Annotated in this window: 103 protein-coding genes, 7 tRNA genes and 1 pseudogene (2 of these 111 running past the window's edge); 90 read left to right on the top strand and 21 right to left on the bottom strand. The window is 72.4% G+C overall.

The features are described from left to right. From MQV74_RS09155 to MQV74_RS09135, 5 genes are all read left to right on the top strand, one after another. On the top strand, nt 1-886 hold the 3' portion of the coding sequence (locus MQV74_RS09155) for an argininosuccinate synthase (protein WP_138958637.1). Its footprint begins 308 nt before the window's first position; 886 of the gene's 1,194 nt are visible here — the last part of the coding sequence; the start codon falls outside the window, past its left edge; the stop codon is at nt 884-886. Between the two features lie 93 nt (nt 887-979). After that, complete coding sequence (gene argH, locus MQV74_RS09150; RefSeq protein ID WP_242715655.1) at nt 980-2,410, top strand: argininosuccinate lyase; 1,431 nt, start codon at nt 980-982, stop codon at nt 2,408-2,410. Between the two features lie 135 nt (nt 2,411-2,545). Continuing rightward, nucleotides 2,546-3,517: an aldo/keto reductase gene (locus tag MQV74_RS09145; protein WP_242715653.1), complete on the top strand. Its 972-nt coding sequence runs from the start codon at nt 2,546-2,548 to the stop codon at nt 3,515-3,517. An 81-nt stretch (nt 3,518-3,598) separates the two neighbouring features. Continuing rightward, nucleotides 3,599-4,150: a TetR/AcrR family transcriptional regulator gene (locus MQV74_RS09140; protein WP_242715651.1), complete on the top strand. Its 552-nt coding sequence runs from the start codon at nt 3,599-3,601 to the stop codon at nt 4,148-4,150. Continuing rightward, nucleotides 4,147-5,691 (top strand): MFS transporter, encoded by a 1,545-nt coding sequence (locus tag MQV74_RS09135; protein ID WP_242715649.1) that lies wholly within the window; start codon nt 4,147-4,149, stop codon nt 5,689-5,691. The genes MQV74_RS09140 and MQV74_RS09135 overlap by 4 nt, the downstream gene beginning before the upstream one ends. Before the next feature lie 75 nt (nt 5,692-5,766). Here the strand turns inward: MQV74_RS09135 and MQV74_RS09130 are convergent, their stop codons facing one another. Further along, entirely contained in the window at nt 5,767-6,480 is a 714-nt protein-coding gene (locus tag MQV74_RS09130; protein ID WP_374120773.1) for a lysophospholipid acyltransferase family protein, read from the bottom strand. Nucleotides 6,481-6,873: 393 nt separating this feature from the next. On the opposite strand from MQV74_RS09130, the gene MQV74_RS09125 reads away from it, so the two are divergent. From MQV74_RS09125 to MQV74_RS09115, 3 genes are all read left to right on the top strand, one after another. Next, entirely contained in the window at nt 6,874-8,070 is a 1,197-nt protein-coding gene (locus tag MQV74_RS09125) for a glycerophosphodiester phosphodiesterase (protein WP_242715645.1), read from the top strand. 74 nt (nt 8,071-8,144) lie between these two features. Next, nucleotides 8,145-8,669: an RNA polymerase sigma factor gene (locus MQV74_RS09120; RefSeq protein WP_242715643.1), complete on the top strand. Its 525-nt coding sequence runs from the start codon at nt 8,145-8,147 to the stop codon at nt 8,667-8,669. Between the two features lie 40 nt (nt 8,670-8,709). Continuing rightward, complete coding sequence (locus MQV74_RS09115) at nt 8,710-9,234, top strand: GNAT family N-acetyltransferase (RefSeq protein ID WP_242715641.1); 525 nt, start codon at nt 8,710-8,712, stop codon at nt 9,232-9,234. 55 nt (nt 9,235-9,289) lie between these two features. On the opposite strand, the gene MQV74_RS09110 is transcribed toward MQV74_RS09115, so the two are convergent. After that, the gene (locus MQV74_RS09110; RefSeq protein WP_242728554.1) at nt 9,290-9,727 is read right to left on the bottom strand and encodes a hypothetical protein; all 438 of its coding nucleotides are present in this window, start codon (nt 9,725-9,727) and stop codon (nt 9,290-9,292) included. Nucleotides 9,728-9,734: 7 nt separating this feature from the next. Next, nucleotides 9,735-10,094, bottom strand: coding sequence for a hypothetical protein (locus MQV74_RS09105; protein ID WP_242715638.1), 360 nt, complete (start codon nt 10,092-10,094; stop codon nt 9,735-9,737). 91 nt (nt 10,095-10,185) lie between these two features. Between MQV74_RS09105 and MQV74_RS09100 the strand changes: the two genes are divergently transcribed. From MQV74_RS09100 to MQV74_RS09055, 10 genes are all read left to right on the top strand, one after another. Next, nucleotides 10,186-10,866 (top strand): HAD family hydrolase, encoded by a 681-nt coding sequence (locus tag MQV74_RS09100; RefSeq protein WP_242715636.1) that lies wholly within the window; start codon nt 10,186-10,188, stop codon nt 10,864-10,866. Nucleotides 10,867-11,262: 396 nt separating this feature from the next. Next, the gene (locus MQV74_RS09095) at nt 11,263-12,315 is read left to right on the top strand and encodes a methionine ABC transporter ATP-binding protein (RefSeq protein WP_138958626.1); all 1,053 of its coding nucleotides are present in this window, start codon (nt 11,263-11,265) and stop codon (nt 12,313-12,315) included. Continuing rightward, nucleotides 12,312-13,061, top strand: a complete 750-nt coding sequence (locus tag MQV74_RS09090; protein WP_242715634.1) for a methionine ABC transporter permease — start codon at nt 12,312-12,314, stop codon at nt 13,059-13,061. Before MQV74_RS09095 ends, MQV74_RS09090 begins: the two co-directional genes overlap by 4 nt. Nucleotides 13,062-13,158: 97 nt before the next feature. Next, nucleotides 13,159-13,992, top strand: coding sequence for a MetQ/NlpA family ABC transporter substrate-binding protein (locus tag MQV74_RS09085; protein ID WP_242715627.1), 834 nt, complete (start codon nt 13,159-13,161; stop codon nt 13,990-13,992). Between the two features lies 1 nt (nt 13,993). Beyond that, nucleotides 13,994-14,821: a MetQ/NlpA family ABC transporter substrate-binding protein gene (locus MQV74_RS09080; protein WP_242715619.1), complete on the top strand. Its 828-nt coding sequence runs from the start codon at nt 13,994-13,996 to the stop codon at nt 14,819-14,821. A gap of 174 nt (nt 14,822-14,995) precedes the next feature. Continuing rightward, the gene (locus MQV74_RS09075) at nt 14,996-15,643 is read left to right on the top strand and encodes a GNAT family N-acetyltransferase (RefSeq protein WP_242715617.1); all 648 of its coding nucleotides are present in this window, start codon (nt 14,996-14,998) and stop codon (nt 15,641-15,643) included. 413 nt (nt 15,644-16,056) lie between these two features. Then, entirely contained in the window at nt 16,057-17,268 is a 1,212-nt protein-coding gene (cbiE, locus tag MQV74_RS09070; RefSeq protein ID WP_242715615.1) for a precorrin-6y C5,15-methyltransferase (decarboxylating) subunit CbiE, read from the top strand. Between the two features lie 313 nt (nt 17,269-17,581). Beyond that, nucleotides 17,582-21,958 carry a nicotinate-nucleotide--dimethylbenzimidazole phosphoribosyltransferase gene (cobT, locus tag MQV74_RS09065; RefSeq protein ID WP_242715614.1) on the top strand — a complete coding sequence of 1,459 codons (4,377 nt, stop codon included), beginning with the start codon at nt 17,582-17,584 and terminating at the stop codon, nt 21,956-21,958. Nucleotides 21,959-22,116: 158 nt separating this feature from the next. Further along, a complete protein-coding gene (gene cobA, locus MQV74_RS09060; protein ID WP_242715612.1) occupies nt 22,117-23,424 on the top strand; it encodes a uroporphyrinogen-III C-methyltransferase in 1,308 nt (435 codons plus the stop codon). 70 nt (nt 23,425-23,494) lie between these two features. Further along, nucleotides 23,495-24,322 (top strand): TrmH family RNA methyltransferase, encoded by an 828-nt coding sequence (locus tag MQV74_RS09055; RefSeq protein ID WP_242715610.1) that lies wholly within the window; start codon nt 23,495-23,497, stop codon nt 24,320-24,322. Between the two features lie 48 nt (nt 24,323-24,370). Here the strand turns inward: MQV74_RS09055 and MQV74_RS09050 are convergent, their stop codons facing one another. Further along, complete coding sequence (locus MQV74_RS09050) at nt 24,371-25,696, bottom strand: serine/threonine-protein kinase (protein WP_242728553.1); 1,326 nt, start codon at nt 25,694-25,696, stop codon at nt 24,371-24,373. Nucleotides 25,697-25,892: 196 nt separating this feature from the next. Between MQV74_RS09050 and MQV74_RS09045 the strand changes: the two genes are divergently transcribed. The 4 genes from MQV74_RS09045 (at nt 25,893) to MQV74_RS09030 (ending at nt 28,481) form a co-directional block, all read left to right on the top strand. Continuing rightward, nucleotides 25,893-26,159, top strand: coding sequence for a hypothetical protein (locus tag MQV74_RS09045; RefSeq protein WP_242715608.1), 267 nt, complete (start codon nt 25,893-25,895; stop codon nt 26,157-26,159). Between the two features lie 223 nt (nt 26,160-26,382). After that, nucleotides 26,383-26,586: a hypothetical protein gene (locus tag MQV74_RS09040; RefSeq protein ID WP_242715606.1), complete on the top strand. Its 204-nt coding sequence runs from the start codon at nt 26,383-26,385 to the stop codon at nt 26,584-26,586. A gap of 563 nt (nt 26,587-27,149) precedes the next feature. Beyond that, entirely contained in the window at nt 27,150-28,109 is a 960-nt protein-coding gene (locus MQV74_RS09035) for an aminoglycoside phosphotransferase family protein (protein ID WP_374120600.1), read from the top strand. 69 nt (nt 28,110-28,178) lie between these two features. Continuing rightward, nucleotides 28,179-28,481: a TFIIB-type zinc ribbon-containing protein gene (locus tag MQV74_RS09030; protein ID WP_242715604.1), complete on the top strand. Its 303-nt coding sequence runs from the start codon at nt 28,179-28,181 to the stop codon at nt 28,479-28,481. Nucleotides 28,482-28,592: 111 nt separating this feature from the next. On the opposite strand, the gene MQV74_RS09025 is transcribed toward MQV74_RS09030, so the two are convergent. From MQV74_RS09025 to MQV74_RS09005, 5 genes are all read right to left on the bottom strand, one after another. After that, nucleotides 28,593-28,667, bottom strand: a tRNA-Val gene (locus MQV74_RS09025). Nucleotides 28,668-28,710: 43 nt separating this feature from the next. Then, a tRNA-Val gene (locus MQV74_RS09020) sits at nt 28,711-28,782 on the bottom strand. A 52-nt stretch (nt 28,783-28,834) separates the two neighbouring features. Next, nucleotides 28,835-28,906: transfer RNA gene (locus MQV74_RS09015), tRNA-Val, on the bottom strand. Between the two features lies 1 nt (nt 28,907). Further along, nucleotides 28,908-28,981 (bottom strand) — tRNA-Cys (locus MQV74_RS09010). A gap of 40 nt (nt 28,982-29,021) precedes the next feature. Further along, nucleotides 29,022-29,094: transfer RNA gene (locus MQV74_RS09005), tRNA-Gly, on the bottom strand. A 156-nt stretch (nt 29,095-29,250) separates the two neighbouring features. On the opposite strand from MQV74_RS09005, the gene MQV74_RS09000 reads away from it, so the two are divergent. From MQV74_RS09000 to MQV74_RS08990, 3 genes are all read left to right on the top strand, one after another. After that, the gene (locus MQV74_RS09000) at nt 29,251-30,294 is read left to right on the top strand and encodes a chorismate-binding protein (RefSeq protein WP_242715602.1); all 1,044 of its coding nucleotides are present in this window, start codon (nt 29,251-29,253) and stop codon (nt 30,292-30,294) included. Next, nucleotides 30,291-31,112 (top strand): aminotransferase class IV, encoded by an 822-nt coding sequence (locus tag MQV74_RS08995; RefSeq protein WP_242715595.1) that lies wholly within the window; start codon nt 30,291-30,293, stop codon nt 31,110-31,112. The genes MQV74_RS09000 and MQV74_RS08995 overlap by 4 nt, the downstream gene beginning before the upstream one ends. A 63-nt stretch (nt 31,113-31,175) precedes the next feature. After that, a complete protein-coding gene (locus MQV74_RS08990; RefSeq protein WP_242715593.1) occupies nt 31,176-32,000 on the top strand; it encodes a GNAT family N-acetyltransferase in 825 nt (274 codons plus the stop codon). A 53-nt stretch (nt 32,001-32,053) separates the two neighbouring features. Here MQV74_RS08990 and MQV74_RS08985 read toward each other — a convergent pair whose 3' ends face one another. Then, nucleotides 32,054-32,575 (bottom strand): DsbA family protein, encoded by a 522-nt coding sequence (locus tag MQV74_RS08985; RefSeq protein ID WP_172387605.1) that lies wholly within the window; start codon nt 32,573-32,575, stop codon nt 32,054-32,056. Nucleotides 32,576-32,749: 174 nt separating this feature from the next. On the opposite strand from MQV74_RS08985, the gene MQV74_RS08980 reads away from it, so the two are divergent. Continuing rightward, nucleotides 32,750-33,187, top strand: coding sequence for a hypothetical protein (locus MQV74_RS08980; protein ID WP_242715591.1), 438 nt, complete (start codon nt 32,750-32,752; stop codon nt 33,185-33,187). 209 nt (nt 33,188-33,396) lie between these two features. Further along, nucleotides 33,397-33,567, top strand: coding sequence for a hypothetical protein (locus MQV74_RS08975; protein ID WP_170316395.1), 171 nt, complete (start codon nt 33,397-33,399; stop codon nt 33,565-33,567). 66 nt (nt 33,568-33,633) lie between these two features. Here MQV74_RS08975 and MQV74_RS08970 read toward each other — a convergent pair. Both MQV74_RS08970 and MQV74_RS08965 read right to left on the bottom strand, forming a co-directional pair. After that, a pseudogene (locus tag MQV74_RS08970) lies at nt 33,634-34,206 on the bottom strand (CGNR zinc finger domain-containing protein); the annotation flags it as partial. Between the two features lie 206 nt (nt 34,207-34,412). Further along, nucleotides 34,413-34,826 carry an SsgA family sporulation/cell division regulator gene (locus MQV74_RS08965; RefSeq protein ID WP_003959770.1) on the bottom strand — a complete coding sequence of 138 codons (414 nt, stop codon included), beginning with the start codon at nt 34,824-34,826 and terminating at the stop codon, nt 34,413-34,415. A 191-nt stretch (nt 34,827-35,017) separates the two neighbouring features. Between MQV74_RS08965 and MQV74_RS08960 the strand changes: the two genes are divergently transcribed. The 4 genes from MQV74_RS08960 (at nt 35,018) to MQV74_RS08945 (ending at nt 36,427) form a co-directional block, all read left to right on the top strand. Next, on the top strand, nt 35,018-35,464 hold the full coding sequence (locus tag MQV74_RS08960; protein WP_242715589.1) for a TIGR02611 family protein: 447 nt from the start codon (nt 35,018-35,020) through the stop codon (nt 35,462-35,464). A 96-nt stretch (nt 35,465-35,560) separates the two neighbouring features. Next, nucleotides 35,561-35,632: transfer RNA gene (locus MQV74_RS08955), tRNA-Val, on the top strand. A 179-nt stretch (nt 35,633-35,811) separates the two neighbouring features. Continuing rightward, complete coding sequence (locus tag MQV74_RS08950; RefSeq protein WP_242715587.1) at nt 35,812-36,282, top strand: SRPBCC family protein; 471 nt, start codon at nt 35,812-35,814, stop codon at nt 36,280-36,282. A gap of 73 nt (nt 36,283-36,355) precedes the next feature. Then, a tRNA-Val gene (locus MQV74_RS08945) sits at nt 36,356-36,427 on the top strand. A gap of 62 nt (nt 36,428-36,489) precedes the next feature. On the opposite strand, the gene MQV74_RS08940 is transcribed toward MQV74_RS08945, so the two are convergent. Continuing rightward, complete coding sequence (locus MQV74_RS08940; RefSeq protein WP_242715585.1) at nt 36,490-37,215, bottom strand: 3'-5' exonuclease; 726 nt, start codon at nt 37,213-37,215, stop codon at nt 36,490-36,492. A 167-nt stretch (nt 37,216-37,382) separates the two neighbouring features. Here MQV74_RS08940 and MQV74_RS08935 point away from each other — a divergent pair, with 167 nt between their 5' ends. From MQV74_RS08935 to MQV74_RS08920, 4 genes are all read left to right on the top strand, one after another. Further along, nucleotides 37,383-37,949, top strand: coding sequence for a DUF4365 domain-containing protein (locus MQV74_RS08935; RefSeq protein ID WP_138958603.1), 567 nt, complete (start codon nt 37,383-37,385; stop codon nt 37,947-37,949). Continuing rightward, nucleotides 37,946-39,226, top strand: coding sequence for a hypothetical protein (locus MQV74_RS08930; protein ID WP_374120772.1), 1,281 nt, complete (start codon nt 37,946-37,948; stop codon nt 39,224-39,226). The genes MQV74_RS08935 and MQV74_RS08930 overlap by 4 nt, the downstream gene beginning before the upstream one ends. Before the next feature lie 119 nt (nt 39,227-39,345). Then, nucleotides 39,346-41,325, top strand: a complete 1,980-nt coding sequence (gene thrS / locus MQV74_RS08925) for a threonine--tRNA ligase (RefSeq protein ID WP_242715581.1) — start codon at nt 39,346-39,348, stop codon at nt 41,323-41,325. A gap of 77 nt (nt 41,326-41,402) precedes the next feature. Further along, the gene (locus MQV74_RS08920; RefSeq protein WP_172387611.1) at nt 41,403-41,963 is read left to right on the top strand and encodes an HIT family protein; all 561 of its coding nucleotides are present in this window, start codon (nt 41,403-41,405) and stop codon (nt 41,961-41,963) included. A gap of 119 nt (nt 41,964-42,082) precedes the next feature. On the opposite strand, the gene MQV74_RS08915 is transcribed toward MQV74_RS08920, so the two are convergent. After that, nucleotides 42,083-43,738: a hypothetical protein gene (locus MQV74_RS08915; protein ID WP_242715579.1), complete on the bottom strand. Its 1,656-nt coding sequence runs from the start codon at nt 43,736-43,738 to the stop codon at nt 42,083-42,085. A gap of 213 nt (nt 43,739-43,951) precedes the next feature. Then, nucleotides 43,952-46,159 carry an elongation factor G-like protein EF-G2 gene (locus MQV74_RS08910; RefSeq protein ID WP_242715577.1) on the bottom strand — a complete coding sequence of 736 codons (2,208 nt, stop codon included), beginning with the start codon at nt 46,157-46,159 and terminating at the stop codon, nt 43,952-43,954. Nucleotides 46,160-46,419: 260 nt separating this feature from the next. Here MQV74_RS08910 and pgsA point away from each other — a divergent pair, with 260 nt between their 5' ends. From pgsA to MQV74_RS08835, 15 genes are all read left to right on the top strand, one after another. Beyond that, complete coding sequence (gene pgsA / locus MQV74_RS08905; protein ID WP_138958598.1) at nt 46,420-47,094, top strand: phosphatidylinositol phosphate synthase; 675 nt, start codon at nt 46,420-46,422, stop codon at nt 47,092-47,094. After that, nucleotides 47,091-48,041 carry a phosphatidylinositol mannoside acyltransferase gene (locus tag MQV74_RS08900; protein ID WP_242715575.1) on the top strand — a complete coding sequence of 317 codons (951 nt, stop codon included), beginning with the start codon at nt 47,091-47,093 and terminating at the stop codon, nt 48,039-48,041. Before pgsA ends, MQV74_RS08900 begins: the two co-directional genes overlap by 4 nt. Further along, entirely contained in the window at nt 48,038-49,198 is a 1,161-nt protein-coding gene (locus tag MQV74_RS08895; RefSeq protein WP_242715573.1) for a glycosyltransferase family 4 protein, read from the top strand. The genes MQV74_RS08900 and MQV74_RS08895 overlap by 4 nt, the downstream gene beginning before the upstream one ends. Before the next feature lie 166 nt (nt 49,199-49,364). Next, nucleotides 49,365-49,910, top strand: coding sequence for a hypothetical protein (locus MQV74_RS08890; protein WP_138958595.1), 546 nt, complete (start codon nt 49,365-49,367; stop codon nt 49,908-49,910). 289 nt (nt 49,911-50,199) lie between these two features. Continuing rightward, nucleotides 50,200-51,048, top strand: a complete 849-nt coding sequence (gene pdxS, locus MQV74_RS08885) for a pyridoxal 5'-phosphate synthase lyase subunit PdxS (RefSeq protein WP_216678465.1) — start codon at nt 50,200-50,202, stop codon at nt 51,046-51,048. Between the two features lie 3 nt (nt 51,049-51,051). After that, nucleotides 51,052-51,663 (top strand): pyridoxal 5'-phosphate synthase glutaminase subunit PdxT, encoded by a 612-nt coding sequence (pdxT, locus tag MQV74_RS08880; RefSeq protein WP_242715571.1) that lies wholly within the window; start codon nt 51,052-51,054, stop codon nt 51,661-51,663. 49 nt (nt 51,664-51,712) lie between these two features. Further along, entirely contained in the window at nt 51,713-52,465 is a 753-nt protein-coding gene (locus tag MQV74_RS08875; protein WP_030681062.1) for a YebC/PmpR family DNA-binding transcriptional regulator, read from the top strand. Nucleotides 52,466-52,569: 104 nt separating this feature from the next. Then, the gene (ruvC, locus tag MQV74_RS08870) at nt 52,570-53,100 is read left to right on the top strand and encodes a crossover junction endodeoxyribonuclease RuvC (protein WP_242715569.1); all 531 of its coding nucleotides are present in this window, start codon (nt 52,570-52,572) and stop codon (nt 53,098-53,100) included. Continuing rightward, complete coding sequence (ruvA, locus tag MQV74_RS08865) at nt 53,097-53,708, top strand: Holliday junction branch migration protein RuvA (protein WP_242715567.1); 612 nt, start codon at nt 53,097-53,099, stop codon at nt 53,706-53,708. Before ruvC ends, ruvA begins: the two co-directional genes overlap by 4 nt. A gap of 88 nt (nt 53,709-53,796) precedes the next feature. Further along, complete coding sequence (gene ruvB, locus MQV74_RS08860; protein ID WP_242715565.1) at nt 53,797-54,870, top strand: Holliday junction branch migration DNA helicase RuvB; 1,074 nt, start codon at nt 53,797-53,799, stop codon at nt 54,868-54,870. Between the two features lie 177 nt (nt 54,871-55,047). Then, the gene (gene yajC / locus MQV74_RS08855) at nt 55,048-55,524 is read left to right on the top strand and encodes a preprotein translocase subunit YajC (protein ID WP_242715563.1); all 477 of its coding nucleotides are present in this window, start codon (nt 55,048-55,050) and stop codon (nt 55,522-55,524) included. Between the two features lie 171 nt (nt 55,525-55,695). Next, entirely contained in the window at nt 55,696-57,519 is a 1,824-nt protein-coding gene (gene secD / locus MQV74_RS08850; protein WP_242715561.1) for a protein translocase subunit SecD, read from the top strand. Nucleotide 57,520: 1 nt separating this feature from the next. Next, nucleotides 57,521-58,651, top strand: a complete 1,131-nt coding sequence (gene secF, locus MQV74_RS08845; protein WP_242715559.1) for a protein translocase subunit SecF — start codon at nt 57,521-57,523, stop codon at nt 58,649-58,651. Nucleotides 58,652-58,668: 17 nt separating this feature from the next. Further along, entirely contained in the window at nt 58,669-59,208 is a 540-nt protein-coding gene (locus MQV74_RS08840; RefSeq protein WP_171075670.1) for an adenine phosphoribosyltransferase, read from the top strand. 190 nt (nt 59,209-59,398) lie between these two features. Then, entirely contained in the window at nt 59,399-61,996 is a 2,598-nt protein-coding gene (locus tag MQV74_RS08835) for a RelA/SpoT family protein (protein WP_242715558.1), read from the top strand. Between the two features lie 86 nt (nt 61,997-62,082). On the opposite strand, the gene MQV74_RS08830 is transcribed toward MQV74_RS08835, so the two are convergent. Beyond that, nucleotides 62,083-63,315, bottom strand: a complete 1,233-nt coding sequence (locus MQV74_RS08830) for a DUF349 domain-containing protein (protein WP_172387620.1) — start codon at nt 63,313-63,315, stop codon at nt 62,083-62,085. A gap of 177 nt (nt 63,316-63,492) precedes the next feature. Continuing rightward, entirely contained in the window at nt 63,493-64,320 is an 828-nt protein-coding gene (locus MQV74_RS08825; RefSeq protein ID WP_242715556.1) for a peptidylprolyl isomerase, read from the bottom strand. 181 nt (nt 64,321-64,501) lie between these two features. Here MQV74_RS08825 and MQV74_RS08820 point away from each other — a divergent pair, with 181 nt between their 5' ends. The 5 genes from MQV74_RS08820 to rpsD all read left to right on the top strand — a co-directional run bounded on the left by MQV74_RS08820 (nt 64,502) and on the right by rpsD (nt 69,674). Next, nucleotides 64,502-65,224, top strand: a complete 723-nt coding sequence (locus tag MQV74_RS08820; protein WP_242715554.1) for an MBL fold metallo-hydrolase — start codon at nt 64,502-64,504, stop codon at nt 65,222-65,224. 15 nt (nt 65,225-65,239) lie between these two features. After that, nucleotides 65,240-66,502 carry a histidine--tRNA ligase gene (hisS, locus tag MQV74_RS08815; protein WP_242715552.1) on the top strand — a complete coding sequence of 421 codons (1,263 nt, stop codon included), beginning with the start codon at nt 65,240-65,242 and terminating at the stop codon, nt 66,500-66,502. Nucleotides 66,503-66,677: 175 nt separating this feature from the next. After that, nucleotides 66,678-67,319, top strand: a complete 642-nt coding sequence (locus MQV74_RS08810; RefSeq protein ID WP_242728551.1) for a vitamin K epoxide reductase family protein — start codon at nt 66,678-66,680, stop codon at nt 67,317-67,319. 57 nt (nt 67,320-67,376) lie between these two features. Further along, nucleotides 67,377-68,732, top strand: a complete 1,356-nt coding sequence (locus MQV74_RS08805; RefSeq protein WP_242715550.1) for a replication-associated recombination protein A — start codon at nt 67,377-67,379, stop codon at nt 68,730-68,732. Nucleotides 68,733-69,059: 327 nt separating this feature from the next. Continuing rightward, entirely contained in the window at nt 69,060-69,674 is a 615-nt protein-coding gene (gene rpsD / locus MQV74_RS08800; protein ID WP_138958578.1) for a 30S ribosomal protein S4, read from the top strand. 22 nt (nt 69,675-69,696) lie between these two features. Here the strand turns inward: rpsD and MQV74_RS08795 are convergent, their stop codons facing one another. Then, a complete protein-coding gene (locus MQV74_RS08795; RefSeq protein ID WP_242715549.1) occupies nt 69,697-71,934 on the bottom strand; it encodes an ATP-binding protein in 2,238 nt (745 codons plus the stop codon). Nucleotides 71,935-72,129: 195 nt separating this feature from the next. Between MQV74_RS08795 and MQV74_RS08790 the strand changes: the two genes are divergently transcribed. From MQV74_RS08790 to nusB, 14 genes are all read left to right on the top strand, one after another. Further along, entirely contained in the window at nt 72,130-72,558 is a 429-nt protein-coding gene (locus MQV74_RS08790) for a DUF948 domain-containing protein (RefSeq protein ID WP_030681106.1), read from the top strand. 7 nt (nt 72,559-72,565) lie between these two features. Further along, nucleotides 72,566-72,919, top strand: coding sequence for a DUF6167 family protein (locus tag MQV74_RS08785; protein ID WP_242715547.1), 354 nt, complete (start codon nt 72,566-72,568; stop codon nt 72,917-72,919). Beyond that, nucleotides 72,919-75,591: an alanine--tRNA ligase gene (gene alaS / locus MQV74_RS08780; protein ID WP_242715545.1), complete on the top strand. Its 2,673-nt coding sequence runs from the start codon at nt 72,919-72,921 to the stop codon at nt 75,589-75,591. The genes MQV74_RS08785 and alaS overlap by 1 nt, the downstream gene beginning before the upstream one ends. Next, complete coding sequence (gene ruvX / locus MQV74_RS08775) at nt 75,588-76,061, top strand: Holliday junction resolvase RuvX (protein WP_242715543.1); 474 nt, start codon at nt 75,588-75,590, stop codon at nt 76,059-76,061. The genes alaS and ruvX overlap by 4 nt, the downstream gene beginning before the upstream one ends. A gap of 125 nt (nt 76,062-76,186) precedes the next feature. Continuing rightward, nucleotides 76,187-77,851 carry an endolytic transglycosylase MltG gene (gene mltG / locus MQV74_RS08770; RefSeq protein ID WP_242715541.1) on the top strand — a complete coding sequence of 555 codons (1,665 nt, stop codon included), beginning with the start codon at nt 76,187-76,189 and terminating at the stop codon, nt 77,849-77,851. Next, a complete protein-coding gene (locus MQV74_RS08765) occupies nt 77,832-78,680 on the top strand; it encodes a shikimate dehydrogenase (protein WP_242715539.1) in 849 nt (282 codons plus the stop codon). Before mltG ends, MQV74_RS08765 begins: the two co-directional genes overlap by 20 nt. A 390-nt stretch (nt 78,681-79,070) precedes the next feature. Further along, the gene (aroC, locus tag MQV74_RS08760; RefSeq protein WP_242715537.1) at nt 79,071-80,255 is read left to right on the top strand and encodes a chorismate synthase; all 1,185 of its coding nucleotides are present in this window, start codon (nt 79,071-79,073) and stop codon (nt 80,253-80,255) included. A gap of 53 nt (nt 80,256-80,308) precedes the next feature. Beyond that, the gene (locus tag MQV74_RS08755; protein WP_242728550.1) at nt 80,309-80,791 is read left to right on the top strand and encodes a shikimate kinase; all 483 of its coding nucleotides are present in this window, start codon (nt 80,309-80,311) and stop codon (nt 80,789-80,791) included. After that, nucleotides 80,788-81,879 (top strand): 3-dehydroquinate synthase, encoded by a 1,092-nt coding sequence (gene aroB / locus MQV74_RS08750; protein ID WP_242715535.1) that lies wholly within the window; start codon nt 80,788-80,790, stop codon nt 81,877-81,879. The genes MQV74_RS08755 and aroB overlap by 4 nt, the downstream gene beginning before the upstream one ends. Nucleotides 81,880-82,037: 158 nt before the next feature. Further along, nucleotides 82,038-83,054, top strand: coding sequence for an AAA family ATPase (locus MQV74_RS08745; protein WP_242715533.1), 1,017 nt, complete (start codon nt 82,038-82,040; stop codon nt 83,052-83,054). 119 nt (nt 83,055-83,173) lie between these two features. Continuing rightward, on the top strand, nt 83,174-83,668 hold the full coding sequence (locus MQV74_RS08740) for an excalibur calcium-binding domain-containing protein (RefSeq protein WP_242715531.1): 495 nt from the start codon (nt 83,174-83,176) through the stop codon (nt 83,666-83,668). A 127-nt stretch (nt 83,669-83,795) separates the two neighbouring features. Further along, nucleotides 83,796-84,896, top strand: a complete 1,101-nt coding sequence (locus MQV74_RS08735; RefSeq protein WP_242715529.1) for an aminopeptidase P family protein — start codon at nt 83,796-83,798, stop codon at nt 84,894-84,896. Nucleotides 84,897-84,942: 46 nt separating this feature from the next. After that, on the top strand, nt 84,943-85,509 hold the full coding sequence (gene efp / locus MQV74_RS08730; protein ID WP_138958567.1) for an elongation factor P: 567 nt from the start codon (nt 84,943-84,945) through the stop codon (nt 85,507-85,509). Between the two features lie 2 nt (nt 85,510-85,511). Then, complete coding sequence (gene nusB, locus MQV74_RS08725; protein ID WP_242715527.1) at nt 85,512-85,943, top strand: transcription antitermination factor NusB; 432 nt, start codon at nt 85,512-85,514, stop codon at nt 85,941-85,943. 203 nt (nt 85,944-86,146) lie between these two features. On the opposite strand, the gene bldD is transcribed toward nusB, so the two are convergent. Next, nucleotides 86,147-86,647 carry a transcriptional regulator BldD gene (gene bldD, locus MQV74_RS08720; RefSeq protein ID WP_016638847.1) on the bottom strand — a complete coding sequence of 167 codons (501 nt, stop codon included), beginning with the start codon at nt 86,645-86,647 and terminating at the stop codon, nt 86,147-86,149. A 240-nt stretch (nt 86,648-86,887) separates the two neighbouring features. Between bldD and pyrR the strand changes: the two genes are divergently transcribed. The 14 genes from pyrR (at nt 86,888) to MQV74_RS08650 (ending at nt 103,715) form a co-directional block, all read left to right on the top strand. Next, complete coding sequence (gene pyrR / locus MQV74_RS08715; protein WP_030674879.1) at nt 86,888-87,463, top strand: bifunctional pyr operon transcriptional regulator/uracil phosphoribosyltransferase PyrR; 576 nt, start codon at nt 86,888-86,890, stop codon at nt 87,461-87,463. 122 nt (nt 87,464-87,585) lie between these two features. Beyond that, complete coding sequence (locus tag MQV74_RS08710; protein WP_144002366.1) at nt 87,586-88,563, top strand: aspartate carbamoyltransferase catalytic subunit; 978 nt, start codon at nt 87,586-87,588, stop codon at nt 88,561-88,563. A gap of 5 nt (nt 88,564-88,568) precedes the next feature. Continuing rightward, a complete protein-coding gene (locus MQV74_RS08705) occupies nt 88,569-89,855 on the top strand; it encodes a dihydroorotase (RefSeq protein ID WP_242715525.1) in 1,287 nt (428 codons plus the stop codon). Then, complete coding sequence (locus MQV74_RS08700; protein ID WP_242715523.1) at nt 89,852-90,481, top strand: PH-like domain-containing protein; 630 nt, start codon at nt 89,852-89,854, stop codon at nt 90,479-90,481. Before MQV74_RS08705 ends, MQV74_RS08700 begins: the two co-directional genes overlap by 4 nt. Beyond that, complete coding sequence (gene carA / locus MQV74_RS08695) at nt 90,478-91,620, top strand: glutamine-hydrolyzing carbamoyl-phosphate synthase small subunit (RefSeq protein WP_242715521.1); 1,143 nt, start codon at nt 90,478-90,480, stop codon at nt 91,618-91,620. The genes MQV74_RS08700 and carA overlap by 4 nt, the downstream gene beginning before the upstream one ends. Then, on the top strand, nt 91,613-94,930 hold the full coding sequence (gene carB, locus MQV74_RS08690) for a carbamoyl-phosphate synthase large subunit (protein ID WP_242715519.1): 3,318 nt from the start codon (nt 91,613-91,615) through the stop codon (nt 94,928-94,930). Before carA ends, carB begins: the two co-directional genes overlap by 8 nt. Before the next feature lie 56 nt (nt 94,931-94,986). Continuing rightward, nucleotides 94,987-96,099, top strand: coding sequence for a quinone-dependent dihydroorotate dehydrogenase (locus MQV74_RS08685; RefSeq protein ID WP_242715511.1), 1,113 nt, complete (start codon nt 94,987-94,989; stop codon nt 96,097-96,099). After that, the gene (gene pyrF, locus MQV74_RS08680) at nt 96,096-96,938 is read left to right on the top strand and encodes an orotidine-5'-phosphate decarboxylase (protein ID WP_242715503.1); all 843 of its coding nucleotides are present in this window, start codon (nt 96,096-96,098) and stop codon (nt 96,936-96,938) included. Before MQV74_RS08685 ends, pyrF begins: the two co-directional genes overlap by 4 nt. Before the next feature lie 423 nt (nt 96,939-97,361). Continuing rightward, nucleotides 97,362-97,685, top strand: a complete 324-nt coding sequence (locus MQV74_RS08675) for an integration host factor (RefSeq protein ID WP_016638838.1) — start codon at nt 97,362-97,364, stop codon at nt 97,683-97,685. A gap of 62 nt (nt 97,686-97,747) precedes the next feature. After that, complete coding sequence (gene gmk, locus MQV74_RS08670; protein ID WP_242715501.1) at nt 97,748-98,305, top strand: guanylate kinase; 558 nt, start codon at nt 97,748-97,750, stop codon at nt 98,303-98,305. Nucleotides 98,306-98,343: 38 nt separating this feature from the next. Continuing rightward, complete coding sequence (gene rpoZ, locus MQV74_RS08665; RefSeq protein WP_005319902.1) at nt 98,344-98,616, top strand: DNA-directed RNA polymerase subunit omega; 273 nt, start codon at nt 98,344-98,346, stop codon at nt 98,614-98,616. Nucleotides 98,617-98,725: 109 nt separating this feature from the next. Next, nucleotides 98,726-99,934, top strand: a complete 1,209-nt coding sequence (gene coaBC, locus MQV74_RS08660) for a bifunctional phosphopantothenoylcysteine decarboxylase/phosphopantothenate--cysteine ligase CoaBC (RefSeq protein ID WP_242715499.1) — start codon at nt 98,726-98,728, stop codon at nt 99,932-99,934. A 309-nt stretch (nt 99,935-100,243) separates the two neighbouring features. Beyond that, the gene (gene metK, locus MQV74_RS08655) at nt 100,244-101,452 is read left to right on the top strand and encodes a methionine adenosyltransferase (protein WP_242715497.1); all 1,209 of its coding nucleotides are present in this window, start codon (nt 100,244-100,246) and stop codon (nt 101,450-101,452) included. A gap of 112 nt (nt 101,453-101,564) precedes the next feature. Further along, complete coding sequence (locus tag MQV74_RS08650; RefSeq protein ID WP_242715495.1) at nt 101,565-103,715, top strand: primosomal protein N'; 2,151 nt, start codon at nt 101,565-101,567, stop codon at nt 103,713-103,715. 238 nt (nt 103,716-103,953) lie between these two features. Here the strand turns inward: MQV74_RS08650 and MQV74_RS08645 are convergent, their stop codons facing one another. Further along, nucleotides 103,954-104,499, bottom strand: a complete 546-nt coding sequence (locus MQV74_RS08645) for a hypothetical protein (protein ID WP_242715493.1) — start codon at nt 104,497-104,499, stop codon at nt 103,954-103,956. A 575-nt stretch (nt 104,500-105,074) separates the two neighbouring features. On the opposite strand from MQV74_RS08645, the gene fmt reads away from it, so the two are divergent. Together fmt and MQV74_RS08635 are read left to right on the top strand one after the other, a co-directional pair. Further along, on the top strand, nt 105,075-106,019 hold the full coding sequence (fmt, locus tag MQV74_RS08640) for a methionyl-tRNA formyltransferase (protein WP_242715491.1): 945 nt from the start codon (nt 105,075-105,077) through the stop codon (nt 106,017-106,019). Between the two features lie 73 nt (nt 106,020-106,092). Further along, nucleotides 106,093-107,559, top strand: a complete 1,467-nt coding sequence (locus tag MQV74_RS08635; RefSeq protein WP_242715489.1) for an RsmB/NOP family class I SAM-dependent RNA methyltransferase — start codon at nt 106,093-106,095, stop codon at nt 107,557-107,559. A gap of 52 nt (nt 107,560-107,611) precedes the next feature. Here MQV74_RS08635 and MQV74_RS08630 read toward each other — a convergent pair whose 3' ends face one another. Beyond that, nucleotides 107,612-109,792, bottom strand: a complete 2,181-nt coding sequence (locus MQV74_RS08630) for an MMPL family transporter (RefSeq protein ID WP_242715487.1) — start codon at nt 109,790-109,792, stop codon at nt 107,612-107,614. Nucleotides 109,793-109,937: 145 nt separating this feature from the next. Here MQV74_RS08630 and rpe point away from each other — a divergent pair, with 145 nt between their 5' ends. The 5 genes from rpe to MQV74_RS08605 form a co-directional block, all read left to right on the top strand. Further along, entirely contained in the window at nt 109,938-110,624 is a 687-nt protein-coding gene (rpe, locus tag MQV74_RS08625) for a ribulose-phosphate 3-epimerase (protein WP_242715485.1), read from the top strand. Nucleotides 110,625-110,796: 172 nt separating this feature from the next. After that, on the top strand, nt 110,797-111,795 hold the full coding sequence (locus MQV74_RS08620; protein WP_242715483.1) for a sugar-binding transcriptional regulator: 999 nt from the start codon (nt 110,797-110,799) through the stop codon (nt 111,793-111,795). A 92-nt stretch (nt 111,796-111,887) separates the two neighbouring features. Next, entirely contained in the window at nt 111,888-112,304 is a 417-nt protein-coding gene (locus tag MQV74_RS08615) for a ribonuclease domain-containing protein (RefSeq protein WP_242715481.1), read from the top strand. A 13-nt stretch (nt 112,305-112,317) separates the two neighbouring features. Then, on the top strand, nt 112,318-112,728 hold the full coding sequence (locus MQV74_RS08610; protein WP_242715479.1) for a barstar family protein: 411 nt from the start codon (nt 112,318-112,320) through the stop codon (nt 112,726-112,728). 105 nt (nt 112,729-112,833) lie between these two features. Then, a protein-coding gene (locus tag MQV74_RS08605; RefSeq protein ID WP_242715477.1) for a helix-turn-helix transcriptional regulator crosses the window boundary here: on the top strand, nt 112,834-114,736 show its 5' portion. It continues 1,169 nt past the right edge of the window; 1,903 of the gene's 3,072 nt are visible here — the first part of the coding sequence; the start codon lies at nt 112,834-112,836; its stop codon lies off the right edge, out of view.

The following is a 114,736-nucleotide window of genomic DNA, read 5'->3' as shown; positions in this document are numbered from 1 at the left end:
GGCCGCCGCGAACAAGCACGGCGCGGGCATCGTGGCCCACGGCTGCACCGGCAAGGGCAACGACCAGGTGCGGTTCGAGGCCGGCATCCAGGCGCTCGGCCCGGACCTGAAGTGCATCGCCCCCGTGCGGGACTACGCGATGACGCGGGACAAGGCCATCGCCTTCTGCGAGGACAAGGGCCTGCCGATCGCGACCAGCAAGAAGTCGCCGTACTCCATCGACCAGAACGTCTTCGGACGGGCCGTCGAGACGGGCTTCCTGGAGGACATCTGGAACGCGCCGATCGAGGACGTCTACGAGTACACCTCCAACCCCGCGACCCCCCGCGAGGCCGACGAGGTCGTCCTCACCTTCAAGGAGGGCGTCCCGGTCGCCATCGACGGCAGGCCCGTCACGGTCCTCCAGGCGATCCAGCAGCTCAACGAGCGGGCGGGCGCCCAGGGCATCGGCCGGATCGACATGGTCGAGGACCGGCTCGTCGGCATCAAGTCCCGTGAGGTGTACGAGGCCCCGGGCGCGATCGCGCTGATCACCGCCCACCAGGAGCTGGAGAACGTGACGGTCGAGCGGGAGCTCGCCCGCTACAAGCGGCAGGTCGAGCAGCGCTGGGGCGAGCTGGTCTACGACGGCCTGTGGTTCTCCCCGCTCAAGCGGGCCCTGGACGGCTTCATCAACGAGGCCAACCAGCACGTCAGCGGCGACATCCGGATGACCCTGCACGGCGGCCGCGCCGTCGTCACCGGCCGCAAGTCCGAGCAGTCGCTGTACGACTTCAACCTCGCGACGTACGACACGGGCGACACCTTCGACCAGTCGAAGGCCCAGGGCTTCATCGACATCTTCGCCCTGTCGTCGAAGATCGCCGCCAAGCGCGACCTGGCCTGAGGCCCCGAGCAGTAGCGTGAGGTCCGCCTCCCCGAAGCGCGCGGCGCCGGGGAGGCGGACGCACATCACCACCTTCTTCAAGGAGTACGTGCAGTGAGCAGCAACAGCGGCGACGTCCGGCTCTGGGGCGGACGGTTCGCCGACGGCCCGGCAGAGGCCCTGGCCCGGCTTTCGGCCTCCGTGCACTTCGACTGGCGCCTCGCGCCGTACGACATCGCGGGCTCCCGAGCGCACGCGCGCGTGCTGCACCGGGCCGGGCTGCTCACCGAGGACGAGCTGGTCCGCATGATCGCCGGGCTCGACCGGCTCGAAGCGGACGTGGCGTCCGGCGCGTTCGTGGGCACCGTCGCCGACGAGGACGTGCACACCGCCCTGGAGCGGGGCCTCCTCGAACGGCTCGGCCCGGACCTCGGCGGCAAGCTGCGCGCCGGCCGCTCCCGCAACGACCAGGTGGTCACGCTCTTCCGGATGTACCTGCGGGACCACGCCCGGATCGTCGGCGGACTGATCACCGACCTCCAGGAGGCGCTGATCGGCCTCGCCGAGGCCCACCCGGACGTCGCCATGCCGGGCCGCACCCACCTCCAGCACGCCCAGCCGGTGCTCTTCGCCCACCACGTCCTCGCGCACGCCCAGTCACTGGCGCGGGACGCCGAGCGGCTGCGGCAGTGGGACGGCCGGGCCGCGGTGTCGGCGTACGGATCCGGGGCCCTGGCCGGGCAGTCGCTCGGCCTCGACCCGGAGGCGGTGGCCGCGGACCTCGGCTTCGAGCGCGGCTCGGCCGCCAACTCCATCGACGGCACGGCCTCGCGCGACTTCGTCGCCGAGTTCGCCTTCATCACCGCGATGATCGGCGTGAACCTCTCCCGGATCGCCGAGGAGGTCATCATCTGGAACACGAAGGAGTTCTCCTTCGTCACGCTCCACGACGCCTTCTCCACCGGCTCGTCGATCATGCCGCAGAAGAAGAACCCGGACATCGCCGAGCTGGCCCGGGGCAAGTCCGGCCGCCTCATCGGCAACCTCACCGGCCTCATGGCCACCCTCAAGGCGCTCCCGCTCGCGTACAACCGCGACCTCCAGGAGGACAAGGAGCCCGTCTTCGACTCCTGCGACCAGCTGGAGGTCCTGCTGCCCGCCTTCACCGGCATGATGGCGACGCTCACGGTCCACCGCGAGCGCATGGAGGAGCTGGCCCCCGCCGGGTTCTCGCTCGCCACGGACATCGCCGAGTGGCTGGTCAAGCAGGGCGTGCCGTTCCGCGTCGCGCACGAGGTCGCGGGGGAGTGCGTCAAGGAGTGCGAGGCCCACGGCATCGAGCTCGACCAGCTCACCGACGAGCAGTTCGCGAAGATCTCCCCGCATCTGACCCCCGAGGTCCGCACCGTGCTGAACGTGCCGGGCGCCCTCGCCTCCCGCGACGGCCGCGGCGGCACCGCGCCCTCGGCGGTGGCCGCCCAGCTCGCCGAGATCAAGAAGGACGTGACCGCCCAGCGTCAGTGGGCGACGGCCCGGACCGTGTGACGCGCGGGGCCGGACCGGGACGGCGGGAGCCCCGCGAGGGCCCGCCCGCCCGGGGAGGGTTACGTTGAACGCAGGGGAGTGCGCGACCCGCGCACTCCCCTCGCCGCGTCCCACCCCCGAAGCGTGGAGCCCCACATGCCCTTCGCCCGCCTGGCCGAAGCCACCACCCCGACCGCCCACATCGGCCTCGGCCTGGCCGCCGTCGGCCGGCCCGGCTACATCACCCTGGGCCGCGAGGCCGACCTGCCGTCGTCCCGCAGCGTCGAGGCCCTGCGCGAGCGCGCGCTCGAACTCCTCGACGCCGCCTACGCGCTCGGCGTGCGGTACGTCGACGCGGCCCGCTCCTACGGCCGCTCCGAGGAGTTCCTCGCCGACTGGCTGGCGAGCAGGCCCGATGTCGACGACGTCGTCGTCGGCAGCAAGTGGGGCTACACCTACACGGCCGACTGGCGCACCGACGCCACCGCGCACGAGGTCAAGGACCACAGCGTCACCGCGTACGACCGCCAGCGCGCCGAGAGCGCCGCGCTGCTCGGCGGGCGGCTCGACCTCTACCAGATCCACTCGGTCACGCCGGACAGCCCGGCGCTCACCGACAAGGAGCTGCACGCCCGGCTCGCGGACCTCGCCGCCGAGGGCGTCACCGTCGGCCTGTCCGTGAGCGGCCCCCAGCAGGCCGCCGCGATCCGCGCCGCCCTGGACGTGACCGTCGGCGGCGAACGGCTCTTCCACACCGTGCAGGCGACCTACAACGCCCTGGAGACCTCGGCGGGTCCCGCGCTCGCCGAGGCCCACGACGCGGGTCTGACCGTCCTGGTCAAGGAGGGCATGGCCAACGGCCGCCTCGCGGGCGAGCACGCCCCGGCCGCCCTGCGCGCCGTCGCCGAGCGGACCGGCCTCGGCTGCGACGCGGTCGCCCTCGCCCTGGTCCTGCGCCGCCCGTGGGCCGGCGTCGTGCTCTCCGGCGCCGCCACCTCCGTACAGCTCGTGTCGAACCTGCACGCCGCGGCCGTCGACCTGGACGCCCAGGACCTGGAGCGCGTCGAGGCCCTCGCCGAGGAGCCCGCCGCGTACTGGAGCACGCGGGCCGCGCTGCCCTGGCACTGAGAGACCACCGCTCCGCCCCGGCCCTAAGACCCGTACGCCTCTCATGAGACAGAAATGTCTCATGTGGACTATGGTTGTCTCATGTCTGTCGACCGAGACCAGGTGCTGCGCAGTGCCGCCGCCCTGCTCACCCGCAAGGGCTCCGCGACCATGGACGAGGTCGCGAAGGCCGCCGGCGTCAGCCGGGCCACCCTCCATCGTCACTTCGCCGGGCGTGACGCGCTCGTCCGCGCGCTCGAAGACCTCGGCCTGAGGGAGTGCGAGCTCGCCCTGGACGCCGCCCGCCTCGACGAGGGCGGCGCCGGGGACGCCCTGCGGCGCCTGGTCAAGGAGCTCCAGCCCGCCGCCGGACTGCTCGCGTTCCTCGTCACGGAGAACGCGCTGTTCGAGGGCGAGACCCAGCACGAGGGCTGGTCCCGGATCGACACCCGAGTGGCCGAGCTGTTCCGGCGCGGTCAGGAGAGCGGCGAGTTCCGCATCGACCTGACCCCGGTCTGGCTCACCGAGGCCCTGTACGGCCTCGTCAGCTCCGGCGCCTGGGCCGTCCTCGACGGCCGCGTCGCGGCCAAGGACTTCAGCTACATGATCGCCGAGCTGCTCATCGGCGGAGCACAACGGAGAGTGGAATCGTGACCCGGACCGCACAGCGCACCTCACCGGCCGAGGTGGCCCGGCCGCCCGGCCGCTGGCTGGCCCTGGCCGTCCTCGTCCTCGCCGTCCTGCTCGTCGCCGTGGACGCCACCGTCCTCGGCCTCGCGACGCCGTACATCAGCGAGGACCTCAAGCCGTCGGGGACCCAGCTCCTGTGGATCGGCGACGTCTACTCCTTCGTGATCGCCGGTCTGCTGGTGTCCATGGGCAGCCTCGGCGACCGCATCGGCCGCAAGAAACTGCTGCTCGTCGGAGCCGTCGCCTTCGGCGCGGTGTCCGTGCTCAACTCCTACGCCACCACGCCGGAGCTGATGATCCTGGCCCGGGCGCTGCTCGGTGTCGCGGGTGCCACCCTGATGCCCTCGACCCTCGCGCTGATCCGGAACATCTTCCACGACCCGCGCGAGCGCAGCATCGCCGTCGGCGTGTGGGGCGCGATGGCCTCGGCGGGCGCGGCGATCGGCCCGGTCGTCGGCGGCTTCCTGCTCGAACACTTCTGGTGGGGCTCGGTCTTCCTGATCAACCTGCCCGTGATGGCCGTCCTCGTCCTCGTCGGCGTCAAGCTGCTCCCCGAGTCGAAGAACCCCGCACCCGGCCCCTGGGACCTGATCAGCGTCGCCCTGTCGCTCATCGGCATGATCGCCGTGGTGTACTCGATCAAGGAGGCGGCGGCGGGCGGCGCGGGCTGGGAGGTGCTCGCCGCGGGCGTCATCGGTGTCGCGGCACTCACCTGGTTCGTCCGGCGACAGCTCACCCTCGAGGCGCCGCTGCTCGACATGCGGCTCTTTCGCAACCGCGGCTTCTCCGCCGCGGTCCTGGCGGACCTGCTGACCATCCTCGGCCTGTCCGGCCTGGTCTTCTTCCTGTCGCAGTTCCTGCAACTCGTGCAGGGCAGGCGGCCGTTCGAGGCGGGCCTCGCCGAGCTGCCCGCCGCGCTCGGCGCGGTGACGGCGGGTCTGATCGCGGGCCTGGTGGCACGCCGCTTCTCGGTGCGCTCCGTGGTCGCGGGCGGGCTCGCGGCGGTGGGCCTCGCCCTCGCCTCGCTCACCACCCTGAGCCAGCACACGGGCTATCCGCTCCTCGGCGCCGCGCTCCTGGTGGTCGGCGTCGGCGCGGGCTTCGCCTTCACGGTGACCGCCGACGTGATCCTGTCCAGCGTGCCCAAGGAGCAGGCGGGCGCGGCCTCCGCGGTCTCGGAGACGGCGTACGAACTGGGCGCGGCCCTCGGCATCGCCCTGCTCGGCTCCATCGTCACCGGCGTCTACCGCGACTTCACGGCCCCGGCCGGCACCCCGCCCGACGCCGCGGCGGCCGCCCATGAGTCCCTCGGCGGCGCCGTCGAGGCGAGCGCGGGGCTGCCGGAGCACACGGCGGGCCCCCTGGTGTCGGCGGCGCAGGAGGCCTTCGTCGACGGCCTGCGGGTCGCCGCGGGCGTGGGCGCCGCGGTGCTGCTCGCCACGGCGGTCGCGGCCTGGTTCCTGCTCAAGGGGCAGAAGCTGGAGGAGGGCGTCGAGCACCCCTGACGCCACCGCCGCCCGTACACGGCGAAGGGCCGCACCCCGCGCGGGGTGCGGCCCTTCGCCGTGTCGCGGCCCGGCTCAGGCCGCCTTCGCCTTCGTGGCGTACATGTCCACGTACTCCTGCCCGGACAGGCGCATGACCTCCGTCATCACGGAGTCGGTCACCGCGCGCAGCACATAGCGGTCGCGGTCCATGCCGTCGTAGCGCGAGAACTCCATCGGCTCGCCGAAGCGGACCGTCACCCGGCCGGGGCGCGGCAGGCCCTTGCCGCCCGGCTGCAGCTTGTCCGTGCCGATCATGGCGAACGGCACCACCGGCGCGCCCGTCATCAGCGTGAGCCGGGCGATGCCCGTGCGGCCGCGGTAGAGGCGGCCGTCGGGGGAGCGGGTGCCCTCCGGGTAGATGCCGAACATCTGGCCGTCGTCCAGGACCCGCTTGCCGGTCATCAGCGCGGCCACGCCGCCCCGGCCGCCGTCGCGGTCCACCGGGATCATGCCGACGCCGGTGAAGAACCAGGCCATCGCGCGGCCCTTGAGGCCCTTGCCCGTGACGTACTCGTCCTTGCCGATGAAGTAGACCGGCCGGTCACAGATCACGGGCAGGATCATCGAGTCGATGAACGTCAGGTGGTTTCCGGCCAGGATGACGGGACCGGTCCCGGGGATGTTCTCGGCACCCTCTACCCGCGTGCGGAACGTCAGGCGCAAGATCGGTCCGAGCACTGCCTTCAGGAGCGCTAGACGGGACAACGGTTCCTCCGGTGTCAACGGGTCGACGGCAAGTCGCTGCAGGTGAGGACCATACTCGCGGGTCCCCGTTGAACGCACATCGGGTTCATGCGACCGATACGCAGAGTTGACCTGAGTTTGCGCGCCCCTTGCCCCACGAGGGTCCTACCAGCACGACCGTATCGCCGTACGAACTGCGCCGCTTGTCCGAGTGGCCCTTCTCACGCTCCCCGGGGGCCGCGTCCCGAAGCCCTCCCCGGGGCCCGGACGCCTTGAAGCCCGGCGTTCTCCCGCGCCGGGCCCGTGCGCCTTCGCGCCCCATGCGGCCTTCGGCCATCGCGCGTCACCCGTACGTTCGACCCCGGGTCTCCCGTACGTCACCTGTCGCCACCTACGATCGGTGCCGCTTTGTCAGGTGCAAGGCGGCACACGGCAGTACACGAAGAGGGAGCCCTCATGGCGAACGAGGAATACGGCGCGACGGCCGAGCGGCGGACGGGGACGAGCCCGGGGCGGCGGGCGGTCCTGGGGGCCGCGGTCCTCGGCGCGGGCGGGGCCGTCGCGGGCGCGCCCGGCGTGGCGAGAGCCGAGGGCCGCCACGGAAAGGGCCACGGGCACGGCGGCGAGCTGCCGGTGCCCACCGTCATCGCGCACCGCGGCACGAGCGGCTACCGGCCCGAGCACACGCTCGGCTCCTACCAACTCGCCCTGGACATGGGCGCGGACGTCATCGAGCAGGACGTCGTGCCCACCAAGGACGGCCACCTCGTGTGCCGTCACGAGAACGACATCACCGCGACCACGGACGTCGCCGCGCACCCGGAGTTCGCGGACCGCAAGACGACGAAGTCCGTGGACGGCGTCCAGCTCACCGGCTGGTTCACCGAGGACTTCACGCTCGCCGAGCTGAAGACGCTGCGCGCCAAGGAGCGCATCCCCGGCACCCGCCAGCGCAACACGCTCTACGACGGCCGCTGGGACGTCCCCACCCTGGAGGAGGTCCTGCGCTGGGCCGAGCGCGCGGGCCGCGAGCGCGGCCGCCGGGTCTGGCTGCACATCGAGACCAAACACCCCACGTACTTCCGCAAGCTGGGCCTCGGCCTCGAAGAGCCCCTCGCCAAGCTCCTGCGCCGCTACAACCGCCACCGCAGGCACTCGCCGAACTTCCTGCAGTCCTTCGAGCCCAGCAGCATCCAGCGGCTGCGCAAGCTCGTCGACGCGCCCGGCGTGGTCCTGCTGTCGTCCGCGAACTCCCGCCCCTGGGACTTCGTCGAGGCGGGCGACCCGCGCACCGTCGCCGACCTCATCAAGCCCGAGGGCCTGCGCTGGATGGCCTCGTACGCCAAGGGCATCGGCCCGACCCTGGACCTGATCATCCCCAAGGGCCCGGACGGCAGGCTCCTGGAGCCGACCACGCTGGTGCGCGACGCGCATGCCGAGGACCTGATCCTGCATCCGTACACGATGCGCAACGAGAACACCTTCCTGCCCGCCGACTTCAAGAAGGGCACGGACCCCAACGCGTACGGCGACGCCTTCGGCGCGTTCAAGAAGTACTTCGCCACCGGCATCGACGGGATCTTCTCCGACAACGCGGACACGGCGCTCCTCGCCGCCGCCGACTTCCGCGACGGCGGCCCTGTCAACGGATGACGGGGAACTCCCGGTTGGAGTGAGCCGCGGCCGTTTCGGAAACCCGGCGCCGAAACGGCCGCGTCGTCGCGGATATGACGCCCTCGCTCTCGCCCGACCTCGTCACCGCCCTGCGTCCGCTGCTCGCCGCGGAGGCCTCGGCGGAGGCGCACGGCTCCGGCGCCGAACCCGGCGACCTCGAGCAGGCCGTGTGGCTGCGCCTGATCGAACACCTGGACGCCAAGGGGTCGCTCGCCGACCCCGCGGGCTGGCTGCGCACCGCCGTCCGCGACGAGGCCCACCGCAGCCGCCACGCCGCCCGCCGCGAGCGGTCGTACGTCACCGAACCGGCCGACGACCTCCAGGGCGGTCCCGAGCAGCGCGTGCTGCGGGCCGACCGGCACCGGATCCTGCACGCGGCCGTCCGCAAGCTCCCCGGACGGTGTCCTCGGCTCCTGGCTGCACTTCTGTCGCCCAAGGACCTCACTTACCGTGAAATCGCAGGAGAGTTGGGAATGTCACAAGGATCTTTGGGGCCAGAACGTTCCCGGTGCCTGGGATGCCTGCGCAGAATGCTCGCGCAAGAGGTTGCGACTCCTGGCCCGTGGGGAAAGGAGTGAAGGACAACCGGTGGAGCAGGTGAGCGGGAGGCATGCACACATGGGCATGAGCGTGACCATCTCCGAGGCGGCAGCCGACGACCAGGACGCCGCCGAGCAGATCCTCAAACTGCAGTACCTCTGCTACCAGAGCGAGGCCGAGCTGTACGGCGACTACTCGATCGAGCCCCTGACCCAGACCCTCGACTCCCTCAAGGCGGAGCTGGCCGGGGGCACCGTCCTGGTCGCGCGGCTCGGCGCCGAGGTCGTGGCCTCCGTGCGGGCCAGCGTCGACGGGGCGGGCACGGCGCGCGTCGGCAAGCTCGTCGTCCACCCCCGGATGCAGCGGCACGGCCTGGGCGGGCGGCTGCTCGACGCGATAGAGCGACGCCTGGGCGAGGGCGGCGCCGCCCGCCGCTTCGAGCTCTTCACCGGGCACCGCAGCGAGAGCAACCTCCAGCTGTACCGCAAGCACGGGTACGCGCCGGTGAGCACGCGGCGCGTGGACGAGCGGCTGACGGTGGTGACGCTCGCCAAGGACGTCACCGAGGTCGCCCCGGCACCGGCGTTCGTAGCCAGCGCCTAGGGTCTGTCCACCGGACGGGCGCCCAGGGCTCCCCGCGCCCCCGCCGGGGCGCGGGTCAGGGCCGCCTGGAGCGGCGCAGCCAGTACAGGGCGGTGACCGGAAGCAGCACGGGGATGAAGAGGTACCCCATGCCGAAGTCCGACCACACCGTCGCGTCCGGGAACGCGGACGGCTCCGCCAGGGTCCAGGCCCCGACCCCGAGCACGCCGACCAGCTCGGCGGCGCAGCACACCAGCGCCGCCCTGCGGGCCGTCTCGCCGCCGCGCACCAGCGAGTACGTGATGAAGCCGTAGACCACACCGGCGAGCGCCGACAGGGTGTAGGCCAGCGGCGCCTTGTCGAAGTCCGTGGAGATCTGCACCGCCGAGCGGGACACGGCGCCGACGACCATCACGCCGTACAGCCACACCAGCAGGATGCCGGGGCCCGTGATCAGCTTCTGCCTCCGCGGCCCGCTCCGCTCGGGAGCCTCTCCGGATCCGGATTCGGTCACGGCCACCTCAGCCTCCCCAGATGTCGTACAGACGCACTTCGAGCACGGCGAGGACCACGCCGCCCGCGGCGACGGTCGCCGAGCCCCAGCGGGTGCGCTCCGCGAGCGACATGAACCCCGCCGCCGGAACGCAGGCGAACGAGCCGATCAGATACGACACGAAGATCGTCGTGCCCTGCTCCGGGTCCTCGCCCCGGGCCAGCTGCACGATGCCGACGATCAGCTGGAGCAGGGCGAGGAGGGTGACCACGCCCATGCCGATGAAGTGCCAGTCCTTCGTCGGCTGGTCCCGGTAGGCGGCGAAGCCGCACCAGGCCGCGAGCGCGAGCGCGGCCACGGAGGTCGCGACGGTCAGGGCAACAAGCATGCCGAGACCCTATTACGGGCCAAAAGGCCCGATGCGCGCGGCCCCGGGGGCCCGGGTCCCGCCGGGGGCGGCCCACGTATCGTCGATCTCCATGAACACCCAGGCCGAACCCCAGACCCTGCGGGCCGAAGCGCTCCTGTTCGACAACGACGGCACCCTCATCTCCTCGATGGAGTCGGTCACGCGCTGCTGGACGCGCTGGGCGGGGGAGTACGGCATCACCGCCGAGGACTTCGCGCGGGTCGAGCTGCACGGGCGCCCCGCCGCCGAGATCGTGGCCGACCTGCTGCCCGCCGAGCGGGTCGCGGCGGCGGTCGCGCGCATCGAGGAGCTGGAGGTCTCCGACGTCGCGGGCGGTGTCGTCGCGCTGCCCGGCACCCTCGACCTGCTCGCCTCGCTGCCGCCCGAGCGCTGGGCCGTGGTCACCTCCGCCACCCGCCGCCTGGCCGAGGCCCGCCTCGACGAGGTGGGCATCCGCCCCAAGACCCTGATCGCGGCCGACGACATCACCCGCGGCAAGCCCGACCCGGAGCCCTTCCTGCTCGCCGCACGGACCCTCGGCGTCGACCCGGCGCGCTGCGTGGTCTTCGAGGACGCCCCCGCGGGTCTCACGGCGGGCCGGGCCGCGGGCATGACCACCGTGGCGTTGACCACAACGCACCCCGCGGCCGAGCTGTCCGCCGACGTCCTCGTGAACGACCTCTCGGAGGTGTCGGCGCAGGCCACGGCGGGTGGGGTGGAGATCGTCACGGGTGCCCGAAGGGGCCGGTGAGGCGACACCGTGCGTCCGACAGGCGGGCATGAGGCGTCCGCTATTCGGACAATGGTGGCGGTGCGATGCCGCCCGCGTGTTTTACTGTCCGCATGACCACGACGAGCAGCCGCACCCTTGCGACCGAGGCGATGACGACGCCCGGTGCTCGTTGTATGTGTCGAATGTGCGCCTTCTGAGGGCCCCTGTACCACTGAGCCTCGCGCCCCGAAGCGAAGCCGCCGTGCCCCGCGTCCCCACGTTCCGCCCGCAGGCGACGTAGCGGAAGCGAGAGCCCGCCCCCGCGCACACGTCCTCCGGTTCCACCGCCACCGCGAGAACCGTGCCGCGTTCCGAACGAATGCCCCGTGCCCCGGCGACACCACGCGCCGCGCACTCGACAGTGACGGAAACCCAGTGATCACCACTTCCGGCCTTACCAAGGTCTACCGCTCACGCGGTCGTGAAGTAACCGCCCTCGACGGAGTCGACCTCCACGTGCGCGAAGGCGAGGTGTACGGCGTCATCGGCCAGTCCGGCGCCGGCAAGTCCTCGCTCATCCGCTGCGTGAACCTCCTGGAGCGCCCCAGCTCCGGCACCGTGACGGTGGCGGGTCAGGACCTCACCGCCCTCGCCGGACGCGGCCCGCGCGCGGGCCGGGAGCTGCGGGCCGCCCGCAGCCGCATCGGCATGGTCTTCCAGCACTTCAACCTGCTGTCCTCGCGCACCGTGCAGGACAACGTCGAGCTGCCGCTCGAAATCCTCGGCCTGTCCGGCAAGGAGCGCACCCGCAAGGCGCTCGACCTGCTCGACCTCGTCGGCCTCGCCGACAAGGCCAAGTCCTACCCGGCACAGCTCTCCGGCGGCCAGAAGCAGCGCGTCGGCATCGCCCGCGCCCTCGCGGGCGACCCGAAGGTGCTGCTCTCCGACGAGGCCACCAGCGCCCTCGACCCGGAGACCACCCGCTCCATCCTCCAGCTGCTCCGCGACCTCAACCGGCAGCTCGGCCTGACCGTCCTGCTCATCACGCACGAGATGGACGTCGTCAAGACCGTCTGCGACTCGGCCGCCCTGATGGAGCGCGGGCAGATCGTGGAGTCCGGCACCGTCAGCGAGCTCCTGGCCACGCCCGGCTCGCAGCTCGCCGCCGCGCTGTTCCCGCTCAGCGGCGCCGCGACGGGCGACCAGCGCACCGTCGTCGACGTCACCTTCCACGGCGAGGCCGCGACGCAGCCGGTCATCTCCCAGCTGTCGCGCACGTACAACATCGACATCTCGATCCTCGGCGCCGCCATGGACACCGTCGGGGGCAAGCAGGTCGGCCGCATGCGCATCGAGCTGCCCGGCCGCTTCGAGGAGAACGTCGTGCCCATCGGCTTCCTGCGCGAGCAGGGCCTCCAGGTCGACGTCGCCGGGCACGACACGCCCGCACCGCAGGACTCCGTGCTGGTGAAGGAAGGTGCCAAGTGACCTGGGACGAAATGCAGCCCCTGCTGGAGCAGGCCTGTTGGGACACCCTCTACATGGTCGGCTGGTCGGCGCTGATCGCCGTCGCCGCCGGTCTGCCGCTCGGCCTCCTCCTGGTGCTCACCGACCGCGGCGGCCTGCTGCAGAACGTCGTCGTGAACAAGGTGATCGGGCAGGTCGTGAACATCGGCCGCTCGATGCCGTTCATCATCCTCATGGTCGCCCTGATGGGCTTCACGCGCTCCATCGTCGGCACCACCATCGGCCGCGAGGCCGCGATCGTGCCGCTCGCGATCAGCGCCATCCCGTTCTTCGCCCGCCTGGTCGAGACGGCCGTGCGCGAGGTCGACCACGGCCTGGTCGAGGCCGTGCAGTCGATGGGCGGCAACACCTGGACCGTGGTCCGCAAGGTCCTCGTGCCCGAGTCGCTGCCGTCGCTCATCTCCAGCGCCACCACGACCGTCGTCGCCCTCATCGGCTACTCGGCGATCACCGGCACCGTCGGCGCGGGCGGCCTCGGCGACCTCGCGGTCCGCTACGGCTACCAGCGCTTCGAGACCGAGCTGATGTGGATCACCGTCGGCATCCTCGCCGTGGTCATCTCGATCATCCAGTTCGCCGGCGACTACGCCGCCCGCAGGCTCCACCGGCGCGGCGGTCACTCGGGGGCCGCGCCGAAGCTGAAGCTGCTGCGCGCCAAGACCCCGAAGACCGTCACGGCCGAGGCCGAGCCCGCCAAGGCCTCCTGAGCCCCAGAGTTCGCTGAGTTCGCCCAAGCGAGTACCCAGCACCACCCCGCAGCCACCGACCGCGGGCGTGTACCACCCATGGAGAAAGGCACTTTTCGTGCGTAACACCACCAAGATCACCGCTGCTGTCCTGACCGCCGGAGCCCTCACCCTGGGGCTCACCGCCTGCGGCTCGGACAAGGACTCCGCGGGCGACAAGGACGGCGCGCTCGTCGTCGCCGCGACCCCGACCCCGCAGGGCCAGATCCTCGACTTCGTCAAGCAGAAGCTGGCGAAGAAGGCGGGCCTCGACCTGGAGGTCAAGGAGTTCACCGACTACGTCACGCCGAACACGGCGACGCAGCAGGGTGAGGTCTTCGCGAACTACTTCCAGCACAAGCCGTACCTCGACGACTTCAACAAGAAGAACCAGACGGACATCGTCCCCGTCCCCAACGGCACGGTGCACCTGGAGCCGCTGGGCCTCTACTCGAAGAAGATCGAGAACCTCGACGACCTCAAGAAGGGCGCGACGGTCGCCGTCCCGAACGACACCACCAACGAGGCCCGCGCCCTCAAGCTCCTCGCGGACAACGGCGTCATCAAGCTCAAGGACGGCGTCGGCTTCGAGGCCACCCCCAAGGACATCGCGTCCAACCCGAAGGGCCTGAAGTTCAAGGAGCTGGAGGCCGCGGCCCTGCCGCGCACCATCAAGGACGTCGACGCCGCGGTGATCAACGGCAACTACGCCCTGGAGGCCGACCTCAGCCCCGCCAAGGACGCCCTCGTCGCCGAGAAGGCCAAGGGCAACCCCTACGGCAACTTCCTCGCCGTGAAGAAGGGCAACGAGAACGACCCGCGCGTGAAGAAGCTCGCCAAGCTCCTCACCTCGCCCGAGGTCAAGAAGTTCATCGAGGACAAGTACGACGGCGCCGTCGTCGCGGCCTTCTGACATGCGGACGCCGGGCACAGCCGTGGCGGCCGGGGCCCTGGCCCTGGCGCTCGGCCTGACCGCCTGCGGCTCGGGTTCCGGCTCCGACGGCGACACGCTCGTCGTCGGGGCCACCCCGACCCCGGCCGGTGAGGTCCTGGAGTACGTCCAGCAGAACCTGGCGAAGAAGGAGGGCCTCGACCTCCAGATCCGCGAGTTCACCGACTACGTCGCGCCGAACACCGCCCTCCAGGAGGGCTCCCTCGACGCCAACCTCTACCAGCACACCCCCTACTTGAAGGACTTCAACTCCTCCAAGAAGGCGGACCTGGTGCCGGTGACCGAGGTCTACCTGCCGCCGATGGGCGTGTACGCCGACGGCGGCAAGGACCTCGACGACGTCACCGGGCTCCGCTCCGGAGCCGTCGTCGCCGTCCCGAACGACACCACCAACGAAGGCCGGGCCCTCCAGCTGCTCGCCTCCAAGGGCGTCATCGGGCTCAAGAAGGACGCGGGCGCGAACGCCACCCCCGAGGACATCGCGGCCAACCCGAAGAAGCTCACGATCAAGCCGTTGGAGCCCGCGCAGCTGCCGCGCTCCCTGAAGGACGTCGACGCGGCCGTCATCAACAACAACTTCGCGCTCGACGCGGGCCTGAGCCCCAAGAAGGACGCCGTCCTCCTGGAGTCGGTGAAGGACAACCCGTACAACAACGTCCTCGCCGTGAAGAAGGGCCACGAGGACGACCCGAAGGTCAGGAAGCTCGCCAAGCTCCTGAAGTCGCCCGAGGTGAAGAAGTTCATCGAGGACAAGTACAAGGGGTCGGTGCTGCCCGTCACGACGGGCTGACACGCGTCGGCACCGGCGCCGCACCCACGGGGTCCTCTTCGCGACGCGGAGCGGACCCCGTGGTGCGACGAGGCGTCAGCATGCTGCATGCTGAACCCTTCAGCAGGTCTGAAGGTCCCCCAGGGCCACGAAGGTTCACGGAGCGACAGGCCCATGAAGGTTACGGAGCGGCGCATGACTACAGCCTCCAGGGGCTCCTCGGGGTTTCCCGACATCTCCATCAGCACGGAGCGGCTGGTGCTGCGCCCTCTCGACGAGGCCGACGTCCCCGCCTACGCGGAGATGATGAACGACGAGCTCGTCACCGCCTGGACCGCCGCGCCCCAGCCGTACACCGAGGCGGACGCGCACGCCTGGATCACCGAGCTCGCCCCCGCCGAGCGGGCCGCGGGGCACGGCATCTCCCTCGCCGTCACCGAGTTCCTCACCCAGCGCCTGGTGGGCACCGTCCAGCTGCGCCGCACCGACTGGCGGGTGCGGTCCACCGAGCTCAACTACGTGACCGCGCCCTGGGCCCGCGGCGAGGGCTACGCGTCCGAGGCCGCGCTCGCCACCGCCCAGTGGCTCTTCCACGACCAGAAGTTCGAGCGCATCGAGCTGCGCACCGCCGCCGACAACACCGCCGCGCAGCAGGTCGCGCAGAAGATCGGCTGCATCAGCGAGGGCGTCCTGCGCGGCGCCTGGATAGCACGGGTCAGAAACGGCGGCGACCCCCTCGGCGGCTGGATCGACCTGCGCACCGACCTCATCGTGTGGAGCCTCCTGCCGGAGGACCTCGAAGGCGTCTCGGAACACCTGACGGCGTTCTCCGACTGGAACTAGCGCCTCGGGCGGCGTGGGCGGATGCGTCGGCCTGCGGCCTCGTCCTCAATCGCCGGACGGGCTCGATCTCGCTGCGGTGCCGTCGTCGGCCGTCCGTGGTCGGGTGCTACTGGGTACGCTCCCTTCGGTTTTCCTTGCCGAGCCGGACGGGCTGGGTCTCGCTGCGGTGCCGTCGTCGGTCGTCCGTGGTCGGGTGCCAGTGCGTACGCGGTTCGCTGGTCGGCGTCTGTGGCCGGGTGCGGCCGGGTATGTTCCCCTCGGTCTTCCCTCCCCAGCCGGACCGGCCCGGTCCCGCCGCTGCCTCGTCGTCGGCCGCCCGGCGTCCCCGGCAGGGCGCCACCAGGTACGCTCCCACCGGGCCGCACCCATCGGCCTCCCATCCGACGACCCGCGATCCCAGGAGACAGACGACGATGGCCGACCGGGTCACGGTGATCGGCTGGGACGGCTCGCCGCTGACCACCGCGGCACGCTCCGCCCTTGGCGCCGCGACACTCGTGGCGGGCGCCGCCCACCACCTCGCACTCCCCGAGGTCCCCCCGACGGCCGAGCGCATCCGCCTCGGCAGCGTCGGCCTCGCCGCCCGCCGCATCGCCGCGCACCGCGGCACGGCGGTCGTCCTCGCGGACGGCGACCCCGGCTTCTTCGGCGTCGTCCGCACCCTGCGCGCCCCGGAGTTCGGCCTCGAGGTCGAGGTCGTCCCCGCCGTCTCCGCCGTCGCCCAGGCCTTCGCCCGCGCGGGCATGCCCTGGGACGACGCCCAGGTCGTGGTCGCCCACCGGCGCACGCTGCGCCGCGCCGTGAACGTCTGCCGCGCGCACAGCAAGGTCGCCGTGCTCACCTCGCCCGGCGCCGGGCCCGCGGAGCTCGGGCTGCTCCTCGAAGGCGTCCACCGCACCTTCGTCGTCTGCGAGGAGCTCGGCACCGCGCGGGAGCGGGTCTCCGTGGTCGCCTCCGACAAGGCGGCCGACCACACCTGGCGCGACCCCAACGTCGTCATCGTCATGGGCGGCCACGTCGCCCACGACAGCGGCTGGATCGCGGGCCGCGACCCCGGTACGGACCCGCGCGGCTGGGCGCTGCCCGCCGCCGCGTACGGCGGTGAGCACGAGCTCGGCGAGGGCGAGACCGACCGCATCCGCGCCGCCCAACTCGCCCGCCTCGGCCCCCGCGTGGGCGACCTGGTCTGGGACATCGGCTGCGGCAGCGGCGCGTTCGCCGCGGAGGCCGCGCGCTTCGGCGCGGCCGTCATCGCGGTGGACCGCGACCCGGACGCCTGCGCCCGGACCACGGCCGTCGCGCGCCGCTTCGGCGTGCCCGCCCACGTCGTGCACGGCACCGCGCCGCACGTCCTCGAAAGCCTCCCCGAGCCCGACGTCGTACGCGTCGGGGGCGGGGGAGCGGCGGTGGTGTCCGCCGCCGCCGACCGGCGCCCGGAGCGCATCGTCACCCACGCCCCCACCCGCGACGCCGCCGAACTCCTCGGCCGGAACCTGTCGGAGCACGGATACGCCGTCGAGTGCGCCCTCCTGCAGTCCGTCGAACTCGACACCCGCGCCTGGACGGAGCGGAAGCGGAGCGTCGTCTTCCTGCTCTCCGGGCTGCTCCTCGACCGCACCGCGTGACCCTGGCGGCCCTCCTACCGCGCCGTGCGCGGTAGGCTGGCCGATCGTTGTACCGCACCCGGGTGTCCGGCGATTCCTTGCTCAATGTCCGGAAAGCTCGCCCGTTTTGGGGGGTGCGTGTGGTACGGCGGGACCGCTGGACGCGCGACGTGGCGCAGTCCACAGCGGACCGTGGCCGATCACGCTGCCGCGGTGGCGGAGCAACCGCGACAATGCCTTGTGGTCCGAACGCGGCGCGTTGCCGCGCGGCTCGCGAGCTCGTTGTGGATGACGGGCGGTCACAGAAGGACTAACCGATGGGCGAGGGGTACGCATGACCGACACCGGCCAGGTCCCGGGCGAGGGGCTGCCGGAGAGCGCAGGCATGGTGGAGCAGTCGGGCGTCCCCGCGCCGGGCCCCTACACCTTCCTCGATCCCTCCGAGCATCCCGCCGAGGACGACGACCTGCTGCTGATGCCGGGTGCCCAGGGCGCGTGGAGCGAGGCGCAGGCCGCGCAGCCGGGCATCGCGCAGCAGCCGCCGACCGGACCGCAGGCCGCCCCGGCGGCGCCCGTGCGGACGGCCGGACCCCAGGGCGTGCCGCAGGGAGTGCCGCAGGGCGGCGCGCCGGGTGTACCCGCCCAGCCGGGCGCGGTGTCGGCGCAGTTCGCGCAGGCGCAGGGCGCCCCCGCGGCGTTCGGCCAGGCGGCCGCGGTCGCGGTGCCGGTCGGGCAGGCCGCGCAGCTCGGAGCGGTCGGCCAGGCCCCGGCGGAGCAGGTACCGGCAGGTCAGGCCCAGGCCGACCAGGCGCAGGTGCCGATGCAGGCAGTTCAGGCAGTCCAGGCGCAGCCCGTCGCGGCCCCGGCCCCCTTCGCCCAGGAGCAGGCCGCGCACCAGCCCGGACCGCACGAGACGGCGGGCCGTGACAGCGGCTCGGTCGACCTGACCGGCGTCCCGCTGCCCTCGGGCCCCGCGCACACCCCGGCCTCGCACCACGGGACCTCCCGCCGCCCGCTGCACCGCGGCCCGGCCGCGCCCGCCGTCCCCGACGGCGCCGCGAGGCCCGTGCTCTCGCTCGCCGACCGAGGCCCCGCGGGCAGCGCCCCGAACGCCGTGCCGGTACGTCGGCCGGGCCCGCCCACCAGCGGTCCCGAGTACCTGGACGTCCCGCGCGAGGACACCGGCGCCCTGCCCGGCCCGCAGCTCGGCGAGATCCCGCCGCAGGGCGCGATGCCCTGGGGCGCGGAGCCCCAGCAGGCCCCGGTCGTACCGCAGCAGAACCCCCAGGGGACGCCTGCAGAAACGGTCGTCCCAGACGTCACCGAGGCCCCGGGGGCCCCCGGCGACCCGGCCGTCCTCGCCGCCCCACCGATCTCGTCAGACCCAATGGCCCCGGCAGCCCCGGTGGCCCTGGTGGTCACGGACGCCTCGGACACCTCGGATGCTTCGGACGTCACTGACACCACGAGTACCCCGAGTGCCACAGACACCCCGAGCGCCGTGGACGCCACAGACACCGCAGACGCCACAGACGCCTCGCACATCACAGAAGCGGTCACCGCCAACGTCACCGACGCCTCAAGCGCTTCCACAGTGACAGAAGCCTCCGACGGCACGGACGCTGCTGTCGTCACAGAAGCCACCCCCGCGACAGAAGCCACCCCCGCACCGGAGAACGCGTCCCTCGCGGACCAGCCGTCCGCCGAGGGCGCCGTCCCGGAGCCGGTCGAGGCATCGGGTGCGGCCGGTGACGCGGTGGCGCCCGAGGGCGCGCAGGAGATGCCGTCGGCGCACGTCGTGGGCCCCGCGCAGATGGAAGGCGCCGAAACCGCCGCCCTCACCTCCGATGCCCCGGACGCTCCCGGCTTCGCGGACGCAGCCGTTCCGCACGCCCCCGGCGCGGACGCGCCGGCGCATTCCGCCGTCCCCGAGCCCACCGTGCCGGAATCCGGCCAGGACGCTACGGACGGCCCGGCCGAGGCCACCGCGACCGCCGCGACCACGGCGGGCACGGACGGCGTCGATGCCCCGGTCGCCGAGGGCGCGCCCGACCCCTCCGAAGCCGTCACCGTCCGGGTCGCGCCGGGCGTCCCGGTGCCGCACGCGCTGCCCGTCGTCGACGACCAGGGCGTCCCGGTGCCGTTCGCCGACCTGGCGTCCCCGGGCCCGTCGGCCGCGCAGCCCGAGGCCGCCGCCGTCACCCCGCAGGCCCCCGACGCCGCCCAGCCGTGGCCCGAGGCCGGCGCGCAGCTGCCCCCGGCCGTCCCCGGCCAGGACGCCCAAGTGCCGCCTCCGCTGGGGCAGTTCGTGCCCGTCGAAGGCTCGGTGCCGACCACTCCGCACCTGGCGCCGACGCCCCCGCGACCGCTCGCCGTGCCTCCGGAGTACTTCGCTCCGCAGCAGCCCGACGGGACGGCCGCGCAGGAGCCGCCTGCCGCGCCCCAGGGGCCCGTACCGGACGCCGCCGCGTCCCCCGCACCCGTACCGGCGGCCCAGCTGCCGGACGCCGAGGAGGCCGTGCCGCAGGAGTGGCCCGTCCCCGAGGCCGCCGCTCCCGAGGCCCTCCCCGTCACCGGGGCGCACGCCGAGCCCGGGGAGCAGCCCGTACCCACCGTGCCCGCACCCCGCGACGGCGACCGGCCCACCGCCGCTCCCGCCGCCACCGCGGCACCCGCACCCGTCGCCGTGGCGGACGGCCAGCTGCCGCCCGCCCAGGAGACGACCGACCCCGACGAGCCGATGCACGCACCTCACCCGGCCGAACCGACCGACCCCGCCGCCCCGGCCGACGAGGCCCCGGCACCCGACCTCGCCGCCCCCACGGGCCCCGAGGAAGCCACCGGTCGCCCCGAGCCCCTGCCGGAGGGCCCCGAAGGCCCCGAGGACCTCGCCGCCCCGGCGGTCCAGGACGAGTCCGACCTCGCCGAGCCCCTCCCGGCCGACTCCGCGGTGCCCGTCGAGCCCGTGACCCCGCTCGACCCGCCCGCCCCGGGCTACGCCGACGCCGAGCGCGAGGCCGTCCTGCGCGTGATGCGCGAGCGCCGCGACATCCGCAACGGCTTCCGCAGCGACCCCATCCCGCACGAGGTGCTGCTCCGCGTCCTGGAGGCGGCCCACACCGCGCCCTCCGTGGGCCACTCCCAGCCCTGGGACTTCGTGGTCATCCGCTCCGCCGAGACCCGCAGAACCATGCACGAACTGGCCCAGCGCCAGCGCGAGGCCTACGCGAAGTCGCTCCCCAAGGGCCGCGCCAAGCAGTTCAAGGAACTGAAGATCGAGGCCATCCTCGACACCCCGGTGAACATCGTCGTCACCGCCGACCCCACCCGCGGCGGCCGCCACACCCTGGGCCGCCACACCCAGCCGCAGATGGCCCCGTACTCCTCCGCGCTCGCGGTGGAGAACCTGTGGCTCGCGGCCCGCGCCGAGGGCCTCGGCGTCGGCTGGGTCAGCTTCTTCGACGAGCGCGAGATGGTCCGCACCCTGGGCCTGCCGGAGCACCTGGAGGTCGTGGCGTACCTCTGCGTCGGTTACGTCGACGAGTTCCCCGAGGAGCCCGAGCTGATGCAGGCGGGCTGGTCGAAGCGCCGCCCGCTGTCGTGGGTCGTCCACGAGGAGACGTACGGCCGCCGCGCGCTGCCCGGCGAGGACCCGCACGACCTGCTCGCCGAGACCGTCGGCAACATCCGCCCGCTGGACGCCAAGGCGCTCGGCGAGGCCTGGGACCGGCAGAAGCGCATGACCAAGCCCGCCGGGGCGCTCGGCATGCTCGAGATCATCTCCGCGCAGCTGTCCGGCCTGTCCCGGATGTGCCCGCCGCCGATCCCGGAGCCCGCCGCCGTCGCGATCTTCGCGGGCGACCACGGAGTGCACGCCCAGGGCGTCACGGCCTGGCCGCAGGAGGTGACCGGGCAGATGGTCGCCAACTTCCTGGGCGGCGGCGCCGTCTGCAACGCCTTCGCCACCCAGGTCGGCGCCGAGGTCTGCGTGATCGACGTCGGTGTGGCCAGCGAGCTCCCGGCCACGCCCGGCCTGCTGCCCCGCAAGATCAGGCCCGGCACGGCCGACATGACCACGGGCCCGGCCCTGACCCGCGACGAGGTCAAGGCCGCTGTCGAGGTCGGCATCGAGACGGCCCGCGACCTGGTCGCGGCGGGCAACAAGGCCCTCCTGACCGGCGAGATGGGCATCGCCAACACCACCGCGTCCGCGGCCCTGATCTCCGTCTACACGGACCTGGACCCCCTTGAGGTCACCGGCCGCGGCACCGGCATCAACGACGAGATGCACGCCCGCAAGGTCGAGGTCGTCCGCCGCGCCCTGGAACTGCACCGGCCGGACCCGGCCGACCCCATCGGCGTCCTCGCGGCCATCGGCGGCCTGGAGCACGCGGCGATGGTCGGCCTGCTCCTCGGCGGCGCCTCCCTGCGCACCCCGGTGATCCTGGACGGCGTCAGCGCGGGCGCTGCCGCCCTGGTGGCCCGCGCCATCGCGCCCGAGGTCCTCGCCGCCTGCATCGCGGGCCACCGCAGCGCCGAGCCCGGCCACGTGGCCGCCCTGAACAAGCTCGGCCTGCGCCCCCTGGTGGATCTGGACCTCCGCCTGGGCGAGGGCACCGGCGCCCTCCTGGCCCTGCCGATCGTGCAGAGCGCGGCACGGGCGATGCACGAGGTGGCCACGTTCGACTCGGCGGGCGTGACGGAGAAGTAGCGCGGCACCGGGCGGGGCGGACGACGGGGAGGCCCGGCGTCCGCCCCGCCCCTGCCCCGCCCCCGCCGTACGCTGAAGCCACCTCTAAAATCCGCACGTCAGGGCCGCTCCAGAGCAGTAGCGCCCACCCTCCTGCCCCGACGAGGAGCCGCACCGCCATGGCCGTACACCCCGCCTACCCCGTAGGCCTCCGCCTCACCGGCCGCCGCGTCGTGGTCCTCGGCGCGGGACAGGTGGCCCAGCGCCGCCTCCCCGCCCTCATCGCGGCGGGCGCCGACGTCCACCTCGTCTCGCCGTCCGCCACCCCGTCGGTGGAGGCGATGGCGACCTCGGGCGAGATCACCTGGCACCGGCGCCGGTACGAGGAGGGCGACCTCACCGGCGCCTGGTACGCCCTGATCTCCACCAGCGACCCCGACGCCAACACCCGGGCCTCGGCCGAGGGGGAGCGCGGCCGCGTCTGGTGCGTCCGCTCCGACGACGCCGACGAGGCCACCGCCTGGACCCCGGCCACCGGCCACAGCGCGGGCGTCACCGTCGCCGTCCTCACCACGGACGCCAAGGAGCGCGACCCCCGCCACACCGCCGCCATCCGCGACGCCGTGGTGGAGGGCCTGCGCGACGGCACCCTCGTGGCCCCGCACCACCGCGCCCGGGCCCGGGCCCTCGGCTCCGCCCCCACCGGCGGGACCCCGCCCACCGGCGCCGTCTCCCTCGTCGGCGGCGGCCCCGGCGACCCGGACCTGATCACGGTCCGCGGCCGCAGGCTCCTGGCCGAGGCGGACGTGGTCATCGCCGACCGCCTGGGCCCGCGCGACCTGCTCGCCGAGCTGCCCCCGCACGTCGAGGTGATCGACGCGGCGAAGATCCCGTACGGCCGCTTCATGGCCCAGGAGGCCATCAACAACGCCCTGATCGAGCACGCCAAGCGGGGCAGGACGGTGGTCCGCCTCAAGGGCGGCGACCCCTACGTCTTCGGCCGCGGCATGGAGGAGCTCCAGGCCCTGGCCGAGGCGGGCATCCCCTGCACGGTGGTCCCCGGCATCTCCAGCTCGATCTCGGTGCCGAGCGCCGCGGGCATCCCGGTCACACACCGCGGTGTGGCCCATGAGTTCACCGTGGTCAGCGGGCACGTGGCCCCCGACGACGAGCGCTCCCTCGTCGACTGGCCCGCCCTGGCCAAGCTGCGCGGCACGCTCGTCATCCTCATGGGCGTCGACAAGATCGGCAAGATCGCCGAGGCACTGACCGCCCACGGCAAGCCCGCCGACACCCCCGTCGCCCTCATCCAGGAGGGCACGACGGCCGCCCAGCGCCGCGTCGACGCCACCCTGGCGACGGTCGCCGACGCGGTACGCACCCACGAGGTGAAGCCCCCGGCGGTCATCGTCGTCGGCGACGTGGTGGCCGTGGCCGCCACCGGAGCGCGCCCCGAGACCCCCCACCACGAGCCCCGGAACCCGTAACCGTAACCATCGGTAACGGAACACCCCCGCAGCCGTTGGCACCACTCCCTGGACAAGGCAGTATCACCCTGTGGCCGATCTCAGCAGCATCGAAACCATCGAGGACCCGGACGACCCGCGCCTGCGCGACTACACCGGCCTGACCGACGTCGAGCTGCGCCGCAGGCGCGAGCCCGCCGAGGGCCTGTTCATCGCCGAGGGCGAGAAGGTGATCCGGCGCGCCAAGCTCGCGGGCTACGAGATGCGGTCGATGCTGCTCTCCGCCAAGTGGGTCGACGTCATGCGCGACGTCATCGACGAGGTGCCCGCCCCGGTCTACGCGGTCAGCCCCGAGCTCGCCGAGCGGGTCACCGGCTACCACGTGCACCGCGGTGCCCTCGCCTCCATGCAGCGCAGGCCGCTGCCCACGGCCGACGAACTCCTGCGGACCCACCGCCGCGTGGTGGTGATGGAGGCCGTGAACGACCACACGAACATCGGCGCGATCTTTCGATCGGCTGCCGCCCTCGGCATGGACGCCGTCCTGCTCTCCCCGGACTGCGCCGACCCCCTGTACCGCCGTTCCGTGAAGGTCTCCATGGGTGCGGTCTTCTCCGTGCCGTACGCCCGTCTGGACTCCTGGCCCAAGGGCCTGGAAGGGGTGTGCGCAGCGGGCTACGACCTGCTCGCCCTGACCCCCGACGAGAAGGCCAAGACCCTCGACGAGGTCGCCCCCCACCGCATGGAGCGCGTGGCGCTGATGCTCGGCGCCGAGGGTGAAGGCCTGTCCCGGCAGGCCCTGGTCGCCGCCGACGAATGGGTGCGCATCCCGATGGCGCACGGCGTCGACTCCCTGAACGTGGGCGCGGCGGCCGCGGTGGCCTTCTACGCCGTGGCGACGGGCCGCCCCGCGCCCTGACCCCTCAGCGGTCCTGCGGATCTGAGCCGGGGCCCGCGGCCCCGGCGGTCACGAACCGCTGTCGTGCGGCTGGCGCACGTCGCTGACGCCCGGCCCCTGGCGGACGTCGTCGAGCCCCCGCGCGGGCCCCTGGCACCCCTGCGCGGCCGCGATCCCCAGGGCCACGAGCAGCGTCACCACCACGAACACGAAGAGCCGCTGCCGCAGCAGCCGGGGGTTGGCGGGCCGCAGCCGCGTACCGGTGGTGCGCGGCCCCTGCCGTCCGGTGCCGCTGCGCGGTCCCGGCCTGCTGCCGGTGGAGCCCCGGGTGTCGCGCGGCGCCGAGGGCCGCGAGCCGCCGGTCCGCGAACCACCGGTCTTCGAGCCGCCCGTACGCGGACCACCGTCGCGGAAGCCCCCCGTCCGGGACGGGCCGGTGCGCGGCGGGGGAGTGCCCGGGGCCGCGCGGCGCTGCGTGCGCTGATCGGCGTACTCGGCGGCGAGGCGGCCCGTCGGGCGCTCGTGCTGCTCCTGGCGCGGCGCGGGCGGCCGCACGTCGCTGAGGCCCTGCGCCTCGCGGGCCGCGATCTCCTTGAGCCGCAGCGACAGTTGGAGCGTGCTGGGACGTTCCTCCGGGTCCTTGGCGAGACAGGCCCTGAGCAGCGGCGCGAGCGCGTCCGGCACACCGCGCAGCTGGGCCTCCTCGTGGACGACCCGGTAGAGCATGACCTCGGAACTGCCGTGTCCGAAGGGCGAGTCCGCCATCGACGCGTACGCGAGGGTCGCCCCGAGCGCGAAGACGTCCGTGGCGGGCGTGACCGCGGCGCCGCGCACCTGCTCGGGCGCCAGGAAGCCGGGCGAGCCGACGGCCGTGCCGACGTGCGTCAGGGTCGAGGCGCCGGTGGCCCAGGCGATCCCGAAGTCGATGATCCGCGGCCCCTTCGGGGACAGCAGGATGTTCGACGGCTTGAGGTCGCGGTGCACCACACCGGCCTCGTGCACGGCGACGAGCCCCTCGGAGAGCGCGGAGCCGACGACGGCGACCTCGGCGGCGGACAGCGGCCCTTCGGCGGCGACCTTGTCGTGCAGCGAGGGACCGGGCACGTACTGCGTGGCGAACCAGGGCCGGTCGGCCTCCAGATCGGCGGCGACGAGCCGGGCGGTGCACCCGCCGCGGATGCGCCGGGCGGCCGAGACCTCCCGCGCGAAGCGCGAACGGAACTCCTGGTCCTCGGCCAGATCGGGCCGGATCACCTTCAGTGCCACACGCTGCCCGCGACGGTCGGAGCCCAGATAGACGACACCCATCCCGCCGGCGCCCAGCCGCCTGTGCAGCCTGAACGAGCCGACGACACGCGGGTCCTCGCGCCTCAGGCGCATCATCGCCATGTTCATCCCCGCTGCCCGGTCCGTCTGACGAGCCACAGCTTACGTTTCCACGGCCCGGGCCGTGCAGAGGCCGCGCCCTCACGGGCCGATCGATTGTCAGTGCCCGGTGCGAAACTTGAAAAGTGGTCAGGTGGCGCGCGCCCAGGGCTCATCGCCGCCACCCGCACCCCCAACCACCCACCGTCGAAGGGGGATTGATCCCGTGAAGGGTGATCGCGTGGAGATAGTCGTGGACGCCGGGGACACGACGCGTACGTACGAAGTGGTGGCGAGCAGGGCGGGCCGCCGTGTGGAGACCGCCGTCCGCAGGGGAGTGGTCGAAGTGAGCGAAGTCACCCGCAGCGGCTCCGTCGTGCGCACCGCGCGGTTCATGGCGACCCGCGTCCTGGCCCTGGTCGAGCAGCCCGTCCCGAGAGAGGACAGCTCCGAGCGAATCGGGCGTCCCCTCAGGGAAGACCCTGAGTCCTAGGAAGGACCTAGGTCTCCATCTCCACCCACGGGAGTACTTGTGTGACGAGCGGTCATCCTCCGGGAGGCCCGCCAATCGGTACGAGGGCATGACGTGCGCCGCGCCCCACACGCCTAAATTTGAGGTCAAGCGGCGGGTGCAGCACTCGTCCCCCGAGGTCAGACACCCGCCGCTGCCCATGAACCTTCACGCACAACAACAAAGTCAGGAAGGGAGAGCGGCCATGGCGGACACCGCGCCGCGGACCATGATCCGCACACAGGGACGCAGGCTCTCCACCCTGGGCGTCCGGCCGTCCGGAACGCGCCACCCGCTGGTGGCCACGCTCATGGTCCTCCCCCTGGCAGCGCTGCTGATCGTCGCCTTCGGCGGCTGGGAGGCAGTGCTCACACAAGCGTCGTCCGTGGGCGAGATGCTGGGGCGCTGAGCGGCGCCCCAGGCCCGGAAGAGCGGTCCGGGCGGGGACATCCGGCCATGAAACCCCGTGGGGACGGGGGTGCGGCGGACGGCACACAGCCCGCGCAGCTGGGGAGCTGCGCGGGCTGTTCTTTTCTCCCCGTCCCGTTCACCACGGCCCTTCTCCCCGGCCTTGTTCCCGGACCTGTTCTCCCTGGCCTTCCTCTCCGGCCCGTTCACCACGGCCCTTGTTCCCCGGTCTGTTCACCGCGGCTTTCTTCCTCGGCCTGTTCTCCCCGGCCTGCTTCTTCGGCTGGTTCACCCCGGCCTTCCTCCCCGGCCTGTTCTCCTCGGTCTGCTCGCCGCGGGCCTTCTCGCTCCGGCCCACGGGCCACGGGTGCCTTCGCCGCCCAGCGCACGCGTGCCTTGTCTGCCCGGCGCACGAGGTCTCCCCCCCCCGGCCGTACGAGCCGCAGAGCGGGCTCCCCGGGCAGCAGCCCCTGGCCAGGGCGAGAGGGCGGGGCGGGACCGGGGCGCCCCCGCGAGGCCCGACCCCGTACGCTCGCGGCACACCCGCACCCTCCCAGGACCTCCGTGACCCTCCTCCCCGCCCTGGCCGGCCACGCCGAGCGACGGGCCCACGCCCCCGCTCCCGCCCGGCACGCCTGTCCCTGTGCCCCGCCCGCCGCCGTCCTGGCCGACCGCCCCGACGCCACCGTCGTCCGGCACGCCTGCGTCGTGGCCAAGGCCCACGCCCCCGGCACCCCCGAGCGCCCCCTGGCCGCCCGCCTGGCCGCCGCGGCCCACCCCGCCCTCGCGGACACCCTGCTCGCTCCGCTGGACCCGCGACCCGCGCTCCTGCGGGGCCGCCTGGTCACGCTCTGGCCGTACGGCACGCCCGTCGACCGGGACGACCCGGACGCCGCCCCCTGGGAGGCGGTCGCCGCCCTCCTGGCCCGGCTGCACCGCACCCCGCCCGCCCGGTTGCCGTCCGGCATGCCGCGCATGCGGGGCCCGGAGAAGGCGGCCCGGGCCGTCGCCCGCCTGCGCGCGGCCACCGCACGGGCCCCGCACCCCGACGCCCCCGCCGTCGAGAGCGCCTGGGCGGCCCTGCCCCCATGGGCCCGGGCCGAGGCCCCGCCGCCGGGCCCGCCGTCGCTGTGCCACGGCGATCTGCACCTGGGCCAGCTCGTCCGCGCGCCCGACGGCCACTGGCTGCTGATCGACATCGACGACCTGGGCCTCGGCGACCCCGCCTGGGACCTGGCGCGCCCGGCTGCCTGGTACGCCTGCGACCTGCTCGGCGCGGGGGAGTGGAGGAGGTTCCTGGACGCCTACCGCGCGGCGGGCGGCCCGGCCGTCCCCGCCGGCGGCGACCCGTGGCCCGTGCTCGACGTCCCGGCCCGCGCGCTGACCGTGCAGACGGCCGCGCTCGCGATCACCAAGGCGAGGGCGGAGGGCCGTGACCTGGACGAGGTGGAGCGGGACGTCGTCGACGCCTGCCACCGGATGGCCGCCCTCCCTCCCGATCCGGCGCCGATCGGCCCGAAGTAGGGTGCAACGCACCGAAGCCGGGCAGACATCCGGCGAACCTGTCACGACCGGCTAGGAGTTGAGCCGCCCATGCACTGTCCCAAGTGCCACGCAGCGATGCACACGTACAACCGCAACGGCGTTCAGATCGAGCAGTGCAGCGGCTGCCGCGGGATATTCCTCGACTACGGAGAGCTGGAGGCCCTGACGCGTCTTGAGGGTCAGTGGAGCGGCCACCAGGCCCCGCCCGTGCCGCCCGGCGCGCCCCAGGGCTACCCGGCCGCGCCCGCCCCCGCCTGGGGCGCCCCGCACCACGGCGGTCACCACGAGCACCACGGCCACCACGGCCACAAGCGGCACAAGAGCTTCGGCCACATGCTGTTCTCGTCCTGACCCCCGGTCTCGCCCGGCGCGGCCCCCGCCGGGCGAGAGCGCGGACGCCCGCCCGGCGGCGCACGCACGACGAAGCCCCCGGCCGAGGAACGGCCAGGGGCTTCGTGGAGGTGGTGCGCGATACTGGGATTGAACCAGTGACCTCTTCCGTGTCAGGGAAGCGCTCTCCCGCTGAGCTAATCGCGCGGGACCATCAGCGAGTGTATACCCGCAGGTGGTAGGTGCTGCGTGCGCGATACTGGGATTGAACCAGTGACCTCTTCCGTGTCAGGGAAGCGCTCTCCCGCTGAGCTAATCGCGCGGGGAAACCTCGGTGATCGAAGACCCGAGGGCCTCATGATCAGAGATTCCAGTGGACGATACTGGGATTGAACCAGTGACCTCTTCCGTGTCAGGGAAGCGCTCTCCCGCTGAGCTAATCGTCCTTGGAGGTGGAGACGGGATTTGAACCCGTGTAGACGGCTTTGCAGGCCGTTGCCTCGCCTCTCGGCCACTCCACCAGGAGTACGGGGTTTCGGGAAGATCCCCCGTGTTCCTGCGAGCGGACGACCAGGTTCGAACTGGCGACCTCAACCTTGGCAAGGTTGCGCTCTACCAACTGAGCTACGTCCGCTTGTCTTTCCCGGTCCGCTTGCGCGTCCCGGCGACGTGTTGAACTCTAGCGGATTCCCGGGCCAGTACAAAAACGCGTTTGCGCAGCGTGCTGCGCTGCCGCCCTGGTCACCCGCGTCCGGGGCGCCACAGAGGCGCCGGTCATAGACTCGCAGCCGTGCACGACCTGTCTCCCCTGGCCCGCTTCGGCGGCCTTGTCGCGACCGATCTCCGCGACGTGACCAGCGACCCTTCCGCCCTGGACAGCAGTGGCTTCTGGGCCGTCTGCGCGGACTTCGAGGGCCGTCTGGTGTGCGCCCGCTTCGGGCGGGTGCGCGAGGAGCCGGTGCCCGCCCCGGTGCCCGGCGCCTGGCACGGCCCGGCCGCCGGTGACTGGACGTCCTCCCTCGACCGCGCCGCGTATACGGACGGCGTACGCCGGATCCGCGCGCACATCGCGGCCGGGGACGTCTACCAGGCGAACCTCTGCCGCGTGCTGTCCGCGCCCGTCCCGGACGACGCGGACATCGACGCGCTGACCGCCCTCCTCGCGCGCGGGAACCCCGCTCCGTACGCCGGAACGATTCGGCTGCCCGGACACGGCGTGGAGGTCGCCACCGCCTCGCCCGAGCTGTTCCTGCGCCGCACGGGCGGCGCCGTCGAGTCGGGTCCGATCAAGGGCACCGGACGGACCGAGGCGGACCTCCTGGACAAGGACTACGCCGAGAACGTGATGATCGTCGACCTCGTCCGCAACGACCTCGGACGGGTCTGCGGCACCGGCACCGTGACCGTGCCCGAGCTGTGCGTCGTCGAGAAGCACCCGGGCCTGGTCCACCTCGTCTCCACCGTCCGAGGCGAACTGCGCCCCGGGGCGGGCTGGCCGGAGCTCCTGGACGCGGCCTTCCCGCCCGGCTCCGTCACCGGCGCCCCCAAGTCCAGCGCCCTGCGGATCATCGACGCCCTGGAGACGGCGCCCCGCGGCCCCTACTGCGGCGGCGTCGGCTGGGTCGACGCCGACCGGGGCACCGGCGAGCTCGCCGTCGGCATCCGCACCTTCTGGATCGACCGCGCCGACGGTGCCCTGCGCTTCGGCACGGGCGCCGGCATCACCTGGGGCTCCGACCCCGAGGGGGAGTGGCGCGAGACCGAGCTCAAGGCCGAGCGGCTGCTGGCGGTAGCGTCGGGAACGTACGAACCAACGGGAGGGACCCCTTCGTGAAGATATGGCTCAACGGCGGCCTGCACGATCTCGAAACCGCGCGCGTCTCCGTCCTCGACCACGGCCTGACCGTCGGCGACGGCATCTTCGAGACGGTGAAGGCGGTCGCCGGACGGCCCTTCGCGCTCACCCGCCACCTCGACCGGCTCGCCCGCTCGGCGCGCGGCCTCGGCCTGCCCGAGCCGGACCTGGACGAGGTCCGCCGGGCCTGCGCCGCCGTCCTGGACGCCAACCCCATGGACCTCGGCCGCCTGCGCATCACCTACACCGGCGGACTCTCCCCGCTCGGCTCCGACCGCGGCGACCACGGCCCGACCCTCGTCGTCGCCCTCGGCGAGACCGGGCGCAGGCCCGACTCCACCGCCGTGATCACGGTCCCGTGGACCCGCAACGAACGCGGTGCCCTGACCGGCCTGAAGACCACCTCGTACGCGGAGAACGTGCTCGCGCTCGCCCGTGCCACCGAACAGGGCGCGAGCGAGGCACTGTTCGCGAACACCGTGGGGCGGCTGTGCGAGGGCACGGGGTCCAACGTCTTCGTCGTGCTCGACGGCGAGATCCACACCCCGCCGGTGGCCTCCGGCTGCCTCGCGGGCATCACGCGCGCGCTGGCCGTCGAGTGGACCGGCGCGCGGGAGACCGACCTGCCGTTCGACGTCCTGGACCGGGCCGAGGAGGTCTTCCTCACCTCCACGTTGCGCGACGTGCAGGCCGTCCACCGCGTCGACGGCCGTGACCTGCCCGGCGCCCCCGGCCCGGTGACCGCCAAGGCCATGCGGGTCTTCGACGAGCGCGCCGCCGACGACCTGGACCCGTAGGGGAACCGGCCCGGCCGTGAAAAACAGATGACGCGGGGGCGTGGGGCGGGTACAACTCCCGTGATGACCACGACTCTGCGGCCGGCCGGGCCGCTCCAGCAGAGCACTGACGGCACGAGGTCACGCACGTACGACGTGTGCGTGAACAGCCGCCCCGTCGGCCGGATCCAGCTGGCCACGCACCCCGTCTTCGGCCCGCGCGTCGCCGAGATCGTGGACCTGCGGATCGACGAGCGGGACCGCCGCCGCGGCCGCGGCACGGTCGCGGCTCTCGCGGCCGAGGAGGTGGCGCGCGGCTGGGGCTGCGCCCGCATCGAGCTCAAGGTGCGCGGGGACGCCCCGGGCGCGCTGGACCTCGCCACCGCGCTCGGCTACGTGGAGCGCAACCGCAACATGTCCAAGCCGCTGTCCCCGACGCCGCCCGTCCTGCCCGACGGGGTGCGGGCCAGGCCCATGACGGACGCGGAGTTCCTGGACTGGACGGCGCACGCGACGGAGGCCTACGCCCACGACTGGATCGAGCGCGGCGTCCCCGAGGCCGAGGCCCGCGACAAGGTGGCGCGGGACCAGGCGCGCCTCCTGCCCGACGGCCTGGCGACGCCCGGCGCCCGGCTGAGCGTCCTGACCGAGGCGGACACGACGGTGGGCACGCTGTGGATCGCCGACCGCGACGGCGTGACCTTCGTGTACGACGTCGAGGTCCGCGAGGAGCACCGCGGCCGCGGCCACGGCCGGTCGCTCATGCTCCTCGCCGAAGGGCAGTGCCTGGAGGCGGGCAGGACCCGGATCGGCCTGAACGTGTTCGCGGGCAACACCCCGGCACTGCGCCTGTACGAGTCGCTCGGCTACGAACCGGACGCGTACTTCCTGTACAAGCCGCTGCTCTGACCCCTGCGGGCGGGCGCTCCGGCCGCCGTGCCCGCCCCGGCGGCCGACCGGTGTCAGCCCTGGGCGAGCAGCCGGTCGGTGATCTCCTCGACGCGCTCGCGCAGGCCGTCCTGGCTCTTGCCGCCGTCCAGGCGCTCACCGCCCACCACGTACGTCGGCGTCCCGGTGACCCCGATGGCCTTGCCCTCGGCCTGGTCGGCGTCGACGATCAGGATGTGCCGTCCGTCGACCAGGGCAGTGTCGAACTCCTCAGCGTCCAGGCCGAGTTCCCGCGCCACCTCCACCAGGAAGGGTTCTCCCTTACGGTCCAGGTCCTCGACCCGGGCCAGGACCGCCTCGACGTACTCCCAGCCCTTGCCCTGCTCCACGGCCTCCTCGGCGGCCTGCGCGGCGGCGAAGGAGTGCCGGTGCTTCTCCAGCGGGAAGTGGCGCAGACGCAGCTCGGCGCGGTCGCCGTAGCGCTCCCGCAGGGCACGCACGTCGTCCAGGGCGGTGCGGCAGTCGGGGCACTGCAGCTCGCACCAGACCTCGATGACGACGGGGCTGGCGGGGCCGGTGGGGGAAGAGTCGTTCATGCGCACAGTCTCCCAGGCGACCGCCCGCCGACCGGCACCTGGGGAGGAGGGCCGACCCGGATATCTCCCTGATGTCCTCGTACGACATGGCTACGAGCCCCCGGCCAGGTGCAGGATGGAAGGGACAAGCGTGACCGCGCGACCGCACCACACCCGCACGCCTGGAGGACCGGGATGATTGCCGAGACCATCTGCTCCGCCGTAGCCGCGGCCGGCCTCGGCATAGCCGCCGTCACCGCGTACCGCAAGCGTTTCCTTGCCGCGGCCCGCCTCGCCGCCTACGCCCTGGTCCCCCTCGGCCTGGTCATGACGGGCGCCGTCGAATGGGCGGCCGAGACCGCCTTCAGCCCGGTCGCCTGGGCGGGCTTCGGCGTCCTCGGCACGGCCTGGCTGCTCTTCATGGGCACGCGCTCGGCGGAGCGCCGCTCCGGAGGCACCCGCAAGGAGCGCAAGGCGGCGGCCAAGGCAGCCCAGCGCGACGCGGTCGCCCCCGCGGCCTCCGCGCCCTCCCTCGGCGCGGGCGCGAGGCCCGCGGCCAAGCCGAAGAAGGCGGCGGCCCCCGCGGAGGACTTCAGCGACATCGAGGCCATCCTCAAGAAGCACGGCATATGAGCCGAAGCCACCGGACAGACGGCCGCTGAGCCGGGCGGACCGCCCGCCGGGCGTCACCCTGGGGGGTCGCCGGTTCGAGCGTATCCACGGACACCGCTCGCAGGTACGGCGCGCCGGTCCCACCAAGGTCACGGAATGCGGCGAACTGCCGCTGTGATCGTGCGTGTTGGTCAGCACCGGTGTGCGCGCTGCGCCATCATCACGGCGAGATGCTGGACACCACCACACAGAGCGAACCCGCCCCGCCCGACGGGCACGGAACCGCCGACGAGCCGCGAGGCTGCCTCTTCGCCCTCTCCCAGCCCCCGCTGATGATCTTCCTGGCGGTGATCGGCTGCCTACTGCTCATGGCCTCACTGCACGACCTGTTCCTGCTGTAGTTCCCGTCCCAGAGGCTCCTGCTCCCGGTGTTCGCGCTCCCTCTCGTCCGGTGCGCCCTGCTCCTGGCCCGCCGCCTCCCGGCGCCGGGCCCGGTAGGCGGCGACGTGCAGACGGTTGCCGCAGGTGCGGCTGTCGCAGTAGCGGCGCGAGCGGTTCCGGGACAGGTCGATGAAGGCGCGGCGGCAGTCCGGCGCCTCGCAGCGCCGCAGCCGCTCCTGCTCGCCCGCGACGACGAAGAAGGCGAGGGCCATCCCGCAGTCCGCGGCCAAGTGATCGGCGACCGAGGCGCCCGGGGCGAAGTAGTGCACGTGCCAGTCGTAGCCGTCGTGATCGGTCAGCCGCGGCGTCGTGCCCGCGGCGGCCACCAGCTCGTTCAGGAGGGACGCCGCGAGGTGCGCCTCGGCGGCCGCGAAGACCTCGGCGAAGCGGCTGCGGATGCGGTGCACGGCCGCCAGGTCCCGCTCGGTGAGCGCCCCGACGTCACTGATGGAGTGGTTGCGCACGAACGCGCGCAGGGCCGCGACGTCCGCCAGTCCCTCGGCGTTGCCACCGCCCTCGTCGTCCGGGTCGTCCGGCGCGGAGTTCACCAGATCGACCACGGCGTCGAGCGCGCACCTGGTGTCATGGGTGATCAGCACGATTCGCTCCCTGGCCTGATGAGGGTCGGGCGGGCGCCCGCCTGATGCTGGCCGATGCTAGCGGCTCACGCCGTACGCGCCACGGCGCCGGAGCCGCGGAGTGCCGCGGCACCGGCGCCGGTGTCTGCTGTGCCTGCTATGTCGTTGTCGTACCCACGCCGTCTCCCCGAGTCGGACGGCGCTGGGCGGCTCCCGGACGGGCCGGACTAGCTTTCGGCCAAAATGTGCGAGAGCTCCGTGTCGAGATCGAAGTGACGATGTTCGGTGCCGGGCGGCACGGCCGCGTCGGTCCGCTTCAGGAACGATTCCAGGGCCCGCGCCGGGGCTTCGAGCAGGGCCTCACCCTCGGGGGAGCTCAGGGCGATGCAGACGACGCCCTGACCATGGCTGCGGGACGGCCAGACACGGACGTCGCCGGTGCCGGTGGGCCGGTGCAGGCCCTCGGCGAGGAGGTCGCGGGCGAACACCCACTCGACGGTCTCCTCGGCTCCGGTGTGGAAGGTGGCGTGCACGGCATAGGGATCGGCCGTGTCATACCGCAGTCCTGCGGGTACAGGCAGTGAGGACTCGCTCGACACAACGAGGCGCAGGTGCAGCTCGCAGCTGACCGTGGTGTTCATAAGCGCCAAGGCCTTTCGCTCAGTGTGCGCTCGGGGATTCGCACGTCGGCGAAATCGACATGCCACCTACGGTGCCGTTGTAAACCCCTCTGCGAGTTTTGGGTGTCTTTAGGTGGCTCGTATGGCGGCCTGTCCGATTGGTTCGTACGGCCATTCCGGTGACGGGTTTCCGTCCGGTAGGGTTTGGCGGCATGAATACGGGGAGTAACGAGCCGCCGGTGGCCCAGGCGGCCGAGGGCGCGGCGGGCACGACCAAGCCCGAGAAGCCCTTCGGGTCGCGGGCGCCCGAGTTCGTCAAGGCGCGCCGCGCACTGCACCTGAGCTGGCAGGTCGGCGTCTTCATCGTCGGGCTCGCGGTCGTGGTCGTGGGCATCATCATGCTGCCGCTGCCAGGACCCGGCTGGGTGGTGATCTTCTGCGGCATGGCGATCTGGGCGACCGAGTTCGTCTGGGCGCAGCTGGTGCTCCGCTGGACGAAACGGAAGGTCACCGAGGCGGCACAGCGCGCACTCGACCCCAAGGTGCGCCGCCGCAACATCATCCTCACGGTGATCGGCCTGGTGATCATCGGAGCCCTCGCCGGGGTCTACCTCTGGAAGTACGGCCTCGAGATGCCCTGGAAGATCAACGATCAGTGAGCGGCGCCCCGGCGGGCCGCGCGAGCCCGCCGGGGACGTGCTCGGTCAGCTGGTCACAGGCACCCTCTGGCATGGGGTAATGTTCTCTCTGCGCCCGGGCGATTAGCTCAGTGGGAGAGCGCTTCGTTCACACCGAAGAGGTCACTGGTTCGAACCCAGTATCGCCCACCCGGGATTGTGGCCCGGAGGCTGGAAACAGCCTCCGGGCCACTGTCGTATTTGACGCCCTTTCATGAAATTCGCGGACCGCCCCGAGCCGTCCGGAATAACTGCTTCCTATTTCTTCGAGTTGACGCCCCGTCGGAAACCGGTGCACGGATCGCGGCCCCGGCGGCAGACTTGAAGCCATGGACTGGTGCCATTACCGCTTCCGCAGCGTATGGAATCTGCGCGCCGAGCCCGCCGTCGTCTATGCCGCGCTCGAACGCGTCCAGGACTACCCCGCCTGGTGGCCCCAGGTCCGCGAGGTCACTCCCCTCGACGACCACAGCGGCACCGCGCGCTTCCGCTCGCTCCTGCCCTACGACCTGGTGATCACCGCCCGCGAGCGGAGCCGTGACCCCGAGCGCGGCGTCCTCGCCATCACCATGACCGGCGACCTCGACGGCTGGGCCCGCTGGACCCTGACCTCCGCGCCCGACGGCGGCACCCGCGCGCGCTACGACCAGGAAGTCGACGTACGCAAACCCCTGCTGCGCCGCCTCGCCGTGCCCGGCAGGCCGCTCCTCCTGCTCAACCACGCCCTGATGATGCGCGCCGGAAGCCGCGGCCTCGCCGCCCGCCTCGACCGGGAAGGGCCGCACCCGGCACGCCCCTGAGGGGCCCCGGTCGACGAAGAGACAGGCGGTTTGAAGGATCGGCGCCCGGACCTGTATTGTTCAGTGCGTTCCCGGGCGATTAGCTCAGTGGGAGAGCGCTTCGTTCACACCGAAGAGGTCACTGGTTCGAACCCAGTATCGCCCACCCGGAGAATGCCGGTCCGTCACAGACGGACCGGCTTTTTCATGCCCCGGGCCCGTCAGGCCTCAAGCGGCCGCGGGCAGTTCGGGCCGCAGCGGCCACGCCGGGTCCACCGTCTCCGCCGACCCGCTGCGCGCGAACCACGTCTGCAGCCCGCGCGCCTGCGCCGCGTGCCACACCGCCTGCAACGTATGCAGCTCGGCGGGGGACAGCCGGTCCAGGCGCGCCGAGAAACGACGGCCCAGGGCGCGGACGAGGTCCATCGCCGCCTGCGCGTCGGCCGCCGCGTCATGGGCGCCGCTCAGCTCCACCCCATAGAGCTCGCACAGGTCCGACAGGGTGCGCCGACCCTTGCGGTACCGGTCCAGATGCCGGTCCAGGACCCGCGGATCGAGCACGCACAGCGGCGAGCCGCCCACATAGCGCGAGAGCGACGAGGCGCGGTGCCTGCGCAACTCCCGGTCCAGGAGCGTCAGATCGAACGGCGCGTTCATCACCACCAGCGGCCGCCCCGCCGCTCCCTGCTCGGCCAGTTCCCTGCCCATCTCCTCCATCACCGGCGCCGGCCAGCGGCCGTTGCGCTCCAGATGGTCCTGGGTCAGGCCGTGCACCGCCGTCGCCGCCGCCGGCACGGGCACCCCCGGATTCACCAGCCAGCGTGTCACTCGCGGGCGGGCCCCCGCGCCGTTCTGCACGACGACGGCGGCCGACACTATTCGGTCGGTCTCCACGTCGACACCCGTCGTCTCCGTGTCGAATGCGGCCAAGGGCCCCTCGTACCAGCACGTCATCCCGACGCAACTCCTCGTTCAGATGTGGCAGTTGACCTCCGCTCCTGCCTCACGCAGGTGATACCCGGGCCGTTTGCGCCGAACCCGCTCAGGAGACAACACAGGTACGGAGCCGGGTGGTTGACGGCTCAAGCGCGTACCCCACCGGTTCGGAAGGCTTTCAGGACATGGCGCTCGCGCAGCCCGAACAGGGCGGGCTGCTGCCCGAGCGGATCGCACCGCCGCGCGGCACACTCGCCACCACCGCCTGCATGGAGACCCTCCAGGTGGGCTATCTGCACGCGGTCGCGGCAGCGGCCGGCTGCTCCCTGTCCCAGCCCTTTCCGGACAACGGCATCGACTGGCACGTCAGCCACAGCGCCCCCGGCCACACCGTCGACGACGAGGTCACCATCAAGGTGCAGCTCAAGTGCACCTACCAGATCCCGCCCCACCCCAAGGGCCCCGCCTTCTCCTTCACCCTGGACAACGCCCACCTGGAGAAGCTGGCCCGCACCCCCGTATCGGTGCACAAAATACTGGTGGTCATGCTCGTGCCCCGGTCCCAGGACGACTGGCTGCGCGCCGGCCACGACCGCCTCGACCTGCGGCACTGCTGCTACTGGACCAACCTCGCCGGACACCCCGTCACCGGCAGACGGAGGACCACCGTCCGCGTCCCCACCGCACGGATCTTCGACGACCGCGCACTCTGCGAGATCATGACGCGCGTCGGCACGGGAGGGAGACCCTGATGCACCGCCCGATCGACGACCCAGCCTCCGTACGCGACGACGGCCCGGCCACCCCGCGCGCCGCACGAGCACTCCGCGGCATACGGCCCCGCTCCGCCGACGCCTCCGATGCCCCCGACGTCTGGTCCGAGCCGCCAGACCCCGGCCACGTCGACCCCGCCGTGCTCGTCGCCCTCCTCCACCGGCACGGCTGGCAGCGCCGCGGCGGCGCCGCCGGACACTACTCCCGCTGGACCCCGCCGGGACCGGCCGCCCGCGGCACCAGCCTCCTCGTCCCCGAGAACCGCGCCTTCCCCGACAGCGACGACCTCATCGGCGAAGCCCTCACCGCCCTCGCCCGCAGCTCCGCGCCATCGGCCCGTGACGTACTCGTGTCGCTCGCCGTGCCCAGCGACGAGATCCGCTGGTGGCGCGACGTCCCCGGCGGCCCCGCGGGCACCGCCTCCTGGACCGTCGAGGAGCACCTGCGCGCCGCCGCCCGGCAGATGCTCCTGGCCGGCGCCCTCGCCGCGCGCGAGCGCGCCGGGTACTACGGCGCCCGGCACCGCCGCCCCGCCGCCGCGTCCCTGGAGAACGTCCTCGTGGGGCCCGCGCCGGGCGGACGCCGCCTCACCGCCTTCGTGCCGGTCTCCGCGGCCCGGCCGCTGGCCGTACGGCTGCACCAGGCGCTGTACGCGGCCCGCGAGGCCGTCGACTACCAGCGGGCCACCGGCGGCATGGACGCCTTCGACACCGCCGTCGAGGCAGGCGTCAGCCACGAGCTGGTCGAGGCCATCGTCTCCCTGGTGCGCGGCACCGAGGGCGCCCGCGTCCACGTCGAGTGGTCACCCGCGGCGGGCGTGCCCGAGGGCTGCGCGGCCACCACCGAGCCCGTCGAGTTCTCCCCGGGCGACCTCGCCGTCCTGCGCGAGGCCGGGGCCCGCTATCTGCGCGACGAGCCGTCCGTGCCGGTGCGGATCACCGGTGCCGTGGTGCGCATGCGGCGCTCGGGGCCGCGCGGCACGGGCACGGTGCGGATACGGGTGCTCGCGGGCGCCGAGGTCCCGCACGTGCGGATGTCCCTCGACGAGGAGTCGTACCGGATCGCGGGCCATGCCCATCTGGTCGGGCTGCCGATCCGGGTGCACGGCCGGCTGGAGAGCCGCGGCGGCTTCCGCAGGCTCACCGGGGCCACGCAGGTGGTGCCGGTACAGGTCGACGACGCCGAGCGGGACCGGCTGCTGAAGTCGCTCCAGGAGAACCTCGACTTCTTCGAGGAGGCGTGCAGCACCGACTGAGGGCGGGGGAGCGCGGGCCGCCCGCCGACAACCGTTTCGCGGTGGGCCCCACCGGCTCGGTACGATTCGTTGCGCGGGCAGGCGAGGACCTGCCGCACCCCCTCAGACAGGAGAGACCGGTGTCAGACGTCCGTGTGATCATCCAACGCGATTCCGAGCGGGAAGAGCGCGTGGTGACCACGGGCACTACGGCCGCCGAGCTCTTCGCGGGCGAGCGCACCGTCGTGGCCGCCCGCGTCGGCGGCGAGCTGAAGGACCTCGCGTACGCGGTCGAGGACGGCGAGGAGGTCGAGCCCGTCGAGATCTCCTCCGAGGACGGCCTGAACATCCTGCGCCACTCCACCGCGCACGTCATGGCCCAGGCCGTGCAGGAGCTCTTCCCCGACGCCAAGCTCGGCATCGGCCCGCCCATCCGGGACGGCTTCTACTACGACTTCGACGTCAAGGAGCCCTTCACCCCCGAGGACCTCAAGCGCATCGAGAAGAAGATGCAGGAGATCCAGAAGCGGGGCCAGAAGTTCTCCCGTCGCGTCACCACCGACGACGACGCCCGCGTCGAGCTCGCCGACGAGCCGTACAAGCTGGAGCTCATCGGCCTCAAGGGCAACGCCGCGCAGGCCGCCGACGGTGCCGACGCCGAGGTGGGCGCGGGCGAGCTGACGATCTACGACAACCTGGACGCCAAGACCGGCGAGCTGTGCTGGAAGGACCTCTGCCGCGGTCCGCACCTGGCCACGACCCGGGTGATCCCGGCGTTCAAGCTGATGCGCTCCGCCGCCGCGTACTGGCGCGGCAGTGAGAAGAACCCGCAGCTCCAGCGCATCTACGGCACCGCGTGGCCGTCCAAGGACGAGCTGAAGGCGCACCTGGAGTTCTTGGCTGAAGCGGAGCGTCGCGACCACCGCAGGCTCGGCGCCGAGCTGGATCTGTTCTCCTTCCCGGAGGAGCTGGGCCCGGGCCTCGCGGTCTTCCACCCCAAGGGCGGCGTGATCCGCAAGGTGATGGAGGACTACTCCCGCAAGCGCCACGAGGACTCGGGCTACGAGTTCGTGAACACCCCGCACATCTCGAAGGAGAAGCTCTTCGAGACCTCGGGGCACCTGCCGCACTACGCGGACGGCATGTTCCCGGCGATCGAGTTCGACGAGCAGAACTACCGCCTCAAGGCGATGAACTGCCCGATGCACAACCTGATCTTCAAGTCGCGCGGCCGTTCCTACCGCGAACTGCCCCTGCGGCTCTTCGAGTTCGGCACGGTCTACCGCTACGAGAAGTCGGGCGTCGTGCACGGCCTGACCCGCTCGCGCGGCTTCACCCAGGACGACTCGCACATCTACTGCACCAAGGAGCAGATGGCGGAGGAGCTCGACAAGCTCCTCACCTTCGTCCTGGACCTGCTGCGCGACTACGGCCTGAACGAGTTCGAGCTGGAGCTGTCCACCCGCGACGACTCCGACAAGTTCATCGGCTCGGACGAGGACTGGGCCGAGGCCACGGAGGCGCTGCGCGCGGCCGCCGAGAAGCAGGGCCTGCCGCTGGTGCCGGACCCGGGCGGGGCCGCGTACTACGGGCCGAAGATCTCCGTCCAGGCGAAGGACGCGATCGGCCGGTCCTGGCAGATGTCGACCCTCCAGGTGGACTTCAACCAGCCGAAGCGCTTCGGCCTGGAGTACACCGCCGCGGACGGCACCAAGCAGCAGCCGGTCATGCTGCACAGGGCCTTGTTCGGGAGCATCGAGCGGTTCTTCGGCGTGCTCCTTGAGCACTACGCGGGCGCCTTCCCGGCGTGGCTGGCGCCGGTGCAGGCCGTGGGCATCCCGGTCGGGGACGCGCATGTGCCCTACCTCCAGGAGTTCGCGGAGGAGGCGAAGAAGCACGGGCTGCGGGTCGAGGTGGATGCCTCTTCGGACCGCATGCAGAAGAAGATCCGCAACGCGCAGAAGTCCAAGGTGCCGTTCATGGTGATCGTCGGCGACGATGACATGAACGCGGGTGCGGTGTCCTTCCGGTACCGGGACGGGTCGCAGGAGAACGGGATTCCGCGTGACGAGGCACTGCAGAAGCTCGTTGATGTGGTGGAGCGTCGCGTGCAGGTGTGACGTGGTCCCCGCGTGAGCGGGGGTTACAGGGGCGGTTCCGTTCGGGGCCGCCCCTCGTCGTGCGTGCGGCGGCGAATATGCTGACCACCATGACGAGTGAGCCGGAGCAGCAGATCGGAGTGGGGACGCAGGACGCGTTCCAGCGCCTGTGGACGCCCCACCGGATGGCGTACATCCAAGGCGAGAACAAGCCGACCGGTTCGGGGGCCGACGACGGTTGCCCGTTCTGCTCCATCCCGGCCAAGTCGGACGAGGACGGTCTCGTCCTCAAGCGGGGCGAGCACGTGTACGCGGTGCTCAACCTCTACCCGTACAACGGCGGGCACCTGATGACGGTCCCGTACCGGCACGTCGCGGACTACACGGAGCTGACGGGTCCGGAGACGCTGGAGCTGGCCGAGCTGACCAAGCAGGCGATGACCGCGCTGCGCACGGCGTCGGGTGCGCACGGCTTCAACCTGGGCATGAACCAGGGCACGGTCGCGGGGGCGGGGATCGCCGCGCATCTGCACCAGCACATCGTGCCGCGCTGGGGCGGGGACACGAACTTCATGCCCGTCGTGGGGCACACCAAGGTGCTGCCGCAGCTGCTCGCGGACACCCGCGCGATGCTCGCGAAGGCGTGGCCCGCGGTGTAGGGCAGCGCCCCGAAGGGGCGCGGGGTCGTGTCCACATGCGGCTCCGCCGCGTGGGCGCGACCAGCCACGATGGACCGGCAGGCAACCGACGGCCCATCGTGGCAATTCCAGCGAAGCGCTTACGCGCCGTACACGTCCGCCTGGCGTGGCATGGGGTCCTGGATCGCGCCGCTGAGGAAGGTGGCGCGGCCGCTGAAGCGGTCGGTGTTCACGCCGTTCTCCTCCAGGACCTTGATGGCGGCCGTGTGGACGACGCGCAGGACCGGGGTGGCGGCGCGCAGCGCGTCGTCGGCCATGAAGCGGTGCCGCCAGGGCTTGTCCGCCCAGGCGTGGCGCAGGCCGAAGGGCTCGGGCAGGACGAGCTTGCCGCCGAGGTAGTCCAGGATCGGCGGGTACCAGGTGAAGGGGGCGCGGACGGCGAGGCGCACCACTTCCTGGGCGTCGACGAGCGGCAGGCTGCGCGTGGTGGTCTCCCAGAACCTGATGGTCTTGCTGACCGTCTTGGTCTTGGGCGAGGGCTTGCTGGTGAAGAGCGAGTGCACGGGGCCGAGGGCGTGGCCGGTGACTTCGATGCGCAGGGTCTCGTGCAGCACGGTCACCGTGATCAGCATGGTGATGACGAGCTGGCCGTCCCAGAGGGTGAACTGCACGCCCAGATAGTGGCGGTCGCCGCTGCCGAACTGCTGCTCGTTGCAGATGCGCTGTATTTCGTGGCCCTTGATCTGGAAGGCCTCGACGTCCGTGCCGGAGGGGCGGGAGACCGAGCCCGCGTTCTCCCCGACGGGGGTGACGATCCAGTGCCTTATCGACGGGGTGGTGAAGCCGCCGGTGTGCAGCGGGCCGCGCTCGAGCATGCGGAGCTGGTCGTGCACCGCCCGTACGACGTCCCAGCTGCGGAAGGGGTTGATCTCCTTGCCGTCCTCGCGGGGGACGAGCTCCTCGGCGAGCTGCCAGCTGCCCCAGCGGGTGCCCATGCCCAGTATTCCCTTAGGGCCCGCGTAGAAGACGGAGTTGCTCTGCTGCTCGGCGGAGAGGCGGGCGAGGCCCTGGCGCAGGCGCTCGGCGGAGGCGTCGCCGGGGCTGCCGGGGACGGCTTCGGGGATCTTCGCGCCGATGCCGCCGCCGGAGAGGAGCGCGCTCCACCGCTCGCGCAGGTCCTTGGCGGTGCCTTCGGCTATGTGCTTGGCCCAGAACCAGCCGATCACGGGGACGACGGGGCACAGGCGCAGATACCAGGCCAGGAGGCCGCCGAAGGGCAGTTTGACGAGGAGGACGACCACGACGACGCCGATGGCCACGAGGAGGGCCGTGGCGATCGCCTGGGTGCGCTTGTCCTTCTGCTTGGTGATCCAGCGGCGGGCGGTGAAGACGAGCAGCCAGGCGAACAGGCCGGGCAGGAAGAGCAGTCCGCACACGGCCATGACGAGGGTGAGCCAGCTGTCGCGGTGGCGGCGGATGCCGGTGGCGGCCAGGCAGTGCTCGACGACCGACTGGGGGTCGATGCCGAAGGCCTGGATGAGGGGGCTGCGGGCGCCGCCGAGCATCCGCACCTGGACGGTTCTGGCGAAGGCTTCGCCGAGGCTCGGCTTGAACAGGGACCACAGGCCCGGTTTCACCACGGACTTGTGCCAGTCGCTGTTGGCCTTGAGGATCTCGTCGACCTCGCCGTCGCGGTATGCCGCGGAGGCCAGGGCGTGGGTGGCCGCGGTCTGTCCGGCGGCGCCGGAGAGCGGTACCTGGGCCCCTGGCCTGAAGTCGAATGCGTCGTCCGCCACCTGCCGCCCCCATCGCCGCGCCGCTGACCGCCGCGGCCCTTCCCGATTGCGTTGTTTCCCGACTGTGCGGCCCGGCACACCTGTTGACCTGGCCGGTACGGCTGTTGATCAGGTCATCAGCGTATCGGGGCCCACCGACATCCGTCAGGGGTCGGTCGAATGCCGCCCGCGAGGAGGGGCCGGAGCGGGCGGCATTCGGCCAGTGGAGCTCAACTAGGCGGTGTCCTGGGCCTGTTCGCGGATCCTCTGGGCCAGCTGCGGGGGCATGGGTTCGTGCCGGGCGTAGCTGCGGCTGAAGCGGGCCGTGCCCTGGGACAGGGACCTGAGGTCGACGGCGTAGCGGCCGATCTCGATCTCGGGCACCTCCGCGCGGACGAGGGTGCGTCCGCCGGGTGCCTGTTCGGTGCCGACGACGCGGCCGCGGCGGCCCGACAGGTCGCTCATGACCGCGCCCACGTGTTCGTCGGAGATGAGGACCTGGACGTCGGCGACGGGTTCGAGGAGGTGGATGGTGGTGTCGGCGGCGGCTTCGCGCAGGGCGAGGGCGCCGGCGGTCTGGAAGGCGGCGTCGGAGGAGTCCACGGAGTGGGCCTTGCCGTCGAGGAGCGTGACGCGCACGTCGATGAGGGCGTAGCCCGCGGCGACGCCCTTGGCGGCCTGGGCGCGGACGCCCTTCTCCACGGACGGGATGAACTGCCGGGGCACGGCCCCGCCGACGACCTTGTCGACGAACTCGATGCCGCTGCCGCCGGGCAGCGGCTCGACCTCGATCTCGCAGATGGCGTACTGGCCGTGGCCGCCGGACTGTTTGACGTGGCGGCCGCGTCCGGCGGACTTGCCCGCGAAGGTCTCGCGGAGGGAGACCTTGTGCGGGATGACGTCGACCTGGACGCCGTAGCGGCTGCGCAGCCGTTCCAGGGCCACGTCGGCGTGGGCCTCGCCGAGGCACCACAGGACGACCTGGTGGGTGTCCTGGTTCTGTTCGAGCCGCATGGTCGGGTCTTCGGCGACGAGGCGGGACAGGCCTTGGGAGAGCTTGTCCTCGTCGGCCTTGCTGTGGGCCTGGATGGCGAGGGGCAGGAGCGGGTCGGGCATGTCCCAGGGCTCCATGAGGAGCGGGGTCTCCTTGGCGGAGAGGGTGTCGCCGGTCTCCGCGCGGTTGAGCTTGGCGACGCAGGCGAGGTCGCCCGCGATGGCCTGGGAGAGGGTGCGCTGCTGTTTGCCGAAGGGTGCGGAGAGGGCGCCGACGCGCTCGTCGACGTCGTGGTCCTCGTGGCCGCGGTCGGCGAGGCCGTGCCCGGAGACGTGCACGGTCTCGTCGGGCCGGAGGGTGCCGGAGAAGACGCGGACCAGCGAGATCCGGCCGACGTACGGGTCGGAGGCCGTCTTGACGACCTCGGCGACCAGGGGTCCTTCGGGGTCGCAGGTGAGGGCGGGCCGGGGGGCGCCGTCGGGGGTGGTGACGGCGGGCGCGGGGTGCTCCAGGGGGGTCGGGAAGCCGCCGGTGACCAGTTCCAGGAGCTCGACGGTGCCGATGCCCTGGCGGGCGCCCTCGGCGGCGGGGGCGGCGGCGAGCACCGGGTGGAAGATGCCGCGGGCGACGGCCCGCTCCAGGTCGTCCACGAGCGTCTTGAAGTCGATCTCCTCGCCGCTGAGGTAGCGGTCCATGAGGGACTCGTCCTCGCTCTCGGCGATGATGCCCTCGATGAGTTTGTTGCGCGCTTCCTCGATGGCGGGCAGCTGGTCGGCGCCCGGCTCGGACTCCTTGCGTTCGCCCGACGCGTAGTCGTACACGCGCTGCGAGAGCAGTCCGATGAGTCCGGTGACGGGCGCGTGGCCGTCGGGTCCCGTCTCGCCGTGCAGCGGCAGGTAGAGCGGCAGGACCGCGTCGGGGTCGTCGGCGCCGAAGGCCTCGGCGCAGGTGCGGGTCATCTGGGTGAAGTCCGCGCGGGCGGATTCCAGGTGGGTGACGACGATGGCCCGGGGCATGCCGACGGCGGCGCACTCCTCCCAGACCATGCGGGTGGCGCCGGTGATGCCCTCGGCGCCCTCGGCCGCCGAGACGACGAAGAGGGCCGCGTCCGCCGCGCGCAGACCGGCCCTCAGCTCTCCGACGAAGTCGGCGTAGCCGGGGGTATCCAGGATGTTGATCTTGTAGCCGCCCCATTCGACGGGGACGAGGGACAGCTGGACCGAGCGCTGCTGCCGGTGCTCGATCTCGTCGTAGTCGGAGACCGCGGTGCCGTCCTCCACGCGGCCTGCCCGGTTCACCGCCCCCGCGGTCAGCGCGAGGGCCTCCACCAGGGTCGTCTTGCCCGATCCGCTGTGGCCGACCAGCACCACATTCCGTACGGACGCGGGATGGTCGGCCGTCGCTGCCCTGCCGGCGGCTCCGGGGTGTGCGTTCACCTTGTCGCCCATGCCTTGGCCTCCCGGTTACGTGCGTGGTGAGGAGGCACAGCCCCCTCGGGGATGCTGGCTTCAGCGCGGACACGCGGGAACCGCGTGCGGGGGCGGCTCCGACGACGCCCGCGGTGCTTCCGAGCTTTCCACTTGCGTCACTGTGCGTCCATACGTCGTACGCGATCGTGAGGGGGCGAGCCGCCGTGTCCGGGGCGTGACTACGATGGGCCAGCCGGTGGCCAACGGGGCCGCCGTGCGCACCGACCCTCGGGAAGGCCATGCTGAACAAGTACGCGCGTGCGTTTTTCACGCGTGTCCTCACGCCGTTCGCCGCGTTTCTCATCCGTCGCGGGGTCAGCCCCGACACGGTCACGCTCATCGGTACGGCCGGAGTGATGGCGGGAGCGCTGGTCTTCTACCCCCGCGGGGAGTTCTTCTGGGGCACGATCGTCATCACGCTGTTCGTGTTCTCCGACCTCGTCGACGGCAACATGGCGCGTCAGCTCGGCCGCTCCAGCCGCTGGGGCGCGTTCCTCGACTCGACGCTCGACCGGGTCGCCGACGGCGCGATCTTCGGCGGCTTCGCGCTCTGGTACGCGGGCTCGGGCGACGACAACATCCTGTGCGCGGTCTCGATCTTCTGCCTGGCCAGCGGCCAGGTGGTGTCGTACACGAAGGCGCGCGGCGAGGCGATCGGCCTCCCCGTGGCGGTGAACGGCCTGGTGGAGCGCGCCGAGCGCCTGGTGATCTCGCTGGTCGCCGCGGGCTTCGCCGGACTGCACAAGTTCGGGGTGCCGGGCATCGACGTGCTGCTGCCCGTGGCCCTGTGGATCGTGGCCGTCGGCAGTCTCGTCACGCTCGTGCAGCGCGTGGTGACCGTGCGCCGCGAGTCCGCGGAGGCGGACGCCGAGGCCGCGCGGGACGGCGCCCAGCGGAGCGGGACCGCTTCATGAGCCGCGCCGCGGAGAAGCTGACGGACGCGCTGTACGGGGTGGGCTGGAGCACCGTCAAGAAGCTTCCCGAGCCCGCCGCCGTGCGCCTGGGGCGCCGCATCGCGGACCTCGCGTGGAAGCGGCGCGGCAAGGGCGTGCTGCGCCTGGAGGCCAACTACGCGCGCGTGGTGCCCGACGCCACGCCGCAGCGCCTCGCGGAGCTGTCCAAGGCGGGCATGCGGTCGTACATGCGCTACTGGATGGAGTCCTTCCGGCTTCCGGCGTGGAGCGAGGACCGCATCAAGAACGGCTTCGCGCCCCAGGACCTGCACCATCTGACCGACGGCCTGGACAGCGGCAGGGGCGTCATCCTCGCCCTGCCGCACCTGGGCAACTGGGACCTGGCGGGCGCCTGGGTCACCACGAAGCTGAAGACGCCGTTCACGACCGTGCAGGAGCGGCAGAAGCCCGAGTCCCTGTACGACCGCTTCGTGGCCTACCGCAGCGGTCTGGGCATGGAGGTCCTGCCGCACACCGGCGGCTCGGCCTTCGGCACGCTCGCCCGGCGGCTGCGCGCGGGCGGGCTCGTCTGCCTCGTCGCCGACCGGGACCTGTCGGCGTCCGGCGTCGAGGTGATGTTCTTCGGCGAGAGCGCGCGGATGCCCGCGGGGCCCGCCGCGCTCGCCCAGCAGACGGGCGCGCTGCTCCTGCCGGTGACGCTCTGGTACGACGCGTCGCCCGTGATGCGCGGCCGGGTCCACCCGCCCGTGGAGGTCCCCTCGACGGGCACCCGCGCGGAGAAGACGGCCGTCATGACGCAGGCCCTTGCCGACGCCTTCGCCACGGGCATCGCCGAGCACCCGGAGGACTGGCACATGCTGCAGCGCCTGTGGCTCGCGGACCTGGATCCGGCGAAGGCGAAGGCGGAGGCGGAGGCGGCCGGGCCCCGGGGCGAGGGGACGCAGTGAAGGTCGGCATCGTCTGCCCGTACTCGTGGGACGTGCCGGGCGGCGTCCAGTTCCACATCCGCGATCTGGCGGAGCACCTCATCCGCCTGGGGCACGAGGTCTCGGTCCTCGCCCCGGCGGACGACGAGACCCCCTTGCCGCCGTACGTGGTGTCGGCGGGGCGTGCCGTGCCGGTTCCGTACAACGGCTCGGTGGCGCGGCTCAACTTCGGCTTCCTGTCGGCCGCGCGAGTGCGCCGCTGGCTGCACGACGGCACCTTCGACGTCATCCACATCCACGAGCCGACGTCGCCCTCCCTCGGCCTGCTGACCTGCTGGGCGGCGCAGGGCCCGATCGTGGCGACGTTCCACACGTCCAACCCGCGCTCGCGGGCCATGATCGCGGCGTATCCGATCCTGCAGCCCGCCCTGGAGAAGATCAGCGCGCGCATCGCGGTCAGCGAGTACGCCCGCCGCACGCTGGTCGAGCACCTGGGCGGCGACGCCGTGGTCATCCCCAACGGCGTGGACGTCGACTTCTTCGCCGACGCCGAGCCCAAGCCCGAGTGGCAGGGCATGACGATGGGCTTCATCGGCCGCATCGACGAGCCCCGCAAGGGCCTGCCGGTCCTGATGAGGGCGCTGCCCCGGATCTTCGCGGAGTGCCCGGAGGCGCGCCTGCTGGTCGCCGGGCGCGGTGACGAGGAGGAGGCCGTGGCCTCGCTCCCGGCCGAGCTGCGCGAGCGCGTGGAGTTCCTCGGCATGGTCAGCGACGAGGACAAGGCGCGGCTGCTGCGCAGCGTCGACGTGTACGTCGCGCCGAACACGGGCGGGGAGAGCTTCGGCATCATCCTCGTCGAGGCGATGTCGGCGGGCGCCCCGGTGCTCGCCAGCGACCTCGACGCCTTCGCGCAGGTCCTCGACCAGGGCGCGGCGGGTGACCTGTTCGCGAACGAGGACGCGGACTCCCTCGCGGAGGCCGCCGTACGCCTCCTCGGCGACCCCCGGCGCCGCGAGGAGCTGCGCGAACGGGGCAGCAAGCACGTGCGCCGCTTCGACTGGTCGACGGTCGGCGCGGACATCCTGTCGGTGTACGAGACGGTGACGGACGGCGCGGCGGCGGTCGCGGCGGACGACCGCACGGGCCTGCGGGCCCGGTTCGGCCTGGCCAGGGACTAGCGGCCCGCAGGGGACGAACGAGCCCGTCCGGCGTTCGAGGCCGAAGGCCGATGGACGGGGGCCGGAGGGCGGGCCCCTGGGGGCTCGGGCAGCGCCGGGGCAGGCGAGGGGCACCAGGGCCCGGCCCCGCCGTCGTTGCCGGGCCCCGGCGGTAGCCTAGGCGCCTGTGACCTCCACTTTGATCTGGATCGCGGCCGCCCTGTTCGCGATCGGCCTCTACTTGAGCTGGACCGCGGGCCGTCTCGACCGGCTGCACGCGCGCATCGACGCGGCCCGCGCCGCCCTCGACGCGCAGCTGCTGCGGCGCGCCTCGGTCGCCCAGGAGCTGGCCACCTCCGGAGTGCTCGACCCGGCCGCGTCGATCGTCCTGTACGAGGCGGCGCACGCGGCCCGGCAGGCCGAGGAGGAGCAGCGCGAGGTCGCCGAGAGCGAGTTGAGCCAGGCGTTGCGCGCGGTCTTCGGAGAGGCGCAGCAGGTCGAGGCGGTGCGTGAGGCGCCGGGCGGCGAGGAGGCCACGCGCGAGCTCGCCGCGGCCGTGCGCCGGGTGCCGATGGCGCGGCGCTTCCACAACGACGCGGTGCGCGCGGCCCGGGCGCTGCGCCGCCACCGCAAGGTGCGCTGGTTCCGCCTGGCCGGGCACGCGCCGTTCCCGATGGCGGTGGAGATGGACGACGAGCCCCCGGTGGCCCTCGCGGACCGGGCCACGGCCTAGCGGGAGAGCGGTCACCGAGCGTCGTACGGTCGTCACAAGAGCGGACCGAAGGTCCGCAAAACGATCCACCACCTCACCATTGGCCCTTGCTGTGGCCTGGTCGCAAGGCGTTTCCTCAAGGCGGCGGAATCGCCACACGCAGCGCTCCGCAGCCCGCCGTCAGCGGCTCCGAGCAGCTCGCTTCCACCGAGTCTCCACCGAGTGAGGTCAACCCGTGTCCAGCACGCACTCCAGCAACGCCCAGACCGCCGAGAACACGGCCACCGGCACCGCCCGCGTGAAGCGCGGCATGGCCGAGCAGCTCAAGGGCGGCGTGATCATGGATGTGGTCAACGCCGAGCAGGCGAAGATCGCCGAGGACGCGGGCGCGGTCGCCGTCATGGCCCTGGAGCGGGTGCCCGCCGACATCCGCAAGGACGGCGGCGTGGCCCGGATGTCCGACCCGAACATGATCGAAGAGATCATCGAGGCCGTCTCCATCCCGGTCATGGCCAAGTCGCGCATCGGCCACTTCGTCGAGGCCCAGGTCCTGCAGTCGCTCGGCGTCGACTACATCGACGAGTCCGAGGTCCTCACCCCGGCCGACGAGGTCAACCACAGCGACAAGTTCGCCTTCACCACCCCCTTCGTGTGCGGCGCCACCAACCTGGGCGAGGCCCTGCGCCGCATCGCCGAGGGTGCGGCCATGATCCGCTCCAAGGGCGAGGCCGGCACCGGCAACGTCGTCGAGGCCGTGCGCCACCTGCGCCAGATCAAGAACGAGATCGCCAAGCTGCGCGGCTTCGACAACAACGAGCTGTACGCCGCCGCCAAGGAGCTGCGCGCCCCGTACGAGCTGGTCAAGGAGACCGCCGAGCTCGGCAAGCTGCCGGTCGTGCTGTTCTCCGCCGGTGGCGTCGCCACCCCGGCCGACGCCGCGCTGATGCGCCAGCTCGGTGCCGAGGGCGTCTTCGTGGGCTCCGGCATCTTCAAGTCCGGCGACCCGGCCAAGCGCGCCGCCGCCATCGTGAAGGCCACCACCTTCTACGACGACCCCAAGGTCATCGCGGACGCCTCCCGCAACCTCGGCGAGGCCATGGTCGGCATCAACTGCGACACCCTGCCCGAGGCCGAGCGCTACGCGAACCGCGGCTGGTAACCGATGGCGCACGACGTACCCGTGATCGGCGTCCTGGCCCTCCAGGGCGACGTACGGGAGCACTTGATCGCCCTGGCCACGGCGGACGCCGTGGCCAGGGAGGTCCGGCGCCCCGAGGAGCTCGCCGAGGTCGACGGCCTGGTCATCCCCGGCGGCGAGTCCACCACCATCTCCAAACTGGCCGTGCTCTTCGGCCTCATGGAGCCCCTTCGCGCGCGCGTGCGCGCCGGGATGCCCGTCTACGGCACCTGCGCGGGCATGATCATGCTCGCCGACAAGATCCTCGACCCGCGCTCGGGCCAGGAGACCGTCGGCGGCATCGACATGATCGTGCGGCGCAACGCCTTCGGGCGGCAGAACGAGTCCTTCGAGAGCGCGGTCGACATGAAGGACGTCGAGGGCGACCCTGTAGAGGGCGTCTTCATCCGCGCCCCGTGGGTGGAGTCCGTCGGCGCCGAGACCGAGGTGCTCGCCGAGCACGGCGGCCACATCGTCGCCGTACGCCAGGGCAACGCGCTCGCCACGTCCTTCCACCCGGAACTGACGGGCGACCACAGGGTGCACGGACTGTTCGTGGACATGGTCCGGGCCGAGCAGGGGCGGCGGTCCTTGTAGGATCTCTGACGTTCGTTATCGAGGTTGGTTACGCGAAGGAGACAGGCAGATGTCCGGCCACTCTAAATGGGCTACGACGAAGCACAAGAAGGCCGTGATCGACGCCAAGCGCGGCAAGCTCTTCGCGAAGCTGATCAAGAACATCGAGGTCGCGGCCCGCACCGGCGGCGCCGACCTGGACGGCAACCCGACCCTCTTCGACGCCGTGCAGAAGGCCAAGAAGCAGTCGGTGCCCAACAAGAACATCGACTCCGCGCTCAAGCGCGGCGCGGGCCTCGAGGCCGGCGGCGCCGACTACGAGACGATCATGTACGAGGGCTACGGCCCGAACGGCGTCGCGGTGCTCATCGAGTGTCTGACGGACAACCGCAACCGCGCCGCCTCCGAGGTCCGCGTCGCCATGACCCGCAACGGCGGCTCCATGGCCGACCCGGGCTCCGTGTCGTACCTGTTCAACCGCAAGGGCGTCGTGATCGTCCCCAAGGGCGAGCTCTCCGAGGACGACGTCCTGGGCGCCGTCCTGGACGCGGGCGCCGAAGAGGTCAACGACCTGGGCGAGTCCTTCGAGGTGCTCAGCGAGGCCACCGACCTGGTCGCGGTCCGCACCGCCCTCCAGGAGGCCGGGATCGACTACGACTCGGCGGACGCCAACTTCGTCCCGACCATGCAGATCGAGCTGGACGAGGACGGCGCGCGCAAGATCTTCAAGCTGATCGACGCGCTGGAGGACAGCGACGACGTGCAGAACGTCTTCGCCAACTTCGACGTCTCGGACGAGGTCATGGAGAAGGTCGACGCCTGACCGGACGAGGCACACGGGCCGACGGGACACACCCCGTCGGCCCGTCGCTTTGTCAGCGACACCCGATAGCCTGCACAAACAGGCGATCGACTGAGGGGGATGCGGTGCGGGTACTGGGGGTCGACCCGGGGCTGACCCGGTGCGGTGTCGGCGTCGTCGAGGGCGCCGCGGGCCGCCCGCTGACGATGCGCGGCGTCGGCGTCGTCCGCACCCCCGCCGACGCGGAGCTCGGCAGCCGCCTCGTCGCCATCGAGGAGGGCATCGAGCACTGGCTGGACGCGCACAGCCCCGAAGTCCTCGCCGTGGAGCGCGTGTTCAGCCAGCACAACGTGCGCACGGTCATGGGCACGGCCCAGGCGAGCGCCGTCGCCATGCTGTGCGCGTCCCGGCGCGGCATCCCGGTCGCCCTGCACACCCCCAGCGAGGTCAAGGCCGCCGTGACCGGCTCGGGCCGGGCCGACAAGGCCCAGGTCGGGGCCATGGTGACGCGGCTGCTCCGGCTCGACGCGCCGCCCAAGCCCGCCGACGCCGCCGACGCCCTCGCGCTCGCCATCTGCCACATCTGGCGCGCCCCCGCGCAGAACAGACTCCAGCAGGCCCAAGCCCTGCACGCTAGGAAAGGCCGTACGGCATGATCGCCTTCGTCAGCGGCCCGGTCGCCGCCCTCGCCCCGGACACCGCCGTGGTCGAAGTGGGCGGCATCGGCATGGCCGTCCAGTGCACCCCCAACACGCTGTCCACGCTCCGCGTCGGCAAGCCCGCCAAGCTCGCCACCTCCCTGGTCGTCCGCGAGGACTCCCTCACGCTGTACGGCTTCGCCGACGACGACGAGCGGCAGACCTTCGAGCTGCTCCAGACCGCCAGCGGCGTCGGCCCGCGCCTGGCCCAGGCCATGCTCGCCGTGCACAGCCCCGACGACCTGCGCCGCGCGGTCTCCACCGGGGACGAGAAGGCGCTCACCGCCGTGCCCGGCATCGGCAAGAAGGGCGCCCAGAAGCTGCTCCTGGAACTGAAGGACCGCCTCGGCGAGCCCCTCGGCACCGGCGGCCCCGCCATCGGCACCCCCGTCACCCAGGGCTGGCGCGAGCAGTTGCACGCCGCGCTCATCGGCCTCGGGTACGCGACCCGGGAGGCCGACGAGGCCGTCACCGCCGTCGCCCCCCAGGCCGAGGCCGCCGGGGGGAATCCGCAGGTGGGCCAGCTCCTCAAGGCCGCCCTGCAGACGCTGAACCGCACCCGCTGACCGCACCCGCCGCCCCCGGCCCCGCACTCCGCGCCCCGGCGCGGACCACGGCCGCACGACCTTCGACGAGCTACGCGAGGCACACCGCATGAACTGGGACGACCCGACCGCCGAGGCCGCGACCGCCGCCGAACGGCTGGTGGAAGCCGTCGCCGACGGCGAGGACCAGGCGGTCGAGGCCGCCCTGCGCCCCAAGGACCTGGGTGAGTTCATCGGTCAGGAGAAGGTCAGGGAACAGCTCGACCTGGTCCTGCGCGCCGCCCGCGCCCGGGGGGCGACCGCCGACCACGTGCTGCTCTCCGGCGCCCCCGGCCTCGGCAAGACCACCCTGTCGATGATCATCGCCGCCGAGATGGGCGCCCCGATCCGCATCACCAGCGGCCCGGCCATCCAGCACGCGGGCGACCTCGCGGCGATCCTGTCCTCGCTCCAGGAGGGCGAGGTCCTCTTCCTCGACGAGATCCACCGCATGTCCCGGCCCGCCGAGGAGATGCTGTACATGGCGATGGAGGACTTCCGCGTCGACGTCATCGTCGGCAAGGGCCCCGGCGCCACCGCCATCCCCCTGGAGCTGCCGCCGTTCACCCTGGTCGGCGCCACCACGCGCGCGGGGCTCCTGCCGCCGCCGCTGCGCGACCGCTTCGGCTTCACCGCGCACATGGAGTTCTATGAACCGGCCGAGCTGGAGCGGGTGATCCACCGCTCGGCGAACCTCCTCGACGTGGAGATCGACACCGCGGGTGCCGCCGAGATCGCGGGCCGCTCCCGGGGCACCCCGCGCATCGCCAACCGCCTGCTGCGCCGCGTACGGGACTATGCGCAGGTCAAGGCGGACGGAGTGATCAACCGCGAGATCGCGGGCGCCGCCCTCGGGGTGTACGAGGTCGACTCGCGCGGCCTCGACCGCCTCGACCGCGCAGTGCTCGAAGCCCTCCTGAAGCTCTTCGGCGGCGGCCCGGTCGGCCTGTCCACGCTGGCCGTGGCGGTGGGGGAGGAGCGCGAGACGGTCGAGGAGGTGGCCGAGCCGTTCCTGGTGCGCGAGGGCCTGCTCGCCCGCACCCCCCGCGGCCGCGTCGCCACGCCCGCCGCCTGGGCGCACCTGGGCCTGACCCCGCCGGGCCGGGGGACGGGAAGTGGCCAACAGGACCTGTTCGGGACGTGACACGGACGGTGACGGCGCGGAGAGTCGCACGGTCAGGAACTGCGGTGCCATGCTGAGCGTTGTTCGTTAGGCGCGGACTCGCTTAGACTCCGCCGATGCCGCCTCTATAGGCAGCGCCGCCCACCCCCATCCATCAGGCCGCCTCACCACGCGGTCGTGCGAAGGAAACTCCGTCCCGTGAATATCGTGACCCTCCTCCCGTTCATCGTGCTCATCGGGGCCATGTTCCTGATGACCCGGTCCGCCAAGAAGAAGCAGCAGGCGGCCGCCCAGATGCGCAGCGACATGACGCCTGGCACCGGCATCCGCACCATCGGAGGCATGTACGCCACCGTCAAGGAGGTTCACGACGACTCGGTCCTCCTTGAGGTGGCCCCCGGCGTCCACGCGGTTTACGCGAAGAACGCCATCGGCGCCGTCCTGGACGACGACGAGTACAACCGCATCGTGCACGGCGCGGAGCCCGAGGACGAGACCCCGGTGGTGCCGGACGACGCCTCCTCCCTCACCGAGACCGACGAGACCGACGAGACTGACAAGCTCGCGTCCGACGACTCGCGCATCGACCTCGGCAAGAAGGACGCGGCCGACGAGGCCCCCGAGGCCGCAGACGCAGAGCCGAAGAAGACCGACGGCGAGTCCGGCGCGAAGTAGTCACAGCCGGGGGCCCGACGTGCGCCCGCTCGCGCACCGCGGCCCCCGCCGCAGGTGATTTCGCGCCGCGTCTCGACACAACTTCATGGCCGCCCGCCCGGGACCCCCTCCGCTCAGCGAAGGCCAGGGGAGCACCCCGCAGGCCGGCGGTTGGACAGGGAGAACGAGAAGGTGGCAGCACCCAAGAAGGGCAGAAGGCAGGGTACCCAGGGGAAACCGGGTCGCACCCTGGTCTTCATCCTGATCGCCCTGGTGGCGCTCACCGGGGGGATGTTCCTCTCCGGGCACACCACGCCCCGCCTCGGTATCGACCTCGCCGGTGGTACGAGCATCACGCTCCAGGCGAAGAACGAGCCGGGCCAGAAGAACGCGATCAACGAGACCAACATGAACACGGCTGTTGACATCATCAACAAGCGTGTCAATGGTCTGGGTGTCTCCGAGGCCGAGGTCCAGACCCAGGGCTCCGAGAACATCATCGTCAACATCCCCAAGGGCACGAACGCCAAGCAGGCGCGCGAGCAGGTCGGCACGACCGCGCAGCTGTTCTTCCGGCCGGTCATCGCCCGTCAGCCCAGTGCTCCGGTGGACGGCGGCAAGGACAAGGGCGACAAGGGCGACAAGGACAAGAAGGACAAGCCGAGTTCGTCCCCGACCCCGGGTGCCAGCGACAAGGGCACGAACAAGGACGGCGACAAGGACGGCAAGGGCGACAAGTCCAAGGACGAGTCGGCCTCTCCCTCCTCGACGCCCACGACCCAGGGCCGTTCCGTCACCGACGGCCTGAAGGACGAGCCCACCCCGTCCGGCAAGTCCAGCGACAAGCCGCAGGACAAGAAGGACGAGACGCCGAAGCCCGACCCCACCGGCGACCCCTCCGTCAAGCTCCAGGAGCAGTTCGCCAAGCTCGACTGCACCGACCCCAAGGTCCGCACGAAGATCAAGGAAGGCGTCAAGCCGTCCGACCCGGTCGTGGCCTGCGGCAAGGACAGCGACGGCAACTGGAACAAGTTCATCCTTGGCCCGTCCGAGGTCAGCGGCAAGGAGGTCGACGACGCCAAGGCCGTCTTCGACACCCAGGGTGCCGCCGGCTGGAAGGTCACCATGGACTTCTCCAAGACCGGCACCAAGCAGTTCGGCGAGATCACCGGCAAGCTCGCGGGCAAGCAGTCCCCGCAGAACGAGTTCGGCATCGTCATGGACGGCGAGGTCGTCTCCTGGCCCTTCGTCCAGCAGGCGCTCACCGGCGGCCAGGCCGAGATCTCCGGCAGCTTCGACCAGGACGAGGCCAAGGACCTGGCCAACATCCTGTCCTACGGCGCGCTCCCGCTGACCTTCAAGGAGCAGAGCGTCACCACCGTCAGCGCGGCCCTCGGCGGCGAGCAGCTGCACGCCGGTCTGATCGCCGGCGCCATCGGCCTCGCGCTCGTCATCATCTACCTGGTGGCGTACTACCGCGGCCTGGCGCTCATCGCCATCGCGAGCCTCGGCGTCTCCGCGGCGCTGACGTACACGATCATGACGTTGCTCGGCCCGACGATTAAGTTCGCGCTGAACCTCCCGGCCGTCTGTGGCGCGATCGTCGCCATCGGCATCACCGCCGACTCCTTCATCGTCTACTTCGAGCGCATAAGGGACGAGATCCGCGAGGGCCGTACGCTGCGGCCCGCCGTCGAGCGCGCCTGGCCGCGGGCCCGGCGCACCATCCTGGTCTCGGACTTCGTGTCGTTCCTCGCCGCCGCGGTGCTCTTCGTCGTCACCGTCGGCAAGGTCCAGGGCTTCGCGTTCACGCTGGGTCTGACCACGCTGCTCGACGTCGTGGTGGTGTTCTTCTTCACCAAGCCGCTGATGACGATCATGGCCCGCAAGAAGTTCTTCGCGGGTGGCCACAAGTGGTCCGGTCTCGACCCGAAGCGGCTCGGCGTCACCCCGCCGCTGCGCCGCGCACGCCGTGCGAGCGCCCCCGCCGCCCCCGTCGACCCGAAGGAGGCGTGAGATGTCGAAGCTCGGCAATCTCGGCGCCCGGCTCTACCGCGGCGAGGTCGGCTACGACTTCGTCGGCAAGCGCAAGATCTGGTACGGCATCTCCATCCTCATCACCATCACGGCCTTCGTGGCCCTGATGGTGCGGGGCCTGCACATGGGCATCGAGTTCGAGGGCGGCGCCGTCTTCAACACGCCCAAGACCAGCGTGTCCTCCGCCAAGGCCGAGGAGATCGCGGAGGAGGCGTCCGGCCACCAGGCGATCGCCCAGCGGCTCGGCAACGACACGCTGCGCATCCAGATCAGCGGCGTGGACACCGACAAGTCCGACCACATCAAGTCCGAGCTCGCCAAGGAGCTGGACGTGAAGGCGGACGACATCAACGCCGACCTGGTGGGTCCCAGCTGGGGTGACCAGATCGCCAACAAGGCCTGGCAGGGCCTGGCGATCTTCATGATCCTCGTGGTGATCTACCTGGCGATCGCCTTCGAGTGGCGCATGGCCCTGGCCGCGCTCATCGCGCTCATCCACGACCTCACCATCACCGTGGGTGTGTACGCACTCGTCGGCTTCGAGGTGACGCCGGGCACGGTCATCGGCCTCCTGACGATCCTCGGCTACTCGCTGTACGACACGGTCGTGGTCTTCGACAGCCTCAAGGAACAGTCGAAGGACCTCGCCAAGCAGACCCGCTTCACCTACAGCGAGGTCGCCAACCGTTCGATCAACAGCACGCTGGTCCGGTCGATCAACACCACGGTCGTCGCGCTGCTCCCGGTGGCCGGTCTGCTGTTCATCGGCGGCGGCTTCCTCGGCGCGGGCATGCTGAACGACATCTCGCTCTCGCTGTTCGTCGGCCTCGCCGCGGGCGCGTACTCGTCGATCTTCATCGCCACTCCGCTGGTCGCGGACTTCAAGGAGACCGACCCGCAGATGAAGGCGCTCAAGAAGCGGGTGCTCGCCAAGCGCCGTGCCGCGGCCGCCAAGGGCGAGTCCGAGGAGGCCCCGGCGCCCGACGCCGAAGCCACCGAGGCCGCCGATGACGCCGAGGACACCCCCGCGGTCGTCGGTCCGCGCTCGGGCCCCCGCGCCCAGCCCGTCCGCAACCGCGGCCGGGGCCGCCCCTCGGGCAAGCGCCGATGACGGAGACGGAAACGCCGATGACCGAGATCAAGGAACTGCTGCTCAGCCGCATCCGCGACGTGGCGGACTACCCGACGCCCGGAGTGATGTTCAAGGACATCACGCCGCTGCTCGCCGACCCGGCGGCCTTCGCGGCGCTCACCGACGCGCTCGCCGACCTGAGCGTGCGCAGCGGCGCCACGAAGATCGTCGGCCTGGAGGCCCGCGGCTTCATCCTGGGCGCCCCGGCGGCGCTGCGCGCAGGCCTCGGCTTCATCCCGGTCCGCAAGGCGGGCAAGCTCCCCGGAGCCACGCTCAGCCAGGCCTACGACCTGGAGTACGGCAGCGCCGAGATCGAGGTGCACGCCGAGGACCTGGTGGCGGGCGACCGCGTCATGGTCATCGACGACGTCCTGGCCACCGGCGGCACCGCCGAGGCCTCGCTGCGGCTCATCCGCCGGGCGGGCGCCGAGGTGGCCGGTGTGGCGGTCCTGATGGAGCTGGGCTTCCTGGGCGGCCGGGAGCGGCTGGTTCCCGCTCTGGACGGCGCGCCCCTGGAGGCGCTCCTCACGGTCTGAGGACCCCGTGGGGCCGCTGAGGCGGCCCCACGGGACACCGAGGCGGGCCCGGCGGAATCCGGCGCCCGCCTCTGGCGTTTCTCCAGTACGGAGCCGTCTCACCGGCCGAGGGCGAGCCGCGGGCCCAGGATCGATACCATGGGCACTTCGGGACCTCACCGGGGGACCCGATCGCGCACAGGGAGCGCTCTTGCCAGACGAGTCCCAGCCACTTGCCGCCGCCAAGCCCGTCGATGAGTCCGAGCGGGCCACGGCGCCCGCCGCCACGTCCGCGCGCCGGGCGCCGGGCACGACGCCGGCGGCCCCCGCGCCGGGCGGGACGACCACGCCCGGCGCCACCCCGGCCCGCGGCGAGCGGAGCGAGCAGGCCGCCGGGGCCGACAAGCCGGAGCGGGCGGCCGAGCGGCAGCCCCGCCCCGCGCCCCAGCCCGAGCGCCCCGCCCCGCCCCCCGCGGCGGCCCGCCCCGCCACCGGCAAGCCGGAGCGCTCCGGCTCCTCCAACCGGGTGCGCGCCCGCCTGGCCCGCCTGGGCGTGCAGCGCTCCAATCCGTACAACCCGGTCCTGGAGCCCCTGCTGCGGATAGTGCGCAGCAACGACCCCAAGATCGAGACCGCCACGCTGCGCCAGATCGAGCGGGCCTACCAGGTCGCCGAGCGCTGGCACCGGGGCCAGAAGCGCAAGAGCGGCGATCCGTACATCACCCACCCGCTGGCCGTCACCACGATCCTGGCGGAGCTGGGCATGGACCCGGCCACGCTCATGGCGGGCCTCCTCCACGACACCGTCGAGGACACCGAGTACGGCCTGGAGCAGCTGCGCCGCGACTTCGGCGACCAGGTGGCCCTCCTCGTCGACGGCGTCACCAAGCTCGACAAGGTCAAGTTCGGCGAGGCCGCGCAGGCCGAGACCGTGCGCAAGATGGTCGTCGCCATGGCCAAGGACCCCCGCGTCCTGGTCATCAAGCTCGCCGACCGCCTGCACAACATGCGCACCATGCGCTACCTCAAGCGCGAGAAGCAGGAGAAGAAGGCCCGCGAGACGCTGGAGATCTACGCTCCACTGGCGCACCGCCTGGGCATGAACACCATCAAGTGGGAGCTGGAGGACCTCGCCTTCGCGATCCTCTACCCCAAGATGTACGACGAGATCGTGCGCCTCGTCGCCGAGCGCGCCCCCAAGCGCGACGAGTACCTGGCCATAGTGACCGACGAGGTCCAGGCCGACCTGCGCTCCGCGCGCATCAAGGCCACCGTCACCGGCCGCCCGAAGCACTACTACAGCGTCTACCAGAAGATGATCGTCCGCGGCCGTGACTTCGCGGAGATCTACGACCTGGTGGGCATCCGCGTCCTCGTCGACACGGTCCGCGACTGCTACGCCGCCCTCGGCACGGTGCACGCGCGATGGAACCCGGTCCCCGGCCGGTTCAAGGACTACATCGCGATGCCCAAGTTCAACATGTACCAGTCGCTGCACACGACGGTCATCGGCCCCAACGGCAAGCCCGTCGAGCTCCAGATCCGCACGTTCGACATGCACCGCCGCGCCGAGTACGGCATCGCCGCGCACTGGAAGTACAAGCAGGAGGCCGTCGCCGGCGCCTCCAAGGTGCGCACCGACGCCCCCAAGTCGTCCGGCAAGAAGGACGACCACCTCAACGACATGGCGTGGCTGCGCCAGCTCCTCGACTGGCAGAAGGAGACCGAGGACCCGGGCGAGTTCCTGGAGTCCCTGCGCTTCGACCTGTCGCGCAACGAGGTCTTCGTCTTCACCCCCAAGGGCGACGTCATCGCGCTGCCCGCGGGCGCCACTCCCGTGGACTTCTCGTACGCCGTCCACACCGAGGTCGGTCACCGCACCATAGGCGCCCGGGTCAACGGCCGGCTCGTGCCGCTCGAATCGACCCTCGACAACGGCGACCTGGTGGAGGTCTTCACCTCCAAGGCCGCGGGCGCGGGCCCCAGCCGCGACTGGCTCGGCTTCGTGAAGTCGCCCCGCGCGCGCAACAAGATCCGGGCCTGGTTCTCCAAGGAGCGCCGCGAGGAGGCCATCGAGCAGGGCAAGGACGCCATCGTGCGGGCCATGCGCAAGCAGAACCTGCCGATCCAGCGCATCCTCACCGGCGACTCGCTCGTCACGCTCGCGCACGAGATGCGCTACCCCGACATCTCGTCCCTCTACGCCGCGATCGGCGAGGGCCACGTCACCGCGCAGAGCGTGGTGCAGAAGCTCGTCCAGGCCCTCGGCGGCGAGGAGGCCGCCAACGAGGACATCGCCGAGAGCGCGCCGCCCGCCCGCAGGGGCCGCTCCAAGCGCCGCTCCAGCGCGGACCCGGGCGTCGTCGTCAAGGGCGTCGACGACGTGTGGGTCAAGCTGGCCCGCTGCTGTACGCCGGTGCCGGGCGACCCCATCATCGGCTTCGTCACGCGCGGCAGTGGCGTATCGGTTCACCGCAGCGACTGTGTGAACGTGGACTCGCTGTCCCGTGAGCCCGAGCGCATCCTCGAGGTCGAGTGGGCGCCCACGCAGTCCTCGGTCTTCCTCGTCGCCATCCAGGTCGAGGCCCTGGACCGCTCGCGCCTGCTCTCGGACGTCACGCGCATCCTCTCGGACCAGCACGTCAACATCCTGTCGGCGGCCGTCCAGACCTCCCGCGACCGCGTCGCCACCTCCCGCTTCACCTTCGAGATGGGCGACCCCAAGCACCTGGGGCACGTCCTGAAGGCGGTCAGGGGAGTGGAGGGCGTGTACGACGTGTACCGCGTGACGTCGGCGCGCCGACCGTAAGCACACCCCCGGAAACCGGGCTCCACGTAGAGGGGCTCCCGTACGTCGCGTACGGGAGCCCCTCTACGTAGCCGGTGGAGAACCGCTCAGCCGCCGAACTCCTCCAGGCCCTTGAGGGCCTGGTCCAGCAGCGCCTGACGGCCGTCGAGCTCCTTCTGGAGCTTGTCCGCCTTGGCGTTGTTGCCCGCCGTGCGCGCGGCCTCGATCTGGCCCCGCAGCTTGTCCACGGCGGCCTGGAGCTGACCGGTCAGGCCCGCGGCGCGCGCCCGCGCCTCGGGGTTGGTCCGGCGCCACTCGGCTTCCTCGGACTCCTGCAGGGCCCGCTCCACGGCGTGCATCCGGCCCTCGACCTTGGGCCGGGCGTCACGCGGGACGTGGCCGATGGCCTCCCAGCGCTCGTTGATGGAGCGGAAGGCCGCGCGGGCCGCCTTCAGATCCGTCACCGGGACGAGCTTCTCGGCCTCGTCCGCCAGCTCCTCCTTGAGCTTGAGGTTCTCGCCCTGCTCGGCGTCACGCTCCGCGAAGACCGAGCTGCGCGCCGCGAAGAACACGTCCTGGGCGCCGCGGAAGCGGTTCCACAGGTCGTCCTCGTGCTCGCGCTGGGCACGGCCCGCCGCCTTCCAGTCGGCCATCAGCTCGCGGTAGCGCGCCGCCGTCGGGCCCCAGTCCGTCGAGTTCGACAGGGCCTCGGCCTCCGCGACCAGCTTCTCCTTGGCCTTGCGGGCCTCCTCGCGCTGCGCGTCCAGCTGCGCGAAGTGGGCCTTGCGGCGCTTGGAGAACGCCGAGCGGGCGTGCGAGAAGCGGTGCCACAGCTCGTCGTCGGACTTGCGGTCCAGGCGCGGCAGCCCCTTCCAGGTGTCCACAAGCGCCCGCAGCCGCTCGCCCGCCGACCGCCACTGCTCGCTCTGCGCGAGCTCCTCGGCCTCCGCGACCAGCGCCTCCTTGGCGTGCCGCGCCTCGTCCGACTGCTTGGCCTTCTGGGCCTTGCGCTCCTCACGGCGCGCGTCGACCGACGCGACGAGCTTGTCGAGCCGCTTGCTCAGGGCGTCCAGATCGCCCACGGCGTGCGCCTCGTCGACCTGCTGCCGCAGGTGGTCGATGGCGACCGTCGCGTCCTTGGCCGACAGATCGGTCGTCTGCACCCGGCGCTCGAGAAGTCCGATCTCGACGACCAGACCGTCGTACTTGCGCTCGAAATAGGCCAGGGCCTCGTCGGGAGATCCTGCCTGCCACGAACCGACCACTCGCTCGCCGCCGTCGGCCGTACGCACGTACACGGTCCCCGTCTCGTCGACGCGGCCCCACGGGTCGCTGCTCACAGCGCCTCCTCCACATGATGCCTGCACAAGGCCACGGGCCCCCGGCATCGTCCACAGTTTCGTCACCGCCAACATAGGCGACCGGCGGGGCGGCTGTCCGCATCCAGCACGAGCGAAATTCACCGCCTGTGCCCGGGACGCGCACGTGGTCGCCTTCCGGACTTCTCCGGTGCCGCCTCAGGACTTCCGTACAGTCGCCTTGTCGATGACCACCGTCGCGTTCGGCGCTCCGTCGCCCCGTCCGGAACTCTCACCCGCGGCGGCGATCTTCTTCAGGACCTTCATGCCCGCCGCGGAGACCGTGCCGAACGGCGTGTAGTCGGGCGGCAGCTGACTGTCCTGGTAGACGAGGAAGAACTGGCTGCCGCCGGTGTCGCGGCCGGTCTTCTTCGCGGCGTTGTAGCGGTTCGCCATGGCCACCGTGCCCGCCGGGTACACATTGCCCTTCAGGCGCTTGTCCTTGAGGTTCTCGTCCGGGATCGAGTAGCCCGGGGTGCCCTCGCCGGTGCCCTTGGGGTCGCCGCACTGCAGCACGTTGACGTTGCCCGAGGTGAGGCGGTGGCACGCGGTGTGGTCCAAGTACCCCTTGTTCACCAGGAAGTCGAAGGAGTTGACGGTGTGCGGGGCCTTCGCCGCGTCCAGGGCGAGGTCGATGTCGCCGCACGTCGTGCCCAGCTTCATCGTGTACGAGGCCGACTCGTCGATGGTCAGCGCCGGCTCCTTCTTGAAGCTGAGCGGCTTGACCTTGCCCGGGGCCGCCTTGCGGCAGGGGTCCGCGGGCTTGCTGGGCGTCGGGCTCGGCGCGGCGTCGTCCTTGGTGGAGCCGCCGCCGTCGAAGGCGCCCGCCGCGTAGGAGGCGGCGCCTCCGGCCACGACCAGGGCGAGCGCGCCCGCGATGACTCCGTTGCGCAGGCGCCGGCGGCGCTGGGCGACCTCCCGCCGCTGCTGCTGCCGCAAGTACTTCTCCCGTGCGAGCTGCTTACGCCGCTGCTGCTGGCTGACCACCGGGCCCACTCCTCGAACGTCTCATCCGTCGTCTCGTCTGCTGTCGTCGGCGCGCGGCACGAGGGGCCGCGCGTGCCCCGTACCGTATATGGGTTGGCTGTGGAATCGGCAGCGCCGGTAGGCTCTGACCCGCCGCAATCTCCGCTGCCACTCAGCCGTAGGACCAAAACGAAGGACGATCGTGCTCATTGCCGGGTTTCCCGCCGGAGCCTGGGGCACCAACTGCTATCTGGTCGCCCCCGCCGCAGGCGAGGAGTGCGTGATCATCGACCCGGGGCACGAGGCCGCCCCGGGCGTCGAGGAAGCGCTCAAGAAGCATCGGCTCAAGCCCGTCGCCGTGGTCCTCACCCACGGCCACCTCGACCACGTCGCCTCGGTCGTCCCGGTCTGCGGCGCGCACGACGTGCCCGCCTGGATCCACCCCGAGGACCGGTACATGATGAGCGACCCGGAGAAGGCCCTCGGCCGCTCCATCGGGACCCAGCTCATGGGCGAGCTGACGGTCGGGGAGCCCGACGACCTGCGGGAGCTGACGGACGGGGCGAACCTCAGCCTCGCCGGGCTCGACCTCACCGTCGCGCACGCGCCGGGCCATACGAGGGGGTCGGTGACCTTCAGGATGCCCGAGACGGCCGACATCCCGTCGGTCTTCTTCTCGGGCGACCTGCTGTTCGCCGGCTCCATCGGCCGCACCGACCTGCCCGGCGGCTCCCACCCCGAGATCCTCGAGTCGCTGGCCCGGGTGTGCCTGCCGCTCGACGACTCGACCGTGGTGCTTTCGGGCCACGGCCCCCAGACGACCATCGGCCAGGAGCGCGCCACCAATCCGTATCTGCGGCAGGTGGCCGCCGACCGCCAAGGCCGGGGCGCGGACCCGACGTCCGCACCCCGACGAGGAATGTGACGAGAGACTGCTGAAGTGAGCACCTTCAAGGCCCCCAAGGGCACGTACGACCTGCTGCCGCCCGCCTCCGCGACGTATCTGGCGGTGCGCGAGGCCATCGCGGCCCCCCTGCGCAACTCCGGGTACGGCTATGTGGAGACCCCCGGCTTCGAGAACGTCGAGCTGTTCGCGCGCGGCGTCGGCGAGTCCACGGACATCGTCACCAAGGAGATGTATTCGTTCACCACACGGGGCGGCGACAAGCTCGCTCTGCGCCCCGAAGGCACCGCGTCCGTGCTGCGCGCCGCCCTGGAGGCCAACCTGCACAAGGCGGGCAACCTCCCGGTCAAGCTCTGGTACTCGGGCTCGTACTACCGCTACGAGCGCCCGCAGAAGGGCCGCTACCGCCACTTCTCGCAGGTCGGCGCAGAGGCCATCGGTGCCGAGGACCCGGCGCTCGACGCCGAGCTGATCATCCTGGCCGACCAGGCCTACCGCTCCCTCGGCCTGAAGGAGTTCCGCATCCTGCTGAACTCGCTCGGCGACAAGGAGTGCCGCCCCGTCTACCGCGCCGCCCTCCAGGACTTCCTGCGCGCGCTCGACCTGGACGAGGAGACGCGCCGCCGCGTCGACATCAACCCGCTGCGCGTCCTGGACGACAAGCGCCCCGAGGTGCAGCAGCAGCTCGTCGGCGCCCCGCTCCTGCGCGACTACCTGTGCGACGCCTGCAAGGCGTACCACGAGCAGGTGCGCGAGCTGCTCGCCGCCGAGGGCGTCCGCTACGAGGACGACCCGAAGCTGGTCCGCGGCCTGGACTACTACACGCGCACGACCTTCGAGTTCGTCCACGACGGCCTCGGCTCGCAGTCCGCCGTCGGCGGCGGCGGCCGCTACGACGGCCTGTCCGAGATGATCGGCGGCCCCGCGCTGCCGTCCGTCGGCTGGGCGCTCGGCGTGGACCGCACGGTGCTCGCCCTCGAGGCGGAGGGCGTCTCCCTGGAGCTGCCCGCGGCCACCAGCGTGTTCGCGGTGCCCCTCGGCGACGAGGCCCGCCGGGTCCTCTTCGCGAAGGTCACCCAGCTGCGCAAGGCCGGGATCGCGGCGGACTTCTCGTACGGCGGCAAGGGCCTGAAAGGCGCGATGAAGAACGCCAACCGCAGCGGCGCGCGCTTCACCGTCGTTGCCGGTGAGCGCGATCTGGCGGAGGGCGTCGTCCAGCTCAAGGACATGGAGTCCGGCGAGCAGGAGGCCGTCGCCGTGGACGAGATCGTGGAGCTCCTCAAGGGCAAGCTGGCCTAGGACGGCAACGACGCAGGGGTGGGGCGCGTTCCGGCGCCCCACCCCTGCGTCGTTCGCGCTTCCCCCGTAGGTGTCCCCTTATGTCCACCCGACGATGGACTCACAGCGGCTTGCGGCACAATGACCCTTCCCCGGGCCACCCACGAGCGATGGAAACGGCGTGATGAGCGAACCGATGTCAGTGAAGCAGTCAGTGAGGGACGGCGCCGCTCCGGGCGAGGACCGTGCGGACGCGTCCCGTTCCGTCGGCGGGAGCCGGGCGTTCGCGCTGCTTCTGGTGGTCACGGGCGTGGCGGGCCTGTGGGCTTCGTGGATCATCACGCTCGACAAGTTCGAGCTGTTGAAGGACCCCGACTTCCAGCCCGGGTGCAGCATCAACCCGGTGGTGGCCTGCGGCAGCATCATGAAGAGCGAGCAGGCGGAGGCGTTCGGGTTCCCGAACCCGATGCTGGGGCTCGCGGCCTACGCCGTGGTGATCGGCGTGGGGATGAGCCTGCTGGCCGGGGCGCGGTTCCCGCGCTGGTACTGGCTCACGTTCAACGCGGGCACGCTGTTCGGCGTGGGGTTCTGCACGTGGCTGCAGTTCCAGTCGCTGTACCGGATCAACGCGCTGTGCCTGTGGTGCTGCCTGGCGTGGGTCGCCACGATCCTGATGTTCTGGTACGTGACGTCCTTCAACATCCGCAACGGCTTCCTGGCCGCGCCGCGCTGGCTGAAGACCTTCTTCGAGGACTTCACCTGGGCCCTGCCGGTCATGCACGTCGGCGTGATCGCCGTACTGATCTTCACGCGGTGGGGCGCCGACCTCTGGGCCTGAGCCCGCGCACCGGCGGTCCCGGACCGATTGTCAGTGGGGTGGCATAGGGTTCTCGACGTGGAGCCCGACCTGTTCACCGCCGCAGCAGAGGACCGCCAGGAGAAGGACCCGGCGAGCAGCCCTCTGGCCGTCCGCATGCGCCCGCGCACGATCGACGAGGTCGTCGGCCAGCAGCATCTGCTGCGGCCCGGGTCGCCGCTGCGCCGCCTCGTCGGCGAGGGCAGCGGCGGGCCCGCGGGACCGTCCTCGGTGTTCCTGTGGGGCCCGCCCGGCATCGGCAAGACGACCCTGGCGTACGTGGTCTCCAAGGCGACGAACAAGCGCTTCGTGGAGCTGTCCGCGATCACCGCGGGCGTCAAGGAGGTCCGCGCGGTCATCGACGGCGCGCGCCGGGCCATGGGCGGCCACGGCAAGGAGACGGTGCTCTTCCTCGACGAGATCCACCGCTTCAGCAAGGCGCAGCAGGACTCCCTGCTCCCCGCCGTCGAGAACCGCTGGGTGACCCTGATCGCGGCGACCACCGAGAATCCGTACTTCTCGGTGATCTCCCCGCTCCTGTCCCGCTCCCTGCTCCTGACCCTGGAGCCGCTCACGGACGACGACCTGCGCGGCCTGTTGCGGCGCGCCCTCACCGAGGAGCGCGGCCTCGGGGGAGCGGTCACCCTGCCCGAGGAGGCCGAGGCGCACCTCCTGCGGATCGCCGGCGGTGACGCGCGGCGGGCCCTGACCGCCCTGGAGGCGGGCGCGGGCGCGGCCCTCGCCAAGGGCGAGCAGGAGATCACGCTCCAGACCCTGGAGGAGTCCGTCGACCGCGCGGCGGTGAAGTACGACCGCGCGGGCGACCAGCACTACGACGTCGCGAGCGCCCTCATCAAGTCCATCCGCGGCTCGGACGTGGACGCGGCCCTGCACTATCTGGCCCGGATGATCGAGGCGGGCGAGGACCCCCGGTTCATCGCCCGCCGCCTGATGATCTCCGCGAGCGAGGACATCGGCCTGGCCGACCCGGGTGCCCTGCCCATCGCCGTCGCCGCGGCTCAGGCCGTCGCCATGATCGGCTTCCCCGAGGCCGCGCTGACCCTGAGCCACGCCACCATCGCCCTCGCCCTCGCCCCGAAGTCGAACGCGGCGACGACGGCGATCGGCGCCGCCCTCGAAGACGTCCGCAAGGGCCACGCGGGCCCGGTCCCGCCCCATCTGCGCGACGGCCACTACAAGGGCGCGGCCAAGCTGGGCCACGCCCAGGGCTATGTCTACCCGCACGACCTGCCCGAGGGCATCGCCCCCCAGCAGTACGCCCCGGACGCCCTCAAGGACCGCACGTACTACACCCCCACCCGCCACGGCACCGAGGCGCGCTACGCGGACGCGGTGGAGTGGACCAGGAAACACCTGGGTCGCAAGCGGCCCTGAGCAGCCTGTAGACTTCCCCGAAGCGCTGAGTCCCGTGTCCGGTCCCGTACCGGCACCACCAGAGCGGGACATCCAGCCGGAGATCCGGCCCCCGGGCGGGGATCTCCAGGAGCGTCGCGCACCGTCGAAGGTGTCGCGGGCAGCCCACCACCATCCCCCAGGGGAAGCGGTCGGTGGGCCACTCGCGTGCTGCACATAGTGCCCAGACCCAGGAGCGGCTGCCGGGTGTGTCCCTCAGGGGCCCGCCGGGTTTCCCGGGCTGCGGATGTGACCTCCCCTAACCCTGGTGAAGCCGATCACGTACAGAAAAGCAGAGGTGTTTGGTTCATGGCGAACCAGTCCCGCCCCAAGGTCAAGAAGTCGCGTGCCCTCGGCATCGCGCTGACCCCGAAGGCCGTCAAGTACTTCGAGGCCCGCCCCTACCCGCCGGGCGAGCACGGCCGCGGCCGCAAGCAGAACTCGGACTACAAGGTCCGTCTGCTCGAGAAGCAGCGTCTGCGCGCGCAGTACGACGTGTCCGAGCGCCAGCTCGTCCGCGCCTACGAGCGTGCCGCCAAGACCCAGGGCAAGACCGGTGAGGCCCTGGTCATCGAGCTCGAGCGTCGTCTCGACGCCCTGGTCCTGCGTTCGGGCATCGCCCGCACGATCTACCAGGCCCGTCAGATGGTCGTCCACGGCCACATCGAGGTCAACGGCCACAAGGTCGACAAGCCGTCCTTCCGTGTGAAGCCGGACGACGTCGTCATGGTCCGCGAGCGCAGCCGCCAGAAGCCGCTGTTCGAGGTCGCGCGCGAGGGTGGCTTCGCCGCCGACGGCGAGACCCCGCGCTACCTCCAGGTCAACCTGAAGGCCCTGGCCTTCCGCCTGGACCGCGAGCCGAACCGCAAGGAGATCCCCGTGATCTGCGACGAGCAGCTCGTCGTCGAGTACTACGCCCGCTGACCCGGACGTAGCCTCACCTGGCTCAGCCCGTCGTCTCCCCGCCCTTACGGGTCGGGGAGGCGGCGGGTTCGCGCGTGTGGGGGGCCGGTCCTTCGGCCCGTGCCGTGCGCCTGCCGCGCCGCGGCCCCGAGGCGACGTCTGTGCCCCGGCCGAGCGCCCGCGCCACCGCCGCGTCCGGCGGCAGCAGGGCCCCGGCCCGCAGCTGGGCCTCGTACAGCTCGTCGCCGAGCCGCTCCCTGGCCCGTGCCTCGCACAGCGCGTGCGGGCCGCCGAAGTACTGCGAACCGAACAGCGGAAGCCCCACCGACGGCCAGATCCGCGAGGCCACGCCCTGCAGCACGGCCGCCTCCGCCGCGTCGCCCTCCGTCGCCGTGAACAGCGCGAGCAGCTCCACCGCGAGGACCGTGCCGAGCAGGTCGTGGAAGGCGTGGTCGAGGTCGAGGCAGCGCGTGACGAGCTCGCGCGCGAGGTCCGGCTCGCCCCGCGTCCACGCCGCGTACCCGAGGACGTACAGCGCGTAGGCCAGCGTCCAGCGCTCGCCGTGGTCCTCGCACACCTGCCGCACCTCCTCGCACAGCGCCACGGCATCGCCGAGCGACCCCTGGAAGGCCAGGGTCATCGCCAGCTCGACCTGGCCCATCAGCACGTTGCTGTTCAGCTCGCCGATGCGCCGGTATTCGTCGAGGGCCGTGCGCAGCAGCCGCTCCGCGCGCGGCATGTCGTCCGAGACCAGGGCGAGACAGCCCAGACGGTGCACCGCGTACGCCGCCGCGACGGCGCTGCCCGTGCGCTCGGCGGTGTCCTGGCACTCCTGGAGCGCGCAGAGCGCGGGCACCGTGTCGCCCTGCAGGATCGCCACGTAGCCGAGCACCCACAGCGCCTTCAGGCGCGATTCCTCGTGGCCGCCCTCCAGGTCCACGGCCCGGTCCAGCCAGTGCCTGCCCTCCGCGAGCCGACCGCAGCCCACCCAGCAGAACCACAGCGTGCCCGCGAGGTACTGGCCGAGGTGCGTCTCCTCCGGCTCGGTGAGGCAGAACTCCAGGGCGGCCCGCAGATTGGGCAGCTCGCACTCGACGAGCGTGGCGACCTCCGCCTGCCGCGGCGAGAACCAGTCCAGCTCGCACCAGGTGGCCAGGCCCATGTACCAGTCGCGGTGCCTGCGCCGCATCCGCGCGGTGTCCCCGGTCGCCCGCAGCCACTCGGCGCCGTAGGCCCTGACGGTGTCGAGCATGCGGTAGCGCACGCCCGTGGGGCTCTCCTCACGGGTCAGCACCGACTGCGCGAGGAGCTCGTCGACGATGTCGAGCACCTCCTCGGCGAGCAGCCCGTCGCCGCTGCACACGTACTCGACGGCCTCCAGGTCGAAGGGCCCGGAGAACACCGAAAGCCGGGTCCACAGCAGCCGCTCCTGCGCCGTGCACAGCTCGTGGCTCCAGCCGATCGCCGTACGCAGCGTCTGGTGCCGGGGCAGCAGATCGCGGTGGGCCCCGGTCAGGAGCCGGAAGCGGTCGTCCAGGCGGGCGAGCAGCTGCCCCGGCGAGAGCGCCCGCAGCCGCCCGGCGGCGAGCTCGAGGGCGAGCGGGATGCCGTCCAGGCGGCGGCACAGCTCAAGGACCTCGGCGTGGTGGCCGCCGTCGAGGGCGAAGCCGGGCAGACAGGCCGCGGCCCGCTCGGCGAACAGGGCCGCCGCGTCCGACTCCGCCATCGGCGCGAGCGGGAAGACGCGCTCGCCCGCCATGCCCAGCGGCCTGCGTCCGGCGGCGAGGACCCGCAGGCCCGGGCAGCGCACGAGGAGGTCGTGCACCAGGGAGGCGGTGGCCGCCACGAGGTGCTCGAACCCGTCCACCACGAGCAGCAGTTCCCGCCCGGCGAGCCGGTCGAGCAGCACCTGGCGGGGCGAGCGGCTGGTGTGGTCGGTCAGCTCCAGGGCGCTGGCGAGCGCGTGTTCCACGAGCTCGGGGTCGCGCACGGAGTCCAGCTCCACCAGCCAGGCGCCGTCGCGCGGCCGGACGGCGGCGGCCGCCCGCGCCGCGAGCCGGGACTTGCCGACGCCGCCGACCCCGGTCACCGTGATCAGCCGGGCCGCGGCCAACGCCTCGGTGAGGGCGGCCAGTTCGGCGCTGCGGCCCACGAAGGCGGTGAGCTCCGCCGGGAGGTTGCCCGCAGGGCCGTCCGCCGCCGGGTCCGGGGGAGGGGACGACGGGTCGGCGGCGGCTGCTGAATCGTTCCGACGGTCGTCGGGGCGCTGAGGGCGTCGCATGGGGTACGGAGCGTACTCACGCGTACGCGGTCCGTACAATCAGCTCGGGTCAGTTCCGCTCATGCCCCCCGCTCCAAGTGCCGCGTGCGGTAATGCGGTACGGAGCCGGGGCCCCGGCGCGATAGGGTCGGAGCACGACTTTTCGACGTTCGACGACCCTGGAATCCAGGGCGGTGTCTCAGGGAGCGGTGCACAGTGTCCGGTGGAGAGGTGGCCGGGATCCTGGTGGCCGTCTTCTGGGCGATTCTGGTCTCCTTCCTGGCGGTGGCGCTGGCGAGGCTGGCGCAGACGCTCAGGGCGACCACCAAGCTCGTCGCGGACGTGACCGAGCAGGCGGTGCCGCTCCTCGCCGACGCGTCGACGGCGGTGCGCTCCGCGCAGACCCAGATCGACCGCGTGGACGCCATCGCCTCCGACGTCCAAGAGGTCACGTCGAACGCGTCGGCGCTGTCGACGACCGTGGCCTCCACCTTCGGCGGACCCCTGGTCAAGGTCGCGGCGTTCGGCTACGGAGTGCGCCGGGCCATCAGCCGTAAGGAAGTGCCCGCCAAGCCGTCCCGTCGTACGGTGATCGTGGGCCGCACCCTCCCGTCGGCACGGCGGGGCAAGCGGAAGAAGGACTGACGCAGCGATGTTCCGACGTACGTTCTGGTTCACCGCGGGCGCGGCCGCCGGCGTCTGGGCCACCACCAAGGTCAACCGCAAGCTGAAGCAGCTCACCCCCGAGAGCCTCGCCGCGCGGGCCGCCGACAAGGCCGTCGAGGCCGGACACCGGCTCAAGGACTTCGCGCTCGACGTCCGTGACGGCATGGCCGAGCGGGAGGCCGAGCTCGGTGACGCCCTCGGTCTGAACGCCCCGGTCGACCCCGAGCTGCCCGCCCAGCGCCGCCTCGCGCTCGTCGAGCCCGCCACCGAGAAGAACCCCAAGTCCCTCGCGAACACGACGGACACGACGTACTCGTACAACCGGAATGAGGACCACTGATGGAGTCGGCTGAAATCCGTCGCCGCTGGCTGAGCTTCTTCGAGGAGCGTGGGCACAAGGTCGTGCCGTCGGCGTCACTGATCGCGGACGACCCGACGCTGCTCCTCGTCCCCGCGGGCATGGTGCCCTTCAAGCCCTACTTCCTGGGCGAGACCAAGCCGCCCGCCCCGCGCGTCACCAGCGTCCAGAAGTGCGTGCGCACGCCGGACATCGAAGAGGTCGGCAAGACCACCCGGCACGGCACGTTCTTCCAGATGTGCGGCAACTTCTCCTTCGGTGACTACTTCAAGGAAGGCGCGATCAAGCTCGCCTGGGAGCTGCTCACCTCGCCCCAGGACAAGGGCGGTTACGGCCTGGACCCGGAGAAGCTCTGGATCACCGTCTACAAGGAGGACGACGAGGCGGAGCGCATCTGGCGCGACGTGATCGGCGTCCCCGCCGAGCGCATCCAGCGCCTGGGCATGGGCCCGAACTTCTGGTCCATGGGCGTGCCCGGCCCCTGCGGCCCGTGCTCCGAGATCAACTACGACCGCGGTCCCGAGTTCGGCGAGGAGGGCGGCCCGGCCGTCAACGACGAGCGCTACGTGGAGATCTGGAACCTGGTCTTCATGCAGTACGAGCGCGGTGCGGGCCAGGGCAAGGAGGACTTCCCGATCCTCGGCGACCTGCCGTCGAAGAACATCGACACGGGTCTCGGCCTGGAGCGCCTGGCCATGATCCTGCAGGGCGTACAGAACATGTACGAGACCGACACCCTGCGCGTCGTCATCGACAAGGCCACCGAGCTGACCGGCGTGCGCTACGGCGCCGAGCACGGCTCGGACGTCTCGCTGCGCGTGGTCGCCGACCACATGCGCACCTCCGTCATGCTCATCGGCGACGGCGTCACCCCCGGCAACGAGGGCCGTGGCTACGTCCTGCGCCGCATCATGCGCCGCGCCATCCGCAACATGCGCCTGCTCGGCGCCACCGGGCCGGTCGTCGCCGAGCTCGTCGACTCGGTCATCAAGACCATGGGCGAGCAGTACCCGGAGCTCCTCACCGACCGCAAGCGCATCGAGACCGTCGCGCTCGCCGAGGAGGCCGCCTTCCTCAAGGCCCTCAAGGGCGGCACGAACATCCTCGACACGGCCGTCAGCGACACCAAGGCCGCCGGTTCCAGCGTGCTGCCGGGCGACAAGGCGTTCCTGCTCCACGACACCTGGGGCTTCCCGATCGACCTCACCCTGGAGATGGCCGCCGAGCAGGGCCTGACCGTGGACGAGGACGGCTTCCGCCGCCTGATGAAGGAGCAGCGGGAGCGCGCCAAGGCCGACGCCCAGGCCAAGAAGACCGGCCACGCGGACATGGGCGCCTACCGCGAGATCGCCGACAGCTCCGGCGCCACCGACTTCACCGGCTACAGCCTGACCGAGAACGAGGCCGTGATCGTCGGCCTCCTGGTCAACGGCGCCTCCTCGCCCGCCGCCACCGAGGGCGACGAGGTCGAGGTCGTCCTGGACCGCACCCCCTTCTACGCCGAGGGCGGCGGCCAGATCGGCGACACCGGCCGCATCCGCCTGGACAGCGGTGCCGTCATCGAGGTCCGCGACGTCCAGAAGCCGGTGCCGGGCGTGCACGTCCACAAGGGCGTCGTGCAGGTCGGCGAGGTCACGGTCGGCGCCCCGGTGTGGGCCTCGATCGACTCCCACCGCCGCCGCGCCATCGCCCGCGCCCACTCCGCCACGCACCTCACGCACCAGGCGCTGCGCGACGCCCTCGGCCCCACGGCCGCCCAGGCCGGTTCCGAGAACCAGCCGGGCCGCTTCCGGTTCGACTTCGGCTCGCCGTCCGCCGTGCCCACGGCCGTGATGACGGACGTCGAGCAGCGGATCAACGAGGTCCTCTCCCGCGAGCTGGACGTCCAGGCCGAGGTCATGTCCCTGGACGAGGCCAAGAAGGCGGGCGCCATCGCCGAGTTCGGCGAGAAGTACGGCGAGCGCGTGCGCGTGGTGACCATCGGCGACTTCTCCAAGGAGCTGTGCGGCGGCACCCACGTGCACAACACCGCCCAGCTGGGTCTGGTGAAGCTGCTCGGCGAGTCCTCCATCGGCTCCGGCGTGCGCCGCATCGAGGCCCTGGTCGGCGTGGACGCGTACAACTTCCTGGCCAAGGAGCACACGGTCGTCGCCCAGCTCCAGGAGCTAGTCAAGGGCCGTCCGGAGGAGCTGCCCGAGAAGATCTCCGGCATGCTCGCCAAGCTGAAGGACGCCGAGAAGGAGATCGAGAAGTTCCGCGCGGAGAAGGTCCTCCAGGCCGCCGCCGGTCTCGCCCGGGGCGCCAAGGACGTGGCGGGCATCGCCCTCGTCACCGGCCAGGTCCCGGACGGCACGGGCGCCGACGACCTGCGCAAGCTGGTCCTCGACGTGCGCGGCCGCATCCCCGGCGACCGCCCGGCCGTGGTCGCCCTGTTCACCTCGGCCAACGGCAAGCCCCTCACGGTCATCGCCACCAACGAAGCCGCCCGTGAGCGCGGCCTGAAGGCCGGTGACCTGGTCCGCACCGCCGCCAAGACCCTCGGCGGCGGAGGCGGCGGAAAGCCGGACGTCGCCCAGGGCGGTGGCCAGAACGTGGCCGCCGTCGGCGACGCCATCGCCGCCGTCGAGCGTCTCGTCGGCGAAACCGCCCGATGAGCTCCGTCAGACGGGGCCGCCGCCTCGCGATCGACGTCGGGGACGCCCGGATCGGGGTCGCCTCGTGCGACCCCGACGGGATCCTCGCGACGCCGGTGGAGACGGTGCCGGGCCGGGACGTCCCGGCCGCCCACCGCCGCCTCCGCCAGCTCGTGGAGGAGTACGAACCCATCGAGGTCGTGGTCGGACTCCCTCGCTCCCTCAAGGGGGGCGAGGGCCCGGCCGCCGTCAAGGTCCGCGCCTTCGCCCAGGAGCTCGCCGCCGGGATCGCCCCCGTTCCGGTGAGGCTCGTGGACGAGAGGATGACCACAGTGACGGCCAGTCAGGGACTGCGCGCCTCCGGGGTGAAGTCCAAAAAGGGCAGGTCTGTCATCGATCAGGCCGCGGCGGTCATCATCCTGCAGCAGGCCCTGGAGTCCGAACGGGCGTCAGGCAAGGCTCCGGGTGAGGGCGTCGAAGTGGTCATCTGATCGCGATACGGTAACGTTCCGCGCGGTGTGGCGGCGTTCGAACAGCCGCCACACAGCATCAAGAGGCGGAACGGTTGCGCTGGGATCCAGACGGCGGCCCCCGCCTCGCGGCTCGTAGGGGATCGATGACTGAGTATGGCCGGGGCCCAGGCTCCGAACCGTGGCATCCGGAGGACCCGTTGTACGGGGACGGCGGATGGGGAGGACAGCAGGCCGCGGACGGCCAGTCCCCCTACGGCGGCCAGGGGCAGTACCACCCGCAGCAGCCGCAGCAGGCCCACCCCCAGCAGCCGTACGGCGAGTGGGACGCAGGCCAGCAGCAGCCCTACGGCCAGCAGCAGGGGTACGACCCCCTGCAGGCGCAGTACAACGGCGGTCCCCAGCCGCACGACGGCGGCTGGGACACCGGCCGGCCCGGCCAGGTCCCCTACGGTGGCGACCCGGCCGACCCCTACGGGCAGCAGCCCGCCGCGTACGGCGAGGAGCGCCCGGACTTCTACGGCACGCCCGAGGCGTATCCGCCGCCCGAGCCGCCGGGCCGGCGCCGCGCCGCCCCCGAGCCCGACCACGAGACCGGCTGGGATCCCGGTCCCGACCAGGGCGAGCACGCGTTCTTCGCGGGCGGCGACGAGGACGACGACGGCGACGACGCGGCCCGCGGCAGCCGGAGCGAGCGGCGCGGCCGCGGCGGCAAGAAACCCAAGAAACGGCGCAGCGGCTGTGCCTGCCTGGTCGTGGCCGCGGTGTTCGCGGGCGGCATCGGCGGGGTCGGGTACTTCGGCTACCAGTTCTACCAGGATCGTTTCGGCACGGCCCCGGACTACGCGGGCGACGGCATCGACGCCAAGGCGACGGTCACGATCAACAAGGGCGCCACCGGTGGCGCCATCGGCCAGGCGCTCAAGGACGCCGGAGTCGTGAAGAGCGTCGACGCGTTCGTCTCCGCGCAGGGAAAGAATCCCGACGGCCAGAAGATCCAGGCGGGCGTCTACACGCTCAAGAAAGAGATGTCGGCCGCCTCCGCCCTCGAATTGATGCTCAGCCCGAAGAGCCGCGACAACCTCATCATTCCGGAAGGCAAGCGGAATGCATGGGTGTACAAGCAGATCGACGAGCGGCTCGAACTCGACGAGGGCACCACGAAGAACGTCGCCCAGAAGGACTGGAAGCAGCTCGGGCTTCCCCAGTGGGCCGTCGCCAACATGGGCAGCAAGGTCAAGGACCCGTTGGAAGGCTTCCTCTACCCCTCCAGCTATCCGGTCGCCAAGGGTCAGAAGCCCGAGGACGTGCTGAAGAAGATGGTCGCCCAAGCCGCCGAGGAGTACGACGAGTTGGGCGTCGAGGGCAAGGCCAAGGAGCTGAAGCTCAAGAACCCGTTCGAGCTCATCACGGTCGCGAGCCTGGTCCAGGCCGAGGGCAAGACCCACGAGGACTTCCGCAAGATGGCCGAGGTCATCTACAACCGGCTCAAGCCCGGCAACATGGAGACGGTCGGCTATCTCCAATTCGACTCGACCTTCAATTACCTGATGGGTCAGAGCAAGATCAAGATCAGCGAGAGCGAGATCAAGACCAACCCCGACCCGTACAACACGTACAAGCACACGGGGCTGCCGCCCGGACCCATTGGCAATCCGGGCGAGGTGGCACTGAAGGCGGCGCTCAATCCGTCGACGGACGGCTGGCTCTACTTCGTCGCCACCGACGGCATGAACAAGACCGAATTCGCCAAGACCCACGCCGATTTCCTGAAGCTGAAGGAAAAGTTCAATGCGAGCACAGGAGGCTGAGGCCCGGCACCGGGCGGCCGTACTCGGATCGCCCATCGCCCACTCCCTCTCCCCGGTGCTGCACCGCGCCGCGTACCAGGAGCTGGGCCTCGCCGAGTGGCGCTACGACCGCTTCGAGGTCGACGAGGCGGCGCTGCCCGGGTTCGTCGAGCGGCTCGGACCCGCGTGGGCGGGGCTCTCGCTCACGATGCCGCTGAAGCGCGCGGTGATGCCGCTGCTCGACGAGGTCAGCGAGACCGCCGCGGCCGTGGAGGCCGTCAACACGGTCGTGCGCACGGACGACGGACGGCTCGTCGGCGACAACACCGACATCCCCGGCATGGTCGCGGCGCTGCGCGAGCGCGGCATCGAGCAGGTGGAGAGCGCCGCGATCCTGGGCGCGGGCGCCACCGCCTCGTCCGCGCTCGCCGCCCTCGCGAGGATCTGCACCGGCGAGGTCGTCGCGTACGTCCGCAGCGCGGAGCGGGCCGCCGAGATGCGGCAGTGGGGCGAGCGGCTCGACGTCGAGGTGCGCACCGCCGACTGGGCGGACGCCGAGGAGGCCCTCCGGGCGCCGCTGGTGATCGCCACCACCCCCGCGGGCAGCACCGACGCCCTGTCCCACGCGGTGCCCGAGCGGCCCGCCACGCTCTTCGACGTGCTCTACGACCCGTGGCCCACCGCCCTCGCGGCCCGCTGGTCGGCGTACGGCGGGGCCGTCGTCAGCGGCCTCGACCTGCTCGTGCACCAGGCCGTCCTGCAGGTCGAGCAGATGACGGGGCGCTCGCCCGCGCCCCTGGACGCCATGCGCAAGGCGGGGGAAGCGGCGCTGGGTGTGGGGCACGCGTGACCGATCGCGGTCCTGTTCGTTGAACTGGAAGCCGAGTTGGTTCCCTACGCGAGTCGGGGTGGTCCGCCGTATTTCTGGATGTCGGCGAGCTCGGCATGGTGCTCCCCACGCCTGTGGGGATGAGAGGCGGCAGTCGCACTGATTGCCACCCGGTTTTTGTCCGTAGCCTGCCCCTCAGCCCGTTGCCCGCGATCCTCGACGCCATGCGCAAGGCGGGCGAACAGGCGCTGGCCGCGCGCTGAGGCCCGGCCCGGACTTGCCCATCCCGGTGTCCGCCGAGTGGACCGGGGCCGGTGCGGGGCGCCGGACGTGGGAGGATCAGGGGAGGCGGGCCAGGCCGCGCACCCGGTCGCGCCGTCGCAGTTCCAGGCGCGAGCAGGAGGAGCACCGTTGAGCAGGTTGCGCTGGCTGACCGCGGGGGAGTCCCACGGCCCCGCACTCGTCGCGACGCTGGAGGGACTTCCCGCCGGCGTGCCGATCACCACGGAGATGGTGGCGGACCACCTGGCCCGGCGCCGCCTCGGCTATGGACGTGGCGCCCGCATGAAGTTCGAGCGTGACGAGGTCACCTTCCTCGGCGGCGTGCGCCACGGCCTGACCATGGGCTCGCCCGTCGCGGTCATGGTGGGCAACACCGAGTGGCCCAAGTGGGAGCAGGTCATGGCGGCCGACCCGGTCGACCCGGCCGCCCTCGCCGACCTGGCGCGCAACGCGCCGCTGACCCGCCCCCGCCCCGGCCACGCCGACCTCGCGGGCATGCAGAAGTACGGTGTGTCGGACGCCCGGCCCATCCTGGAGCGCGCCTCCGCCCGCGAGACCGCGGCCCGCGTCGCGCTCGGCGCGGTGGCCCGCTCGTACCTCAAGGAGACGGCCGGGATCGAGATCGTCTCCCACGTCGTGGAGCTGGCGAAGGCCAAGGCCCCCTACGGCGTGTACCCGACGCCCGCCGACGTGGAGCGCCTCGACGCCGACCCGGTGCGCTGCCTGGACGCCGACGCGTCGAAGGCGATGGTCGCCGAGATCGACCAGGCCCACAAGGACGGCGACACCCTCGGCGGCGTCGTCGAGGTACTCGCCTACGGCGTGCCCGTCGGGCTCGGCTCGCACGTGCACTGGGACCGCCGTCTGGACGCGCGCCTGGCCGCGGCCCTCATGGGCATCCAGGCCATCAAGGGCGTCGAGGTCGGCGACGGCTTCGAGCTCGCCCGGGTGCCCGGCTCGCAGGCGCATGACGAGATCGTCTCCACGGACGACGGCATCCGGCGCACCACCGGCCGCTCCGGCGGCACCGAGGGCGGTCTGACCACCGGCGAGCTGCTGCGCGTCCGCGCGGCGATGAAGCCGATCGCGACGGTGCCGCGCGCCCTCGCCACGGTCGACGTGGCCACCGGCGAGGCCACCAAGGCCCACCACCAGCGCTCCGACGTGTGCGCGGTCCCGGCCGCCGGGATCGTCGCCGAGGCCATGGTCGCCCTCGTCCTGGCGGACGCGGTCGCGGAGAAGTTCGGCGGCGACAGCGTGCCGGAGACCCGGCGCAACGTGCGGTCGTACCTCGACCACCTCCAGATCCGGTGAGCGCCCCGGCACCGGAGGGCGCCGGCGCGCCGCGCATCGTGCTCGTCGGGCCCATGGGCTCCGGCAAGTCCACCGTCGGCGGGCTGCTCGCCGAGCGGCTCGGCCTGCCCTACCGGGACACCGACGCGGACATCGTCGCGGCCGAGGGCCGCGAGATCTCCGACATCTTCGTCGAGGACGGCGAGGAGCACTTCCGCGCCCTGGAGCGCGCGGCGGTGCGCACCGCCGTCGCCGGGCACGAGGGCGTGCTCTGCCTCGGCGGCGGCGCGGTCCTCGACGAGGGCACCCGGTCGCTGCTGCGCGGCCTGCCCGTCGTCTACCTCTCGATGGACGTCGAGGAGGCGGTGCGCCGCGTCGGCCTCGGCGCCGCGCGGCCGCTGCTCGCCGTCAACCCGCGCAAGCAGTGGCGCGAGCTGATGGACGCCCGCCGTCCCCTGTACGAAGAAGTCGCCCGCGCCGTCGTCGCCACCGACGGCCGGACCCCCGAAGAGGTCGCGGAAGCGGTCCTCGACGCCCTGGAGTTGACACAAGCATGAGTGAGGCAGTGACGCGGATCCCCGTCGGCGGCACGGCGGGCACGGAGCCGTACGAGGTGCTCGTCGGGCGACAGCTGCTCGGTGAGCTCGGCGGCCTGATCGGCGGCTCGGCCAAGCGCGTGGCCGTCATCCACCCCGAGGCGCTCGCCGACACCGCCGAGGCGCTCCGCCAGGACCTGGCGGACCAGGGGTACGAGGCGGTGGCCATCCAGGTGCCCAACGCCGAGGAGGCCAAGACCGCCGAGGTCGCCGCCTACTGCTGGAAGGCGCTCGGCCAGTCCGGCTTCACCCGCACCGACGTGATCGTCGGCGTGGGCGGCGGCGCCACCACCGACGTGGCCGGTTTCGTGGCCGCGACCTGGCTGCGCGGGGTGCGCTGGATCGCGGTCCCCACGACCGTGCTCGCCATGGTGGACGCGGCGGTCGGCGGGAAGACCGGCATCAACACCGCCGAGGGCAAGAACCTGGTGGGCTCCTTCCACCCGCCCGCGGGCGTGCTCTGCGACCTCGCCGCACTGGACTCGCTGCCGGTGCACGACTACGTCTCCGGGCTCGCGGAGATCATCAAGGCCGGGTTCATCGCGGACCCCGCGATCCTCGACCTGATCGAGGCCGACCCGCAGGCGGCCCGCACGCCCGCCGGGCCGCACACCGCCGAGCTGATCGAGCGCTCCATCAGGGTCAAGGCCGACGTCGTCTCCGGCGATCTGAAGGAGTCCGGACGGCGCGAGATCCTCAACTACGGGCACACGCTGGCGCACGCCATCGAGAAGAACGAGCGCTACCAGTGGCGGCACGGCGCGGCCGTCGCGGTCGGCATGCACTTCGCGGCCGAACTCGGCCGAGTGGCCGGACGGTTGGACGACGAGACGGCGGACCGGCACCGCACGGTCCTGGAGTCCGTGGGCCTGCCCCTGAGCTACCGCTACGACCAGTGGCCCAAGCTCCTGGAGACGATGAAGGTCGACAAGAAGTCCCGTGGCGACCTGCTGCGCTTCATCGTCCTCGACGGCCTCGGCAAGCCGACCGTCCTGGAGGGGCCGGATCCGGCGGTGCTGCTCGCCGCGTACGGCGAGGTCGCCGACTGACCGTTCGCTCCGCCCGCGCGCGGGCGGAGCGAAACAAGCCACGGGCACTTCGGGGCCGCCCCGGCCGTTCCCACAACGTCGGCCGGGGGCGGTACCGTTCAATGCGGGTGGCCCCGCCGCCCGTACCAGGTCAGTCGCACGAGACGGAGTGGCACCGGATGCAGCACACCGTGGGGTCTCCGCTGCCGCCGCCCCCTCAGCCGGGGCACGGACCGGCCACCGGCTGGTCGATGACCGCCCACCACCCGAGCGCCCCGCAGCCCGGTGCCGTGCCCGTGGGCGCGCCGCACCCCGCGCCCGCGCCGGGCTTCGCGGCCACCGCCTCCGGCCCCGCACCGCACCCTCCGGGCCCGGCGCCCCTGCCGCCCGCCGCCCACGCTCCGGGGGCCCCGCAGGCCCCTGGCGCCCCGCACGCACCGGGAGCGCCCCACGCGCCCGGGGGAGCCCCGCACATCCCGGCGGGAGCCCCGCACCCCCACGCCGTCCCGCACGCCGCGCACCACGCCCCGGCCCCGGCGCCGCCCGCCCGCGACACCACGAGTCACATCCAGCTCCCGCCCGGCGGCCCCGTCGCCGTGCCGAGCCCGCCGCCCGGCACGGCCCCCGCCGACACGGGCTCCACGACCCTCGCCGTGCTCCTCATCGGCCCCGCGGGCGCGGGCAAGACCAGCGTCGCCAAGTACTGGGCCGAGCACCGCCGGGTGCCCACGGCCCACATCAGCCTCGACGACGTCCGCGAATGGGTGCGCTCGGGCTTCGCCGACCCCCAGACGGGGTGGAACGACAACTCCGAGGCGCAGTACCGCCTGGCCCGCCGCACCTGCGGCTTCGCCGCGCGGAACTTCCTGGCCAACGGCATCTCCTGCGTCCTCGACGACGCGGTCTTCCCGGACCGCCCGGTCGTCGGCCTCGGCGGCTGGAAGCGGCACGTGGGCCCCGGCCTGCTGCCCGTCGTCCTGCTGCCCGGCCTGGAGATCGTCCTGGAGCGCAACGCCCAGCGCTCGGGCAACCGCCGCCTCACGGATGAGGAGGTGGCCCGCATCCACGGCCGCATGGCCGGCTGGTACGGCTCGGGCCTGCCCATCATCGACAACTCCCAGCTGGACGTCCCCGCCACGGCCCACGTCCTGGACGAGGTCCTCACTCGCGCCCTCACGAGCCCGCCCCAGTGGTAGCCCCGGGCCGCTAGAGCCGCACGGTCACGACTGCGTCACCACCGAGCCGAACCCCCCGCGCCCCCTCCACCCCGGCGCTACGGTCTGCTCCCAGCGAGTACGACCCCTTGGGGGACGCCATGAGCCATCCGTACCCACCCACGCCCTCGCCCCGGCCCGCGCCGAGATGGGCGCGCAAACGCTACGTCATCCCCGCCCTGGTCCTGGCCTGCTTCCTCGGAGCGGCCGTGGGAGGCGGCGGGGACGACGGCGGGTCCTCCAGTGCGGCGGCGGGCCCCACCGCCACCGCGACCGAGACCCTCACCAGGACCCGCACCGCGACGCCGACGGCCGAGCCGGAGCCGGCCGAGACCGTCACCGTGCGCGCGACGAAGACGGTCAGGGCCACGGTCACGGCACGGCCTCCCGCGGGCGGCGGCTCCGCCGACGACGGGACCGGCGGGGTGCGCGGCGCTGACGTGGGCGGTGGCGGTGACGTGGCCGGTGGCGGTGACGTCTCCTTCGCCAACTGCGCCGAGGCGCGCGCCGCGGGTGCGGCACCCGTGCACCGGGGCGAACCGGGGTACGGACGGCACCTCGACCGTGACGGCGACGGGGTGGGCTGCGACACCTGAGCGGACGGACCGTACGACCGGAGAGCCCGTCAACCCGGTCCGGCCCCACCCCTCGTCCGCGCGGCCCTGACGCCCGGTCGGACGCGCTGAACCGGCCCGGAGCGGAGTGCGCTCTTAGGCTCGCCCCATGTCAGAGGTGTACGCGGCCCGGCGGGAGCGGGTCAGGGAGCGGTGTGCGGGGGGTGGCGCGGCCCTGGTGTCACGGCCTGCCAACATCCGCTATCTCGCGGGTGCGGCGCCCCAGGGGGCCGCCCTCCTCCTGGGCCGGTCCGAGGACGTCCTGCTGTGCCCGCGGCCGCCGGGGGAGGAGGACGGCCACGAGCGGCCCGACGCCGAGCTGCGCACCCGGGTCCTCGACGCACCGGACGGCGACGCCGCCGTCGCGGCGGCCGGGCAGGCCCAGGCGCAGGGCGCGGAGTCCCTGGCCGTCGAGGAGCACCACCTCAGCGTGGCCCGGCACCGGGCCCTGGCGTCCGTGGCGCCCCGGCTCCGCCTGGTGGACCTCGCACGCGGTGTGGAGCAGCTGCGCCTGGTCAAGGACGAGGAGGAGATCTCCTGTCTGCGGATCGCGGCGGAGATCGCCGACCAGGCCCTCGGGGAGCTCCTGGAGTCGATCCTGGTGGGCCGCACCGAGCGCCATCTCGCCCTGGAGCTGGAGCGGCGGCTCGTCGACCACGGCGCGGACGGCGCCGCCTTCCCCACCTCCGTGGCCACCGGGCCGCACTCGGGGCGCGGCGGCCACCGCCCCACCGACCGGCGCGTCGAGGAGGGCGACTTCCTGTCCGTGTGCCTCGGCGCCGCGTACCGCGGCTACCGCAGCGAGGTCGGGCGGACCTTCGTGATCGGAACGTCGCCCGCGGACTGGCAGATCGAGCTCTACGACGTCGTCTTCGCCGCCCAGCGGGCGGGCCGCGAGGCCCTCACACCCGGCGCCGCCTGCCGCGACGTGGACCGCGCGGCCCGCCACGTCCTGGACGCCGCCGGGTACGCGGAGGGGCTCGCCGCACGCACCGGACACGGCGTCGGGCTCGAAATCGACGAGGACCCGCAGTTGGCGCCCGCAGCCATGGGTAAACTGGACGCTTGCGTGCCGGTCACCGTCGAACCGGGGGTTCACCTCCCGGGCCGGGGCGGGGTCCGGATCGATGACACGCTCGTCGTCCGCTGCGAGGCGGACGGCGGACCCGAGCTACTCACCATCACGACCAAGGAGCTGCTCGCGCTGTAGCGCGTGCGCCGGGGTCGTCCACGTCAGTCCAGGAGATTCCGCAACCGTGGCTTCCACGAACGACCTCAAGAACGGCATGGTGCTCAAGCTCGACGGGGGCCAGCTCTGGTCCGTCGTCGAGTTCCAGCACGTCAAGCCCGGCAAGGGCCCTGCCTTCGTGCGCACCAAGCTGAAGAACGTGCTCTCCGGCAAGGTCGTCGACAAGACGTTCAACGCCGGCGTCAAGGTCGAGACGGCCACTGTCGACAAGCGCGACATGCAGTTCTCGTACATGGACGGCGAGTACTTCGTCTTCATGGACATGGAGACCTACGACCAGCTGCACATCGACAAGAAGGCCGTCGGCGACGCCGCGAACTTCCTGATCGAGGGCTTCACCGCCACGGTCGCGCAGCACGAGGGCGAGGTCCTCTTCGTCGAGCTGCCCGCCGCCGTCGAGCTCACCATCCAGGAGACCGAGCCGGGCGTCCAGGGCGACCGCTCCACCGGCGGCACCAAGCCCGCCATCCTGGAGACCGGCCACCAGATCAACGTGCCGCTCTTCATCACCACCGGCGAGAAGATCAAGGTCGACACCCGCGACAGCGGCTACCTCGGCCGGGTGAACAGCTAACCGTGGCCGCCCGTAACACGGCCCGCAAGCGCGCCTTCCAGATCCTCTTCGAGGCCGACCAGCGTGGCGTCGACGTGCTCACCGTGCTCGCGGACTGGGTGCGTCACTCGCGGAGCGACACCAGGCAGCCGCCGGTGAGCGAGTACACCATGGAGCTCGTCGAGGGCTACCAGGAGCACGCGGCCCGCATCGACGAGCTGATCTCCCAGTACGCGGTGGGGTGGACGCTCGACCGCATGCCGGTCGTCGACCGGAACATCCTGCGGCTCGGCGCGTACGAACTGATCTGGGTGGACGGTACGCCCGACGCCGTCGTCCTGGACGAGGCGGTTCAGCTCGCCAAGGAGTTCTCGACCGATGATTCGCCCGCCTTTGTGAATGGGCTGCTCGGTCGGTTCAAGGACCTCAAGCCGAGCCTTCGCCGGGACGCATAGCGACAGTTCGATTTCGCGGTACCCCGGAGGGCCCGTGGCCAATACGGCCGCGGGCCCTCCGGGGTTTTCCGCGTCACGGCGAAATCCACTGGCATGACAAAGCTGCCACTGGGCATGACAAAGCCGCCGGGGTGGCCGGAAACCCTCTCTGGGTTTCCGGCCACCCCGGCGGCACGTTTCTGCTGGAATCTCCCTTGACGGGCTCAGACCTCTTCGTGGGCCACGGCGCGGCGCGCGTCCGCGTCCAGGACGCCCCAGCTGATCAGCTGCTCGGTGAGCACCGACGGCGACTGGTCGTAGATGACGGCGAGGGTGCGCAGGTCGTCCTGGCGGATGGAGAGCACCTTGCCGTTGTAGTCACCGCGCTGCGACTGGATCGTGGCGGCGTACCGCTGCAGCGGGCCTGCCTTCTCGGCGGGGACGTGGGCGAGGCGCTCCAGGTCCAGGACCAGCTTGGGCGGCGGCTCGGCGGCACCGCCGGGCGGGGTGCCCGGAAGCAGTTCCTGCACCGGAACGCCGTAGAAGTCCGCCAGCTCGGCAAGGCGCTGCACGGTCACGGCGCGGTCGCCGCGCTCGTACGACCCCACCACGACCGCCTTCCAGCGACCCTGGGACTTCTCCTCGACACCGTGGAGGGAAAGGCCCTGCTGGGTACGGATGGCGCGGAGCTTGGCCCCGAGCTGTTTGGCGTATTCGCTGGACATATAGCTCCCCGGACGCTGTGACAACGTGCGGCTCCGCCGCGCGGCTGGTGACTCACTGTGAGGTTACGCAGCGTTACTTGGCTGCGTCAAGCCGAATGGGTCCGAGGGCCCCTTCCGAGGGGGAGGTGACGGCCCACGTTGCCGTTGCTGGTACCGTGAAAGACGCTGTAGGCGCCAGATGGCGCAAATTAGACGTCCTTTAAGGTCCGTCCCGTGAGGCGGAGAAGGAGGTCCGTTTTTATGGACACGCATGCCTCCGGTGTGCCGCGGCCCGTTCTCGAAGGCCCGGACATCGCACGGGTGTTGACCCGTATCGCCCACGAAATCGTGGAGCGCGCCAAGGGCGCCGACGATGTCGTTCTGCTCGGCATTCCGACCCGCGGCGTCTTCCTCGGCCGGCGGCTCGCCGCCAAGCTTGAGGAGATCACCGGCCGCAAGGTCCCGGTCGGCTCCCTCGACATCACGATGTACCGCGACGACCTGCGCATGCACCCGCCGCGCGCCCTCGCCCGCACCGAGATCCCCGGTGACGGCATCGACGGCCGCCTGGTCGTCCTGGTCGACGACGTGCTCTTCTCCGGTCGCACCATCCGTGCCGCCCTCGACGCCCTGAACGACATCGGCCGCCCGCGCGCGGTGCAGCTCGCCGTTCTCGTCGACCGCGGTCACCGAGAACTGCCCATCCGCGCCGACTACGTCGGCAAGAACCTCCCGACGTCGCTGCGGGAGACGGTCAAGGTCCAGCTCGCCGAGGAGGACGGCCGCGACGCCGTGCTGCTCGGTGCCAAGCCGACCGCCGCGGCCGGCGAGCAGTAGCCCGCCCCGTACCGGTACCGGACCCGTCGGGTCCGTACTGGCGCGCGCCCGCGCGCCGCTGCCCGGCCCAGGGACGCCCCCAGGCCTGAAGCACACCTGAAATCCCTTACGGAGCCCACCAGATGATGCGACACCTCATCTCGGCCGCCGACCTCACCCGCGACGACGCCGTCCTCATCCTCGACACCGCCGAGGAGATGGCCCGCGTCGCCGACCGGCCGATCAAGAAACTGCCGACGCTGCGCGGCCGTACCGTGGTCAACCTCTTCTTCGAGGACTCGACCCGCACCCGGATCTCGTTCGAGGCCGCCGAGAAGCGGCTGTCCGCCGACGTGATCAACTTCAGCGCCAAGGGGTCGAGCGTCTCCAAGGGGGAGTCCCTGAAGGACACGGCGCAGACCCTGGAGGCCATGGGTGTCGACGCCGTCGTCATCCGGCACGGAGCCTCCGGCGCGCCGTACACACTCGCGAACTCCGGCTGGGTCGACGCGGCCGTCATCAACGCCGGTGACGGCACCCACCAGCACCCCACGCAGGCCCTGCTCGACGCCTTCACCATGCGCCGCAGGCTCGTCGGCCGCGACACCGGGCTCGGGCAGGACCTGAGCGGCAAGCGGATCACGATCGTCGGTGACGTGCTGCACAGCCGCGTCGCCCGCTCGAACGTCGACCTGCTGCACACCCTCGGCGCCGAGGTCACCCTCGTCGCCCCGCCCACCCTGGTGCCGGTCGGCGTCGAGCACTGGCCGTGCGAGGTGTCGTACGACCTCGACCGCGTCCTGCCGAAGTCCGACGCCGTGATGATGCTGCGCGTCCAGCGCGAGCGCATGAACGCCGCGTTCTTCCCGACCGAGCGCGAGTACTCGCGCCGCTACGGGCTGGACGGCGAGCGCATGGCCAAGATGCCCGACCACGCGATCGTGATGCACCCGGGCCCGATGGTCCGCGGCATGGAGATCACCGCCGAGGTCGCCGACTCCGACCGCTGCACGGTCGTCGAGCAGGTCGCCAACGGCGTCTCCATCCGCATGGCCGTCCTCTATCTGCTGCTCGGCGGCCAGGAGCCCGCCGTCACCCACACCCGTACCGAGGAGAAGTAGACATCATGAGCAAGATCCTTATCCGTGGTGCGAGGGTGCTCGGCGGCGAGCCGCAGGACGTGCTGATCGACGGCGAGACCATCGAGGCCGTGGGCGCCTCGCTGAGCGCCGAGGGCGCCACCGTCGTCGAGGCGGACGGCAAGGTCCTCCTGCCGGGCCTGGTGGACCTGCACACGCATCTGCGCGAGCCCGGCCGCGAGGACTCCGAGACCGTCCTCACCGGCACCCGCGCGGCCGCCAGCGGCGGCTACACCACCGTGTTCGCGATGGCCAACACCTTCCCGGTCGCCGACACCGCTGGCGTCGTCGAGCAGGTCTGGCGGCTCGGCAAGGAGTCCGGCTACTGCGACGTCCAGCCGATCGGCGCCGTCACCGTCGGCCTGGAGGGCAAGAAGCTCGCCGAGCTGGGTGCCATGCACGAGTCGGCCGCCGGGGTCACGGTCTTCTCCGACGACGGCAAGTGCGTCGACGACGCCGTGATGATGCGGCGCGCCCTGGAGTACGTGAAGGCGTTCGGCGGCGTCGTCGCCCAGCACGCCCAGGAGCCGCGGCTCACCGAGGGCGCCCAGATGAACGAGGGCGTCGTCTCGGCGGAGCTCGGGCTCGGCGGCTGGCCCGCCGTCGCCGAGGAGTCGATCATCGCCAGGGACGTGCTGCTCGCCGAGCACGTCGGCTCCCGGGTGCACATCTGCCACCTGTCCACGGCCGGGTCCGTCGAGATCGTCCGCTGGGCCAAGTCCCGCGGCATCGACGTCACCGCCGAGGTCACCCCGCACCACCTGCTCCTCACCGACGAGCTGGTCCGCTCGTACAACCCGGTCTACAAGGTCAACCCGCCGCTGCGCACGGAAGCCGACGTCATGGCGCTGCGCGAGGCCCTGGCCGACGGCACCATCGACATCGTGGCCACCGACCACGCCCCGCACCCGCACGAGGACAAGGACTGCGAGTGGGCCGCGGCCGCCATGGGCATGGTGGGCCTGGAGACCGCCCTGTCGGTGGTCCAGCACACGATGGTCGACACCGGCCTGCTCACCTGGGCCGGGGTCGCGGACCGGATGTCCGCCAAGCCCGCCGAGATCGGGCAGGCGCGCGGCCAGGGCCGCCCCGTCGCGCCCGGCGAGCCCGCGAACCTCACCCTCGTCGATCCGGCATACCGTGGAGCCGTGGACCCCGCGGGCTTCGCCTCCCGGAGCCGCAACACCCCCTACGAGGGCCGTGAGCTTCCGGGACGCGTCACGCACACCTGGCTCCGGGGTCGGGCCACGCTCGTCGACGGGAAGCTTCAGTGACCGCAACGCATCTCCTCACCTCCTCCGCCCTGCCCCAGCTGGCCGCCGACGAGAAGTCCGCGCAGGTCACCGACTGGGCCGCGCGCATCGGCTGGGTCGTCGGAATCCTGCTCTTCGTCGCGCTCGTCTACTGGCTGATGCGCGAGGGCTGGAAGTGGCGCGGCACCCTCCAGGGCGACCTCCCCGAGCTCTCCGACGCGCCGTCCGAGCCCGGTGCGACGAAACTTGAGCTGACCGGCCGCTACCACGGCTCGACCACCGCGGGCCAGTGGCTGGACCGCATCGTGGCGCACGGCCTGGGCACCCGCAGCCGGGTGGAGCTGACCCTGACCGAGGCGGGCCTGGACGTCGTCCGCCCCGGGGCGCGGGACTTCTTCATCCCGAAGGAGGCCCTGCGCGAGGCCCGGCTCGACAAGGGCATCGCGGGCAAGGTCCTCGCCGAGGGCGGCCTGCTGATCGTCACCTGGGCGCACGGCGACAGGCTGATCGACTCCGGCTTCCGCTCCGACCACGCCGCGGAGCAGGCCGAATGGGTCGAAGCCATCAACAACATGATCGACAACACCGAGATCGACGGCACCGGCGCCGGGATCCACAGCACGACGGAAACGGAAGGCGCACGATGACGACCTCCACGCAGGGAGCCACGAAGACTCCCGCCGTACTCGTCCTGGAGGACGGCCGCGTCTTCCGCGGCCGCGCCTACGGCGCGGTGGGGGAGACCTTCGGCGAGGCCGTCTTCTCCACCGGCATGACCGGCTACCAGGAGACCCTCACCGACCCCTCGTACCACCGCCAGGTCGTCGTGATGACCGCGCCGCACGTAGGCAACACCGGCGTCAACGACGAGGACCCCGAGTCGCAGCGCATCTGGGTCGCGGGCTACGTGGTCCGCGACCCCGCCCGGGTGCCCTCCAACTGGCGCTCCCGGCGCTCCCTCGACGAGGAGCTGCGGCGGCAGGACGTCGTCGGCATCAGCGGCGTCGACACCCGCGCCCTCACCCGCCACCTGCGCGAGCGCGGCGCCATGCGCGTCGGCGTCTTCTCCGGCGACGCGATCGCCCCCGACGCCGAGCTGCTCGCCAGGGTGCAGGCGCAGCCGCAGATGAAGGGCGCGAACCTCTCCGCGGAGGTCGCCACCAAGGAGGCCTACGTCGTCCCGGCGATCGGTGAGAAGAAGTTCACCGTGGCCGCCGTCGACCTCGGCATCAAGGGCATGACCCCGCACCGCATGGCCGAGCGCGGCATCGAGGTGCACGTCCTGCCCGCCACCGCGACCGCCGAGGACGTCTACGCCGTCAACCCCGACGGCGTGTTCTTCTCCAACGGCCCCGGTGACCCGGCGACCGCCGACGGCCCCGTCGCCGTCATGCAGGAGGTCCTGAAGCGCAGGACGCCGCTGTTCGGCATCTGCTTCGGCAACCAGATCCTCGGCCGTGCCCTCGGCTTCGGCACGTACAAGCTGAAGTACGGCCACCGCGGCATCAACCAGCCCGTGCAGGACCGCACCACGGGCAAGGTCGAGGTCACCGCGCACAACCACGGCTTCGCCGTCGACGCGCCGCTCGACAAGGTCTCCGACACCCCCTTCGGACGCGCCGAGGTCTCCCACGTGTGCCTCAACGACCAGGTGGTGGAGGGGCTCCAGCTCCTCGACCAGCCCGCGTTCAGCGTCCAGTACCACCCCGAGGCGGCCGCGGGCCCGCACGACGCCGCGTACCTCTTCGACCGTTTCACTTCCCTGATGGAGGGCCAGCGTGCCTAAGCGCACCGATATCCAGTCCGTCCTGGTCATCGGCTCCGGCCCGATCGTCATCGGCCAGGCCGCGGAGTTCGACTACTCCGGTACCCAGGCGTGCCGCGTCCTCAAGTCCGAGGGCCTGCGCGTCATCCTCGTCAACTCGAACCCGGCGACGATCATGACCGACCCGGAGATCGCCGACGCCACGTACGTCGAGCCGATCACCCCGGAGTTCGTCGAGAAGATCATCGCCAAGGAGCGCCCCGACGCGCTCCTGCCGACCCTCGGCGGTCAGACCGCGCTCAACACCGCCATCTCGATGCACGAGCAGGGCGTCCTGGAGAAGTACGGCGTCGAGCTGATCGGTGCCAACGTCGAGGCCATCAACAAGGGCGAGGACCGCGACCTCTTCAAGGACGTCGTCGAGGCCGTCCGCGCCAAGATCGGCCACGGCGAGTCCGCGCGCTCCGTGATCTGCCACTCCATGGACGACGTCCTCAAGGGCGTCGACGAGCTCGGCGGCTACCCGGTCGTCGTGCGGCCCTCCTTCACCATGGGCGGCGCCGGCTCCGGCTTCGCGCACAACGAGGACGAGCTGCGCCGCATCGCGGGCCAGGGCCTCACGCTCTCGCCGACCACCGAGGTGCTCCTGGAGGAGTCCATCCTCGGCTGGAAGGAGTACGAGCTGGAGCTGATGCGCGACAAGAACGACAACGTCGTGGTCGTCTGCTCCATCGAGAACTTCGACCCGATGGGCGTGCACACCGGCGACTCGATCACCGTCGCGCCCTCGATGACCCTCACCGACCGCGAGTACCAGATCCTGCGGGACGTCGGCATCGCGATCATCCGTGAGGTCGGCGTCGACACCGGCGGCTGCAACATCCAGTTCGCGGTCAACCCGGTCGACGGCCGCGTGATCGTCATCGAGATGAACCCGCGCGTCTCGCGGTCCTCCGCGCTCGCGTCGAAGGCCACCGGCTTCCCGATCGCGAAGATCGCCGCGAAGCTGGCCGTGGGCTATACGCTCGATGAGATTCCCAACGACATCACCGAGAAGACCCCGGCATCCTTTGAGCCGACCCTCGACTACGTGGTCGTCAAGGCGCCGCGATTCGCCTTCGAGAAGTTCCCGCAGGCCGACTCGACGCTGACCACGACCATGAAGTCCGTCGGCGAGGCCATGGCCATCGGCCGCAACTTCACCGAGGCCCTGCAGAAGGCCCTGCGCTCCCTGGAGAAGAAGGGCAGCCAGTTCTCCTTCACCGGCAAGCCCGGCGACAAGTACACCCTCCTGCGCGCCGCCGTGCGCCCCACCGACGGCCGCATCAACACCGTCATGCAGGCCATCCGCGCCGGGGCCACCCCGCAGGAGGTCTTCGACGCCACCAAGATCGACCCGTGGTTCGTCGACCAGCTCTTCCTGCTCAAGGAGATCGCGGACGAGCTGACCGAGGCCGACGACCTCACCCCCGAGCTGCTCGCCGAGGCCAAGCGGCACGGCTTCTCCGACACGCAGATCGCCGAGATCCGCGGCCTGCGCGAGGAGGTGGTGCGCGAGGTCCGGCACGCCCTCGGCGTCCGTCCGGTCTACAAGACGGTCGACACCTGCGCCGCCGAGTTCGCCGCGAACACGCCGTACTTCTACTCCTCCTACGACGAGGAGTCCGAGGTCGCGCCGCGCGAGAAGCCCGCGGTGATCATCCTGGGCTCGGGCCCGAACCGCATCGGCCAGGGCATCGAGTTCGACTACTCCTGCGTGCACGCCTCCTTCGCGCTGAGCGACGCGGGCTACGAGACCGTCATGGTCAACTGCAACCCGGAGACCGTCTCCACCGACTACGACACCTCCGACCGGCTCTACTTCGAGCCGCTCACCCTGGAGGACGTCCTGGAGATCGTCCACGCCGAGTCCCTCGCGGGCCCGATCGCGGGCGTCGTCGTCCAGCTCGGCGGCCAGACCCCGCTCGGCCTCTCGCAGGCCCTGAAGGACAACGGCGTGCCGGTCGTCGGCACCCCGCCGGAGGCCATCCACGCCGCCGAGGACCGCGGCGCCTTCGGCCGCGTGCTCGCCGAGGCGGGCCTGCCCGCGCCCAAGCACGGCACCGCCACCACCTTCGCCGAGGCCAAGGCCATCGCCGACGAGATCGGCTACCCCGTGCTCGTGCGGCCCTCGTACGTGCTCGGCGGCCGCGGCATGGAGATCGTGTACGAGGAGGCCCGCCTCCAGGCGTACATCGCCGAGTCCACCGAGATCGGCGCCGACCGCCCGGTCCTGGTCGACCGCTTCCTCGACGACGCCATCGAGATCGACGTGGACGCGCTCTACGACGGCCACGAGCTGTACCTGGGCGGCGTCATGGAGCACATCGAGGAGGCCGGCATCCACTCCGGCGACTCGGCGTGCGCCCTGCCGCCGATCACGCTGGGCGGCCACGACATCAAGCGCCTGCGCACCTCCACGGAGGCCATCGCGCGCGGCGTCGGGGTGCGCGGCCTGATCAACATCCAGTTCGCCATGGCCGGGGACATCCTCTACGTCCTGGAGGCCAACCCGCGCGCCTCGCGCACCGTGCCCTTCACCTCGAAGGCCACCGCGGTGCCGCTCGCCAAGGCCGCCGCCCGCATCTCGCTCGGCGCGACCGTCGCCGAGCTGCGCGCCGAGGGCCTCCTGCCGGCCACCGGCGACGGCGGCGAGCTGCCGCTCGACGCGCCGATCTCCGTCAAGGAGGCCGTGATGCCGTGGTCGCGCTTCCGCGACATCCAGGGCCGCGGCGTCGACACCGTGCTCGGCCCGGAGATGCGCTCCACCGGCGAGGTCATGGGCATCGACTCCGTCTTCGGCACGGCGTACGCCAAGTCGCAGGCGGGCGCGTACGGGCCGCTGCCCACCAAGGGCCGCGCGTTCATCTCCGTCGCCAACCGCGACAAGCGCTCGATGATCTTCCCGGCGCGCGAGCTCGTCGCGCACGGCTTCGAGCTGCTCGCCACGTCCGGCACGGCCGAGGTCCTCAAGCGCAACGGCATCAACGCCACGGTCGTGCGCAAGCAGTCCGAGGGCGAGGGCCCGAACGGCGAGAAGACCATCGTCCAGCTGATCCACGACGGCCAGGTCGACCTCATCGTCAACACCCCGTACGGCACCGGCGGCCGCCTCGACGGCTACGACATCCGCACCGCGGCCGTCGCCCGGTCCGTGCCCTGCCTGACGACGGTCCAGGGCCTCGCCGCCGCGGTGCAGGGCATCGACGCCCTCCACCACGGCGGAGTGGGCGTGCGCTCGCTCCAGGAACACGCGGAACACCTGACGGCCCTGTCTGCGGACCGCGACTAGACAGCCCACGAGGGGGACACCGGATCCGGTGTCCCCCTCCTCATGAGGACACCAGCATGTACGCATTCTTCTTCCGGCTCGTCTTCCGGCGCATGGACCCCGAGCGCGCCCACCACCTCGCCTTCGCCTGGATCCGCCTGGCCGCGCGCGTCCCCGTCCTGCGGACCTTCGTGGCCGCCGCCCTCGCCCCCCGCTACAAGGAGCTGCGCACCGAGGCCCTCGGCCTGCGCATGCACGGTCCCTTCGGGCTCGCCGCCGGGTTCGACAAGAACGCCGTCGCGATCGACGGCATGGCCATGCTCGGCTTCGACCACGTCGAGATCGGCACGGTCACCGGCGAGCCGCAGCCCGGCAACCCCAAGAAGCGCCTCTTCCGCCTCGTCGCGGACCGCGCCCTGATCAACCGCATGGGCTTCAACAACGACGGCTCCGCGGCCGTCGCCGAGCGCCTCGCGACCCGTACGCCGGTCTTCCGGACCACCGTCGGCGTCAACATCGGCAAGACCAAGGTCGTGCCCGAGGCCGAGGCCGCCGCCGACTACGTGAAGTCCACCGAGCGCCTGGCCCGCCACGCGGACTACCTCGTCGTGAACGTGTCCTCGCCGAACACGCCGGGACTGCGCAACCTCCAGGCCGCCGAGTCGCTGCGGCCCCTGCTGAGCGCCGTGCGCGAGGCCGCCGACCGCAGCGTCGAGGGCCGCCGCGTCCCGCTGCTCGTCAAGATCGCGCCCGACCTGGCCGACGAGGACGTCGACGCGGTCGCCGACCTCGCCGTGGAGCTCGGCCTGGACGGCATCATCGCCACGAACACGACCATCGCGCGCGAGGGCCTCGGCCTGGTCTCCGACCCGGAGCTCGTCAAGGAGACGGGCGGGTTGTCCGGCGCGCCCCTCAAGGAACGCTCCCTGGAGGTCCTGCGCCGCCTCTACGCGCGCGTGGGCGACCGGATCACCCTGGTGGGCGTCGGCGGCGTCGAGAACGCCGAGGACGCCTGGCAGCGCATCCTCGCGGGCGCGACCCTGGTGCAGGGCTACAGCGCGTTCATCTACGAGGGTCCGTTCTGGGCGCGCGGGATCCACAAGGGCCTCGCCGCGCGGCTCGCCGCCTCCCCGTACGCCACCCTCGCCGAAGCGATCGGCGCCGACACCCGAAAGGCCTCCGCCTCATGAGCCCCCAGGAACCCTTCGGCGCGCGCCTGCGCCAGGCCATGGACACCCGCGGCCCGCTCTGCGTGGGCATCGACCCGCACGCCTCGCTCCTGGCGGCGTGGGGCCTCGGCGACGACATCAAGGGCCTGGAGACCTTCACGCGCACCGTCGTGGAGGCCCTCGGCGAACAGGTCGCCGTCTTCAAGCCGCAGGCGGCGTTCTTCGAGCGCTTCGGCTCGCGCGGCGTCGCCGTCCTGGAGCGGGCCGTCGCGGAGCTGCGCGCCGCCGGCGGCCTGGTCGTCATGGACGCCAAGCGCGGCGACATCGGCTCCACCATGGCCGCGTACGCGGAGGCCTTCCTGCACCCGGACGCGCCGCTGTTCTCGGACGCCCTGACGGTCTCGCCGTACCTCGGGTACGAGTCCCTGCGGCCCGCCGCGGACCTCGCCCGGGAGAGCGGCTCGGGGCTCTTCGTGCTCGCCCTGACGTCCAACCCCGAGGGCGCGGAAGTGCAGCGCGCCGAGCGCGCCGACGGTCGCACCATCGGCGCGACCATGCTGGGCCACCTCGCGCGCGAGAACGCCGGCGCCGCGCCCATGGGCTCCTACGGCGCCGTGGTCGGCGCGACGCTCGGCGACCTGTCGTCCTTCGACCTGGACATCAACGGGCCGCTCCTCGCCCCCGGCATCGGCGCGCAGGGGGCGACGCCCGCGGACCTGCCCCGCGTCTTCGGCGCGGCCGTGCGCAACGTGGTGCCGAACGTGAGCCGCGGTGTGCTGAAGGCGGGCCCCGACGCCGGGGCGCTGCGGGAGGCCGCCGCGCGCTTCGCGGACGAGGTGCGCCGGGCGGTCGGCGGCTAGCGCTTCCCGCCACGAGCCCGAGGTGTCCGCCCCGGGGCCGGATCGTCCGGTCCCGGGGCGGACGCATGGGTGCCGGGACCTGTGGGCGACCTCGCACGGGGGTCGGTCCTCGGCCACGTGTGTGTTCGGCATTCGGCCCCGTGGACGTTCCCCGGACGTCGTGCACCGACGGCATCAGCCCGCCGAACTAACGCGTTGCTTACACGACACCCAGCCAAAACAGGGGTGAATTGCCCGATATGCCCGGCTCGACAGAGGCTGACCTGGACTTTTCGCTTGTTCTCGCTGACTCAGGCGGCCATGGCCGCTAGTCTCCGACCAGAGCCAACGGGCAAGCGCGTTGCACGTTGCTCCCCTGGTGTGGGGCGACTAGGTTCCTCACCGGTCCGTATCCGACAGTTCGATCTTCGAGGTGACGTAGGCGTGGCTCTTCCGCCCCTTACCCCTGAACAGCGCGCAGCCGCGCTCGAAAAGGCCGCCGCGGCTCGCCGGGAGCGGGCCGAGGTCAAGAATCGACTCAAGCACTCCGGCGCCTCCCTGCATGAGGTCATCAAGCAGGGCCAGGAGAATGACGTCATCGGCAAGATGAAGGTCTCCGCCCTCCTGGAGTCCCTGCCGGGCGTGGGCAAGGTCCGCGCCAAGCAGATCATGGAGCGCCTCGGCATCTCCGAGAGCCGCCGCGTGCGCGGTCTTGGCTCCAACCAGATCGCGTCCCTGGAGCGCGAGTTCGGCGGCAGCGGCGCCTGACGGCCCCGCGCCGTCCGGGGAACCTGGTCTCAGGCACCTCTGAGAACCTGGATAATCGCTGCATGAGTGAACGTCCGCGGCTGACCGTGCTCTCCGGCCCCTCCGGGGTCGGCAAGAGCACGGTCGTCGCCCATATGCGCAAGGAACACCCCGAGGTCTGGCTCTCGGTCTCGGCGACGACCCGCAAGCCGCGCCCCGGCGAGCGCCATGGTGTGCACTATTTCTTCGTCTCCGACGAGGAAATGGACAAGCTGATCGCCAATGGTGAGCTCCTGGAGTGGGCGGAGTTCGCGGGCAACCGCTACGGCACGCCCCGCCGGGCCGTCATGGACCGCCTGGAGGCGGGCGAGCCCGTCCTCCTGGAGATCGACCTCCAGGGCGCCCGGCAGGTGCGGGAGTCGATGGGCGACGCCCAGCTGGTCTTCCTCGCCCCGCCGAGCTGGGACGAGCTGGTCCGCCGCCTCACCGGCCGCGGCACCGAGGCGGCCGAGGTCATCGAGCGCAGGCTCCGGGCCGCGCGCGTGGAGCTGGCCGCGGAGCCCGAGTTCGACACCACCCTGGTCAACACCTCGGTCGAGGACGTGGCGCGCGAGCTGCTAGCCTTGATGAAAGTTGTTTGATCTTCACCCCTTTCTTCACCCCCTTCGGAAGGCAGAGAGTGTCCTCTTCCATCACCGCGCCCGAGGGCATCATCAACCCGCCGATTGATGAGCTGCTCGAGGCCACCGACTCGAAGTACAGCCTCGTGATCTACGCCGCCAAGCGCGCCCGTCAGATCAACGCGTACTACTCGCAGCTCGGTGAGGGCCTCCTCGAGTACGTCGGCCCGCTCGTGGACACCCACGTGCACGAGAAGCCGCTGTCGATCGCGCTCCGCGAGATCAACGCCGGCCTGCTGACGTCCGAGGCCATCGAGGGCCCGGCGCAGTAAGCAGTCATACGTTCACCACAGGCCCGGCAGAGCACCTGCCGGGCCTGTGGTGTGTCATGGAGTCGTACGCGCGCGGCAGCGGCCGCGCGACCGAGTGCGGGGAGGCACGGTGGACAAGCCGAAGGTCGTTCTGGGGGTCAGCGGTGGAATCGCCGCCTACAAGGCGTGCGAGCTGCTGCGCAGGCTCACCGAGTCCGGCCACGACGTACGGGTCGTGCCCACCGCGTCCGCGCTGCACTTCGTCGGCGCCGCGACCTGGTCGGCGCTGTCCGGCCACCCCGTCTCCACGGAGGTCTGGTCCGACGTCCACGAGGTGCCGCACGTGCGCATCGGGCAGCACGCCGACCTGGTGATCGTGGCGCCCGCCACGGCCGACATGCTCGCCAAGGCCGCCCACGGCCTCGCCGACGACCTCCTGACGAACACGCTCCTCACGGCCCGCTGCCCGGTCGTCTTCGCGCCGGCCATGCACACCGAGATGTGGGAGCACCCGGCCACCCAGGAGAACGTCGCCACGCTGCGCCGCCGCGGCGCCCTCGTCGTGGAACCGGCCGTCGGCCGCCTCACCGGCGTCGACACCGGCAAGGGGCGCTTCCCCGAGCCCGCCGAGCTCTTCGACGTCGTCCGCCGCGTCCTCGCGCGCGGCACGGCCGCCCAGGACCTCGCGGGCCGGCACGTCGTCGTCAGCGCGGGCGGCACCCGCGAGCCCCTCGACCCCGTGCGCTTCCTCGGCAACCGCTCCTCCGGCAAGCAGGGCTACGCCCTCGCCCGCAGCGCCGCCGCGCGCGGGGCCCGCGTCACCCTCGTCGCGGCGAACACCGCGCTGCCGGACCCGGCGGGCGTCGACCTCGTGTCCGTGGGCACCGCCGTGCAGCTGCGCGAAGCCGTCCTGAAGGCGGCGGCCGACGCCGACGCCGTGGTCATGGCCGCCGCCGTCGCCGACTTCCGCCCGGCCGCCTACGCCGCCGGAAAGATCAAGAAGCAGGACGGCGAGGACCCGGCGCCGCTCACCCTCGTCCGCAATCCGGACATCCTCGCCGAGCTCTCGGGCGACCGCCCGCGCCCCGGGCAGGTCGTCGTGGGCTTCGCGGCCGAGACGGACAACGTGCTGGCCAACGGGCGGGCCAAGCTCGCCCGCAAGGGCTGCGACCTGCTCGTAGTGAACGAAGTCGGTGAGCGCAAGACGTTCGGCTCTGAGCGGAACGAGGCCGTGGTCCTTGGTGCCGACGGCAGCGAGACGCCGGTGCCCTACGGGCCCAAGGACGATCTCGCCGACACGGTGTGGGACCTGGTCGTTCCGCGCCTTGACCGGTCGTAACGCCACTGAACCCATCGGTCCGGATCGTGACCGGGCCGATGGCCGGATTCGGCCTCCCACGCACCATTCGCCCCTCTGGGCTCTTTAAACCCACCCCAAACCCGCCAAATGCGGGCCTTGAGCCCTCTGGTGGAGACCGATCGTCGTATCGCACAATGCAGTGCCGCAGGTCACAGGGCTCTCTTCTGACGAGAGAGGTGGCCATGCGGCCGCGTGTGACCGATAAACTGGTCTCGGACGTCGTCGAGCGCAGCTCTCGGCCCGTCCATCAATGATCAGCCAGCAGCCGCTGCAACCACAGGGAGCGATGTGTCCCGCCGTCTCTTCACCTCGGAGTCCGTGACCGAGGGTCACCCCGACAAGATCGCTGACCAGATCAGCGACACCATTCTCGACGCGCTTCTGCGTGAGGACCCGACGTCCCGGGTCGCCGTCGAAACGCTCATCACCACCGGCCTCGTGCACGTCGCCGGTGAGGTCACGACCAAGGCGTACGCGCCGATCGCGCAGCTGGTGCGCGAGAAGATCCTCGAGATCGGATACGACTCCTCGAAGAAGGGCTTCGACGGCGCCTCCTGCGGCGTCTCGGTGTCCATCGGCGCGCAGTCCCCGGACATCGCGCAGGGTGTCGACACGGCGTACGAGAGCCGCGTCGAGGGCGACGAGGACGAGCTCGACCGCCAGGGCGCCGGCGACCAGGGCCTGATGTTCGGCTACGCCTGCGACGAGACCCCGGAGCTGATGCCGCTCCCGATCCACCTCGCGCACCGCCTCTCGCGCCGCCTCTCCGAGGTCCGCAAGAACGGCACCATCCCCTACCTGCGTCCCGACGGAAAGACCCAGGTCACCATCGAGTACGACGGCGACAAGGCCGTCCGCCTCGACACGGTCGTCGTCTCCTCGCAGCACGCGTCGGACATCGACCTGGAGTCGCTCCTCGCCCCCGACATCCGCGAGTTCGTCGTCGAGCCGGAGCTCAAGGCCCTGGTGGACGACGGCATCAAGCTGGAGACCGAGGGCTACCGCCTCCTGGTCAACCCCACCGGCCGCTTCGAGATCGGCGGCCCGATGGGTGACGCGGGCCTGACCGGCCGCAAGATCATCATCGACACCTACGGCGGCATGTCCCGCCACGGCGGCGGCGCCTTCTCCGGCAAGGACCCGTCCAAGGTGGACCGCTCGGCGGCGTACGCGATGCGCTGGGTCGCCAAGAACGTGGTGGCCGCGGGCCTCGCCTCGCGCTGCGAGGTCCAGGTCGCCTACGCCATCGGCAAGGCCGAGCCGGTCGGTCTGTTCGTCGAGACCTTCGGCACCAACACGATCGACACGGACAAGATCGAGCAGGCCATCAGCGAGGTCTTCGACCTCCGCCCGGCCGCGATCATCCGCGACCTCGACCTGCTCCGCCCGATCTACTCCCAGACCGCCGCGTACGGCCACTTCGGCCGCTCGCTGCCGGAGTTCACCTGGGAGCAGACGGACCGCGTGGACGCGCTGCGGAAGGCCGCCGGTCTCTGATCGAGCCCAGCACGCACGGCCCCGGACCCCTGTGGTCCGGGGCCGTTGCCGTATGCCCGCGCGGGTTCGCCGGGCCGTGGCGCTGTCAGTGACGTCTGGTAGGAATTTGGCTGTGAGCGGCGAGAACGGGTCAGGTGGCGGGGCGGTGGGTGAGGGGCCGGAGCAGCTTGCGCTCATTCGGGAGAGTGTGCGGAAGGCGAAGGCGCCGAAGGCCAAGCCGCGGACGTGGCGGGGGGCCGCGCTCGCCGAGGAGCTTCCGGTGGCGCGGGTCGTCGTGGACAAGGGCGTGCTGCACCTCGACCGGTACTTCGACTACGCGGTGCCCGCGGACCTGGACGAGCAGGCGCAGCCCGGGGTGCGCGTGCGCGTCCGCTTCGGCGCCGGCTCGCGGAACGTGCGCGAGGGGCGCCGCGAGGGCGGCGGCCTGATCGACGGCTTCCTGGTCGAGCGCGTCGCCGAGTCGGACTACAGCGGGCCGCTGGCGGCCATCGCCCAGGTCGTGTCGCCCGAGCCCGTCCTTGACGAGGAGCTGCTCGGGCTCGCCCGGGCCGTGGCAGACCGCTATGCGGGAAGCCTCGCCGACGTGTTGCAGCTGGCGATTCCGCCCCGGCACGGCCGGGCCGAGGGGCGGCCGTCGCCGCCCGCCCCGCAGCCGCCGCCCGCGCCGGAGCCCGGGTCGTGGCGGCGGTATGCGCGGGGGCCCGAGTTCGTCGCCGCGCTCGCCGCGGGCGGGGCGCCCCGGGCCGTGTGGACCGCGCTTCCGGGGCCGCTGTGGGCCGAGGAGATCGCCCGGGCCGTGCAGGCGACGCTCGCCTCGGGGCGCGGCGCGCTCGTCGTCGTGCCCGCCGGGCGGCCCGCGGCCCGGGTGGACGCCGCGCTGCGGGCGCTGCTCGGCGAGGGGCAGCACGCGCTGCTGACCGCCGACGCGGGGCCTGAGCGGCGGTATCGGGAGTGGCTTGCCGTGCGGCGCGGCTCCGTGCGGGCCGTGGTCGGGACGCGCGCCGCCATGTTCGCCCCCGTGCGCGATCTCGGCCTCGTCGTGGTCTGGGACGACGGGGACGCCAGCCACGGGGATGACAACGCGCCCTTCCCGCACGTGCGGGAGGTCCTGGAGCTGCGGGCGTCGCGGGACAGGTGCGCCTTCCTGCTCGGGAGCTGGGGCTGCACGGTCGAGGCCGCGCAGCTCGTCGAGAGCGGCTGGGCGGTGCCCGTGGTGGCCGACCGGGAGCAGGTGCGGGGCGCGGCGCCGCTGGTGCGCACCGTGGGGGACGGCGACCTCGCGCGCGACGAGGCCGCCCGGGCCGCCCGGCTGCCGAGCCTGGCCTGGCAGATCGCCCGCGACGGGCTCAAGCACGGCCCCGTCCTGGTGCAGGTGCCCCGGCGGGGGTACGTACCGCGGCTCGCGTGCGAGCGGTGCCGGGAGCCCGCGCGGTGCCGGCACTGCGCGGGCCCGCTGGAGGCGCGTGGCGCCGGGGCCCTGGTCTGCGGCTGGTGCGGTCGCGACGAGGCCTCCTGGCACTGCCCCGAGTGCGGCGGCTTCCGGCTGCGGGCGCAGGTCGTGGGCGCGCGGCGGACCGCCGAGGAGCTGGGGCGCGCCTTCCCCGCGGTGCCGGTGCGGACCTCCGGGCGCGAGCAGGTGCTCGACACGGTGGGCGGGGCGCCCGCCCTGGTCGTGAGCACGCCGGGCGCGGAGCCCGTGGCCGAGGGGGGCTATGCCGCGGCGCTGCTCCTGGACGGCTGGGCCATGCTCGGGCGGCCGGACCTGCGCGCGGGCGAGGACGCGCTGCGGCGGTGGATCGGCGCCGCCGCGCTGGTGCGCGACCAGGGCGCGGGCGGCACGGTGGTGATCGTCGCCGAGCCGACGCTGCGGCCGGTGCAGGCGCTGGTGCGGTGGGATCCGGTCGGGCACGCCGTCCGGGAGCTGGCCGAGCGGGCGGAGCTGGGGTTTCCGCCGGTGTCGCGGATGGCGTCGGTGACGGCCGCCCCCGAGGCGCTCACCGAGTTCCTGGCCCAGGCGGAGCTGCCCCCGGACGCGGAGGTCCTCGGGCCCGTGCCGGTGCCCGCCGCCGAGCCCGGCCGCCCGCGCCGCCCCGGCGACGCGCCGATGGGCGAGCGGTGGGAGCGCGCCCTGGTGCGGGTGCCGCCGGGCAGCGGCGCGGCGCTGGCCCGCGCCCTCAAGACGGCACAGGCTGCGCGGATGGCGCGGGGGGTGGCGGCACAGCAGGCGGTCCGGGTGCGGATCGATCCGGCGGACATCGGGTGACCCCGGCGGACATTGGATGGCCGTGCCGGACAGGTGACCCCGGCGGGCATCGGGTGGCCCTGCCGGACAGGTGACCCCGGCGGGCGTCGGGTGACCGCTGGGCTCCGGGAGGCCTCCGGCCGGGCTCGGGAGGATGCCTTCGGCGCGCCTTCCAGGCCGTCCGCGTGCCCCGCGCCCGTCCTGCTCACAGGACACAGCGATGCCCCCGCCCGGCGTCCGGGCGGGGGCATCGTGGACGTCAGCCGTTGCGCGGGCCGGGGAAGGCGCCAGGGCGGACGTCGTCACGGAGGCCGGGGCTGCCCGCCGTGGGCTGGGTGGGCATGGCACGGGCCGCGGGGACGGAGGGGAGCGGGGTGCCCACGGGGACCGTGCGGGTGGTGGTGGAGGGCTCGGTGGCGCGGTCCGGCTCGGCGACGGCCGGGGTGGTCTGTGCCGTGGTCCTGCGGGCGCCGTAGCGGCGGTGGACCGCCTGCTTGGTGACGCCGAGCGCGGAGCCCACCGCGTCCCACGAGAAGCCCAGCGAGCGGTCGAAGTCGACCGCGGCGGTCACCAGGGTCTCGACGCTGTCCCGCAGTTCCTGGGCGAGGCGGACGGTCGGAGCGGGTGCGCGTCCGTACACGACGAAGCCCGCGGAGGGGCTGGAGCGGCGCGGGCGGTAGACGTTGCCGAGCTGCGCGGTGAGGGTGCGCAGTGCGTCCACCTGCCGGCGGACCCGCTCGATGTCCCGTACCAGGAGGTGCAGGCTGGCCCGTGCCTGGGCGTCGTGGGTTGCGTGGTCGGCCATGAACAAGCCTCTCGAACCGGCGTTGAGGGATCGGGTGTTGTGGAGTGGTCGGGCTGGGAGGTCGGAAACGGGGTGGGGACGGGGCGGGGCGGAAGCGACGGGGGTCCCGGCCGCGGTGCGGGGGCCGGGACGCGTCGGGGGCGGCGGTGAAGGAAATGACGGGGAACGACGGGCAATGCGGAGAGGGCCGCGTGTGCGGCCCGTTCCGGTCAACTTTTTCTTGACCAACGCGCTACGTCGTGAGGGGTCACGGTCCCAGGGCGTATCCGCATATGCGCAGGGCGCGCGGGGGTGCGTACGCCCCCACGGTGCTTCCACGGTTGCGTGGGGCGTCCCGTCGAGACGCCCCGAGGTGCTTCCACGATCGCTCCGGGCGTCCCGTCGAGGCGCCCGGAGGTGCCCCGAGCCGTGCCGAACCGATACTTCGGGCAAAGCAGTCAAATCGCCTGAAAGCTGGGTAAGGGGGCTTGTGTCCCGTCCCCCGTGGGGAGAACCGCGGCGGCCCATAGACTGGTGCGCTGCCGTCGCCGCACGGCGCGCCGCCGCCGACCCCCAGAAATCCGAGGTAGCACCCAGTGAAGCTGGTCTTCGCAGGCACCCCCGAGGTCGCCGTCCCCGCCCTGGACGCCCTGATCGCCTCCGGCCGGCACGAGGTGGCCGCCGTCGTCACCCGCCCCGACGCCCCGGCGGGCCGGGGCCGCAGGCTGGTCGCGAGCCCGGTCGCCGAGCGCGCGGCGGAGGCGGGGATCGAGGTGCTCAAGCCCGCGAAGCCGCGTGACGAGGAGTTCCTCGCCCGGCTCCGGGAGATCGCGCCGGACTGCTGCCCGGTGGTCGCCTACGGCGCCCTGCTGCCCAAGGCGGCCCTGGACATCCCCGCCCGCGGCTGGGTCAACCTGCACTTCTCGCTGCTGCCCGCCTGGCGCGGCGCGGCCCCCGTGCAGCACTCCCTCATGGCCGGTGACGAGATCACCGGTGCCTCGACCTTCCTGATCGAGGAGGGCCTGGACTCCGGTCCCGTGTACGGCACGGTCACCGAGGAGATCCGGCCGACCGACACCAGCGGCGACCTCCTTACCCGCCTCGCGTTCGCGGGTTCGGGGCTGCTGGCCGCGACCATGGACGGCATCGAGGACGGCAGCCTGACCGCCGTCCCGCAGCCCGCCGACGGCGTCACCCTCGCGCCGAAGATCACGGTCGAGGACGCGCGCGTCGACTGGGCGGCCCCCGCACTGCGCGTGGACCGCGTGGTGCGCGGCTGCACCCCCGCGCCGGGCGCCTGGACCGTCTTCCGCGGCGAGCGCCTCAAGCTGATCCAGGCCGTGCCGGCGGTGGACCGCACCGACCTCGCGCCCGGCGAGCTCTCCGTCGGCAAGAAGAACCTGTACGTCGGCACGGGCTCGTACGCCGTGGAGCTGCTGTGGGTGCAGGCGCAGGGCAAGAAGCCGATGGCCGCCGCCGACTGGGCGCGCGGGGTGCGGATCGCCCCGGGTGAGACCTTGGGCGCGGGCGACGTACGCTGAACTGGTCCGTCCCTCGGCCCGCAGCGGGCCCCCGGCCTTGGCGGACGTCTGATCCTCATGCAGCGGAGCACCTTTGAACGACCAGCCGAGCCGCCGTCCCCGCACCCAGGGCAAGCCCGGGAAGTCCGGGAAGCCCGGCAGGCCCCACAAGCCCTACCGGCGCCCGCAGAAGGACCCGGTGCGCTTCCTCGCCTTCGAGGCACTGCGGGCCGTGGACGAGCGCGACGCGTACGCGAACCTGGTCCTTCCGCCGCTGCTGCGCAAGGCCCGTGAGAAGGGCGACTTCGACGCGCGGGACGCGGCGCTCGCCACGGAGCTCGTCTACGGCACGCTGCGCCGGCAGGGCACGTACGACGCGATCGTCGCGGCCTGCGTCGACCGGCCGCTGCGCGAGGTCGACCCGCCCGTCCTCGACGTGCTGAACCTGGGCGTGCACCAGTTGCTCGGCACCCGCATCCCCACGCACGCCGCGGTGTCCGCGTCCGTGGAGCTGGCGCGCGTGGTCCTCGGCGACGGGCGGGCCAAGTTCGTCAACGCGGTGCTGCGCAAGGTCGCGGGCGACGACCTCGACGGGTGGCTGGAGAAGGTCGCCCCGCCGTACGACGACGACCCCGAGGACCATCTGGCCGTGGTGCATTCGCATCCGCGATGGGTCGTCTCCGCGCTGTGGGACTCGCTCGGTGGCGGCCGGGCGGGCATCGAGGACCTGCTCGAAGCCGACAACGAACGGCCCGAGGTGACCCTCGTGGCCCGCCCCGGCCGGTCCACCGCGACCGAGCTGCTGGACGCGCTCGACAGCGAGGCCGCGCTGCCGGGCCGCTGGTCGCCGTACGCCGTGCGGCTCGCCGAGGGCGGTGAGCCCGGGCGGATCGAGGCGGTGCGCGAGGGGCGCGCAGGGGTGCAGGACGAGGGCAGTCAGCTCGTCGCCCGCGCCCTCGCGGACGTGCCCGTCGAGGGGCCCGACACGAAGTGGCTCGACGGGTGCGCGGGGCCCGGGGGCAAGGCCGCGCTGCTCGCGGGGCTCGCCGCCGAGCGCGGGGCGGTCCTGCTCGCCTCCGAGAAGCAGCCGCACCGGGCCGGGCTCGTGGGCCAGGCCCTCGCGGGCAACCCCGGCCCCTACCAGGTCATCGCCGCCGACGGCACGCGTCCGCCGTGGCGGCCCGGCACCTTCGACCGGATCCTCATGGACGTGCCCTGCACGGGGCTCGGCGCGCTGCGGCGGCGGCCCGAGGCGCGGTGGCGGCGCCGCCCCGAGGACCTGGAGGGGTTCGCTCCGCTCCAGCGGTCGCTGCTGCGGAGGGCGCTGGAGTCCGTGCGCGTGGGCGGTGTCGTGGGGTACGCCACGTGTTCGCCGCACCTCGCGGAGACCCGGGCCGTCGTGGACGACGTGCTCAAGCAGACGGGCGGCGCCGAGCTGGTCGACGCGCGCCCGCTGTTCCCGGGGGTGCCCGCGCTCGGCGAGGGGCCCGACGTGCAGCTGTGGCCCCATGTGCACGGTACGGACGCGATGTACTTGGCGGTCATCCGGCGGACGGGGTGACCGGGGGCTGCGCCCCTTGAGCCCCCTGGTTCCTCGCGCCGCGCGCTCGTGCTCACCCGCCGGACGGGCTTGAGTCTCCCGTCGGGCTCGCCTGTTCCGGCTGTCCCTTCGCCAGCGCGTGCGGCCACCAGATCTTCGGGCCCACGTCCAGGAACACGCTGGTGACCAGGATCGAGCGGACGATGAAGGTGTCCAGGAGGACGCCCAGGGCCACGGAGAAGCCCACTTCGACGAAGGCGACCATCGGGATCGTGCCGAGGACGGCGAAGGTGCCCGCGAGGACCAGGCCCGCCGAGGTGATGACCGCCCCGGTGGCGGCCAGGCCGGTCACGACGCCGGAGCGGGTGCCGCGGGCGGCCGCGTCCTCGCGGATGCGGGTGGTCAGGAAGATGTTGTAGTCGATGCCCAGGGCCACGAGGAAGACGAAGACGAACAGCGGGAAGTCCGTCGACTCGCCGGGGAAGTCGAAGACGTGGCGGAAGACCAGCGCGCTGATGCCGAGGGCCGCCGAGAAGGACAGCACCACGGTGGCGATGAGCAGCAGCGGCGCCACGATCGCCCGCAGCAGCAGGCAGAGGATCAGCAGGACCACCACGAGCACGAGCGGGATGACCAGTTTGTCGTCGTGGATCGTGGCCTTGTCCATGTCGAGCAGCGTGGCCGTGCCGCCGCCGATCTTCGCATCCGCGTCGGGTACGTCGTGGACGGCGTTCCGGACCCGTTCGACGGTGTCCTTGGCCGCCTCGCTGTCGGAGGGGTCCGTGAGGACCGCCTCGTAGAGGACCTTGCCGTCGTGCTCGGGTTTGGTGCCCGGCGGTACGGCCACCGTCGCCGGGTCCACGCCCCGGGTCCCCTTGACGACGCGGCTGACGTCCTCGGCCCTGGCCCGGTCGGCGACCACGACGAGGGGGTCGCCGCTGCCCGCGGGGAAGTACTCCGCCGAGACCTCCTGGCCGGTGACGGAGTTCGGCTTGTCGAGGAAGGCGTCCTCGTTGCTGACGCCCGCCGCGCGCAGCTGGAGCAGGCCCAGGGAGAGCGCCGCGAGCGCCACGGAGGCGGCGACCCACGTCAGCCGGGGGCGGCGCGCGATGCGGCGGCCCATGCGGGCCCACACGCCGTGCTCGGCCGGGTCGGCGGAGCCGTGGCGCGGGATCTTCGGCCAGAACAGCCAGCGGCCGCAGATCACCAGCAGGGCGGGGAACAGCGACAGCATCACCAGCAGCGCGACCCCCACGCCGATCGCGGCGACGGGGCCGAGGCCGCGCGTGGAGTTCATCTCGGCCGCGAGCAGCACCAGCATGCTCAGGACGACGGTCGCGCTGGAGGCGATGACGGCGGGCCCGGCCCGGTGCAGGGCGAGGGCCATCGCCTCGTGCCGGTCCTCGTGGCGGCGCAGCTCCTCGCGGTAGCGGGCGACCAGGAGCAGGGCGTAGTCCGTCCCCGCGCCGAAGACGAGCACGGTGAGGATGCCCGCGCTCTGGCCGTTCACGGTCAGGCCCGCGTGCTCGGCGAGGAGGTAGATCAGCGCCTGGGCGGTGAAGAGGGAGACGAACGCGGAGAAGAGGGGCACGAGGAGGAGGACGGGGCTGCGGTAGGTGATCAGCAGCGCCACCACGACGACGCCGCCCGCGGCGAGCAGCAGCGTGGAGTCGATGTCGGCGAACGCCTTCGAGAAGTCCGCGCCGATCCCGGCGGGCCCCGTGACGTAGACGTCCAGGCCGTCGGCGCTGTCGCCCACCGCGTCGCGCACGTCGTCGACGGCGTCCGGCAGGTCGTTGTAGGTGTCGTTGCGCACCGTGAGCGGCACGTACACCTGGGCCGCGTGGGCGCCGCCGCCCTTCTTGTCGAAGACCGGGCCGCGGGTCTCGTCGCCGCGGATCCAGTGCGAGCGCAGCTGTTTGACCCCGCCGACGCCCTTGTCGATCCGCGCGCGGTCCGCGGCCGTCAGGGGGCCGTCCTCGCGCGCGAACACGACGACCATCGGCATCGTCTCGGGCCTGAACTCCTCCGACACGTCCAGGACTTGGGTGGACTCGGCGGACCGCGGCACCCAGGACGAGGTGGTGTTGTCCTGCTCGTCGGTGAGCTTCTGGGCGAACGGCGCCGCGAGGACCAGGGCGGCCAGCCAGAGCACGAGCACCAGCCACTTGGCGCGCCGTCCGCAGACCAGCCACGCCGCCCCCCGGCGGGCCTGCCGCCGCTGGTCGGGCCGTGCCTTCGGCGTTCCTGGCATAGGTGCCCCCTGCTGCCCCACGCACTGCCGGTGGACGGCCAGCATGGCACGCGGCGTGCGGGCGCGGGAGGGAGTACGGGGACGCCCCGCACACCTTGGCGGGACCGGAGCGGGCAACCACCGCCGGGCATGGCAGGCTTGGGGCATGGCCCCGCAGATCAGCCCCAGCATCCTGTCCGCCGACTTCGCCCGCCTCGCCGAGGAGGCGAAGGCCGTCGAGGGCGCGGACTGGCTCCATGTCGACGTCATGGACAACCACTTCGTGCCGAACCTCACCCTCGGGGTGCCGGTCGTAGAGTCCCTGGCGCGGGCGACGGACACGCCGCTGGACTGCCATCTGATGATGGAGGACCCGGATCGCTGGGCCCCGCAGTACGTCGAAGCGGGTGCCGGGTCCGTCACCTTCCACGCCGAGGCCGCCGCGGCGCCCGTCCGGCTCGCCCGCGAGATCCGCGCCAAGGGCGCCCGCGCCTCCATGGCGCTGAAGCCCGCGACGCCCATCGAGCCGTACGAGGACCTGCTCCCCGAGCTCGACATGCTGCTGATCATGACGGTCGAGCCCGGCTTCGGGGGCCAGGCCTTCCTCGACATCATGCTCCCCAAGATCCGCCGTACCCGTGAGCTCATCGGCAAGCACGGCCTCGACCTGTGGCTCCAGGTCGACGGCGGGGTCTCGGCCGCCACCATCGAGCGGTGCGCCGAGGCGGGCGCCGACGTCTTCGTCGCCGGGTCCGCCGTGTACGGCGCCGAGGACCCGGCCGAGGCGGTCCGCTCCCTGCGCGCCCGGGCCGGTGCCGCTACGGCCGGTGCCGGGTGGGCGTGCGGCCACTGAGCCCCCGCGCGGCCAACGGCTTGGCCACAGGAACGTGAACGCGGCCCATCGAGGCTGATCAAGTACGCCGGATCTGCGAGGATGAACAGCGAATCCAGGTGTACGAATGTCGTGAACAGCAGTGAGCAGTGAGGAGAGCGCCGTGTCGGCCATGTCGGCGGGTCGGTCAGCCATGCGGATGGGACCCGCGGAGCTGGTGCAGGCGGCGGCCATGGCCCGCCGCTTCTATCTCGAGGGCAAGTCCAAGATCCAGATCGCCGAGGAGTTCGGCGTCAGCCGCTTCAAGGTGGCCCGGGTCCTGGAGACCGCTCTCGAACGGGACCTTGTAAGGATCGAGATCCGCGTGCCCGCGGAGCTGGACGCCGAGCGCTCGGACGCGCTCCGCGCCCGCTACGGCCTGCGGCACGCCGTCGTCGTCGAATCGCCGTCCTCCACGGACGACGTCGACGAGTCGCCCGACCCGGAGAACCTCGGCGAGGTCGCGGCCGGGCTCCTCGGCGAGCTCGTGGCCGAGGGCGACGTGCTCGGCCTCGCGTGGGGCCGTTCGACCATCAACATGGCGGCGGCGCTGGAGGCGCTGCCGCCCTGCACCGTCGTACAGCTCACGGGCGTGTACGACGCGGGCACCGCGGAGCGCGGCTCCGTCGAGGCCGTGCGCCGCGCCGCGCAGGTCTCCGGCGGCGACGCCCACCCCATCTACGCGCCCATGCTCCTTCCGGACGCGGCGACGGCCGCCGCGCTGCGGCACCAGACGGGCATCGCCCGCGCCTTCGAGTACTTCGACAAGGTGACCGTCGCCGCGGTGTCCATCGGCTCCTGGGAGCCGGGCATCTCCACGGTGCACGACATGCTCACGGACGAGGAGCGGGCGCACTACGCCTCGCTCGGCGTCGCCGCCGAGATGTCCGCGCACCTCTTCGACGCCGAGGGCCGCAGGGTCGGGCGCGACCTCGGCGAGCGCTGCATCACCGTCGAGGCGGACCGGCTGCGCCGCATCCCGGAGGTCGTCGCGATCGCCGGGGGCCAGCGCAAGGCCGCGGCCATCGACGCGGTGCTCCGCTCCGGGCTCGTGACCAGCCTGGTCACGGACACGGCGGCGGCCGACCACCTCCTGGAGAAGGGTCCGGCCCCCCGGCCCGCGCTCGACCGCGCGGACCCGGACGGGAACTGACCCGCTCGCAGGCACGACCAGGGGCCCGGTGGTGTCCGGCGTCCGGACGCCGGCGCGTGCCGGTGCGCGGAGGCTGTGGCAGCATCGGGCCCATGATCATTCGGTCGGCGGGGCGCGTCCTGGGCGTGCTGCTCGTCTGTCTCGCGGTCCTCGTCACGGGCTGCGGCACGGAGCGGGACAGCGGCACGGCACGGGACGGCGGCGCGGCCTCGACACCCGCCTGGGCGCGCGGCATGGCGACCGTCACGGCCGCCCGGCTGCCCGCCGAGGCCCGCACGACCCTGCGCCTCATCGACGAGGGCGGGCCCTTCCCCTACGCGAAGGACGGCACGGTCTTCGGCAACTTCGAGGGCCGGCTGCCCCGTGAGCCACGCGGCTACTACCACGAGTACACCGTCCGCACGCCGGGGGAGCGCGGCCGGGGTGCCCGGCGCCTCGTCACCGGCCGTGAGCACGAGACGTACTACACGGACGACCACTACGCGTCGTTCAAGGCGGTGCTGAGATGACGGAGGCACAAGCGTGACGACGGGTGACTGGGCGGGCGGGGACCCCGCCGCTGCGGACGGCGCGTCGCCGGGGGCGCTCGCGGGGGTGCTCGGGGCCGTGCGCGGCACCGGGTGGATCACCGTCGCCCTGGAGCTGAGCGGCGTCCGGGACAAGGACGCCTTCATGGAGCGGTGCGCCACGGCGTTCGCGCTGCCGGAGTGGTTCGGGCGCAACTGGGACGCGCTGGCCGACTGCCTGACGGACCTGTCGTGGCAGCCGCCCGCCGCGGGGCGCCTCGTGGCCGTCACCGGCTGGCAGGAGTACGCGCGCCGGGCGCCGGGCGACTGGGAGATCGCGCAGGACGTCTTCGCCGCGGCGGTCGAGCACTGGCGGGGCGAGGACACGGCGCTGGAGGTCGTGCTGGCCCTGGGGCCGCCGGAGTGACGGCACCGGGGCGTACGCCGCGCTGACGGCGTACCGGCACGGGAACACCACCGGGCGGACGGCGGGCACACCGGCGGACGCCCGGACACACGGGGGGAACGGGGCATGGAGCTGTACGGGCGGGACCAGGAGCGGGCCGTCGTCGACGGGCTGCTGGACGGGGCGAGGAAGCAGCGGGGCGGGGTGCTCGTCGTGCGCGGCGAGGCCGGGATCGGCAAGACGGCGCTCCTCGACCACGCCGCCGAGCACGCCACGGACCTGCGGGTGCTGCGCGGGCTCGGCATCGAGTCGGAGTCGGAGCTGGCCTTCGCGGGACTGCATCTGCTACTCGGGGCCCACGCCGACCGGCTCGACGCGCTGCCCGCGCCGCAGGCACGGGCGCTGCGCGCGGCGTTCGGCCTGGACGTCGACGCCCCCGGCGGCGGCACCGCCGACCGCTTCCTCGTGGGGCTCGCGGTCCTGTCCCTGCTCGGGGAGATCGCCGAGGAGCGGCCCCTCGCCGTGCTCGTCGACGACGCGCAGTGGCTGGACCAGGCGTCCGTCGAAGCCCTGCTCTTTGCCGCGCGGCGGCTCGGCTCCGACCCGGTGGCGCTGGTCTTCGCGGTCCGCGACGGGCATCCGTTCCCCGCGTCGGGCCTCGCCGAACTGCGGCTCGCCGGGCTCGACGAGGAGACCGGCGCCCGCCTGCTCCACCAGCACGCCGACGGGCTTCCCGCGCACGTGCGCGGCCTGGTCCTCCAGGAGGCGCGCGGCAACCCGCTGGCCCTGCTCGAACTGCCCGCGGCGCTGAGCGCCGCGCAGCGCTCCGGCGATCTGCACGCCGACTTCTTCCACCTGGGCTCCCGGCCGGTGTCCGAACGCGTCGAGCGCACCTTCCTCGACCGGGCGCGCGCCCTGCCGCCCCGGGCCCAGGACCTGCTCGTCCTCGCCGCCGCCGAGCCCACCGGCGACCTGGCCGCCGTCCTGGCCGCGGGGCGGGCCCTGGACGCCTCGCTCGACGACCTGGCCGCCGCCGAGGCGAGCCGGCTGATCTCCGTGGCCGACGGGCGGCTGCGCTTCACGCATCCGCTGAGCAGGTCCGCGGTGTACCGCGCCGCGCCCCTGTCCCTGCGCACGGCCGTGCACCGCGCCCTCGCCGAGGCCACCACCGCCGACCGCCGCGCCTGGCACCGGGCGGCGGCCGCGACCGGGCCCGACGAGAGCGTCGCCGCCGATCTGGAGCGCACCGCTCAGGCCGCACGCCGCCGGGGCGGGCACCAGGCCGAGGCCGCCGCGTACGAGCGTGCCGCCGCGCTCTCGCCGACCGACGAGCAGCGCGCCCGGCGGCTCGTGGCCGCGGCCGAGGCCGTGGAGAACGCGGGCGAGCAGCAGCGTGCCGCGGGGCTCGCGGACCGGGCCGCCGCGCATCCGCTCGACCCGCTGACCCGGGCCCGGCTCGCCCGCATCCGCGCCACGGCCGCGAACGCGCGCGGCGACCAGCGCGCCGCGCACGCGCTCCTCGTCGAGGCGGCGGCCGAGGTCGGGCCGCACGACGCGCGGGCGGCCGCGTACATGTTCCTGGACGCGATGTCCGCCGCCTGGGCGCTCAACGACCCGGGCATGATCGCGCGGACGTCGGCCGGGCTCGCGGCGCTGCGGCCGACCGCGGCGGGGCGCGCGGGGGACGTGGCGGGCGGCGCCGCGCCGGACGGTGCCGCGGGGGGCGGGGTGGATGGCGCCGCGTCGGACGTGGCGGATGGTGCCGTGTGGGGCGGTGCGCCCGGGGACGCCAGGCGCGGTGCGCACGCTGCCGCGCGGGGCGGCGCGCCCGGAGACGCCAGGCGCGGCGCGCCCGGAGAGGCGCGGGGCGATGCGTACGGTGCCGCGCGCCTGGCCACCGCCGTCGACGGCCTGGCCGCCGTGGCCCTCGGGGACCCCGCCCGCGGGCTGCCCGCGGCGCGCCTCCTCGTCGAGGCGCCCGCGGCGCCCGAGGCGCCCGGCGAGGCGGCGAGCGCGTCCGGTCCGGCGG

This window comes from Streptomyces sp. AN091965 (assembly GCF_022698285.1).
In the GTDB taxonomy this organism is placed as follows: Bacteria; Actinomycetota; Actinomycetes; order Streptomycetales; family Streptomycetaceae; genus Streptomyces.
This window is presented reverse-complemented; position numbering and strand designations above follow the sequence as displayed.

What these genes read in the sequence shown, in the direction of transcription:
- MQV74_RS09145 (WP_242715653.1), top strand. Translation starts at nt 2,546, where the DNA reads ATGCCCTTCGCCCGCCTGGCCGAAGCCACCACCCCGACCGCCCACATC.
- MQV74_RS09140 (WP_242715651.1), top strand. Translation starts at nt 3,599, where the DNA reads ATGTCTGTCGACCGAGACCAGGTGCTGCGCAGTGCCGCCGCCCTGCTC.
- MQV74_RS09125 (WP_242715645.1), top strand. Translation starts at nt 6,874, where the DNA reads ATGGCGAACGAGGAATACGGCGCGACGGCCGAGCGGCGGACGGGGACG.
- MQV74_RS09120 (WP_242715643.1), top strand. Translation starts at nt 8,145, where the DNA reads ATGACGCCCTCGCTCTCGCCCGACCTCGTCACCGCCCTGCGTCCGCTG.
- MQV74_RS09115 (WP_242715641.1), top strand. Translation starts at nt 8,710, where the DNA reads ATGGGCATGAGCGTGACCATCTCCGAGGCGGCAGCCGACGACCAGGAC.
- MQV74_RS09105 (WP_242715638.1), bottom strand. Translation starts at nt 10,094, where the DNA reads ATGCTTGTTGCCCTGACCGTCGCGACCTCCGTGGCCGCGCTCGCGCTC.
- MQV74_RS09100 (WP_242715636.1), top strand. Translation starts at nt 10,186, where the DNA reads ATGAACACCCAGGCCGAACCCCAGACCCTGCGGGCCGAAGCGCTCCTG.
- MQV74_RS09080 (WP_242715619.1), top strand. Translation starts at nt 13,994, where the DNA reads ATGCGGACGCCGGGCACAGCCGTGGCGGCCGGGGCCCTGGCCCTGGCG.
- MQV74_RS09075 (WP_242715617.1), top strand. Translation starts at nt 14,996, where the DNA reads ATGACTACAGCCTCCAGGGGCTCCTCGGGGTTTCCCGACATCTCCATC.
- cbiE (WP_242715615.1), top strand. Translation starts at nt 16,057, where the DNA reads ATGGCCGACCGGGTCACGGTGATCGGCTGGGACGGCTCGCCGCTGACC.
- cobT (WP_242715614.1), top strand. Translation starts at nt 17,582, where the DNA reads ATGACCGACACCGGCCAGGTCCCGGGCGAGGGGCTGCCGGAGAGCGCA.
- cobA (WP_242715612.1), top strand. Translation starts at nt 22,117, where the DNA reads ATGGCCGTACACCCCGCCTACCCCGTAGGCCTCCGCCTCACCGGCCGC.
- MQV74_RS09050 (WP_242728553.1), bottom strand. Translation starts at nt 25,696, where the DNA reads ATGAACATGGCGATGATGCGCCTGAGGCGCGAGGACCCGCGTGTCGTC.
- MQV74_RS09040 (WP_242715606.1), top strand. Translation starts at nt 26,383, where the DNA reads ATGGCGGACACCGCGCCGCGGACCATGATCCGCACACAGGGACGCAGG.
- MQV74_RS09030 (WP_242715604.1), top strand. Translation starts at nt 28,179, where the DNA reads ATGCACTGTCCCAAGTGCCACGCAGCGATGCACACGTACAACCGCAAC.
- MQV74_RS08990 (WP_242715593.1), top strand. Translation starts at nt 31,176, where the DNA reads ATGACCACGACTCTGCGGCCGGCCGGGCCGCTCCAGCAGAGCACTGAC.
- MQV74_RS08985 (WP_172387605.1), bottom strand. Translation starts at nt 32,575, where the DNA reads ATGAACGACTCTTCCCCCACCGGCCCCGCCAGCCCCGTCGTCATCGAG.
- MQV74_RS08980 (WP_242715591.1), top strand. Translation starts at nt 32,750, where the DNA reads ATGATTGCCGAGACCATCTGCTCCGCCGTAGCCGCGGCCGGCCTCGGC.
- MQV74_RS08975 (WP_170316395.1), top strand. Translation starts at nt 33,397, where the DNA reads ATGCTGGACACCACCACACAGAGCGAACCCGCCCCGCCCGACGGGCAC.
- MQV74_RS08965 (WP_003959770.1), bottom strand. Translation starts at nt 34,826, where the DNA reads ATGAACACCACGGTCAGCTGCGAGCTGCACCTGCGCCTCGTTGTGTCG.
- MQV74_RS08960 (WP_242715589.1), top strand. Translation starts at nt 35,018, where the DNA reads ATGAATACGGGGAGTAACGAGCCGCCGGTGGCCCAGGCGGCCGAGGGC.
- MQV74_RS08950 (WP_242715587.1), top strand. Translation starts at nt 35,812, where the DNA reads ATGGACTGGTGCCATTACCGCTTCCGCAGCGTATGGAATCTGCGCGCC.
- MQV74_RS08940 (WP_242715585.1), bottom strand. Translation starts at nt 37,215, where the DNA reads ATGACGTGCTGGTACGAGGGGCCCTTGGCCGCATTCGACACGGAGACG.
- MQV74_RS08935 (WP_138958603.1), top strand. Translation starts at nt 37,383, where the DNA reads ATGGCGCTCGCGCAGCCCGAACAGGGCGGGCTGCTGCCCGAGCGGATC.
- MQV74_RS08920 (WP_172387611.1), top strand. Translation starts at nt 41,403, where the DNA reads ATGCTGACCACCATGACGAGTGAGCCGGAGCAGCAGATCGGAGTGGGG.
- MQV74_RS08910 (WP_242715577.1), bottom strand. Translation starts at nt 46,159, where the DNA reads ATGGGCGACAAGGTGAACGCACACCCCGGAGCCGCCGGCAGGGCAGCG.
- pgsA (WP_138958598.1), top strand. Translation starts at nt 46,420, where the DNA reads ATGCTGAACAAGTACGCGCGTGCGTTTTTCACGCGTGTCCTCACGCCG.
- MQV74_RS08900 (WP_242715575.1), top strand. Translation starts at nt 47,091, where the DNA reads ATGAGCCGCGCCGCGGAGAAGCTGACGGACGCGCTGTACGGGGTGGGC.
- pdxS (WP_216678465.1), top strand. Translation starts at nt 50,200, where the DNA reads ATGGCCGAGCAGCTCAAGGGCGGCGTGATCATGGATGTGGTCAACGCC.
- pdxT (WP_242715571.1), top strand. Translation starts at nt 51,052, where the DNA reads ATGGCGCACGACGTACCCGTGATCGGCGTCCTGGCCCTCCAGGGCGAC.
- MQV74_RS08875 (WP_030681062.1), top strand. Translation starts at nt 51,713, where the DNA reads ATGTCCGGCCACTCTAAATGGGCTACGACGAAGCACAAGAAGGCCGTG.
- ruvA (WP_242715567.1), top strand. Translation starts at nt 53,097, where the DNA reads ATGATCGCCTTCGTCAGCGGCCCGGTCGCCGCCCTCGCCCCGGACACC.
- ruvB (WP_242715565.1), top strand. Translation starts at nt 53,797, where the DNA reads ATGAACTGGGACGACCCGACCGCCGAGGCCGCGACCGCCGCCGAACGG.
- secF (WP_242715559.1), top strand. Translation starts at nt 57,521, where the DNA reads ATGTCGAAGCTCGGCAATCTCGGCGCCCGGCTCTACCGCGGCGAGGTC.
- MQV74_RS08840 (WP_171075670.1), top strand. Translation starts at nt 58,669, where the DNA reads ATGACCGAGATCAAGGAACTGCTGCTCAGCCGCATCCGCGACGTGGCG.
- MQV74_RS08810 (WP_242728551.1), top strand. Translation starts at nt 66,678, where the DNA reads ATGTCAGTGAAGCAGTCAGTGAGGGACGGCGCCGCTCCGGGCGAGGAC.
- rpsD (WP_138958578.1), top strand. Translation starts at nt 69,060, where the DNA reads ATGGCGAACCAGTCCCGCCCCAAGGTCAAGAAGTCGCGTGCCCTCGGC.
- MQV74_RS08795 (WP_242715549.1), bottom strand. Translation starts at nt 71,934, where the DNA reads ATGCGACGCCCTCAGCGCCCCGACGACCGTCGGAACGATTCAGCAGCC.
- MQV74_RS08785 (WP_242715547.1), top strand. Translation starts at nt 72,566, where the DNA reads ATGTTCCGACGTACGTTCTGGTTCACCGCGGGCGCGGCCGCCGGCGTC.
- alaS (WP_242715545.1), top strand. Translation starts at nt 72,919, where the DNA reads ATGGAGTCGGCTGAAATCCGTCGCCGCTGGCTGAGCTTCTTCGAGGAG.
- ruvX (WP_242715543.1), top strand. Translation starts at nt 75,588, where the DNA reads ATGAGCTCCGTCAGACGGGGCCGCCGCCTCGCGATCGACGTCGGGGAC.
- mltG (WP_242715541.1), top strand. Translation starts at nt 76,187, where the DNA reads ATGACTGAGTATGGCCGGGGCCCAGGCTCCGAACCGTGGCATCCGGAG.
- MQV74_RS08765 (WP_242715539.1), top strand. Translation starts at nt 77,832, where the DNA reads ATGCGAGCACAGGAGGCTGAGGCCCGGCACCGGGCGGCCGTACTCGGA.
- MQV74_RS08755 (WP_242728550.1), top strand. Translation starts at nt 80,309, where the DNA reads ATGGGCTCCGGCAAGTCCACCGTCGGCGGGCTGCTCGCCGAGCGGCTC.
- aroB (WP_242715535.1), top strand. Translation starts at nt 80,788, where the DNA reads ATGAGTGAGGCAGTGACGCGGATCCCCGTCGGCGGCACGGCGGGCACG.
- MQV74_RS08745 (WP_242715533.1), top strand. Translation starts at nt 82,038, where the DNA reads ATGCAGCACACCGTGGGGTCTCCGCTGCCGCCGCCCCCTCAGCCGGGG.
- MQV74_RS08740 (WP_242715531.1), top strand. Translation starts at nt 83,174, where the DNA reads ATGAGCCATCCGTACCCACCCACGCCCTCGCCCCGGCCCGCGCCGAGA.
- MQV74_RS08735 (WP_242715529.1), top strand. Translation starts at nt 83,796, where the DNA reads ATGTCAGAGGTGTACGCGGCCCGGCGGGAGCGGGTCAGGGAGCGGTGT.
- bldD (WP_016638847.1), bottom strand. Translation starts at nt 86,647, where the DNA reads ATGTCCAGCGAATACGCCAAACAGCTCGGGGCCAAGCTCCGCGCCATC.
- pyrR (WP_030674879.1), top strand. Translation starts at nt 86,888, where the DNA reads ATGGACACGCATGCCTCCGGTGTGCCGCGGCCCGTTCTCGAAGGCCCG.
- MQV74_RS08710 (WP_144002366.1), top strand. Translation starts at nt 87,586, where the DNA reads ATGATGCGACACCTCATCTCGGCCGCCGACCTCACCCGCGACGACGCC.
- MQV74_RS08705 (WP_242715525.1), top strand. Translation starts at nt 88,569, where the DNA reads ATGAGCAAGATCCTTATCCGTGGTGCGAGGGTGCTCGGCGGCGAGCCG.
- carA (WP_242715521.1), top strand. Translation starts at nt 90,478, where the DNA reads ATGACGACCTCCACGCAGGGAGCCACGAAGACTCCCGCCGTACTCGTC.
- MQV74_RS08685 (WP_242715511.1), top strand. Translation starts at nt 94,987, where the DNA reads ATGTACGCATTCTTCTTCCGGCTCGTCTTCCGGCGCATGGACCCCGAG.
- pyrF (WP_242715503.1), top strand. Translation starts at nt 96,096, where the DNA reads ATGAGCCCCCAGGAACCCTTCGGCGCGCGCCTGCGCCAGGCCATGGAC.
- gmk (WP_242715501.1), top strand. Translation starts at nt 97,748, where the DNA reads ATGAGTGAACGTCCGCGGCTGACCGTGCTCTCCGGCCCCTCCGGGGTC.
- MQV74_RS08645 (WP_242715493.1), bottom strand. Translation starts at nt 104,499, where the DNA reads ATGGCCGACCACGCAACCCACGACGCCCAGGCACGGGCCAGCCTGCAC.
- MQV74_RS08630 (WP_242715487.1), bottom strand. Translation starts at nt 109,792, where the DNA reads ATGCCAGGAACGCCGAAGGCACGGCCCGACCAGCGGCGGCAGGCCCGC.
- rpe (WP_242715485.1), top strand. Translation starts at nt 109,938, where the DNA reads ATGGCCCCGCAGATCAGCCCCAGCATCCTGTCCGCCGACTTCGCCCGC.
- MQV74_RS08620 (WP_242715483.1), top strand. Translation starts at nt 110,797, where the DNA reads ATGCGGATGGGACCCGCGGAGCTGGTGCAGGCGGCGGCCATGGCCCGC.
- MQV74_RS08615 (WP_242715481.1), top strand. Translation starts at nt 111,888, where the DNA reads ATGATCATTCGGTCGGCGGGGCGCGTCCTGGGCGTGCTGCTCGTCTGT.